The following is a 111,666-nucleotide window of genomic DNA, read 5'->3' as shown; positions in this document are numbered from 1 at the left end:
GGCCAAGAACTCTCCCTACGAGTGTGGCTTTGAGGCCTTCGAGGATGCGCGCATGAAGTTCGATGTGCGCTACTACCTCGTTGCCATTCTCTTCATTCTGTTCGATCTCGAAATCGCATTCCTCTTTCCGTGGGCTGTGACGCTGCACGAAGTGGGGTTTGCCGGCTTTGCTGCGGTCCTGATCTTCCTGGCCATCCTCGTCGTGGGCTTTGCCTACGAGTGGAAAAAGGGTGCCCTGGACTGGGAATAGGCAAGCCCTCAACAAGGATGATGCAATGATTGAAGGCGTGATGAAGGAAGGCTTCATCACCACGAGCTACGACTCCGTGGTGAACTGGGCCAAGACCGGCTCCCTGTGGCCCATGACGTTCGGCCTGGCCTGTTGTGCTGTCGAGATGATGCACGCAGCAGCGGCCCGCTATGACATCGGCCGCTTTGGCGCGGAAGTCTTCCGTGCCAGCCCGCGCCAGTCCGATCTCATGATCGTCGCGGGCACGCTGTGCAACAAGATGGCGCCCGCGCTGCGCAAGGTGTATGACCAGATGTCCGAGCCCCGCTGGGTTCTGTCCATGGGCTCGTGCGCCAATGGCGGCGGCTACTACCACTACAGCTATTCTGTGGTCCGGGGCTGCGACCGCATCGTGCCTGTGGATGTGTACGTGCCCGGCTGCCCGCCCACTGCCGAGGCGCTGATCTACGGGATCATCCAGCTGCAGCAGAAGATCCGCCGTACCAACACCATTGCTCGCGTCTGAAGGTCCGATGATGACTACCCCTGTTGCCATTCGGCCCGAAAAACTCAAGGATACGATTGCTGCCGCGCTGGGTTCCAAGGCGCGGCAGATCACGCTGGCCCTGGACGAGGTCACCGTGGTCGTGGCTGCCCAGGATTACCGCGATGCCATGCAGGTGCTGCGCGACGCGCAAGGTTGCCGCTTCGAGCAGCTGGTGGACCTGTGCGGCGTGGACTATTCCTCCTACGGCGACGGAGCGAACGAGGGCGCCCGCTACTGCGTGGTGTCGCATCTGCTGTCGGTCAGCCTGAACCAGCGCGTGCGGGTCAAGGTGTTCTGCGCGGATGATGATTTCCCGGTCATTGCGTCCGTGGCCGACCTCTGGAATTCCGCCAACTGGTACGAGCGCGAGGCGTTCGACCTGTTCGGCATCGTGTTCGACGGGCACAACGATCTGCGCCGCATCCTCACGGACTACGGTTTCATCGGCCATCCCTTCCGCAAGGACTTCCCGCTGTCCGGCCATGTCGAGATGCGCTATGACACCGAGCAGCGCCGCGTGGTCTACGAGCCGGTGTCCATCGAGCCGCGCGAGATCACCCCGCGCATCATCCGCGAAGACAAGTACGGAGGCCTGCACTGAGCCGCTCGGCGTCTCACGTGATACATCATGGCTGAAATCAAGAACTATTCCCTGAACTTTGGTCCGCAGCACCCGGCCGCGCACGGCGTGCTGCGTCTGGTGCTGGAGCTCGACGGTGAGGTCGTGCAGCGCGCCGACCCGCACATCGGGCTTCTGCACCGTGCCACGGAGAAGCTGGCCGAGCACAAGACCTACATCCAGTCGCTGCCCTACATGGACCGGCTGGACTACGTGTCGATGATGTGCAACGAGCACGCCTACTGCCTGGCCATCGAGAAGCTGCTGGGCCTGGAAGTGCCCGTGCGCGCGCAGTACATCCGCGTGATGTTCTCGGAAATCACGCGCCTGCTGAACCACCTCATGTGGCTGGGCTCGCACGGCAACGACTGCGGCAGCTCCACCATCCTGATCTACACCTTCCGCGAGCGCGAAGACCTGTTCGATATGTACGAGGCCGTCTCCGGCGCGCGCATGCATGCAGCCTACTTCCGTCCGGGCGGCGTGTACCGCGACCTGCCGGACAGCATGCCGCAGTACAAGGCCAGCAAGATCAAGAACGCGAAGGCGCTGGAGGCCCTGAACCAGAACCGCCAGGGCTCGCTGCTGGACTTCATCGACGACTTCACCCAGCGCTTCCCTGCCTGCGTGGACGAATACGAGACGCTGCTTACCGACAACCGCATCTGGAAGCAGCGCACCGTGGGCATTGGCGTCGTGCCGCCCGAGCGTGCGCTCAACCTGGGCATGACCGGCCCGATGCTGCGGGGCTCCGGCATCGCATGGGATCTGCGCAAGACCCAGCCCTACGATGTGTACGACCGCGTCGATTTCGACATCCCCGTGGGCAAGACCGGTGATTGCTACGACCGCTACCTGGTGCGCGTGCAGGAAATGCGCGAGTCCAACCGCATCATCAAGCAGTGCGTGGACTGGCTGCGCGCCAACCCCGGCCCCGTGATCACGGACAACCACAAGGTGGCGCCGCCCGCGCGCGAATCCATGAAGTCGAACATGGAGGAGCTGATCCACCACTTCAAGCTCTTCACGGAAGGCTTCCGCGTGCCCGAGGGCGAGGCCTATGCCGCGGTGGAGCATCCCAAGGGCGAGTTCGGCATCTATCTGGTGAGCGACGGCGCCAACAAGCCCTACCGCCTGAAGATCCGCGCACCCGGTTTTGCCCACCTGGCGACGCTCGATGAAATGGCGCGCGGCCACATGATTGCGGATGCCGTGGCCATCATTGGCACCATGGACATCGTGTTCGGAGAGATTGACCGATGATTACCGAAGCGACGAAGGCGCGTTTTGCGCGTGAAGTGGCCAAGTACCCGCCCGAGCAGAAGCAGTCGGCCGTGATGGCCTGCCTGTCCATCGTGCAGCAGGAAGAGGGCTGGGTCAGCGCCGAGAGCGAAGCGGTCATTGCCGAATACCTCGGCATGCCCCAGATCGCCGTGCACGAAGTCACGACGTTCTACAACATGTACAACCAGCAGCCGGTGGGCAAGTACAAGCTCAACGTCTGCACCAACCTGCCGTGCCAATTGCGCGACGGCCAGAAGGCGCTGCACCACCTGGAAAAGAAGCTGGGCGTGTCCATGGGCGAGACCACGGCAGACGGCCTGTTCACCTTGCAGCAGTGCGAGTGCCTGGGCGCGTGTGCGGATGCGCCGGTGATGCTGGTCAATGACCGCACCATGTGCAGCTTCATGGACAACGACAAGCTCGACCAGCTGGTCGATGGCCTGCGCGCCGCGGAGGGCAAGTGATGACCACGGCAGCACAGATTCTTTCCCAGTTCCGTGCCACGGGCGTTCAGACCTGCTTCCACGACCGCCACATCAACCCGCAGATCTATGCGGGCCTGGACGGCACGAACTGGAGCCTCAAGGACTACGAAGCGCGCGGCGGCTACCAGGCCCTGCGCAAGATCCTGGGCAAGGATGGCGGCGAAGGGCTCAGCCAGGACCAGGTCATTGCCACGGTCAAGGAGTCGGGTTTGCGTGGCCGCGGCGGTGCGGGCTTTCCCACGGGCCTGAAATGGAGCTTCATGCCTCGCTCGTTCCCGGGCCAGAAGTACCTGGTCTGCAATTCGGACGAAGGTGAGCCCGGTACCTGCAAGGACCGCGACATCCTGCAGTTCAACCCGCACATCGTCATCGAAGGCATGATCATTGCCGCGTACGCGATGGGCATCACCGTGGGCTACAACTACATCCACGGCGAGATCTTCCAGACGTACGAGCGTTTCGAAGCCGCCCTGGAAGAAGCCCGCGCGGCCGGCTACCTGGGCGACAACATCCTGGGCGGCAGCTTCAGCTTCCAGCTGCACGCGGCCCACGGCTTCGGCGCCTACATCTGCGGCGAGGAAACGGCGCTGCTGGAATCGCTGGAAGGCAAGAAGGGCCAACCGCGCTTCAAGCCGCCGTTCCCGGCCAGCTTCGGCCTGTACGGCAAGCCCACCACCATCAACAACACCGAAACGTTCGCGGCGGTGCCCTGGATCATCCGCAATGGCGGACAGGCCTACCTGGAATGCGGCAAGCCCAACAACGGCGGCACCAAAATCTTTTCGGTGTCCGGCGACGTGGAAAAGCCCGGCAACTACGAGATCCCGCTGGGCACGCCGTTTGCCAAGCTGCTCGAGCTGGCCGGTGGCGTGCGCAAGGGGCGTCAGCTCAAGGCGGTGATTCCTGGCGGCTCGTCCGCGCCCGTGCTGCCCGCATCCATCATCATGGAATGCACGATGGACTACGACTCCATCGCCAAGGCCGGCTCCATGCTGGGTTCGGGCGCCGTGATCGTCATGGACGACTCCCGCAGCATGGTCGAGAGCCTGCTGCGCCTGTCGTACTTCTATTCGCACGAGTCCTGCGGCCAGTGCACACCGTGCCGTGAAGGCACGGGCTGGATGTGGCGGGTCATCGACCGCATCCAGCATGCCCAGGGCCGCGAAGGCGACCTGGACCTGCTCAATTCCGTGGCCGACAACATCCAGGGCCGCACGATCTGTGCACTGGGTGATGCCGCTGCCATGCCCGTGCGCGCCATGCTCAAGCACTTCCGTCCCGAGTTTGAGGCACTGATCCGGAACAAGGCCCCACAGGCTGCGACCTCCGCCTGATCGCGAGAAGACATATGGTTGAAATTGAACTGGACGGCCAGAAAGTGGAAGTCGCCGAAGGCTGCATGGTGATGCATGCGGCCGAGAAGGCGGGCACCTATATTCCGCATTTCTGCTACCACAAGAAGCTTTCGATCGCGGCGAACTGCCGCATGTGCCTGGTGGACGTGGAGAAGGCTCCCAAGCCCATGCCCGCCTGCGCCACGCCCGTGACGCAAGGCATGATCGTGCGGACCAAGAGCGACAAGGCCATCAAGGCCCAGCAGTCGGTCATGGAGTTCCTGCTGATCAACCACCCGCTGGATTGCCCCATCTGCGACCAGGGCGGTGAGTGCCAGCTGCAGGATCTCGCCGTGGGCTACGGCGGCTCGTCGTCGCGCTACGAAGAGGAAAAGCGTGTCGTGGCCCACAAGGACGTGGGGCCGCTGATCTCCATGGAAGAGATGAGCCGCTGCATCCATTGCACCCGCTGCGTGCGCTTCGGCCAGGAAGTTGCCGGCGTGATGGAGCTGGGCATGGTCAACCGGGGCGAGCATTCCGAAATCACCACGGTGATGGGCGATACGGTGGACTCCGAACTCTCGGGCAACATGATCGATATCTGCCCCGTCGGAGCCCTGACCAGCAAGCCGTTCCGCTACAGCGCCCGCACGTGGGAACTGTCGCGCCGCCGCTCGGTGAGTCCGCACGACTCCACCGGTGCCAACCTGATCGTGCAGGTCAAGAACCACAAGGTCATGCGTGTGGTCCCGCTGGAAAACGAGGCTGTCAACGAGTGCTGGATCGCCGACCGAGACCGCTTCTCCTACGAGGCCCTGAACGGTGACGAGCGTTTGACCCGCCCCATGCTCAAGCAAGGTGGCGTGTGGCAGGAAACGGACTGGCAGACGGCCCTGGAATACGTGGCCAACGGCCTCAAGAACATCAAGAACGAACACGGCGCCGGCGGCATCGGTGCGCTGGTGAGCCCGCACAGCACGGTCGAGGAACTGTACCTGGCCTCCGCTCTGGTGCGCGGCCTGGGCAGCGACAACATCGACTACCGCCTGCGCAACGCGGAATTCGCGGTGCCCGAAGGCGTTCGCTGGCTCGGTACCTCGATTGCCTCGCTGTCCACGTTGCAGCGCGTGCTGGTGGTGGGCTCCAACCTGCGCAAGGACCATCCGCTGTTCGCGCAGCGCATCCGGCAAGCGGCCCGCCACGGCTGCCAAGTCACCGCCATTGATGCGGTGGCGCGCGACTGGGCGCTTCCTGTGGCCCAGTGGGTGGTGCAGGGCGCCAGCCAATGGGTGCAGGTTCTCGGCGGCATTGCCTCCGCAGTGGCCCAGGAGAAGGGCGTCGCCGCACCCGCTGGCGCGGCGGCTGCCGACGAAGCGGCCGTGGCCATCGCCCGGTCTTTGCTGGGCGGCGAGCGCAAGGCGGTGCTGCTTGGCAATGCCGCTGCGCACCACGCACAAGCCACGCAGCTGTTGGCCCTGGCCAACTGGATTGGCGAGCATACGGGCGCGACGGTCGGCTACCTGACCGAGGCGGCCAACACGGTGGGCGCGCAATTCGTGGGCGCACACCCGGTCAACGGTGGTTTGAATGCTGCTCAGATGCTCTCCGGTGGGGTGAAGGCCGCAGTGCTGCTCAACACCGAGCCTGTCCATGATTCCGCAGTGGGCGCGCAGGCTGCTGGGGCCCTGTCTGGTGCAGACATGGTGGTGACGCTGAGTCCCTTCAAGGCCAACCTGGAGTTCAGTGACGTCTTGTTGCCAATCGCTCCGTTCACTGAAACGTCCGGCAGCTTCATCAACGCCGAAGGGCGTCTGCAAAGCTTCCACGCCGTGGTGAAGCCGCTGGGCGACACCCGTCCCGCCTGGAAGGTGCTGCGCGTGCTGGCCAATCTACTGGGGGTTCCCGGCTTCGATTTCGAGACCTCGCAGGATGTGCTGGCGCGGGCGACCAATGCGCCCGCCGGTTCTGTGGCCCAGCTGGGCGCCGACCAGCTCTCCAACAAGGTGTCGCAGTCGCCTGCAACCGCGCCCGCTGCCGCTGCTGCGGAGCCGGTCGTGGCCTCCATCTACCAACTGGACGGCCTTGTGCGCCGTTCGCCGTCGCTGCAACTGACTGCCGACGCACGCATGGCACGCGAGGTGGCCGCATGATCGACGCACTCTACAACGGCGGGTTGAACCTGCTGCCCTTCGGCTGGTGGGCCGCCGTGGCCTGGCCGGTGCTCTGGATCCTGATCAAGATCGTGTGCATCCTGGCACCGCTGATGGGCGCCGTGGCCTACCTGACGCTCTGGGAGCGCAAGCTGCTGGGCTTCATGCAGGTCCGCTACGGTCCGAACCGCGTGGGCCCCATGGGCTTGCTGCAGCCTATTGCCGATGCCTTGAAGCTGCTGACCAAGGAAATCATCCAGCCCGCGGCCGCGAGCAAGGGCCTGTTCGTACTTGGGCCCGTGATGGCCATCATGCCCGCGCTCGCTGCATGGGTGGCCATTCCGTTCGGTCCGGATGTGGCCCTGGCCAACGTGAATGCCGGCCTGCTGCTGATCATGGCCATTACCTCCATCGAGGTGTATGGCGTGATCATCGCCGGCTGGGCGTCCAACTCCAAGTACGCCTTCCTGGGGGCGCTGCGCGCCTCGGCCCAGATGGTGAGCTATGAAATCGCGATGGGCTTCTGCTTCCTCGTGGTGATCATGGTGTCCGGCAGCATGAACCTCACGGAAATCGTGATGGGGCAGGGCCGCGGCATGGCGGCCGACAAGGGCCTGGTGTTCCTGTCGTGGAACTGGCTGCCCCTGCTGCCGATCTTCCTCGTCTACCTGATTTCGGGCGTGGCCGAAACCAACCGCCACCCGTTCGACGTGGTGGAAGGCGAAGCGGAAATCGTGGCTGGCCACATGGTCGAGTATTCGGGCATGGGCTTCGCGATCTTCTTCCTGGCCGAATACGCCAGCATGTGGCTCGTGTCGATCCTGGCGGCGCTGATGTTTTTGGGCGGCTGGCTGCCCCCCGTGGACAGTGCGCTCTTCAACTGGATTCCCGGGTGGATCTGGCTGGGCATCAAGACCTTCCTGGTGGTGTCCATGTTCATCTGGATCCGCGCCACCTTCCCGCGCTTCCGCTATGACCAGATCATGCGGCTGGGTTGGAAGATCTTCATTCCGGTCACCCTGGTGTGGCTGCTCATCGTGGGTGGGTGGTTGCTCTCGCCCTGGAACATCTGGAAATAAGCGGGGACAACACGTATGACTGCTACTGTTGCTGCTGCACCTTTTTCCCTGAGGGACTTTCTCAAGAGCTTCATGCTCGTGGAGTTGGCCAAGGGCATGGCCTTGACGGGCCGCTACGCATTCCGCCGCAAGGTCACGGTTCAGTTTCCGGAAGAGAAGACGCCGCTGTCGCCGCGTTTCCGCGGCCTGCACGCCTTGCGCCGGTACGACAACGGCGAGGAGCGCTGCATTGCCTGCAAGCTGTGCGAAGCCGTGTGTCCCGCGATGGCGATCACCATCGAATCCGACGTGCGGGCCGACGGCTCGCGCCGCACCACGCGCTACGACATCGACCTGACAAAGTGCATCTTCTGCGGGTTCTGCGAGGAGAGCTGCCCTGTCGATTCGATCGTGGAAACGCATATCTTCGAATACCACGGAGAAAAGCGCGGCGATCTGTATTTCACGAAGGACATGCTCCTGGCCGTGGGTGACCGGTACGAAGGCGAGATCGCTGCGGCAAAAGCCGCCGACGCCAAGTACCGCTGAGCGGTGATGGGTTCAGCCTCGTTGCCCGACTTTCTATAAAAGACCGACCCATGGACGCCAAGACCGGTTTCTTCTACCTCTTCTCGGTTGTGCTGCTGTTTGCAGCCTTCCGGGTGATTACCGCCCGCAACCCCGTGCATGCGGTGCTGTACCTCATCCTCGCGTTCTCGCAGGCGGCTGCTGTGTGGCTGCTGCTCAAGGCCGAGTTCCTGGCCATTGCCCTGGTGCTGGTGTACCTGGGCGCGGTGATGGTGCTGTTCCTGTTCGTGGTGATGATGCTGGACATCCACATCGACACCGTGCGCAAGGGGTTCTGGAAGCACTTTCCCCTGGCAGCGACGGTGGGCGCCCTGATCGCGCTCGAGATGGCTGCCGTGCTGATGGGCGGCTTTCGCAGCATGGACGAACCCAAGGCCATCGCGGCCGTGGTGGATGCCGCGGGCCAGGTGGTGCCTTATTCCAACACCAAGGCGCTGGGCAAGCTGCTCTACACCGAATACCTCTTCCCGGTGGAAATCGCTGCCGTGATCCTGCTGGTGGCCATGGTGGCGGCCATTGCCCTGACCCTGCGCCATCGCAAGGACAGCAAGGCCATCAATCCGTCGGTGCAAATTCGCGTGCGGGCTGCGGACCGTCTGGAAGTGGTGAAGCTGGCAGCGACCCAGAAGCCTGCCGCTGAAGTGGCCGCCGAGCCTGCTGCCGAGGAGAAAAAAGCATGACGCTGACGTTGGGACACTTCCTCTCTCTGGGCGCGATGCTGTTCGCGCTGGCGGTGATCGGCATTTTCCTGAACCGCAAGAACCTGATCGTGCTGCTGATGGCGATCGAGCTGATGCTGCTGGCGGTCAACATGAACTTCGTGGCGTTCTCCCATTACCTGGGCGACATGCACGGGCAGGTCTTCGTGTTTTTCATCCTGACGGTGGCGGCGGCCGAGTCCGCCATTGGCCTGGCCATCCTGGTGCTGTTGTTCCGCAACAAGTCCAGCATCAACGCGGAAGACCTCAACACCCTCAAGGGTTGATGGACTGCCAGTATTCCCAAGGTTCTCAAGAATGAGTCAAACCCTCTCTGCTTCAACGCTCCTGGCTGTGCCACTGGCCCCGCTGGCGGGCGCCTTGCTGGCCGGTATCTTCGGCACGACCTTTGGTGGTAACTGGATTGGCCGCCGCCTGAGCCACACCCTGACGATCCTGGGGGTGCTGGTGGCGTTCGTGCTGTCCGCGATGACCCTCAAGAGCGTGGCGCTGGACGGTGCTCGCTTCAATGAAACCCTCTACACCTGGATGGTGGTGGGTGGACTGAAGATGGAAGTGGGCTTCCTGGTGGACAGCCTGACGGCCATGATGATGGTGGTGGTGACCTTCGTGTCGCTGATGGTGCACATCTACACCATCGGCTACATGGAAGAGGATGACGGCTACAACCGTTTCTTCGCCTACATCTCGCTGTTCACGTTCTCCATGCTCATGCTGGTCATGAGCAACAACCTGCTGCAGCTGTTCTTCGGCTGGGAAGCGGTGGGTCTGGTGTCGTACCTGCTGATCGGCTTCTGGTTCAACAAGCCCTCGGCCATCTTTGCCAACATGAAGGCCTTCCTGGTCAACCGCGTGGGCGACTTTGGCTTCATCCTGGGTATCGGCCTGATTGCGGCGTATGCGGGAACGCTGAACTACAGCGAGATCTTTGCCAAGGCAGGTGAACTGGGCGGTTTGCCCTTCCCCGGCACCCAGTGGATGCTGATCACCGTCATCTGCATCTGCCTGTTCATCGGCGCCATGGGCAAGTCGGCCCAGTTCCCGCTGCACGTGTGGCTGCCGGACTCCATGGAAGGCCCCACGCCCATTTCGGCGCTGATCCACGCGGCCACCATGGTGACCGCCGGCATCTTCATGGTGTCGCGCATGTCGCCGCTGTTTGAGCTGTCGGAAACCGCGCTCAACTTCATCATGGTGATCGGTGCCATCACGGCGCTGTTCATGGGCTTCCTGGGCATCATCCAGAACGACATCAAGCGCGTGGTGGCGTATTCCACGCTGTCCCAGCTGGGCTACATGACGGTGGCGCTCGGTGCGTCGGCCTATTCGGTGGCGGTGTTCCACCTGATGACCCATGCCTTCTTCAAGGCCCTGCTGTTCCTCGGCGCGGGTTCCGTCATCATGGGCATGCACCACAACCAGGACATCCGCTGGATGGGTGGCGTGCGCAAGTACATGCCCATCACCTGGCTCACTTCGCTGCTGGGTTCGCTGGCGCTCATCGGTACCCCGCTGTTCTCGGGCTTCTATTCCAAGGACAGCATCATCGAGGCGGTGCATTTCAGCCATCTGCCGGCTGCTGGTTTTGCGCACTTTGCCGTCCTGGCCGGCGTGTTCATCACCGCGTTCTATTCGTTCCGCATGTATTTCCTGGTCTTCCACGGCAAGGAGCGCTACGACCAGAATCCGGATGCGCACCACGACGACCACCACGGCCATGACGACCACCATGGGCACGATGCCAAGCCGCACGAGTCCCCCTGGGTGGTGACGGTGCCGCTGGTGCTGTTGGCGATCCCCTCGGTGGTAGTGGGCTTCATGTTCATCCAGCCCATGCTGTTCGGCGACTTCTTCAAGGACGTGATCTTTATCGATGCCGCCAAGCACCCGGCGATGGCCAAGCTCGCCGAAGAGTTCCACGGCCCCGTGGCCATGGCCCTGCACGGCTTGCAGACCGCGCCGTTCTGGCTGGCGCTGGCCGGGGTGGTCCTGGCGTACTACATGTACATGGTCAACCCGGCGGTGCCTGCGGCGCTCAAGCGGTTCTTTGAATCGGTCGGCATCTACCAGCTGCTGGAAAACAAGTACGGCATGGACTGGATCAATGAAAACATCCTGGCCCGCGGTGCGCGCGCTCTGGGCGTGGGCTTGTGGAAGGGCGGCGACCAGGCCGTCATCGATGGTGCCCTGGTGAATGGTTCCTGGCGCATCGTGGGGGCGGTGTCCGGCGTCGTGCGCTGGCTGCAGTCGGGCTTTGTCTTCCACTACGCGCTGGTGATGATCCTGGGGGTCTTCGCACTGATGACCTGGTTTGTCTGGGGTGACGCTGTGTTGCGGCTCATCAAATAAGGAAAACAACAAATGGGTCTGTTGAGTCTTGCAATCTGGACGCCGATCGCCTTCGGTGTGCTGCTGCTGGCCCTTGGGCGGGATGAGCATGCACGGGCGGTGCGGTGGATCGCGCTGCTGGGGGCCTTGATCGGCTTCCTGGTCACGTTGCCGCTATATGGCGGGTTCGAGCTGGGCACGGCCGCGATGCAGTTCGTGGAAAAGGCGGCGTGGATCGAACGCTTCAACATCCATTACCACCTGGGTGTGGATGGCATTTCGTTCTGGTTCGTGCCCCTCACGGCGTTCATCACCGTGATCGTGGTGGTCGCTTCGTGGGAGTCGATCACCGAACGCGTCAACCAGTACATGGGTGCGTTCCTGATCCTGTCCGGCCTCATGATCGGCGTGTTCGCGGCACTGGACGGCATGCTGTTCTACGTGTTCTTCGAGGCCACGCTGATCCCGATGTACCTCATCATCGGTATCTGGGGCGGCCCCAACAAGATCTACGCGGCGTTCAAGTTCTTCCTGTACACGCTGCTCGGCTCGCTGCTGATGCTGATTGCGCTGATCTACCTGTACAACCAGTCGGGTGGCAGCTTCGACATCGCCACCTGGCACCAGCTGCCGCTGGGGGCCCGTGCCCAGACGCTGCTGTTCTTTGCCTTCTTCGCAGCCTTTGCCGTGAAGGTGCCGATGTGGCCGGTGCACACCTGGCTGCCCGACGTGCACGTGGAAGCGCCCACAGGCGGCTCCGCCGTGCTGGCCGCCATCATGCTGAAGCTGGGGGCCTATGGCTTCCTGCGCTTCTCGCTGCCCATCGCCCCCGACGCGTCCCGCGAATGGGCCTGGCTGATGATCGGCCTGTCGCTGATCGCCGTGATCTACGTGGGCCTGGTGGCCATGGTCCAGAAGGACATGAAGAAGCTGGTGGCGTATTCGTCTGTGGCGCACATGGGCTTCGTCACGCTGGGCTTCTTCATCTTCAACGACCTGGGCGTGTCCGGCGGCCTGGTGCAGATGATTGCCCACGGTTTCGTGTCCGGCGCCATGTTCCTGTCCATCGGTGTGCTGTACGACCGGGTGCACTCGCGGGAAATCGCGGCCTATGGCGGCGTGGTCAACACCATGCCCAACTTCACGGCCTTTGCGCTGCTGTTCGCCATGGCCAACTGCGGCCTGCCGGGTACGGCTGGTTTCGTGGGCGAGTGGATGGTGATCCTGGGGGCGGTCAAGGCCAACTTCTGGATTGGCGTGGCCGCGGCCACGGCACTGATCTTTGGCGCCGCCTACACCCTCTGGATGTTCAAGCGCGTCTACCTGGGCCCGGTGGCCAATGACAACGTGAAGGGCCTGAGCGACATCGTGACCCGCGAATTCCTGGTGCTGGCCGTGCTGGGCGCTGCCGTGCTGGCCATGGGCCTGTTCCCGCGCCCCTTCACGGATGTGATGGATGTCTCCGTGGCGGAGCTGCTCAAGCATGTCGCGCTGTCCAAGCTGAATTGAGCGAACCCAGACTGAACTGAGAGATTCCAAAGATGATTGACAACATCAGCTGGCTCGCGATTTACCCTGAAATCGTGCTGTTGACGATGGCCTGCGTGATCGCGCTGGTCGATCTGGGGGTGCACAGCGCCCGGCGTACTGGCACCTATGTGCTGACCATGCTCACCCTGGCCGTGGTTGCGGCCTTGCAGGGCCTCTATGCCACGGGCGGCAACACCTTCTACGGCTTCGGCAACATGGTGGTGAGCGATGCCATGGGCAACTGGCTCAAGTGCTTTGCCACGGTGGCCATGATGATCACGCTGGTCTATGCCCGCCCCTACGCGGCCGACCGCGGAATGCTGCGCGGCGGTGAAATGTTCACGCTGTCGATGTTCGCGCTGCTGGGCATGTTCATCATGATCTCGGGCAACAACTTCCTCGTGATCTACCTGGGCCTGGAATTGCTGACCCTGTCGAGCTATGCCCTGGTGGCCCTGCGCCGCGACAACGCCACCGCCACCGAGGCGGCCATGAAGTACTTCGTGCTGGGCGCCATGGCCAGCGGCTTCCTGCTGTACGGCCTGTCCATGGTCTACGGCGCCACCGGCTCGCTCGATATCGGCCAGGTGTTCAAGGCCGTCAACTCCGGCCAGATCCGCCACCAGGTGCTGGTGTTCGGCCTGGTGTTCGTCGTGGCCGGCCTGGCGTTCAAGCTGGGTGTGGTGCCTTTCCACATGTGGATTCCCGACGTGTACCAGGGCGCGCCCACGGCGGTGACGCTGATGATCGGCGGCGCCCCCAAGCTGGCGGCTTTCGCGATCACCATCCGCCTGCTGGTGGACGGCCTGCTGCCGCTGGCGATCGACTGGCAGCAAATGCTGGCGGTGCTGGCCATCGGTTCGCTGCTGGTGGGCAATCTGGCGGCCATTGCGCAGACCAACCTCAAGCGCATGCTGGCGTACTCCACCATCTCGCAGATGGGGTTTGTGCTGCTGGGCCTGATGTCGGGGGTGGTGAACGGCAACGTGGATGCCACCGCCGTGGAAAACGCCTACAGCGCGTCCATGTTCTACGTGATCACCTATGTGCTCACCACCCTGGCTGCATTCGGCGTGATGCTGCTGCTGGCCCGGGAAGGCTTTGAAAGCGAAGAGATTTCCGACTTTGCCGGCCTGAACCAGCGCAGCCCGCTGTACGCCGGCATCATGTCGGTGTGCCTGTTCTCGATGGCCGGCATTCCGCCGATGGTCGGCTTCTATGCCAAGCTGGCCGTGCTGCAGGCCCTGGTGGCGTCCGGCCAGACCCTGTACATGGCGATGGCGGTGTTCGCGGTCATCATGTCCCTGATCGGCGCGTTCTATTACCTGCGCGTGGTCAAGGTGATGTACTTTGATGCCCCGCTGACAGCCTCCAACGTGGCGGCCCCCGCCGATGTGCGCGTGGTGCTCACCCTCAACGGTGCGCTGTTGCTGGTGCTAGGCCTGCTGCCGGGTGGCCTGATGGCGCTGTGCGCGGACGCCGTCGTGCGCGCGCTGGCGACCTGAGCCCCGCAGCAGGACCCGTCCGCTCCTCGCTCGATCCTCTCGCACTCGCTGCCGTGTCTCTTACAGCGTCCATCTGGCTGGTCATCGTGGCGGCCCTGGTGGCGGCCAACCTGCCGTTCGTCAACCACCGCTGGCTGGTGGTGGGGCCGGTCGCGGCCCCGCGCAAACCCCTGGCCGGGCGGCTGGGGGAGCTGGTGCTGTTCTACCTGCTCGTGGGCGGCCTGGCCCTGCTGCTCGAACGCCGGGCAGGGCAAGTGGCTTCCCAAGGCTGGGAGTTCTACGCCATCACTGCCGCGCTCTTCCTGACGCTGGCCTTCCCCGGGTTTGTGTACCGTTACCTGTTGCGGCGCCACGGCTGAGGACGCGGTGAGGGCAGGGGCTTTCCATGAAGGTGCTTGATCTCCAATGCGGTGGAGGCCACGTCTTTGAAGGCTGGTTTGCGTCCGAGGACGATTTTCAGCAGCAGAAGCAGCGCGGCCTGGTGCAGTGCCCTCTCTGCGCAGACGCGCACATTGAAAAGCGCCTGAGCGCCCCGCGGCTGAACCTGGGCGCGCGGGAACCGGCTGCTGCGGCTCCGTCTGTTGCCCTTTCTTCTTCTGCCCCATCTGCGGCGCCCCGCGCACCCTCTGCCGAGGGAAATAGCCGCCCGGTGGCGGACGCTGGCGGCATGCCCCCGCCCGCACTCCAGGCGGCCTGGCTGGCCCTGGCCCGCAAGATCGTGGCCAGCACCGAGGATGTGGGCGAACGTTTCGCCCAGGAGGCCCGGCGCATGCACCATGGCGAACAGCCCGAGCGCCCGATCCGCGGGCAGGCAACGCCCCAAGAAACCCTGGAGTTGCTGGAGGAGGGCATTGCCGTGCTGCCCCTGCCGCTGCCTGCCGCCGCCAAGGAAACCCTGCAGTAAAGCCAGCGCGGCCTAGCGGGTCGGTGGCATGGGCATCCTCCCAAGACGTCAGCGAAATTTTGGTCTTTTTGGCCTCTGGCGCCCGTCAGTAAAGCGCGGGTAGCTATAAAATATATAGCAAATGAGGCATTCCACGCCAGCGCTTGCAGTGTGCCGGCCCGCCTCCTACGCCGTGAACTGCAGCGCCGCCAGGCGGGCATAGACCCCGCCTCGGGCCAGCAAGGCCGTGTGGGTGCCTTCTTCAACGACACGGCCGTGTTCCAGCACGACAATGCGGTCTGCGTTCTGTACCGTGGCCAGCCGGTGGGCGATGACCAGGGTGGTGCGGCGGCCGGTGTGCCGTTGCATGGCCGAATCGAGGGCGGCCTGCACCATGCGTTCGCTTTCAGCGTCCAGGGCGCTGGTGGCTTCGTCCAGCAGCAGCAGGGGCGGGTCCTTCAGCATGGCCCGCGCAATGGCGATGCGCTGGCGCTGTCCTCCCGACAGGCGCACCCCCCGTTCGCCCAGGAAGGTGGAATAGCCCTCCGGAAGGGCCTGGAGGAAGTCGTGGGCAAAGGCCGCGCGGGCCGCGGCGACGACGTCCTCGTCGCTGGCCTGGGGCCGGCCGTAGCGGATGTTGTCCAGCGCCGACGCCGAGAAGATCACCGCGTCCTGCGGGACCGTGCCCGTGTGGGCGCGCAGCGCTGCCAGGGGCAGCTGGCGCACATCCACCCCGTTGAGGCGGATGGCGCCCCCGGCCGCTCCACCGTCCACGTCGTAAAAGCGCTGCAGCAGCTGGAACACGGTGGTCTTGCCGGCCCCGCTGGCACCCACCAGGGCCACCGTTTCGCCCGGCGCCAGCCGCAGCGAGAAGTCGTGGAGCGCCGCGGTCTCGGGCCGCGACGGGTAGTGGAACGACACCCGGTCGAATTCCACCTCCAGCCCCCGGCCGGACAGCGGCAGTTCCTGCGGTGCGGCCGGGTCGGCCACGGGCGAGGTGCTGGCCAGCAGCTCCATCAGCCGCTCCGTGGCGCCTGCGGCCCGCAGCAGGTCCCCATAGACCTCGCCCAGCACCGCCACCGCACCGGCCAGCAGGATCACGTAAACCACGGTCTGGCCCAGGTGGCCCGCCGTCATCTGGCCTGCCAGCACGGCCTCGGTGCCGCGGTACAGCCCCCACAGCAGCAGCGCCGTGTTGGCCACGATGATGAAGGCCACCAGCAGCGCCCGGGCCCTGGAGCGCTTCACGGCCGTCTGGAACGCGTTGTCGGTGGCTTGCCAGAAGCGGGCGGACTCGCGCGCCTCAGCCGTGTAGCTCTGCACCACCGGCACGGCGTTGAGCACCTCGGCCGCGATGGCGCTGGAATCGGCCACCCGGTCCTGGCTGTCGCGCGACAGGCGCCGCACGCGCCGCCCGATCCACAGCGTGGGCAGCACCACCAGCACGACGGCCAGCAGGACCACCGACATGACGTAGGGGTTGGTCCACACCAGCATGGCCAGCGCCCCCACCCCCATCACGGTATTGCGCAGCCCCATCGACAGGGACGAGCCGACCACCGTCTGCACCAGCGTGGTGTCCGTGGTCAGGCGCGAGAGCACTTCGCCCGTCTGCGTGGTCTCGAAGAATTCAGGGCTTTGCCGCAGTACGTGGGCGTACACGGCATTGCGCAAGTCGGCCGTGACACGCTCGCCCAGCCAGCTCACCATGTAGAAGCGGGCCGCGGAGAACACCCCCAGTGCCACCGCCACGGCGAACAGGGCGCCGAAATGGTTGCGCAGGGCCAGGGCTTGCGCGCCCTTGTCCGCGTGGGACAGGCCCCCGTCCACCAGATTGCGCAGCGCCAGCGGGAAGGCCAGCGTGGCCAGGGCCGCGAGCACCAGGAACAGGCCCGCCAGCGCAATGCGGGCGCGGTAGGGCCGCAGGAAGGGGAGGAGGCCGGTCAGCGACCGGGGCGCTCCACGGGCGGAAGTGCGGGCAGTGGCGTTCATGCGCGCAGTGTAGGAGGAAGGCCCACAGGGCCGCAGCGCGCCGCAGGGGCTGCGCCTCGCCCCCCTCGGGCATGGTCGGCCGGGGGCGTAGGCGTTTATACATAGGCATTAGTCCCAGTACCTGCCGGTACGTGGGCGGGCATACGATGCATTGCGTTCATATCTACTACTGATGCACGCACCGGCGCCCTCCTGCAGGGCATCTTCCCTGGCACCCTACGGAGCAACCCAGGCGCATGAGCGATGTCATTCTTGAAACCCGCAGCCTGACCAAGGAGTTCAAGGGCTTCACGGCGGTCAGCGACGTGAACCTGGCGGTGCGCCGCGGCTCCATCCATGCGCTGATCGGCCCCAACGGGGCAGGCAAGACGACCTGCTTCAACCTGCTGACCAAGTTCCTCACGCCCACCTCGGGGGCCATCCGGTTCAACGGCCACGACATCACGCGCGAACAGCCTGCGCAGATTGCGCGGCGCGGCGTGATCCGGTCGTTCCAGATTTCTGCGGTGTTCCCGCACCTGACGCTGCTGGAGAACGTGCGGCTGGGCCTGCAGCGCAAGCTGGGCACGTCCTTCCACTTCTGGCGCAGCGAGCGCAGCCTGCGGCAGCTGGACGAGCGTGCCATGCAGCTGCTTACCGAAGTGGGCCTGGAAGACCTGGCCGACGAGGTCACCGTGAACCTGCCCTACGGCCGCAAGCGCGCGCTGGAGATCGCCACCACGCTGGCCATGGAGCCCGAACTCATGCTGCTGGATGAGCCCACCCAGGGCATGGGCCACGAGGACGTGGACCGGGTCACGCAGCTCATCAAGAAGGTGTCTGCGGGCCGCACCATTTTGATGGTGGAGCACAACATGAAAGTCGTCTCCACCATTGCAGACCGCATCACCGTGCTGCAGCGCGGGGCCGTGCTGGCCGAAGGGCCGTACGAAGAGGTCTCGAACAATCCGCAGGTCATGGAGGCATACATGGGGACGACGGATGGGCAACTGCAAGGAGCGCATGGATGAACGCCCCCCTGAGTCGCCTCCGGCGCCTTCCCCCCGAAGGGGACGACGCCAGCGGCCTGGCAAAGCCAGTTCCGCGGCGTCTGCTGGCCTGGGCCGTGGCGGCTGCACGCTGCGGGGCCCTGCGTAGCGATGGACATTGAGATGAGTACAAAACACCCCGCGCTGGAAATCACCAATCTCGAAGCCTGGTACGGCGAATCGCACGTGCTGCACGGCGTGGACATCGTCGTGCAGCCCGGCGAGGTGGTCACGCTGCTGGGCCGCAACGGGGCAGGGCGCACCACCACGCTGCGCGCCGTGATGGGCCTGACCGGTGCGCGCAAGGGCTCAGTCAAGATCAACGGCGTGGAAACCGTCCACATGCCCACGCACCGCATTGCCCACCTGGGCGTGGGCTACTGCCCGGAGGAGCGGGGCATCTTCTCCAGCCTGTCGTGCGAGGAAAACCTGCTGCTGCCGCCGGCCCTCAAGACCGGGATGCACGGCATGTCGGTGCAGGAGATCTACGCCATGTTCCCCAACCTGGCCGAGCGAAAGCACAGCCAGGGCACGCGCCTGTCGGGCGGCGAGCAGCAGATGCTGGCCGTGGCCCGCATCCTGCGCACCGGCGCCAACCTGCTGCTGCTGGACGAGATTTCCGAAGGCCTGGCGCCCGTCATCGTGCAGGCACTGGCCCGCATGATCACCATGCTGCGCGAGAAGGGCTACACCATCGTCATGGTGGAGCAGAACTTCCGCTTCGCCGCCCCGCTGGCCGACCGGTTCTACGTGATGGAGCACGGCCGCATCGTCGAAAAGTTCGGCGCCGCCGAGCTGGAACAGAAGATGCCCGTGCTCAACGAATTGCTGGGTGTGTAGCGCGCACCGGCTGCAGTTCTTGCTCCCCCCTATTTTTCCAACCACTACAGGAGACAACCCATGAAGCATCCCTACAAAGTGCTCGCACTGATGCTCGGCGCCGCCGGTCTGGCCACTTCGGCCGCACAGGCGCAAGACAAGGTCAAGATCGGGTTCATCACCGACATGTCCAGTCTGTACGCGGATGTGGAGGGCAAGAACGGTGCGGTGGCCATCCAGATGGCCATCGACGACTTTGGCGGCAAGGCGCTGGGGCAGCCCATCGAACTGATCTCGGCCGACCACCAGAACAAGGCCGACATCGCCGCGTCCAAGGCCCGGGAGTGGATTGACACGCAAGGGGTCACGATGGTCTTCGGCGGCACCAATTCCGGCACCGCCCTGGCCACCGCCAAGGTGGCTGCCGAGAAAAAGCGCGTCTACATCAACAACGGTGCGGCCACCTCGGCGCTGACCAACGAGCAATGCACACCCTACACCGTGCACTATGCCTACGACACCGTTGCCCTGGCCAAGGGAACGGGCGCGGCGATCGTCGATGGCGGCGGCAAGAGCTGGTACTTCCTGACGGCCGACTATGCCTTCGGCCATGCCCTGGAAGCCGACACCAGCACGGTGGTCAAGGCCAAGGGCGGCAACGTGGTGGGCTCGGTGCGCCACCCGCTCAACGCGTCGGACTTCTCGTCGTTCCTGCTGCAGGCGCAGAACTCCAAGGCGCAGATCCTGGGGCTGGCGAACGCCGGGGGCGACACCATCAACTCGATCAAGGCCGCCAAGGAATTCGGCATCGGCAAGAGCATGAAGCTCGCAGGGCTGCTGATCTTCATCAGCGACGTGCACAGCCTGGGCCTGCGCAACACCGAGGGGCTGCAGTTCACCACCAGCTGGTACTGGGACCTGAACGATGAGACGCGCAAGTTTGCGGCGCGGTTCTTCGAGAAGACCAAGCGCATGCCCACGGAAATCCAGGCGGCCGACTATTCCGCCACCATGAACTACCTGAAGGCCGTGGAAGCCGCCAAGTCGGCGGACGCGGACAAGGTGATGGCAGCCTGGCGCGGCATGAAGATGAACGACTTCTTCGGTTCTGGCCAGCTGCGCGCGGACGGCCGCTACGTCCACGACATGTACCTGATGGAAGTGAAGAAGCCTTCGGAGTCCACCAAGCCCTGGGACTACTACAAGCTCGTCAAGAAGCTGCCGGGCGACCAGGTGTTCACCACCAAGGCCGAGAGCAAGTGCCCGCTCTGGAAATGACGCGCAGCGCCGGGCTCCGGTAGCCCCGCAGGCCGCCGCCCTCGGGCGGGCCTGCGCTGCCGGCATCCGGTCTGAACTCTCCCTCTTCTCTTTCCCGTTCGCCGCGGCTTGCCCATGGAAATCTTTGGTGTCTCCCTGCCGGGCCTGTTGAGCCAGCTCCTCCTGGGGCTGGTCAACGGGTCGTTCTACGCCATCCTCAGCCTGGGGCTGGCGGTGATCTTTGGCTTGCTCAACGTCATCAACTTCGCCCACGGGGCGCTGTTCATGACGGGCGCGCTCATCACCTGGATGGCCATGAATTACTTTGGCATCAACTACTGGGTGATGCTGCTGCTGGCGCCCGTGCTCGTCGGGGTGTTCGGGGTGCTGATCGAGCGGCTGCTGCTGCGCTGGATCTACAAGCTCGACCATCTGTACGGCCTGCTGCTGACGCTCGGGCTCACGCTGCTGATCGAAGGCGTGTTCCGGTCCATCTATGGCGTCTCGGGCCTGGGCTATGACACGCCCGAACTGCTCGAGGGCGCGACCAACCTGGGCTTCATGATCCTGCCCAACTACCGCGCCTGGGTGGTCGTGGCGTCGGTGGTGGTGTGCGTCGGCACGTGGTACGTGATCGAGAAGACCAAGCTGGGCGCCTACCTGCGCGCCGGCACCGAGAACCCGCGCCTGGTGGAGGCCTTCGGCATCAACGTGCCCGTCATGGTGACGCTGACCTATGCCTTTGGTGCTGCGCTGGCCGCCTTTGCCGGCGTGCTGGCAGCCCCGGTCTACCAGGTGACGCCGCTCATGGGCCAGAACCTCATCATCGTGGTGTTTGCGGTGGTGGTGATCGGCGGCATGGGCTCCATCATGGGCTCCATCCTCACCGGCCTCGGGCTCGGTGTCATCGAGGGGTTCACCAAGGTGTTCTACCCCGAAGCCTCGTCCACCGTGGTGTTCGTCATCATGGTGATCGTCCTTCTCATTCGCCCCGCCGGCCTGTTCGGCAAAGAGAAATAAGCCAGGGGCCGCCCGCATGAATACCAAGAACATTGCCGCCCTGGGCTACGGCCTGCTGCTGCTGGGCCTGGTGCTGGCCCCCTTCCTGGGTGCCTACCCCGTGTTTGTCATGAAGCTCATGTGCTTTGCACTGTTCGCTTCGGCCTTCAACCTGCTGCTGGGCTACACGGGGCTGCTCTCCTTTGGCCATGCCGCCTTCCTCGGCGGGGCGGCCTACGTGACCGGCCACGCCGTGAAGGTGTGGGGCGTCACCCCCGAAGTGGGCCTGCTGCTGGGCACGGCCGGGGGCGCGCTGCTCGGGCTGCTGTTTGGCTGGCTGGCCATCCGCCGCCAGGGCATCTATTTCTCCATGATCACGCTGGCGCTGGCGCAGATGCTGTTCTTCGCCTGCCTGCAAGCCCCGTTCACCGGCGGCGAGGATGGCCTGCAGGGCGTGCCCCGCGGCAAGCTGTTCGGCGTCCTCGACCTGTCGAACGACCTGGTCATGTACTACGTGGCGCTGGCCGTGGTGGGCCTGGCCTTCCTGCTCATCGTGCGCACCATCCATTCGCCCTTCGGGCAGGTGCTCAAGGGCATCAAGGAAAACGAGCCCCGCGCCATCTCGCTCGGGTACGACACCCACCGCTTCAAGCTGCTGGCGTTTGTCATTTCGGCCGCCCTGGCCGGGCTGGCGGGCTCGCTCAAGACGCTGGTGCTGGGCTTTGCCACCTTGTCCGACGTGCACTGGACGGCGTCCGGCCAGGTCATCCTGATGACGCTGGTGGGCGGCCTGGGCACGCTGTCCGGCCCGTTGATCGGCTCGGCCGTCGTGGTCCTGCTGGAGAACAAGATCGGCGAGTTCGGCAACCTGCTCGCGGCGCTGACGCAGGTGGAGTGGTTCAAGACGCTGGGCGAATCCGTCACCATGGTCACCGGGCTGATTTTCGTGGTGTGCGTGCTGGCGTTCCGCCGCGGCATCATGGGCGAGATCATTGCCTGGCTGGCACGGCGCCGGGGAGGGCGCCCGGCCGGCCACTGATCCGCAGGTTCTCAGAGCCGCAGGGGCTGGGCGTACCCGGTCATCTCCAGGTAACCCCTGCCCACCGGGCGGCCGCCGCCGTCCAGCAGGTCGGACAGGCCTTCCCAGTAGATGGCGCCGGTGGAGGCTTCGCTGTCCAGCTCCTGGCCGTCCAGCAGCGCCCGCACCTGGAAGTGTCCGGCGGGTGTCTGCACCGCCCACTGCACCGGGTACCGGGCGCCGCTGCGCGGACTGGTCCACCAGCGTTCCGGGGTGAACGCCACCGCATCGGCCCCGAAGATCTGCGGCGCCTCCCCGGGGCGGCGCCATGATCCGCCGGCCCACAGGGCGGACCCGTCCCCGCGGCGCAGCCGGAAAGCCGTCAGCGCGCTGCCGTCGTCCAGGTTCATGCCGATCCAGTCCCAGCCCCGGGCGTCCGGGTGCATCAGGGCCTCGCTCCATTCGTGGTCCATCCAGGCGCGGCCCGTGCCGGGCGTGGCCTCCATGCGGCGCCCCTGCACCACCACGCTGCCGGCCACGCGCAGCTGCGGCTGGCTGTAGTAGTAGCTGGCCTGCGCGGCCTCGGGCCCCTTGCGCGACAAGCCCTGCGCCCCCTGCAGCAGGAGGGGCTGGGTGCTCTCGAAGACCAGGTCCAGGCTGAATTGCGTGCCGGCGATGCGCGCCGTGTAGCGGCTGCCCGGCGCCTTCGAGTTCCCAGATGCCCCCGATGTCCCCGATGTCCCGGGGGGCGCGGCGTCCGGAGCATCCGCGCGTTCCAGCTGCCAGTCGTGCAGCCGGATGCGCGTGTCCTCTTCACTGGCTTGCGCTACGCCGAAGCCGGCCCGGGCAATGCGCTGGTCGTGCAGCAGCCGCCGGCCTTGCACGTCCGTGACGGCCGCGTGGGCAAACAGCAGTTGCTTGGCGGCGAACGCGGACTGCAGGTGCTGCGTGCTGTCCACGCGCGAGCGGAAAAAGGTGACCTGAAACCCCCAGGGCCGGCCGTCCGCCTGCAGGTGCCCCGTGATGTACCACCACTCGGTGCGCAGCTCCGGGTGGCTGCCGTGGTCGCGGGGAAAGGCCAGCGCGCGTGCCGGCAGCGCATTGGCGGGGCCCGCCCATCCGCCGGCGCCCGCCAGCCCAGCCAGCACCAGGCCTGCAGGCGCGTTGCCGAGCAGCCATTGGCGGCGCGTGATGCGCGCGAGGCCTGCGAGGCGACCGATGGGGGCGGCGGGAGGGCTTTGCATCACGCGGTTTCCGTGGCTCCTAGGGATGTTCTGCTCGAATCGAGCGGAAAGTGTGCGCTGCGGATCGGGAGGGGCTGCAAGGCGCAAAACGCAGCAATAGCCGCAGCTATTGCGAGGCTTTGCAACGCAGCAGACCGCCCGAGACCGCAGATGCACACGGCGCGACGATTCGTGAAGAGGATCCCTAAGCCATCATCCGGTCGATCTTGTGCTGCGCCGCCGTGCAGTCGCCAAAGCACTGCGCCACCCACTCGGGGTTGAAGTAGGTGGGCAGGTAGCGTTCGCCCGCGTCGCACAGCAAGGACAGGATGGCGCCGCGTTCGCCGCGTTCCCGCATCTGGCACGCCAGCGCGAGCATGGCGACAAAGTTGGTGCCGGTGGACGGGCCGACGCGCCGCCCCAGCAACTGCGACAGTGCCCGCATGGCCGCGACCGATTCGGTATCGGGCACCTCGACCATGCGGTCCACCAGCGTGCGGATGAAGCTGGGCTCCACGCGGGGCCGGCCGATCCCCTCGATGCGTGAACCCGGCGCCGACAGCGTGGCATCGCCCGTGCGGTGGTAGGCGCTGAACACCGATCCCGCCGGGTCGGCCACGCACACCTGCGTGGCATGCCGCTGGTAGCGCAGGTAGCGGCCAATCGTGGCGCTGGTGCCGCCCGTGCCGGCGCCCACCACGATCCAGCGCGGCACGGGATGGCGCTCGCGCGCCATCTGCGTGAACATGCTTTCGGCAATGTTGTTGTTGCCGCGCCAGTCGGTGGCGCGCTCGGCATACGTGAACTGGTCCATGTAGTGCCCGCCTGTTTCCGCGGCGATAGCGCGGGCGGCGTCATAGACCTGCCCAGCGCCATCCACGAAGTGGCAGCGGCCGCCGTGGAACTCGATCTGCGCGATCTTCTCCTCGGACGTGTTGCGCGGCATCACGGCCACGAAGGGCAGGCCCAGCAGCCGCGCAAAGTAGGCCTCGCTCACGGCCGTGGAGCCGCTGGACGCCTCTACCACCGTGGATCCCTCGCGCACCCAGCCATTGCACAGGGAGTACAGGAACAGCGAGCGTGCCAGGCGGTGCTTCAGGCTGCCCGTGGGGTGGGTGGATTCATCCTTCAGGTACAGGTCGATGCCCTGCCCGGCAAACGCCGGTAGCCGCAGGGGAATCAGGTGCGTGTCGGCACTGCGCTGGTAGTCGGCCTCGATGCGGGCGACGGCCTCGTGCAGCCAGGGGGACGAAGAAGGCGCGCCAACGGACGCGCCGGAGTAGGAGGGCTGGTGGTGCATGGGAGGGATTGTCGCAGCCCCGCCCGGCATGCCCTCCGGGCCTTGAACAGGCGCTTAAAGCCATCCCTTTCAAGGTCTTTTCCCGGCAGCCTTCTTAAGCAAGCGAGCGGTAGAGAAGTGGGCGCGAGCGATGGCGCCGCCGACGTAGCCTTTGGCTTGAGCGACCTTGGGCTTGCGTTTGGAGGTGGCCAGTTGTTTGGGGCTCATGAGGCTGGCCAGGCGCAGCAGGCGTTCGAGCAGTCGCCCGACATCGCCGCCGGGGCGAGGCAGTTGCTCGGGTGGCAGCATTCGCAGCATCGTCCCGTAATCGGCCGCGATGTCCACCGCCAGATGGTAGGTGGATACGTCCAGTTCCGGATGGCTTTGGCGATGCGCATGTTCGATGAGTTGTTTGAGCACCGCCAGCACGTTGTACGCCAGCACCGCCACCGCAAATCCCAGCAGCGCCGCACGCGGGTGGCCCAGCGTCTTGATTTCGCTGTTCAGCACGGATTCCAGGCGGCCGAACAGACCTTCAATGCGCCAGCGCTTGCGGTACAGCTGCGCGATGGTGGCTGCGTCGACCTCGGGCGGCAGGTTGCTCCACAGCACGAGGGCCTGGTCGCCGGACTCGGTGGGCGTGTGCAGCGTGAGTTCGATGCGTCGCCACTGCCGCAGGGCTCCTTCGTGGGGTTCGGCCAGCTCGATAGCCTGCTCGCGCACCCCGCCCGTCTCGATGGCGGTGGCCTCGCTCCACGGCCCGCAGCCGCGCAGCCGCGGATGGCGCGCGTGCTCGCGCACGATGCAACCCGCACCGCGCTCGGCCAGCCCTTGCACGATGGCCCGGGTGCAGAAGTGCCGGTCGCCGATCCACACCTGCTGAGCCTGCGCCTGCTCAATCAGCGCCGCCGCGCCCGTGCGCTCGCTCTCGTGGGCGTCCTCGCAGGCCACGATGTCGCACACCAGCGCGCTGTCCGGGTCGTACACCACCAGCGTGTGGCCTGGCAGCGCCGCGCCCCGTAGTCCGCGCAAGGGGCCCAGCCGCTTCTCGCTGGCCGGCAGATGATTGCCGTCGAACACCCGCAACTGCCAGCCCGGCAGGCTTTGCCGCTCGGGCATGCCGCTCACCAACGGCGCCAGACGCCGGGCGCTGCCTTGCACCAGCGCCCGCAGCACGGCAGGCTCGGTGCGCTGGACCTTGGCATACAGTGCGGCCAGCGACACCGGCAGCTGCCGGGCCATCTTGCGCGCGGCCGCATGCAGCGAAGGCCGCAGTCCCAAGGTGACCAGCAGCATCAGCTCCACCACGCTGGAGAACAGCAGCTCCCGGGGGTACTGCCGTTGCCGGTGTGCCTGGAACACTTCGTCTATCCAGCTCGCTGGCAAGGCCTGTTCCAGTGCCAGGTGCGCCATCACCGCGCCCGGTGCCTGCTCCTCAAACCGCTCAATGATTTCCCACCAGATTCTTTGCTCCCAGGTCCCACGATCCCCGTGAAATCAGAAGCTTAGATGATCAAACTCCAAAGACCTTGAAAGGGATGGCGCTTAAAGCCCGTAGAACCCGCGGTTGGCCTCGATGCGCTGCGCGTCGGCCGGCGGGTAGCGGCGGTCCGCCAGCAGGCGCTGGAGCGCGGCGCGGCCCAGGTCGCGGTGCGGCGTGTAGAACGCGCTCACCGCCAGCTCATCCAGGGCGCGCCAGGCATACACCTGCGTATCCACGAAGAGGATGTCCGCCGCGGGCTGGGGAATCTGCGTGGCCTGCAGTGCGAACACCGTGGCCAGCGCGTATTCCGCCCGCTCCCGATGGTAGCGGGCCAGCTCGCACAGGGGTTCGGCGCGCTGCGGCCGGGCGGCGTAGGCGGCCAGGTAGGCTTCGCGGACGGCGGGGGCGGGGGCCTGCCGGCGCTCCTGCAGCACCGCCACCTGGAAGAGGGCGTACCAGCGCTCTTCCTCCCAGCCGCCCATGTCGACGCGGCGCTGGTACCAGGCCAGCGCCTCATCGGTGCGGCCTGCGTCGCGGCAGCTCTGGGCCAGGTAGAACACATTGCGGGTGTTGGCGGGGTCGTCGCGCACCGCCTGCTCCAGCAAGGCCATGTCGCGCAGGTAGGTCTCGGGGTCGCGTGCGCGGGCGCCGTCGTGCGATACGTCGATGACCGGGCCGCGCAATGCCTCCCAGGGGCCGTGCTGCGCCGCGGTGAGGTACTCGTGCAGCACGCCTTCCCAGCGCCAGCGCACGCGCGCCGCCACCAGGGCGTTGCGTTGGTATTCCCAGCCGTCCATGCGGCAGGTCAGCGTGTAGCCATCGGCCGTGAGGCGCGGCCAGGCGAAGCCCCCGGGCACCCGCAGCTGCTCGTCCGCATCGATGAACAGCAGGTAGCCGCCGTACGGGCGCGCCAGCTCCAGGGCCTCGTTGCGGTTGTGCGCAAAGTTCTTCCAGGGCCGCTCGTGCAACGTGCCGGGAACGCCTTGCATGAATTCACGGACGATGTCCTGCGTGCCATCGGTGGACCCGGTATCCACGATGACCCAGTGGTCGATCCAGGGCTTGACCGACGCGAGGCACCGGGCAATGACCGGGGCCTCGTCCTTCACGATCATGTTAAGCCCGATGGGGTGCTGCATGGGAGTTCTCGGGAGCGGTGTCCGTGGCCCGGGGGCACGGCTTGCGGCCGGCTGCCCAAGCAGGCCGGCCTCAGGGGCGGAGCCGCCTTGCGGCGGCGGCTCCGCCGGGCGGGATTACTGGCAATAGACGGTGCTGACGGCCGTGCCTTCAATGGCCGCATTGGAAGGGCTGCTCACCATGAAGCCGCCGGTGTGCGTGGTGCTCATGTGCAGCGCGATCTCGTCGGTGGGCGCGAGCGACACGGCGGCTGCTGCGCTGCAGGTGGCCGCTTGGGTGCCTGCAACCGAGCAGGTCAGGCCGGTGGCGGTGCCGTTCTTGTACAGCGTCACCGTCAGCGGAATTGTCGGCACGGCCGTGTAGTTTCGAACATGCAACTGGGCGTTGCTGCAGCTCGTGAACGCCGGCACCGAGACATTGGTGAACACCGTGGGGTCCACCGCGCAATCCGACCCCGGGGTGAATGAACAGCGCGTGTAGTCCCACAGCCCGCCGCTCACGCCGCCGATGCCGAAGGGGAAGAAAACGGCCGACTCCGACGTGGCGGGCATGACGGCGGCGGTGGAAAAGACAATGCCGCCACCCCCGCTGCCCGCGGGGCCGGTTGCGCCCGTGGCACCTGTCGCACCCGTGGCGCCTGGCGTGCCGGGTACCCCTTGGGGTCCCTGCAGACCTTGCGGGCCCGGAACCGTGCTGTCGGCGCCGGCGGGCCCCACGGAGCCTTGCGGCCCCATGGCGCCGGTGGCTCCCGTGGCTCCGGCGGGGCCCGTGGCACCCGTTGCTCCTGTCGCCCCGGTGGCTCCGGTGCCGGACGCGCCCGTGGCCCCGGTTGGGCCTGTGGCTCCCGCGGGACCGACTGCGCCCGTGGCGCCGGCCGGCCCTGTCGCCCCGGTGGCGCCCGTGGGCCCCGTGGCCCCGGAGCCAATGCCGGCCGCGCACGGCCCCAGACGGCCGGTGGGGCCGTCAAAGCAGGTCAGGCTGGTGTTAGGCGCCGCGGTGCCCAGGCTGGGCATGGTCACTTCGCCGCTGTCCTGCACCCGAAAGCGTTCCGGTGCGCCGCCGGAGCCTTTGACCACAAAACCGCCGCCGCTGGGCACGGTGACGGATACATCGGCGGCCAGGGCCAGCGGAGTGTGCAGGACGTAGGCGGCGCCCAGGGCGAGGCCCAGGCGGCAGATTTGGGTGGCAGGCTTCATGGCGGTAACGAGAGAGTGACGATAGGTGGGACGGTGACGAGAGGAGCACTGCGCCTTCGCAGGGCGCACCTTTTTGGGCGGGGCTCCCTGCGCGGCTTTTCGCTGGGTTCAGGCTCGGGTGCCTCTCACTGGCAAATGGCAAATGCTTCCGCGGACAGGTCGTTGAACACCGAGTACTGGCATGTCCACTGGTCTGCGGCAGACGGATAGCCCCCTTCGAAATAGCTTCCGCCCCGGCCTGCCGTGATGCGGCATCCGCCGGTAACGATGGTTTTTCCCGGGGCGCACGTGGCGGTCAGTTCGACGTCTGCCGTATTCGCCGGCGGCGTATGGTCCGCACTCAACCAGCTGCCAGGGACCGTATAGGTCGTCAGCGTCACGGTGCCAGTACCCGACGCTCCGGTGGCACCGGTCGCGCCCGTCGCCCCGGTGGCGCCGGTCGCACCCGCGGGACCTGGCACGCCCTGTGGGCCCTGAATCCCTTGGGGGCCCATCGGACCGGGTACCGTGCTGTCGGCCCCCGTGGCGCCCGCAGGGCCGGTGGCGCCGATTGCTCCCGTCGCACCGGTGGGGCCCGTGGCGCCAGTGGCGCCGGTTGCGCCTGTCGCCCCGGTGGCTCCGGAGCCGGACGCGCCTGTGGCCCCGGTGGCACCGGTCGGGCCTGTGGCTCCCGCAGGACCGGCTGCGCCCGTGGCGCCGGCCGGCCCTGTCGCCCCGGTGGCGCCCGTGGCCCCGGAGCCGATGCCGGCCGCGCACGGTCCCAGGCGGCCGGTGGGGCCGTCAAAGCAGGTCAGGCTGGTGTTGGGGGCTGCGGTGCCCAGGCTGGGCACGGTCACTTCGCCGCTGTCCTGCACCCGAAAGCGTTCCGGTGCGCCGCCGGAGCCCTTGACCACAAAACCGCCGCCGCTGGGCACGGTGACGGACACATCGGCGGCCAGGGCCCCCGCGGTGTGCAGCAAGGAGGCTGCGCCCAGGGCGGCAGCCAGTCGGAAGGGGCGGGGCAGGCGTGGCATGAAGATCCCTCTCTATTGCTGTTCTTTGCAGGGGGTGGTGCGGCTGCGCCTTCCCCCTTGGTGCGGGCCGGCTGCCGGGCTGTCGCGGAGACAGCCGGTGGCCAGGCCCGGCTTGGCCGGGGCCTAGAGGCGCCGCGAGATCGCCGCGGCGAAGGGGCGGCGTTGCAGGAAGGCCGCGACGCCCATCAGCAAGGCCAGCAGCAGCAGGCTGGTTTCGCCCAGGGTCGGGATGCTGGCGGCCGCTGCGGCTCCACCGATGACGACGGTGCCCGTCACCGTGGTGAAGGTCTGGGTGACCGAGGCGCTGGGGCCCAGGTTGATCACCGCCGTGCCGCCGCCGGAGGAGACGAGCTGGATGTTCTGTCCGGGCGCGCCTTGCAGTGTCAGGGTGCCCAGCACGGTGATGTTGGTGCCAGCGGGGATGACAAAGGTGCGGCCGGAGGTGCTGGACAGGGTCAGGTTCTGGAACACCATGGTGCCCGAGAGTTGGCTGGTGTTGCCCGTGCAGCCGTCGGTGAGGACCACGGAGCCGCTGCCGGCGTTGAACGTGCCGCTGCTGCTCAGGTCGCCGCCCACGGCGAGCACGCCGGAGCCGCCATTGAACTCACCGGAGCCGGCCACGTTGAGGTTGCTGCTGGTGGCGAACTGCCCGTCGCCGATGAGGAGCGAGCCCTCCACCTCCACGGAGGCGCAGCCCATGTCCATGGACCCGCCGCCCGACATGTCCATGGACCCGCCCGCGCCGATGACGAATTGGGCCCAGGCGGGTGCGGCCAGGCCAAGGCACAGCAGGGCGGTGGCGGCCGCTTGGCGAAAGATGGACTTCATGGTTCTCCCTTGTGTTGGTGGGACAGTCGCGGGCGGAGGGCCTGCGGCTGTTCGACGGTTTGGTGTTTTCTGCTGCGCAGGGGGTTGCGACCCCGCTGGCCTGCAAGAGCGGCCCCGTCCATTGCGAGGCGCGCAAGCCTTCAGGGCGGGGGTGGCGTCAAGGGATGATTATCAAAATTTGCCACGATTGCAAACAATATTTAACGCAATGTGCAATTTCTTGACAGGGGTGGCCCGTTACCAGTCTTCCTTGACGGCCAGTACGGCGCTCTGTCCCGCCGCCGCCCGCCCCGCGACCCAGGCCGTCAATGTGCCAGCGGCCACCACGGCGGCGCACAGGCCCAGCAGCCGCAGGGCCGGCACGCGCAGGTCCATGGTCCAGTGAAAGCTTTGCGGGTTGACCACGTGCACCAGCACCACGGCCACCGCCAGGCCCAGCAGCACCCCGGCGGAAGCGCCGGCTGCCGTCCAGGCAGCGCCCTCGCCGGCCACCACGGCCAGGATTTGCCGGCGGGTGAGGCCCAGGTGGGCGAGCAGGCCAAACTCCTTGCGCCGCGCCAGCACCTGGGCACTGAAGCTGGCCGCAACGCCGAAGAGGCCGATGCCGATGGCCACCGCCTGGAGCCAGTAGGTCACGGCGAAGCTGCGGTCGAAGATGCGCAGCGAGCGCTCGCGGATCGCGCTTGCCGAGACAAATTCCACCAGGGCCGGCGCCTCCGGCCCGGCCTCCACCGCTGTGGGAGCCCCGCCGCCCCGTGCCTGCGCCGCCGCCAGGGCGCGCACCGCCGCCTGCAGCGCGGCAGTGTCGGCGCCGTCACGCGGCCACACGGCCAGGTCGCTGGTGCGGCCGTCGCCTGTCAGCCGCAGCCACACGGCGCGGTCCATCACCACGGCGCCCGACTGCCGGGCGTAGTCGCGCCACACGCCCGCTATGTAAAAGATAGCTGGTTGCGCTTGATGGTATTGGGCTAGAGGCTCAAAAGCCTTGGAAAATGCCGGCCAGTCCATGCCGGGGCGCACACCGTACAGGTCGAGAACGGCTTCGCTCACATACACCGCGGTACGCCCGGCGGGCACCGGCAGGGCCTCGCCGACCAGCGGCAGGCTTTGCGCCGACGGGGCGGCCGGGCTGGCCTGGGAGCCCAGCGGCCGGCTGAGGACCGTGAGCGCCGGGCGCGCAGGGTCGAGCTGCAGCGGGCTGGCGCGCAGGGCTTGCAGCCGTTCGATCTGCGGCAGCCGTGCCACGGCTTCGGCAAAACCCGCGGGCAGCAGTGCCGCATCGCCGCTGCCGGGCGCACCGATGGCCGAGCGCACGTACAGGGGCGAGGGCAGCACCGCGTCCAGCCACTGCAGGACGGAGCCCCGAAAGCTCGACACCATCACCGTCAGTGCCACCGCCAGGCTCAGGCTGGCCACGACCCCGCCAACGGCCATGGCGGCGGTGGCGCGCATGCGCCGTGCGCGCTCCAGGGCCAGCAGGGGCAAGGCGCCGCGGCCAGCCAGCGGCTGCAGGCGGCGCAGCACCTGGTCCAGCCCCCGGGGCAGCAGGGCGATGCCGCCCACCAGCAGCAGCGCCACGGCCAGGTAGGCGGCCAGCGGAATGCCAAAAACCGGAGGCGCCAGCGCCAGCAGCACGCCCAGGGTGATCAAGACCAGCCCCGTGGCGCCCGCGTGCCCCTGCGCAGCGGCCGTGCCCAGCCCCTTGAGCGTCTGGGCCGGCGGCAGTGCCTGGGCGGCACGCGCCGGCCACCAGCCGCCCGCCAGCGCTGCCAGCGTGCCCAGCCCGCCGTACACCGCCGCGGCGGGCAGGCTCCACTGCAGCGCCGGCTGCACCCCCGCGAAGTAGCCGCCCCCGAGGTCGCCCCCCAGCAGCCGCAGGGCTGCCGCGGCCAGGCCGGTGCCCAGGGCAATGCCCGCCACGCTGCCCAGCAGCCCCAGGGCGGCCGACTCCCACAGCACCAGGGCCAGCCGCTGGCGCGGCGTGGCGCCCAGCACCGCAAGCAGCGCAAACTGCGGTCCGCGCTGCGCCACGCTGAGGGCCAGCACCGAATACACCAGGAACGCGCCCGTGAACAGGGCCACCAGGGCCAGCACGTTGAGGTTGACCCGGTAGGCCCGCGAGAGGTTGCTGATGCGCTGCGCCGCGTCCCCCGGCTGCGCAAACACGGCCTGGGCCGGCCAGCCGGGCAGGGCGCGCACGGCCTGCTGCCACGCGCGGGCGTCGGTGCCGGGCTGCAGCTGCAGGTCGATGCGGGTGAGTTCTCCGGCGCGGCCCAGCAGGTCCTGCGCCGCGCCCAGGTCCATGACGGCCAGCGGCGCACCGCCCGCAGCCACGGTGCCCGCCACGCGCACGGACCACTGCTGCAACCCGGCCTGCAGCAGCACGGGCGGCGCGGTGCGTGCCAATTCGTGACCCGACAGGCCCAGCGCCTGCAGTGCGGCTGCGTTGAGGAACACGGTGGCCGGGGCCAGCAGCGCCAGCCGGTCGGCGTCTTTCCACGGGCGGGGCATGAGGGCGGGGGCCACGGCCGGCAGCAGCAGCGCGTCGGCGCCCACCACGCGCAGCGGCGCGCCGGCGGCCGGGCCCTGCGCCGCCGTGCGGGCCACGGCGGTCCACTCCAGCACCGGGCTGGCGCGGGCCACCTGCGGGTGGGTGGCCAGCGGGCCGTACACGGCCTCGGGCAGGCTGCCCTGCATGGCGCGCAGCTCCAGGTCGGGCTGGCCGTTGACGGCGCGCACGGCGTGCGAAAACTCGTCCAGCGCCGAGGCATTGATCACCTGCACCGCAAACCCCAGCGCCACGCCCAGCATCACCGCCACCACGGCGGCGGCGCTGCGCCAGGGGTGGTGGCGCAGGTCCCGCCAGGAGAAGGTGCGAAGGAGCGCCAGCATGGCGCGATTGTGGCGTGCGCCGCCGCCCGGCGCAGCGCCCGGCCGGCACTGATGCAGGTCAATCTTGCCGCCGGAAGGCCTTGAAGCCGCGCCGCAGGGTACTTATCTTTGTCAACGGAAGGTTGCCAGGCGGGCAGCCTCCCGGGGCGGCGGCGCAGTGCCGGCCCTGGTGTACCCACCCCTTTTTCAGGAGCTCAACCATGAATTCGCTGGTATCTCGCGGCAGTCTGTTCGATGACTTCTTCAAGGACATTGCACCCGGGTTCTATGTGCGGCCACTGCACGGCGACAACCTGCCCTCGCCCTCGCAGATCAAGGTGGACGTGTCTGAAAACGAAACCGGCTACACCGTGCAGGCCGAAGTGCCCGGCGTGACCAAGGAAGACATCCACGTCTCGCTGGAAGGCAACGTGGTGAGCCTGCGCGCCGAAGTGCGGCAGCACGACGAGAAGCGCGAGGGCGACAAGGTGCTGCGTTCGGAGCGCTATTTCGGGTCGGTGGCCCGCAGCTTCCAGCTGCCCGACGAAGTGGATGCCTCCCAGGCCAAGGCCAAGTACGACAACGGCGTGCTCACGCTGACCCTGCCCAAGAAGGCCAACAAGGCCGCGCAGCGCCTGCACATCGAATAAGTTGGGGTGTGCCTGTCCGGCGCAGGCGCCGGGCAGGTGTCAGCGCAAGGGCGCCATCCCCTCGGCGGTCAGCCGCAGTACGCGGTCGGCGCGCTCGGCGGCGGCCTGCGAGTGCGTGACCAGCACCAGCGACGCGCCGTGCTGGCGCGTCTGCGCCAGCAGCAGGTCCATCACCCGGGCGGCGGTGCCAGGGTCCAGGTTGCCGGTGGGCTCGTCGGCCAGCAGCAGGCCGGGGCGGTGCACCAGTGCGCGGGCAATGGCCACGCGCTGCAGCTGCCCGCCGCTGAGCTGCTGCGGCAGCCGCGAGCCCAGCCCCTCCAGGCCCACGGCCTCCAGCATCTGCTGCACCCGGCGCGGGTCCGGGCGGTCCAGCAGCATCAGCGGCAAGGCCACGTTCTGCGCCACGTCCAGGTGCGGCAGCACGTGGAACGCCTGGAACACGAACCCCACATGGGCGCGGCGCCACAGGGCCCGCTGGGTGTCCGTGAGCGCGTCCAGGCGGGTGGCGCCGTGCGTGATGGAGCCCGTGTCCCAGGTGTCCAGCCCCGCCAGGCAGTTGAGCAGGGTGGACTTGCCCACGCCGGAGTCGCCGACGATGGCCACGAACTCGCCCGGCTCCACCGCAAAGTCCACCCCGGCACACACGGGCGTGTCGCCGTAGCGCTTGCCCAGCTGTTCCACGCGCAGCCGTGCCGTCATGTCAGGGTGCTGCGGGTTGCGGGGGCGGGGCGGACAGTCGCTGCAGCACGGCCTGCACCAGCTGGGCCACTGCGTTCGGCTGGTCGCAGGCCACGGCGTGGCGCGCGGGCATGCTGCGCAGCCAGGTGATCTGCCGCTTGGCCAGCTGGCGCGTGGCGGCAATGCCGCGCTCGCGCAGGCTCTGCAGGGGCCAGGTGCCGTCCAGGCTTTCCCAGGCCTGCCGGTAGCCCACGCAGCGCATCGAGGGCAGGTCCGGGTGCAGATCGCCCCGCGCCCGCAGGCCGCGCACCTCGTCCAGGAAGCCGGCGGCCAGCATCGCATCAAACCGCTGCGCAATGCGCTCGTGCAGCCAGGCCCGGTCTTGCGGTTCCAAGGAAAAAAGGGCTGTAGCGCTTGCAGCACCAGCGCGAGCAGCTCCTGTTTTTGTAGTGTGAAAGCTCGACAGCGGGCGGCCGGACACATGCCACACCTCCAGCGCACGCTGGATGCGCTGGCTGTCCGCCGGGGCCAGGCGCGCGGCGGTGGCGGGGTCCACGCGGGCCAGCTCGGCGTGCAGCGCGGGCCAGCCCTGTTCAGCGGCCTGGGCTTCCAGCCGCGCGCGCACGGCGGGGTCGGCGGGCGGCATGTCGTCGATGCCGTCGAACAGCGCCTTGAAGTACAGCATGGTGCCGCCCACCAGCAGGGGCAGCGCGCCCCGGGCGCGGATCTCGCCCATGAGGCGCGTGGCGTCCTGCACGAACTCGGCCGCGCTGTAGGTCTGCAGCGGGTCGCGGATGTCGATGAGGTGGTGCGGCACGGCGGCGCGCTCGTCGGCTGTGGGCTTGGCCGTGCCGATGTCCATGCCGCGGTACACCAGGGCCGAGTCCACGCTGATGATCTCCACCGGCACGCCCTGCTTGCCCAGCACGGCGGCCAGGGCCAGCGCGCCGGCTGTTTTGCCCGATGCGGTAGGGCCCGCCAGGGCGACGGCGGGCAGCGTGCCCGGCGAGGGAAGGGTGTCAGGCATGGTCCTTGGCCACCCCGAATTTCCGCACCAGCGTCCAGGAGATGGCGGCGAGCGCGGCCGACCAGAACCACACGCCGTTGACCAGCGGCCACACCGTGCCGTCCAGCCGCTGGCCCAGCCAGCCGCCAATGCCGAACGCCGCCAGCATCATCATGAAGCCATTGAGCGCCGAGGCCACCCCGGCCGCCTTGGGGAAGGGGCCCACGGCGCCGCTTTGCCCGCAGGGCTGGTGAATGCCGTGGCCCAGCATGTACAGGAAAAACGGCAGCAGCAAGGCCCAGGGCTCAAGCCAGCCCAGCGCCGCCACCGCCGCCATCAGCGTGCCGCCTGCCAGGCTCAGGCCGCCGGCAATCGCCACCGTGCGCGGCAGGCCGTAGCGCACCAGCCAGCGGCGGCACAGAAAGGTGCCCGCCAGATAGGCCACGCAGGCCGAGGCCATGACCCAGCCGTACTGCGTGCGGGTGAGGCCGAGCACGTCGATGTAGACGAACGACGAGGACGCCAGAAAGGTGAACAGGCCGCCGTAGGTGGCCGTGGTCTGCAGCGAGAACGCCCAGAAGGTGGGGCTGCGCAGTACGTGCGCCCAGGTGCCCACCAGCGCGCGCGGCTGCAGCGCCTGGGGGTTGCGGTGTGCCAGGGTTTCGGGCATGCGCAGCGCCACCACCGCCAGGGTGGCCGCGCCATAGGCCGTCACGGCCGTCAACGCCGCGCGCCAGCCCAGCCATTCGCTCAGCAGGCCGCCCAGCGGGGCGCAGATGCAGGCCACCACGCCCAGGCCGGTGAGGGCCTTGGACATGGCGCGCGCCCCTTCATTGGGCGTGTACAGGTCGCGCACGATGGCACGGGCGCACATCACCACGGCCCCCATGGCGGCGCCCTGGGCAATGCGCCACAGGATCAGCAGCGCCATGCTGGGCGCCAGCGCGCTGCCCAGCGACGCCACGGTGTAGATGGCCAGGCCCGTCAGCAGGATGGGCCGGCGGCCAAAGCGGTCCGACAACGGCCCCCACACCATTTGCGAGCAGCCAAAGGCCAGCAGCAGCCCGCTAAGGGTGAGCTGCGCCGCGGCCACCGGCGCGCCCAGGCTGCGCGTGAGCGCGGGCAGGGCCGGCAGGTACAGGTCGGTGGTGACGGGCTGGATGGACAGCAGCAGTGCCAGCACGAGGATGGCCAGGCCGGGCTGGACGGCGGGGAGGGCGGCTGGGGTCGCAGCGGCGGACGGGGCAGACATATCCGTCTGAGCGTACCAGAAGGGGCGTGCCCGCAGCGCCCCGTGGGCCATGCTGCGGACGGGGCGGGAGCGCAGGCGCTTTGGCGCTTTGGCGGCCTACTGCAGCCGGAACAGCGACGCCAGGGCCTGGCGGTACTGCGCCTGCCCCACGGTGTTGGTCGTGTGGTGCGATCCCCCGTCCACCAGCACGAACTGCTTGGGCTCCTGCGCCGCCTCGTACAGCTTGCGCCCCAGCGACGGCAGGATCAGGCTGTCCTCGCTGCCATGCACCACCAGCAGCGGAGACCCGATGCGCGCCACCTTGCGGACGGATTCGAACCGCTGGGTGATGAGGGCCGACACCGGCAGCCATCCCCACTTGAAGGTGCTGACCACCTCGGGCACGCTGGTGAAGGTGCCCTCGACCATGGTGCCTTGCTCGTCGTCCACCTTGCTCGCCAGGTCGATGGCGATGGCGCCCCCCAGCGAGTGGCCGAAGAGGTAGCGGGGCTTGCCGGGCTGGTGCTGCGCCAGCCAGTCCCAGGCGGCACGGGCGTCCTCGGCGGCGGTGGTTTCGGACGGCAGTCCGGCGCTGCTGCGGCCGAACCCCCGGTAGTCGATGGCCAGCACCGAGAAGCCCAGCTCCTGCATGCGGCGGATGCGCCCGGCGGAGCCCGCCACGTTCCAGCGCGCGCCGTGCAGGTACAGCAGCGCCGGCGCGCCGGCGCGCCCCTGCGGCAGCCACAGGCCGTGCAGCCGCGCCGGGCTGCCGGTGGCCTCCGACGCGAAATCGATCCACACGTCCTGCATGCCCTCGGTGGAGGGGGCTCCGCCCCAGCTGCGGTCGCTGGGCTGAAAAATCCACTCGCGCTGCTTGGCGTCCAGGGTGGCGCAGCCCACGCTCACGGCCACCACCAGTGCCAGCGAGGAAAGAAGAGGTCCGCGTTTCATGCCTGCACTGATCCGTTCCGGCCCGCCAAAGTTCGCGCTGTTACGCTGGCGCGGCGGCGGCATGCCCTGGCTCTGTCAATACAGCCGCGACGCCGATTGCATGGGCGAGGTGGTGTCGATCGCCAGGTCGCCCGCGTCGTTCGTGCTCACCCCGGCCGCCAGCCGCACGCGCAGCGCCAGGTCGGTGCGCGAGTCGGCGTTGTGCAGGGCTTCCTCCAGCGAGATCCGGCCTTCGGTGTACAGCTGGTACAGCGCCTGGTCGAACGTGCACATGCCGATTTCCGTGCTGTGGCCCATGGCCTCCTTGATGCCGGCGAACTCGCCCTTGGCGATCAGGTCGGCGATGTAGGGCGAGTTGAGCATCACCTCCACCGCGGGCACCAGCTTCTCGTGCAGGCCGGGAATCAGCCGCTGCGACACCACGCCCGCCAGGTTCAGGCTCAGGTCGATGAGCAGCTGGTGGTGCGCGTCTTCCGGGAAGAAGTTGATCACCCGCTCCATCGCCTGGTTGGCGTTGTTGGCGTGCAGCGTGGACAGGCACAGGTGGCCGGTTTCCGCAAAGGCGATGGCCTGCTTCATGGTGTTGCGGTCGCGGATCTCGCCGATCATGATCACGTCCGGCGCCTCGCGCAGCGCGTTCTTCAGCGCTTCCTCGTACGACTGCGTGTCGATGCCCACCTCGCGCTGGTCGACCACCGAGCGCTTGTGGGCGTGCAGGAATTCCAGCGGGTCCTCGATGGTGAGGATGTGGCCCGTCACGTTTTCGTTGCGGTAGTTGATCATCGACGCCAGCGTGGTCGACTTGCCCGACCCCGTGGCGCCCGTCACCAGCACCAGCCCGCGCTTGCGCAGCACCAGCTTTTCCAGGATGGCCGGCAGGCCCAGGGCCGACAGCGCCGGAATCTTGTTCTTGATGTAGCGCACCACCATGCCCGTCTCGCCGCGCTGCACGAACACATTGACGCGAAAGCGCCCCAGGTTCTCGGCTGAGATGGACAGGTTCATCTCCTGCCGCGCCTCGAACTCGCTGATCTGCTTCTCGTTCATGACGGAATAGGCCAGCTGCTTGACCTGGCCGGGCAGCAGCGCCGGCATTTTCAGCGGGTGGGTGACGCCCTCGATCTTGAGGTTCACCGGCGCGCCCACGCTGAAAAACAGGTCGGAGCCACCCTTTTCGACGAGGGCGTTCAGAAAGCTGAAGATTTCCACGGTGGACTCCTGCGCAAGAGGCAAAAAGGGCGGGCCCGCCGCCGGGTGGGCCTGGGCCAAGGCGCCTGTAGCATACGCTTACATGCGGCTTCGCCCAAGCCGCGCCCCGCCTGCCGCTACACCACGCCTTGCGCCAGCATGGCGTCCGCCACCTTGACGAAGCCCGCAATGTTGGCGCCGTCGATGTAGCTCACCGAGCCATCGGCGCGGCGGCCGTACTGCAGGCACGCTGCGTGGATGCCCCGCATGATCTGCAGCAGGCGCGCGTCCACCTCGTCGCGCGGCCAGGACAGCCGGGCGGAGTTCTGGCTCATTTCCAGGCCCGAGGTGGCCACGCCGCCGGCGTTGCTGGCCTTGCCGGGGGCGTACAGCACGCCCGCCGCTTCCAGTGCCTTGGCCGCCTCGATGGTGGCGGGCATGTTGGCCCCTTCGGCCACGCAGACCACCCCGTTGCGCACCAGGGTGGCGGCATCGTTGCCATCCAGCTCGTTCTGCGTGGCGCAGGGCAGGGCCACGTCGACCGGCACGTGCCAGGGGCGCACGCCGGCTTCAAACCGCACGCCGGTGCGGGCCGCATAGTCGCTCACGCGGCCGTAGTGGTGGTTCTTCACCTCCATCAGGATGGCGAGCTTCTCGGGCGTGAAGCCTTCCTCATCCACCACCGTGCCGCTGGAGTCGGACACCGTGACGACCTTGGCGCCCAGCTGCATGGCCTTTTCCACCGCGTACTGCGCGACATTGCCCGAACCCGACACGGACACCCGCAGCCCGTCAAACGAGCGGCCCCGCGTTTTCAGCATCTCCTCGGCAAAGTACACCGTGCCATAGCCCGTGGCCTCGGGGCGGATCAGCGAGCCGCCGAACGACAGGCCCTTGCCCGTGAAAACGCAGTCGGCGCGGTTGCTGAGCTTTTTCATCATCCCCGCCATGTAGCCCACCTCGCGGCCGCCCACGCCGATGTCGCCCGCCGGCACGTCGGTATCCGCGCCCACGTGGCGGAACAGCTCGGACACGAAAGCCTGGCAAAAGCGCATGACTTCGCCGGGGCTCTTGCCCTTGGGGTCGAAGTCGCTGCCGCCCTTGCCGCCGCCCATGGGCAGCGTGGTCAGCGCGTTCTTGAAGGTCTGCTCGAACGCCAGGAATTTCAGCACCGACAGGTTCACCGAGGGGTGGAACCGGATGCCGCCCTTGTAGGGCCCGATGGCCATGCTGTGCTGGATGCGGTAGCCGCGGTTGACCTGCACCGTGCCGTGGTCGTCCACCCAGGCCACGCGGAACATCACGGTGCGCTCGGGTTCCACCAGGCGCTCCAGCAGGCCGTGTTCCGCATAGCGCGGGTGTTTGGCAATGAAGGGCCACAGGCTCTCCAGCACTTCGGTAACGGCCTGTAAAAACTCGGGCTGACCCGGATTGCGAAGGGCCACGTGGGCCAGGAAGCTGCCTGCAGTTTCGTATTTCATAAGGTTCAAAAGACTCTCAACGTCGTCCACCGGGAGCAGGCACTATGCACTGCAATAGAGCATTATGTTCAAAAGTCATACTTTCATGCCGATGGCTATGCACAATGCTGGGGATTTGGCGGTCAAAAATGGGGTGGTTTGCATTGATTTGGTGCGTTCCTGGATGGTTTTAAGGAGCTGATGGGCCCAGGCGCTGGCCGTCACGGCCGTGTCACACGGCGCGCCCACAGTTCTGCGGTTTTTCAACCACAACGAGGAGAAGTGCATGCACATTTCTGGTGCGAGAGGGAGTTTGCTGGCCCTGGCGGCGGTGCTGGCGGCCTGCGGCGGCAGCGACGGGCCGCGCTATCCCACGCTCAACGGCGACACCCCTTTGGTCATTGGCCACCGCGGGGCTGCCGGCTACCTGCCCGACCACACGCTGGAGGGATACCAGCGCGGCATCGACATGGGCGCTGACTTCATCGAGCCGGACCTGGTGGCCACCAAGGACGGCGCGCTGGTCGCTCGGCATGAGCCCAACATCACCGGCACCACGGACGTGGCCTCGCGCCCCGAATTCGCCAGCCGCAAGACCAAGAAGGTGGTGGACGGCGTGGAGGAAGAGGGCTGGTTCGTGTCCGACTTCACCCTGGCCGAGCTCAAGACCCTGCGGGCGATCCAGCCGCTGTCCGACCGCGATCAATCGTTCAACGGCAAGTTCCAGATCCCTACGCTGGAGGAAGTGCTGGACCTGGCCAAGAGCGCGGGCGCCAAGGCGGGCCGCACCGTGGGCGTGTACCCCGAAACCAAGCACCCCACGTACCACGCCAAGCTGGGGCTGCCGCTGGAGGACCGCCTGCTCACGGTGCTGGCCAAGTACGGCTACACCAGCAAGAGCTCGCCGGTGATCGTGCAGTCGTTCGAGGTGTCCAACCTCAAGTACCTGCGCACCAAGACGCAAATCCGTCTGGTGCAGCTGGTGGATGCCAATGACGTGAACCCCGACGGCAGCATGGACCTGACGGCGCCGTACGACCGGCCGTATGACTTTGCGGTGGCCGGCGACTCACGCACCTTCGCCAGCCTGCTCACTCCGGCCGGCCTGAAGGAAGTCAAGACCTACGCCGATGGCGTGGGCCCGTGGAAGCCCTACCTGATCCCTTCCAAGCAGGTGGACGCCAACAAGGACGGCAAGGCCGATGACCTCAATGGCGACGGCAAGATCGACGAGCGCGACCGCGTCATGATGCCCCCGACCGACGTGGTGAAGAACGCCCACGCTGCCGGGCTGTTCGTGCACGCCTACACCTTCCGCAACGAGGCCAAGCGTCTGGCGTCGGACTTCAAGGGGGATCCGAAGGCGGAATACAAGCTGTTCTACGAGCTGGGCGTGGACGGCGTGTTCAGCGACTTCGCCGATACGGCCAAGGCTGCGCGCGACCAGTGATGCGCTGGGGTGATTCCCCGGGAAGCACCCGGAGAAAAGCGCCGCAAGGCGCTTTTCTCTTTAGGGCGAAAGGACAGGAAAAGAAGAAGGGCTCGCCACAAATGGGCGATGCCGGCCCCTACGCAACGTGGGGCACGGTTTTCTCAAAGATGAAGACCACTTCTTCCTTGTTCTTCAAGACCAGCCGGGTCTCGTACGCCAGGCGGTACAGGCCCTTGGCCCGGGAGAACATCTCCACCATGCCGTCCATGGTCCAGGCATGAAAGTGGATGCTGTAGTTGGCCGCGTTCAGCTCCTGCGCCACTTCGCTTTCGAACTGCGCGAGCGCTGCCCCGCTGCGGCGGGGGAACAGCCCCTTGTCCATTCCGTTGGCGGCAAAGATCTTTGCGAACTCGGCATAGGCCAGTTCCCGGGACCAGCCCGGCCCCTCCTCATAGTCCCGTTGAAGGTGCTCGAAGGGCGTGGGCTGCCGCACGCTGTCGAAGCTGTGCCGCATTTCGGGCAGGCTCAGGTACAGGATGCCCCCGTGCTTGAGCACCCTGAGCATGTTGCGGAAGCCCTTGATCGGGTCTTCGAAATGCTCCAGCACATGGTTGGCAATGACGAAGTCCTGCGAGTAGTCCCCCACCTTCGAGAGGCATTCGCCGTCGTCCACGATGTCGGGGCGCACCACGGTGCTCAGGTCCACCCCGAAGTCCTTCAGCGACAGCCCGGCCACCTTGTGGTTGGCGTCCAGGTCTTCCAGGTTGTATTTGTCAACATAGGTCACCTGCGCTGCCGCCGGCACCGGCAGGGGCGAGGTAAAGGCGCCGATTTCCAGCCCCTGGCCCGCGATGAAGTTGTCTGCAATGGTCTTGCGGACCTCGGTCATGGAGGCGCACAGCGGCATCGTGAGAAGGGACGGGGGGGCTGCAGTTTTTTGACGAAGGGCTGTCTCGATTTGCGCTAGTTTGAGTTGGAGGTCCTGCGTCCCTACAAGACGGCGGACGAGAGAGATGGCCATGCGTGTCAAAGTGGAGTCCTCCCGTGAAGTTTCCGGCAGTGGGAGATCGGTGACCCCTGGCTGGCCGTATGCGCATAAGCCGCCCAGTACGATCCCAGTCCCACAGCCGTTTCAAGAAACACACCTTTTGCTTGATATAGCGTTGTATTCTTCGCTGATTTGCGGGTGTATTGGGGCGATCTGCATTTCTGTTTGTGATCAAACGTGTCTTCTTGGGGCCCGCCAGGCCGGATCCGCCAACCCCCGTCCTTGCAGTGCAGAACTCTCTTTCATGAACTTACCCACCGCGTCCCCATCGCCGTCGCGCTCCCCAGCCAGCGACTGGCTGGCCGTGCTGCTGTTGCTGGGCTTCGGTTTCCTGCAGGTCTATTACTGCGACCTCACGTTCCACGGGCCCGACCAGATCCGCGACGTGGAGACGGTGCGGCAGTGGGTGCACCAGGGCCAGTGGCCCCGCAGCAGCACGCCGTTCAACGGGCGGTTCTTTCTGCCGCCGGGGTTCTATTACCTGCTGGGCCTGCCCCTGCTGGTGGCCGACCGCGAGACCAGCATCTTTGCGGCCTTCGGGCTGTTCAACCTGGCCTGCCTCGGCTGGGCGTGGGCCACGTTCCGCGCGCACCTGGGCAGCCGCGTGGCTCTGGCCTTTGTGGCGCTGTGCATGCCCATCGTGGGCAGCATGTACACCCACAGCGCCTGGAATCCGGCGCTGGTGATGGGGCTGTCCAGCGGGGTGCTGGCGCTGTGGGTGCGGGCCTTGCACCGGCCGGGCTCGGGGTGGTTTGCGCTGGCTCTCGCGATGTTCCTGCTGCTGCAGATCCACCCCTCGGCGGTGCCGCTGGCGGTGGCGATGGGGCTGTATGCCGTGCTGCACCCGGCCGTGCTGCGCCAGCGGGGCACTTGGGCCGGTATCGGCGTGGTGGTGGCCCTGACGGCGGGGTGGGCGCTGTGGGCCAAGCCTTGGAACATTGCGAACGTGGTGGCGGCCCCGCCGCCGCCTTCCGAGGCCGGCTGGATGGGGCTCGCCGGCCGGTTGCTGAGCCCGGGCAAATGGTGGGACGCGCTGGCCATGCCCTACCACATGGTGGCCGGCATTTCGCCCGCCGTGCCGGGGGTGACGGCCGCGGCCGCCGTGCTGCTGGGCGTGGTGCTGGTGGGGGCGGTGCTGGGGCTGGCGCGGGCCGCACGGTCGCCCGCCATGCGGTGGGTGGCTGTGGCGATGCTGGTGTGGTGGGTGATGGCCATGCTGATGCTGCCGTTTGGCGCCTTCTGGCACCTGGACGTGATCCAGCCCTGGATGGCCCTGGTGGCTGCCTATGGCTGGGCGGGGGCCAGCGAGCGGTGGGTGCGCAGTGCCGTGCCCTGGCTTGCGGGGATGGCCGCTGTCGGCGTGCTGGCGCTGGGCGGGCAGTGGGCGCTGTACCGGCAGTTCGAGGCGCGGGGCAAGCTGGACCTGGGGGCCAACGTGTCGTTCTTCCCGCACATCGGGGGGGCGCAGCGCTGGGTGCCGTCGTTCAGCTTCCGGTACCTGCGCGCCATGCAGGACTATGTGGAGTCGGAAGGCCTGTGCCAGGGCCAGCTTCGGGGCCTGTACTGGATGCTGGTGCGCGACCTGACCAACCGCCAGTTTGATGCCCGCTGCCCGGTGGCAGCGGCAGGGGCCTCGGCCACGCAATACCTGATCGAGCCCGCGGCCCCCGCGGTGCCCTCGACATTCACTCAGGGGCTGGCGCCCGTGGCCGCGCTGCCGGGCGCGGCGGTGTATGCGTTTGCGCCGCTGCCGGTGCGCGTCAATGGCCGGGAGGGGGGCAACGTGTTCACCGACGAGCGCGTGGACTACATGACCTTCCTGCCGGCCCTGCACCCGCAGGGCATCGCGCTGCAGCTCACCGCGCCGGGGCCCGCCGTGCTGCGCGTGGCCCTGCGCTGCGCCGACGCGTCGGTGCTGCCGGCGCCGGAGGGCTGGTCGCTGGCGCAGGGCCGCGCCACGGCGGCGCCGCGCGCCGAGCACTTCCGGTACATGGGCAGCAACTACTACACGCTGGAGTGGACCTTGCAGCCGGAGCAGCCCGGCGCGCCCATGGCGGCGGCGACGCCGCCGGTGGCGCTGCAGTGCGACGTGTCCGCGGCGGCGCGCGCCTTGCCCTGACCGGGCGCCTGGGGAGGGTGCCGCCGCTGCACGGCGGCTGGCCGGGCCGGCCTACCGCCCGCGCAGGAACAACCCGTCCAGCTCCTTCATCGTGAGCTGCCGCCAAGTGGGGCGGCCGTGGTTGCATTGGTCGCTGCGGTCGGTGGTTTCCATCTGGCGCAGCAGCGCGTTCATCTCGTCGAGCGTGAGCTTGCGGTTGGCGCGCACCGCGCCATGGCAGGCCATGGTGCCCAGGATTTCATTGCGGGCGCGCTGCACCACGGTGGTGGCGTCGTGCGCGGCCAGCTCGGCCAGCACGCTGCGGGCCAGCTCCACCGGGTCGCCAAAGCCCGACGCCGTGGCCAGCGTGGTGGGCACGGCGCGCACGGCCAGGGTCTTGGGGGAAAAGGGCACCACCTCCAGGCCCAGCATGGCCAGCACTTCGGCGGACTCCTCCGCGGTGGCCACCTCTTGCGGCGTGGCGGCGAAGGTGGCCGGGATCAGCAGGGGCTGGCTGGCGATGCGCGCACCGCTGTCCACCTGGGCCTTCAGGCGCTCGTACACGATGCGTTCGTGCGCGGCGTGCATGTCCACGACGACCATGCCCTGGGCGTTCTCGGCCAGGATGTAGACGCCGTGCAGCTGGGCCACGGCGCGGCCCAGGGGCCAGGGGGTTTCGGCTTCAGGCCGTGGTGCGGCTGCTGGCAGCGGCGTGGCAATGGCGGCGGCAGCAACGGCAGCGGGTTGTGCGCCTGAACTGGGCGCTGCCGGGTCGGAGGGCCCTTGCGCCGAGGGTGCCCACAGGCCGCCCAGGGCCGCCGGTGTGGCGGTATCGGGCGCGGCGGTGCTGCGGGGGCCCCACAGCGCCTGCAGGTCCTGCACGCGGTGGCCGCGCTGCGGTTCATCAAATTTGATAGCTGCTTGCGCTTGCCAGACGGGCGCTGGAGCCTGTTTTGGCTCGAAATTCTCGGGGGCGGTGGCCGTGGTGGCCGTGGTGGCCGGTGCCGCAGCCGCCAGGGCCGCCGCGCGGGGCGCGGCCAGGGCGTTCTCCACGGCATGGCGCACGGCCTGGTGCACCTCGCGGCTGTCGCGAAAGCGCACCTCGATCTTGGTGGGGTGCACGTTCACGTCCACGCGCGCCGGGTCGATCTCCACGTACAGCGCGTAGATGGGCTGCTTGTGTCCGTGCAGCACATCCTCGTACGCGCTGCGGGCCGCGTGGGTGAGCACCTTGTCGCGCACGAAGCGGCCGTTGACGTAGCAGTACTGGTGGTCCGGGCGCGAGCGGGCGGCGTCGGGCAGGCCGGCGCGGCCCGTCACGGTGACGGGGCCCACGCGGTGCTGCACGGCGACGGACTGGGTGACGAAGTCTTCGCCCAGCACGTCCGACAGGCGGCGGGCCAGTGCGTCCTGGGCATCCCCCTGCCCGGGCACGAAGGTGGCGCGCCACTGCTCCACCAGCTTGCCTTCGTGCCAGATGGCAAAGCCCACGTCGGGCCGCGCCAGCGCGTGCCGCCGCACGGATTCAATGCAATGGGCCAGCTCGGTGGCGTCGGTTTTCAAAAACTTGCGCCGCGCGGGGGTGGAGAAGAACAGCTCCTTCACTTCCACCGTGGTGCCGGTGCTGCGGGCGGCGGGGCGCAGTTCGCCGCTGCGCGCGTCCAGCAGGAAGGCGCTGCCCTGGCTGGCCGGGCGCGAGAGCAGGGCCGTCTCGGACACCGACGCGATGGCCGCCAGCGCCTCGCCCCGAAAGCCCATGGTGGCCACGGTTTCCAGGTCGTGCAGGTTGGTGATCTTGCTGGTGGCATGGCGGCGCAGGGCCACGGCCAGCTCGTCCTGCGGGATGCCGCAGCCGTCGTCCTCCACCGTGATCAGGCGCACGCCGCCGGCCGACAGGCGCACGGTGATCTGCGTGGCGCCGGAGTCCAGCGCGTTGTCCACCAGCTCGCGCACCACCGAGGCGGGGCGCTCGACCACTTCGCCCGCGGCGATCTGGCTGATCAGCTCGTCGGGCAGGTCGCGGATGGGGCGGCGGGCGGGTGCGGCGGCAGGTGCTGCCGCAAGGGAGGCGGTGGTGTTGTCGGTCACCGCGGGATTTTAGGGCGGGGGGCCGGCAGGGGTTTTGCCGCAGCGCCACCGGCCCAGTGGGGATAATGCCCGCTCCCCTTTTTGACCCCCGCCCATGGAACTCGCCACTTTTCTCATCGATTTCATCCTGCACGTGGACAAGTACCTGGAGGCGTTCGTGCAGTCCTATGGCCCGTGGGTGTATGCGCTGCTGTTCCTGATCGTGTTTGTGGAAACCGGCGTGGTGGTCATGCCCTTCCTCCCGGGCGATTCGCTGCTGTTCATCGTGGGGGCGCTCAGCGGCGCCGGGCTGATGAGCTTTCCGCTGGCCTGCGCGGTGCTGCTGCTGGCGGCCATCCTGGGAGACCAGTGCAACTATTCCATCGGCCGGTGGGTGGGGCCCAAGGTGTTCCAGTGGGAGCAATCCCGCTGGTTCAACCGGCGCGCGTTTGACCAGGCCCACGCGTTCTACGAGCGCTATGGCGGCATCACCATCGTGCTGGCGCGCTTCATGCCCTTCATCCGCACGTTTGCGCCCTTTGTGGCCGGCGTGGCCGCCATGGGCCGAGCCAAGTTCACCGGCTTCAATGTGGCCGGCGCCGTGCTGTGGGTGCTGGGCATCTGCACCGCCGGCTACTTCTTTGGCAACCTGGCGTGGGTGCGGGAGCACCTGGACAAGATCATCTGGGCGCTGATCCTGGTGCCCGGCCTCCTCGCCCTGCTGGGCGCCTGGCGGGCGGGCCGCAAGCCCGAGGGCCCGGCTGCGACCTGAGGAACTTCAAAAAATATAGCTGCCCGCGCTTGCCTGGCAAGCGCGGGCAGCCATTTTGATGCCAAACGGGACCGGTTAGCGGCGGTAGCCCCGGCGCTGGTCGCGGTCCTCGCCGATCTCGTGGCCAATCAGCGCGCCGGCGGCGGCTCCGCCAATGGTGCCTACGGGGCCCCCAAACACGGCATTGCCCACGGCGCCGCCAGCGACGGCGCCGACCCCGGTGCCGATCTGTGCATTGGTGGGGTTGGAGGCGCACCCGCCCAGGGCCAGGGCAGCGGTGCACGTGGTAGCAAGAAGCATGTGACGGATTTTCATGGCTAGGGTCCTTTGTGAATGGAACCAGGCCACGGTCCCGGCTGCACCTGCGTGGCGTTCGGGGAACGTGCCTGTGACTTCACTATCCCTCGCCCGGCGCGGGCCGTCCGTAGGCGATGGCGGCTTGCCGTTGTAGGACACCGGGGCACCACCGCGTGCGCGGCGGGCGGGCTGTCGGCTAGCTCGCGGGCTTCAGGCACAGGGTGACCAGCAGCGACGCGGGCTCCAGGGCCCGCAGCGAGCGCAGCGCGCGGGGCGCCAGGTGCACGAAGTCGCCGGGTTGCAGTTGCTGGGTGCCGTCCTCGCTCAGGAATTCCACCACCCCTTCGATGCACAGCACGGTGGCTTCGCCGGGCGTCTGGTGCTCCTTCATGGATTTGCCGGCGTCCAGCACGACCCGCATGACTTCGAGCTGGCCGGCCTTCAGGATGGCCGCGGTGGTGGTTTCGAGCAGGCGCGCACCCAAGGGGCGCACGCTGACGATCTGGCCGGATTGGGCGTGGGGCAGGGCCATGGAGTGCCTCCTTTCTTGCCGTGGAACGGAAGGCCACTGTGCGCGCACTTTGCCGTGCACGCAAGCCTGGGGGCCTTCATCACACCTAGACCGAACGGCTGCGCGCCAGCGGCGGGTTCTTGGCGAAGTAGCGGGTAATGCCGCGCATCAGCGCGTCGGCCAGCTGTTCCTGGTAGGCGCTGCTGCGCAGCCGGCGTTCTTCTTCGGGGTTGCTGATGAACGCGGTTTCCACCAGCACGCTGGGAATGTCGGGTGCCTTGAGCACGGCAAAGCCGGCCTGCTCCACGCGCGGCTTGTGCAGCCGGGCCATGCCGCCGATCTCGCCCAGCAGCACCGTGCCCAGCTTCAAGCTGTCGTTGATCTGCGCGGTGGTGCTCATGTCCAGCAGGGCGCGTTGCACATGCTGGTCCTTGGACTGCACGTTGATGCCGCCCACCAGGTCGGCCTGGTTTTCCTTGTTGGCCAGCCAGCGTGCCGCCGTGCTGGAGGCGCCGCTCTGGCTGAGCGCGAACACGCTGGCACCGCGGGCTTCGGGCGTGGTGAAGGCGTCGGCATGGATGCTGACGAACAGGTCGGCCTGCACCCGCCGCGCCTTCTGCACCCGCACGCCCAGCGGTACGAAGTAGTCGCCGTCGCGGGTGAGGTAGGCCCGCATGGGGTTGCCGCCGATGGTGGTGGCATTGATGCGGTCGCGCAGCAGGTGGGCCACGCGCAGCACCACGTCTTTCTCGCGCGTGCCCGAGGGACCGATGGCGCCCGGGTCCTCGCCGCCGTGGCCCGGGTCCAGCGCGACGATGATGATGCGGTCGGTCTGGGTGGATGTGGCGCGGTTGCCGGGGCGCGGTGTCTCGGCCGGCGCCGGGGCAGGAGCCGGCGCAGGCGCTGCGGCCACCTGCGGGGGCGGCGCGTTGTCGGGCGTGCCGGGGCGGTGGGCGCGCTGGGCAATCAGGTCGCCCAGCGGGTCGTGCGCGGGCGCTGGCGGGGCTGCAGTGCCGCGGGCGGCGGGTGCTGGCGTGGTGGCCGCCGCTGCCGTCTTGGTGTCGGCCGGAGCGTCGCGCAGGCGCTCGGCAATCAGGGCCTCCAGCGGGTCCACCGGCACGGCGGGGTACAGGTCGAACACCAGGCGGTGCCGGTAGGCCGCCACCGGCGGCAGGGTGAACACCTGGGGCACGGCTGCCTGCTTCAGGTCCACCACCAGCCGCACCACGCCGGGCGCGTTCTGGCCCACGCGGATGCCCGCGATGTTGGGGTCGTCGGGCTTGACCTTGGCCACCAGTTCGCGCAGCTCAGGGCTCAGGTCGATGCCCTCGATGTCGACGGCCAGGCGCGGCGGCGTGGCCACGAAAAACTGCTTGGCCACCAGCGCGCCGTCCGATTCGATGGTCACGCGCGAATACTCGGGGGCGGGCCACACGCGCACGGCCAGGATGGTGGCTCCGCGGGCAATCTGCTGCGCGCCCAGCAGCAAGACCAGGCTACCGGCCTGCAGCAGCGCGCGGCGGGACGGGGGGCGGGTTCGGGTGGAACTCATTCGCTCAAAGACCTTGTAGCAGGCTGCGTCCCGCGGGGGTGTGGGCACGCAGCGTCACTTGCCTCTCGGTGTCGTTGATTGCTTCAATGTGGATAGCAAGGTCCGCAGGCGGCGTAAGCGCTGCAGCCTTTTCCGGCCATTCTGCCATCTTGAGGCCGGGGGCGGCAAAAATGTCCCTGAAACCCGCATCCTCCCATTCGCGTGGGTCGTCGAACCGGTAGAAGTCGAAGTGCCAGGCCATCGGGTTCGGGGCCAGGCCCGGCGCCTCGTGCGGCTCCACCACTGCGTAGGTCGGGCTCTTGATGCGCCCGGTCACGCCCAGCGCGCGCAGCAGGTGCCGCACCAGCGTGGTCTTGCCGGCGCCCAGGTCGCCGTGCAGCGTGACGAACGCGTGGCCCAGCCCGGGCTGCGCGGCCAGGCGGCGTGCGAACGCGGCGGTGTCGTCCTCGCTGTGCCAGACGTACTGGCGGGCCTGGTCGCCAGCGGCCGCGGCGGCGGTTTCTACAATCTGGCCGGTATGGGGTGCAACAGTCAACTCGTTCCTCAAATGCAGGAGTGGGCCCGCGAGCTGGGATTTTCCCAAATTGGCGTGGCGGGGGTGGACCTGTCCGCTGCAGAGCCCGGCCTGGCGGCGTGGCTGGCCCAGGGCTTCCATGGCGACATGCAGTACATGGCGGCGCACGGCATGAAGCGCGCGCGGCCGGCCGAGCTGGTGCCGGGCACGGTCAGTGTCATCACCGCGCGCATGGACTATCTGCCCCGCAGCACGGGCGTGCGGGCGCCCGAGGGCTGGCAGGCGCTGGAGCTGGCCCGCCTGGCGCGGCCGCAAGAGGGCATCGTGTCCGTCTACGCCCGCGGACGCGACTACCACAAGGTGCTGCGCGCGCGGCTGCAAAAGCTCAGCGACCGCATTGCCCAGGCCATCGGCCCGTTTGGCCACCGCGTCTTCACGGACTCGGCCCCCGTGCTGGAGGCCGAGCTTGCCGCGCGCAGCGGCCAGGGCTGGCGCGGCAAGCACACGCTGGTGCTCAGCCGCGAGGCGGGCTCGATGTTCTTTCTGGGCGAGATCTATGTGGACATGGCTCTGCCCGAAAGCGCGCCGGTCACCGCGCACTGCGGCAGCTGCAGCGCTTGCATCGACGTGTGCCCCACGCAGGCCATCGTCGCGCCGCACCGGGTGGACGCGCGCCGCTGCATCTCGTACCTCACCATCGAGCATGCCGGGCCCATCCCGCCGGAGCTGCGCCCGCTGCTGGGCAACCGCATCTATGGCTGCGACGACTGCCAGCTCATCTGCCCCTGGAACAAGTTTGCCCAGGTCAGCCGCCTGCCCGACTTCGACGAGCGCGCCGGCCTGTCGGGCCAGCAGTTGGCGCACCTGTTTGCCTGGGACGAGCCCACCTTTTTGCGCATAACCGAAGGCGGCCCGATCCGCCGCATCGGCCACGAGCGCTGGCTGCGCAACGTGGCGGTGGCGCTGGGCAATGCGCTGCGCGCCACGGGCGACGAAGCCCTGCGCACGGCGCTGCAGTCCCGCGCCGGGGACCCGAGCGCGCTGGTGCGCGAGCACGTGGCCTGGGCGCTTGGTCTGGAGTGAAATCGGCCTGCAGCGCTTGATGGATAAGCGCAAGCAGCTATCAAAAGTGAAGCATTTGCGCCGCGCTGCAGCGTGCCGCGCTCCCCGGGGCCTATCGCTGGGGCCGGCCGTTGCGGGCGTCCGGATCGCTGGGGCCGTTGCGGTCTGACAAGCCCGCGCCCGGCGCGCGGCCCACGGCGCCCTGGTCTCCGGTGTTGTGCGGCGGCGTGCTCCAGGTGCCGCCGGTGCGGCGGTTGTCGCCGCGCGGGTGGTCTTCGGTGGCGTCGTCAAAATTCAGCTGCTCGGAGGTGGTGGGTGGCACGTCCGCCGCGCCCCGGTCGCGCTCGTTGACCCCGCTGGGCGCGACCAGGTTCGCGTCGGGTGGCTGGCCCTGCTCGTCGGATGGGCCTTTGCCGCGTGCGTTGGTCTGGCCGTCGGTGGCGTAGCGTTCCACATCGGGGGAGGGGCGGTCGGGATTCACGCGGGGCGTGCCGTCGCGCGATTCTTCCTGGTTGGGCATGGCGGGTCTCTCCTGTAGATGGCGTCGGCCCCGTTGGCCAGCGCAAGCCGCCATGCTCGGGCGCCGGGCAGCCCGGGCCTGTCGGTGCGGTGCGGGGCCGGGGGTAGGAGAGGGCGCACGCCCCTGGGGCTACCGCAGCACGGCCAGCGCAAACGGCAGGCTCACCATGCCCAGCAAGGTGGACAGTGTCACCAGCCCCGCCACATACGGCCCGTTGTAGCCCATGCGCGCGGCCAGCACGTAGCAGGTCGACGCCGTGGGCAGGGCCGAGAACGCCAGCAGCACGGTGGTCTGCACGGGGCTCAGCCGCAAGAGGTGGGCCAGCCCGAACGCCAGCAGCGGCTGCACCAGGTGCCGGATGGACAGCACCGCAATGCTCAGCGCCTTGCCGCGTGCCAGCAGGCCAAACTCCAGGCCCGCGCCTGCGGCCATCAGCCCCAGCGCCAGCGACGCGGCGCTGATGCGGCTGACCGTGGGGCTGGCCCACTCGGGAATGCGAAACCCCAGCAGATTGGCCACCAGCCCCGACAGCGTGGCGATGATGAGGGGGTTGCGCACCAGCTCCCGCGCAAAGCTGTGCTGCCCGTGCCGCGCCATGGGCCACACGGCCGCCACGTTGAACAGGGGCACGCACACGCCGATGAGCACCGCGATCATCAGCAGCCCCTCGGCGCCCGCCAGGCGCTCGGCAATGGCCAGGCCGATGAAGGAGTTGAAGCGGAACGCCACCTGGGCGCTGGCCGCATGGTCGCGCGCGTCGATGTGGCGGCCCAGCAGCGGCCAGTGCGGCAGGCTGTAGGCCAGCGCGATGCCGGTGACGCCCATGGCCAGCCCGGCGGCAATCAGGCCCGATGCGGCGCCCACGTCCACCGGGCTCTTGACGATGGACTGGAACAGCAGCACCGGGAACAGCAGGTAGTACACCAGGCTCTCCACGGGCTGCCACACCGAGCGGTTGAGGGCGGTGTACCGGCAGATCAGGTAGCCGAAGAGGATGAGCGAGAAGTCCGGGAGCAGGAGCGTGGCGTAGTTCACCCCGGCGAGAATACTTGATGCACCGCAAGGCCTCCGGGTTAGCCCTTATGTGCAATCCGCAGGCAAGGAGAAAGGTGGTTACGCATACCATCTGCGCTGTTGTTTTGTCACCCGCACCAAGGAGAACTCATGCACCGTCGTCAATGGCTCGCACTCACCGTTCTGGCCGCCGCCGCAGGCACCGCCGCGGCGCAGGGCTATCCCAACAAGGTGATCCGCCTGGTCGTGCCTTTCGCCCCTGGCGGCACCACCGACATCGTTGCGCGCGTCATCGCCGAGCCGCTGGGCAAGGCCCTGGGCCAGAACGTGATCGTGGACAACAAGGCGGGCGGGGGCGGCATCGTCGGCGCGGCGGAACTGGCTCGCGCCACGCCGGACGGCTACACCCTGGGCGTGGCCACCGTGTCCACCACGGCGGCCAACCCGGCCATCAACCCCAAGACGCCGTACAACCCGCTCACGGACTTCACGCCCGTCGTCAACATCGCCGCCACGCCCAACATCATTGCGGTGAATCCGAACTTCCCGGCCAAGGACTACAAGTCGTTCGTGGCCGAGCTGAAGAAATCGCCGGGCAAGTACTCGTACTCGTCCTCCGGCACGGGCGGCATCGGCCACCTGCAGATGGAGCTGTACAAGAACCTCTCGGGCACCTTCGTCACGCACATCCCCTACCGCGGCGCGGGCCCGGCCCTGAACGACACGGTGGCGGGCCAGGTGCCGATGATCTTCGACAACCTGCCCTCGGCCCTGCCGTTCATCAAGGACAACCGCCTGGTGCCCATCGTGGTTGCGGCGCCCCAGCGCGTGGCGGCCCTGCCCAATGTGCCCACGTTCAAGGAACTGGGCCTGGAGCCCGTCAACCGCATGGCCTACTACGGCATCGTCGGCCCCAAGGGCCTGCCCAAGGACATCGTGGACAAGCTGAACGCCGGCGTGCGCAAGGCGCTGGAAGACCCGGCCGTGAAGAAGCGCATCGAGGACACCGGCTCGCTGGTCATCGGCAACACGCCCGAGCAGTTCGCCGAGCAGATCAAGGCCGAGTTCGCCGTCTACAAGGACGTGGTGGCCAAGCAGAAGCTGACGCTGGAATAAGCGGTCCTTCCCAGCCACAGGCCGCCCGATTGCCGGGCGGCCTTTTTTACGTGCTATTGTTTTTGCATGTTGTCCGACAGCCAGACCGCCATTGACACCTTCGTGGATGCCCTGTGGCTGGAGGACGGCCTGTCGCGCAACACCCTGGCGGCCTACCGGCGCGACCTGACGCTGTACGCCCAGTGGCTGGCCCAGCAGCAGCCGCCCCTGGCGCTGGACGCCACGGCCGAGCACCACCTGCACGGCTACTTTGCCGCGCGCCATGCGCAGACGCGCGCCACCTCGGCCAACCGGCGCCTGACGGTGCTGCGGCGCTACTTTCACTGGGCGCTGCGCGAGCGGCGCATCACCGCCGACCCCACGGTGCGCCTGCAGGCGGCCCGCCAGCCGCTGCGCGTGCCCAAGACCTTGTCGCAAGCGCAGGTGGAGGCGCTGCTGAACGCGCCCGACCTGGGCAACCCCCTGGGCCTGCGCGACCGCGCCATGCTGGAGCTGATGTATGCCAGCGGCCTGCGGGTGTCGGAGCTGGTCACGCTCAAGACCTTCCAGCTCAGCCTGGCCGAGGGCGTGCTGCGCGTGATGGGCAAGGGCAGCAAGGAGCGCCTGCTGCCGTTTGGCGAGGTGGCCCGCCAGTGGCTGGAGCGCTACCTGGCCGAGGCCCGCGGCGCCATCCTGGCAGGGCAGCAGACCGACGACCTGTTCGTCACCCAGCGCGGCAGCGGCATGACACGCGTGATGTTCTGGGTCATCGTCAAGAAATGGGCGCAGGTCGCGGGCATCACCGCGCCGCTGTCGCCGCACACGCTGCGCCATGCGTTTGCCACCCACCTGCTCAACCACGGCGCGGACCTGCGCGTGGTGCAGCTGCTGCTGGGCCATGCCGACATCTCGACCACCACCATCTACACCCATGTGGCGCGCGAGCGCCTCAAGACCCTGCACGCGCAGCATCACCCGCGCGGCTAGTTTTTATCCATCGAAAGAAACACCCATGAAGAAACTGATCCTTGGCGCGGCGCTGCTGGGCGCCGCCACCTGGGCCGCGGCCCAGGCCTGGCCCACAGGCAAGCCCCTGCGCATCATCGTGGCGTACCCGGCCGGGGGCGTGAGCGACGTGGTGGCGCGGGCGCTGGGCGACAAGCTGGCGGCGCAGCTGGGCACCCCCGTGGTCGTCGAGAACAAGGCCGGCGCCAGCGGCAGCCTGGGCGTGGACGCGGTGGCCAAGGCCGCGCCTGACGGCTACACGCTGGGCTTCGCCGCGGTGAGCCCGCTGGCGCTGAACCCGCACCTGGGCAAGTCGCCTTTCGACCCGCAAAAGGACATCACCCCGGTGGTGAGCGTGATGTATTCGCCCGTGCTGCTGCTGGGCACGTCCGCCAGCAAGGCGGCGGACTTCAAGGGCCTGCTGGCGGCGGCGCAGGCCGCGCCCGGCGCCGTGCGCTGGGCCACCTCGGGCCAGGCGTCGCTCGGCCACATCATGCTGGAGCAGATCATGGCCAAGAGCCAGGTGCAGATCACCCACATTCCCTACAAGGGCGGCGGCCAGCAGATGAATGACGCGCTGGGCGGGCAGTTCGAGGTGCTGTCCACCAACGCCGGGCCGGCCGTGCTGCAGCACATCCAGGCGGGCAAGCTCAAGCCCCTGGCGGTGGGCGCGCCCGCGCGGCTGGACTCGCTGCCCCAGGTGCCCACGCTGGCCGAGCTGGGCCAGCCCGCGGCCAACCTGTCCTCACTGTTCGGCCTGTACGCGCCGGCGCAGACGCCGCCGGCCGTGGTGGCGCGCCTGAATGCCGAAGTGAACAAGGCGCTGGCGCTGCCAGACCTCCGCAACAAGCTGCAGGCCACCGACAACGTGCCCACGGGCGGCACGGCGGCCGAGTTTGCGCGCCAGATTGCCCAGGAGTCAGAGAACAACGCCCGCATCATCCGCGCCGCGGGCATCCAGGCCGCCCACTGAACCGCCGCGCGAACCACCACGCAGCAAAAAGAAAAGCCACCGGCCCGTGAACAGGGGCGGTGGCCGGCGTGCCAGGAGCGCTGTTAGCGCTGGGAGCGCCAGTAACGGGGCTTAGTCCTCGTTCAGGGTCTCGGCCCAGGTCAGTGCCTGCAGGTGGGCCCAGTTGACCTGGCGGTTGGACAGGTGCAGCGCGTCGGCGGCGCGGGCAAAGGCCACCTCGTCGCCGCTCTCGCACGCCTTGGTCAGCTCCAGGAACGGGGCAAACACGCCCGTGCCGCGCAGCAGCGCGTCCATCACCGGCTCGGGCAGGGCCACGGACTCCAGCGCCTTTTCCAGGGGCACGCCCAGCATGGTGTCCAGCAGGGAGAACACGCCCACCACGAACGCGTTGTCGCATTCCTCCGGCGGCAGCAATTCGGCGGCCAGCAGTTCCATCAGGCGGCCGCGCACCACGGCTGTCTGCCCCACCGCGGGCGGCGGCCCGCCGGCGCGGGAGGTGGTCATCAGCAGCGCCGCCCAGCGGAACAGCTTTTTCAGCCCCAGGATCATGACCGCGTGGCGGAACGAGGTGATCTCGCACGACAGGCCGAACCCCGAGGAGTTGATGAAGCGCAGCAGGTTGAAGGAGAGCGTGGGGTCCTTCTTGAGCAGGTCCTCGATCTCGGCCGTGCTGGCCTGTTTGCGCACCAGGTTGATGAGCTGGATGATCGTGGCCTGCGAGGGGCGGATGGTGGTGGCCTTGACCAGCGCGGGCTGGGCAAACCAGTAGCCCTGGAACAGCTTCACCCCCAGGCCGCGCATCAGCTCGTACTGCTCGGCCGTCTCCACCTTCTCGGCCACCAGGGTGGCCTTGCTGTGGGTGGTTGCGAACTTCACCAGCGGTGCCGCCAGCTCGGGCTTGAAGGCCTGCATGTCCAGCTTGACGAAGCTCGCCAGCGGCAGCCAGCTGGTGTAGGCGCGCTTGAGCGCGTTCTGGTTGAGCGCCAGGCGGAAGCCGCGCGTGCGCAGGGCTTCCAGCGTGGGCAGGCGGCCCTCGATCTCCTCGGCCGTGGCGCTGTCGGGCAGGGGCGGGATCTCTAGCACCACCTTCTCGGGGTGGATCAGCTCCAGATGCCCGCCGGAAAGGCTTTCGTGGGTGCAGTTGATGAACACCGTCTTCTTGCCCACCAGCGCTTCCGTCCCCGCATAGGACAGCGCATTGAACAGCAGGGCGGCATCGCTGGCGGCCGTGTGGGCATCGGAGGCCGTGGAGCGGTCAAACAACTCGTAGCCGTAGACCGCGCGGGACTCGTCAACGATGGCCTGGCGCGCAATGATGGCCAGGTTTTCGTCCACGGGCTCCACCGCAGGGGCGGCGAGGTCGGGGGCGTCTTGTTCGGGAGTGGTTTGCATGAAGGGCCGCAGGTGAGAAATGCTTTTTCACAATTCTAGACCTGCCGGCCCCCGAATTCCCGGCGCCGGCAACAGGCGCCCAGCGGCGCCGGGCGCGTGCGCCGCGCGGCATGCTGGCTATTCGTCGGTGACGTGGTCGGCCCAGGCCAGGGCCTGCAGGTGGGCCAGGTTGATCTGCTGGCTGGTCAGGTGCAGCAGCCCTGCGGCGCGGTTGAACATGGCGTCGTCGCTGGACTCGCACGCCTCGGCCAGCGTGAGCAGGTCGCCCAGGAAGCCTTCGCGGCGCAGCAGCGCCGCCGCGACTGGCGCGGGCACGTTCAGCAAGCCGAGGGCGGATTCCATCGGCATGGACAGCATCACGTCCAGCAGCGAGAAGATGCCCACGACGAACGCCTGATCGGCCTCCTCGGGCGGCAGGGTCTCCTGCGCCAGCAGCTCCATGAGCCGGCCCCGCACGACGGCGGTCTGCCCGACGGACGAGGGGGTTCCGCTCGCCCGCGAGGCCGTGAGCAGCAGGGCGGCCCAGCGAAACAGGCGCTTGAGCCCCATGAGCATCACGGCCTGGCGGAAGGACGTGATCTCGCGCGACAGGCCAAAGCCCGCCGAGTTGATCAAGCGCATCAGGTTGAAGGCCAGGCCCGCGTCCTTCTTGAGGGTTTCCTCGATGTCGGCCGTGGGCGCCTGTTTGCGCACCTGGTTGATGAGCTCGATGATGCTGGCCTGCGAGGGGCTCAGCAGCTTGGCCTCCACCAGCGCCGGGCGGGCAAACCAGTAGCCCTGGAACATCTGCACGCCGTGGCTGGACACCATGTCGTACTGCTGCGCGGTTTCCACCTTCTCGGCAATCAGCTCGGCCTTGGAGTGGCGGCCCGCGTAGCTGATCAGCACCGCGAGCTGGTCGGGTGCCAGCACCGAGAGGTCGAGCTTGATGTAGTCGGCCAGCGGCAGCCAGGGCGCGTAGGCGGACTGCAGCACGGTGTGGTTGAACGCCAGGTGGAACCCGCGTTCGCGCAGCTCCGCCAGGATGGGCATGCGCGTGGCGACCTCCTCTGAGGCCGCATGGCCCAGGGGCGGGATCTCCAGCACCACCTTGTCCGGGTCCACCAGTTCCAGGTGGCCGCCGGTGAGGCTTTCGTGCGTGCAGTTGACGAAAATGAGTTTCTTGCCCACCAGCTCTTCCGTGCCGGCGTGCGACAGCGCGGTGAACACCAGGATCACATCGGTGGCGGCCGTGTGGGCTGCGCCGGCGCGCGAGCGGTTGAACAGTTCATACCCCACCACCACCTGCTGCGCATTGACGATGGCCTGCCGCGCAATCATCGCGACCGGTGCGTAGTTGCCGGGTTGCGGTGCGGAAGCGGTTCCAGGGGGGGGGAGTGGGGTCATGGGTGTCATTGTGGCAAGGAACGGCCGGCAGCCGGGTGCGGCCCGTCAGGGATTGTAGGAGCCATCGCATCCCCGCGGGCGGGGTGGGGAGAGGCTCCTTGGAGTCTGTTGACGATCCCCTGCGGGATCGTCAGCACCTTCTTAGATCTGTTGCAGCCAGCGCAGCTCGTTGTCGGTGAAGCCGGCGCGGCGGCGCGCGGCCTCGTTGAACGGGGGGCGCAGGCGCGGCGCCTCGTACTGCTTGACCAGCACGCTGTAGTGGTCTTCGGGGTCGAGCCCTTCGCGCTCGCACAGCCAGCGGTACCAGTGGTTGCCAATCGCCACGTGGCCCACCTCGTCGCGCAGGATGGTGTCGAGGATGCCCACCGCGGCAAGAGCGTCCGGCGTGCCGACCTGGCGGAGCTTGGCCTGGATCTGCGGGGTGGCGTCCAGGCCGCGCGCCTCCATCGTGCGCGGCACCAAGGCCATGCGGGCCACGATGTCGTACCGGGTTTTCTCGCACATGGTCCACAGCCCCTGATGGGCCGGGAAATCGCCATAGTCATGCCCCTGGGTGCGCAGGTGGTCGCGCAGCAGCCGGAAGTGGCGCGCCTCTTCGGCGGCAACCAGCATCCAGTCCTGGTAGTAGCCGCGGGGCATCCCTTCAAAGCGCCAGACGGCGTCCAGCGCCAGGTTGATCGCGTTGAACTCGATGTGCGCAATGGCGTGGATGAGGACCGCGCGCCCCAGGGGCGTTGCCGGCGAGCGGCGGGCCACGTCCGTGTGGTGCAGCAGTGCGGGGCGCTCGGGGTGGCCGGGCAAGGCCGGCAGGCCGGCAGGGAGGTCGAGCGCGCCTTCTGCTATTGAAAGCATAGCTGCTTGCGCTTGCAGGTCAAGCGTTGCAGCCGCTTTTTGCTCGGGGTCTGCAAGGCACAAGACCTGCAATGCACGGTGGCGAAGCTCCATCCTTACAATTCTAGGGGTCCTCTGCACGAATCGAGCGGAAAGTGTGCTCTGCGGATCGGGAGGGGCTGCAAGACGCAAAACGCAGCAATAGCCGTAGCTATTGCGAGGCTTTGCAACGCAGCAGACCACCCGAGACCGCAGATGCACGCGGCGCGATGATTCGTGCAGAGGATTCCTGGGGGCCTCTGCGCGAATCGAACGGAAAGCGTGCGCTGCGGATCGGGCCCCGGCAGTGCCGTGGCGCAGCCCGGCGTTCTGGAGGCCGCGCAGCTGCGGGCCGTTTCTGCTTTCTCCCCTTTGAGCTGGAGCCCTGAATGGCAATTTATGAACTGGATGGCGTGGCGCCGCAACTGGCGGCGTCGGCCTGGGTGGCGGGCAGCGCCGAGGTCATGGGCAACGTGGTGCTGGGCGAGGACGCGAGCGTGTGGTTCGGTGCCATCGTGCGGGGCGACACCGAGAGCATCACCATCGGCGCGGGCTCCAACGTCCAGGACGCCAGCGTGCTGCATGCCGACTTCGGCCAGCCCCTGGTGGTGGGCGAGCGGGTGACCGTGGGCCACCAGGTCATGCTGCACGGCTGCACCATCGGCGACGAGTCGCTCATCGGCATCGGGGCCGTGGTGCTCAACGGCGCCAAGATCGGCAAGCACTGCCTGGTGGGTGCGGGCGCGCTGGTGACCGAGGGCAAGGAGTTTCCCGATGGCTCCATGATCATCGGCAGCCCCGCCAAGGCCGTGCGCCAGCTCACGCCCGAGCAGATCGAGGGCCTGCGCCAGAGCGCGCAGCACTACATCGACAACGCGCGCCGCTTCCAGAGCGGCTTGCACAAGATCGGCTAAAGGGCCGGCATTTTTTTGGAATCCTTGCGTGTCTGAACTCCACAAGTTTCTTTTTGAAGGCCTGCCCGTGCGCGGCATGATCGTGCGCCTGACCGACGCCTGGACCGAGATCCTGCGCCGCCGCTCCAGCAACACCGGCACCGGCGCGTACCCCGTGCCCGTGAGCGAGCTGCTGGGGGAGATGGCCGCCGCCGGGGTGCTGATGCAGTCCAACATCAAGTTCAACGGCGCACTGGTGCTGCAGGTGTTTGGCGACGGCCCGGTGAAGGTGGCGGTGGCCGAGGTGCAGTCCGACCTGGGCCTGCGTGCCACGGCCACGCTGGTGGGCGAGGTGCCCGAGGGCGCGCGCCTGAGCCAGATGGTGAACGTGGGCGGCGGCGGACGCTGCGCCATCACGCTGGACCCGAAGGACCGCCACCCGGGCCAGCAGCCCTACCAGGGCGTGGTGCCGCTGCACGGCGACCGGCACGAGAAGCTGGAAAAACTCTCGGACGTGCTGCAGCACTACATGCTGCAGTCCGAGCAGCTCGACACCGTGCTGGTGCTGGGGGCCAACGACCAGGTGGCCGCGGGCCTGCTGATCCAGCGCATGCCCGTCAAGGGCGAAGGCAACCTGGCCGGTGAAAGCCTGAGCCACCGCGAGAACGAGGACCAGATCGGCCGCAACGAGGACTACAACCGCATTGCCCACCTGGCCGCAAGCCTGACCCGCGAAGAGCTGCTGACGCTGGACGTGGACACCATCCTGCGCCGGCTATTCTGGGAGGAAAAGCTGCTGCGCTTCGAGCCCCAGCAGGGGGGCAGCGGCCCGCGCTTTGCCTGCACCTGCAGCCGCGAGCGCGTGGGCAATATGCTGCGCAACCTGGGCGCCGAAGAGGCCGAAAGCATCCTGGCCGAGCGCGAGACCATCGAAGTGGGCTGCGAGTTCTGCGGCCAGCAATACCGCTTTGACGCCGTGGACGCGGCCCAGCTCTTTGTGCCGTCCTCCGCCAGCCAGCCGCCCGGGCCGTCCGGCCTGCATTGAGCCGCCCACGCAGCGCACGCGTACTCTGGCGGCGTGCCGGCGCAGCCGCGCAGGGCGGGCCGCGCCGCTCCCAATCCCCCGCAAAACGCGGTGAGGATCGCCTGCGGCGCGCTGACCATCATTGACAATCCCCCCGGCTCCGCAACCCTAAGATGGCCCTGCCACAGACAAGGTTTTGCGCAGGCTCTTTGGAACGCCCGCAGGCCTGCCCGGTGCTGTGGCGCTGCCGGAGGAGTTATGGGTTTCTTGCGCCGTGTATGGACAGTCGCCAGGGGAGAGGCGGACGTGCCTGCGCGCGCCTCGCGCGATTTCATCAGCGCGCTGGGCGTGCCCGACTCGCTGCGTGCGGACACGGTGCTGGCCACGCTGGACATCGACGCAGCCATCAACGCCCATGAACGCTGGAAAGACCGTCTCTTGGACTCCCTGGAAGGCCGCACGGACGACCTGGATCCCGCCGAGGTGCGCCGCAGCGACCAGGGCGAACTGGGGCGGTGGCTGCACGGGGCGGGCGCCGACCTGCTGGGCGACCAGCCCGCCTTTGCCGTCCTGCTCGCGCGCCACGACTACTTTCTTGCCCAGGCGGCGCTGCTGGTGGAGCTGACGCAGCAGGGCCAATGGGCCAGGGCTCTGCAGGTGTTCCATGGCGGGTACCGCTACGGGTCCAGCCAGGTGGTGTTGCTGCTCAAGGAACTCAAGCGCGGGCTGCTGCAGGGCAGCTGATCCGCGAAGCCGCACGGCCGCACACCTGCGCGCCCGCTGCAGCGGGGAGCGTTCGACTCTGCCGGCCAGGGAAGCTTGTGCGCACGGCACCAGGTGCTACCCGCGCCCCAACAGGGCCGAGAACAGCCGGTGCTCGCACGCGGGGTCGCTGCACTTTTCGCAGCCGCCCGCACGAAGCCGCGTGGAGCGTTCGGTCGCCGGGTCCAGCGCCGGGTCCAGCAGGGCTTGGTCCGCGGGGCTGAGCGCGCCGGGCATGCTGGCCTTGATCGTGCGCAGCGCCTGTGCCACGCGCTGCTCGCCCGCCCCGTAGATCACCCGGTACGCCAGGCCCGCTTGCGCGAGGTCGTTGCGCAGGCGGGCGTCGGCGGCCTCGCGGGCAGCTTGCTCCGCGGGTGTGCAAGACCCCTCCAGGCCCATCAGCAGCGTGAGGGTGGGGCGCGGGGCCACCTCGGCCTCCGGCGCCAGGTCGGCCAGGCTCTGGCCGCAAAGAATGTGCAGGGGGGGCGGGGCCAGGCGCGCCCGCAAGGCGGCGCCCAGCACCTCGGCACCGGAGCCCGCAATGCCCAGCACGAACAAGAGTAGGGGCGGGTGGGGCAGGCTGTCCGCCCGGGGCGGCGTGACCGCGCCGGTCATGGGCTCCGGGGCGGGAGAAGCTCCGGCTGGCACGGGGACTCCGCAGGTCGCTGTGGCAGCCGCATCAGCGCGGGGTGAACTGGACGTACACCTCGTTGGGCTTGACCATGCCGAGTTCGCTGCGCGCCTTTTCCTCGACCATGTCCAGGCCTTCCTTGAGATCGCTGACCTCCGAGGCGAGCCGCTCGTTGGTGTGGCGCACCTGTTCGTTGGCGGCCTTCTGCACGTCGATCTGCCGCTGCATCTCATTGACGCGCGGCACGCTGCCCCGGCCCAGCCACAGTTGCGCATGCAGGGCTGCCAGCAGCGCCAGCAGGATGACGGGGATGATGCGGGAGTTCACAGACGGTGTCCTGCGTGCAGGGAAGCGCAAGCCAGCCGTGCGAAACGGCTGGCGGCCAGGGTCACTTCAGGTTGTAGAACGCAGCGCGGCCGGGGTATTGCGCGATCTCGCCCAGGTCTTCCTCGATGCGCAGCAGCTGGTTGTACTTGGCGATGCGGTCCGAGCGCGACAGCGAACCCGTCTTGATCTGGCCGGCATTGGTGCCCACCGAGATGTCGGCGATGGTGCTGTCTTCCGTCTCGCCCGAGCGGTGCGAGATCACGGCGGTATAGCCAGCGCGCTTGGCCATCTCGATGGCGGCGAAGGTTTCGGTCAGCGTGCCGATCTGGTTGATCTTGATAAGGATCGAGTTGGCGATGCGCTTGTCGATGCCTTCCTTCAGGATCTTGGTATTGGTCACGAACAGGTCGTCGCCCACCAACTGCACCTTGTCGCCCAGGCGTTCGGTCAGGTGCTTCCAGCCGTTCCAGTCGCCTTCGTGCATGCCGTCTTCGATGCTGATGATGGGGTACTTGTCCACCCAGGCGGCCAGCATGTCGGTCCACTGTTCGGCCGATAGCTTGAGGCCGCCTTCGCCTTCCAGCACGTACATGCCGTCCTTGTAGAACTCGCTGGCGGCGCAGTCCAGGCCCAGGGCGATCTGTTCGCCGGCGGTGTAGCCCGCGGCTTCGATGGCTTGCAGGATCAGCTGGATGGCGGCCTCGTGGTTCTCCACGCTGGGGGCAAAGCCGCCTTCGTCGCCCACGGCGGTGCTCATGCCCTTGTCGTGGATGATCTTCTTGAGCGCGTGGAACACCTCGGCGCCCCAGCGCACGGCTTCGCGGAAGGTGGGGGCGCCCACCGGGATGATCATGAACTCCTGCAGGTCCAGGCTGTTGTTGGCGTGCGCGCCGCCGTTGATCACGTTCATCATGGGCACGGGCAGTTGCACACTGCCCATGCCGCCCAGGTAGCGGTACAGGGGCAGGCCGGACTCTTCGGCGGCGGCGCGGGCCACGGCCATGGAGACGGCCAGCATGGCGTTGGCGCCCAGGCGGCTCTTGTTCTCGGTGCCGTCCAGGTCGATCAGGGTCTTGTCCAGGAAGGCCTGCTCGGAGGCATCCAGGCCCAGCACGGCTTCGCTGATTTCGGTGTTGATGTGCTCCACGGCCTTGAGCACGCCCTTGCCCAGGTAGCGGCCCTTGTCGCCGTCGCGCAGCTCAATGGCTTCGCGGCTGCCGGTGGACGCGCCCGAGGGCACGGCGGCGCGGCCCATCACGCCCGATTCCAGCAGCACGTCGCATTCGACGGTGGGGTTGCCGCGGCTGTCCAGCACTTCGCGGCCGACGATGTCTACGATGGCACTCATGGTTTTCCTTTGACAGAAGTTTTAAAGCAAATCGGGCTGTAGCGCTTGCCTGGAAAGCGCAAGCAGCTATAAATAAGTGAGCATTCTCGCGAGGTACGGGGCGTCACACGCCTTCCACGCAGACCATGCGCATGATGGCCGCACCCTCGCGGGCGGCCCGGGCCTTGCGGTATTCGGGCGTGTCGTAGAAGGCGCGGGCGGCCTCGAAGCTGGGGAACTTGAGGATCACCGTGCGGCCAGGGTTCCAGTCGCCTTCCAGCACTTCCACCTTGCCGCCGCGCACGCACACCTCGGCGCCGTGCGCCTGCATGGCCAGCGAGCTCCACTTCTTGTACTCCTCGTACTGCTCGGGGTTGGTGACCGTGACGGATGCGATGACGTAACCACTGCTCATGATGTCTTCAGGCTCCAAAATTGTTTTCGAGGAATCCGCTCTTCTTGGTGGCCTCGTCCAGCACCACCAGGGTCTCCAGCAGCGCCTTCATGTGCCTGAGCGGCACGGCGTTGGGGCCGTCGGACCAGGCTTCGGCCGGGCGGGGGTGGGTTTCCATGAACAGCCCCGCCACGCCCACGGCCACGCCCGCGCGGGCCAGCACGGGCACCATCTCGCGCGCGCCGCCGCTGGTGCCGCCCAGGCCGCCGGGCTTTTGCACTGAATGGGTCACATCGAACACCACCGGCGCGCCGGAATTGCGCATCTCGGCCAGGCTGGTCATGTCGGCCACCAGGTTGTTGTAGCCAAAGCTCACGCCGCGCTCGCAGGCGAGGAAGCGGTCTTCGGACAGTCCGACTTCGGCCGCTGCGGCGCGGGCCTTGTCGATGACGTTCTTCATGTCCCAGGGCGCAAGGAACTGGCCCTTCTTGATGTTCACCGGCTTGCCGGACTGCGCCACGGCCCGGATGAAATCCGTCTGGCGGCACAGGAAGGCGGGTGTCTGCAGCACATCGACCACGCTGGCCACTTCGGCCACGTGCGAGGTGTCGTGCACGTCGGTCAGGATGGGCAGCTGCAGCTGGCGGCGCACTTCATCGAGGATCTTCAGGCCGGCATCGAGGCCGACGCCGCGCTTGCTGGTGCCCGACGAGCGATTGGCCTTGTCGAACGAGCCCTTGTAGATCAGCGGAATGCCCAGCGGCGCACAGGCTTCCTTGAGCTGGCCGGCGACGTCGAGCGACATCTCCAGGCCCTCGATGGAGCAGGTGCCGGCGATCAAGAAGAAACGCTGGTCCAGGCCAACATTGAATCCGCACAGCTGCATGGTGAGGTCCCCTTAGGCTTTTTTCGCGGCTTGCTGGTGTTCCACGGCGGCCTTGATGAAGGCGTTGAACAGCGGGTGGCCGTTCCAGGGCGTGGACTTGAATTCGGGGTGGAACTGCACGCCGATGAACCAGGGGTGCACGCTTTGCGGCAGCTCCACGATCTCGGTGAGCTGCTCGCGCTGCGTGAGGGCCGAGATCACCAGCCCCGCCTTGCGCAGCTGGTCCAGGTAGTTCACGTTGGCTTCGTAGCGGTGGCGGTGGCGCTCGGTGACCACGTCGCCGTAGATGCTGTGGGCCAGCGTGTCCTTGGCCACGTCCGAGCTTTGCGCGCCCAGGCGCATGGTGCCGCCCAGGTCGGAGTTCTCGTCGCGGGTCTTGATGGTGCCGTCCGCGTCTTTCCACTCGGTGATCAGCGCGATCACGGGGTGGGGCGTGGCGGCATCGAACTCGGTGCTGTTGGCGTTGGCCAAGCCGGCCACATGGCGTGCGTATTCGATGGTGGCCACCTGCATGCCCAGGCAGATGCCCAGGTAGGGCACCTTGTGCTCACGGGCGTACTGGGCCGTGGCAATCTTGCCTTCCACGCCGCGCACGCCGAAGCCGCCGGGGACCAGGATGGCGTCGTACTTGGCCAGCTTTTGCACCGCATCGGCGCTCTCAATGGTTTCGGAATCGACGTGCTCGATCTTCACGCGCACGTGGTTCTTCATGCCCGCGTGGCGCAAGGCCTCGTTCACCGACTTGTAGCTGTCCGACAGGTCCACGTACTTGCCCACCATCGCAACGGTGACCTCGCCCCGCGGGTGCTCGGTCTCGTAGACCAGGTCGTCCCAGCGCTTGAGGCTGGTGGGGGGCGTGTTCAGGCGCAGCTTGTCGCAGATGAGGCCGTCCAGGCCCTGCTCGTGCAGCATGCGGGGCACCTTGTAGATGGTGTCCACGTCCCACATGCTGATCACGCCCCATTCGGGCACGTTGGTGAACAGCGAGATCTTGCCGCGCTCTTCCTCGGGAATGCGGCGGTCGGCACGGCACAGCAGCGCGTCGGGCTGGATGCCGATCTCGCGCAGCTTCTGCACCGTGTGCTGGGTGGGCTTGGTCTTGAGCTCGCCCGCCGCCGCGATGAAGGGCAGGTAGGTCAGGTGCACGAAGGCGGCGTTGTTGGGGCCTAGCTTCAGGCTCAGCTGGCGCACGGCTTCCAGGAAGGGCAGCGATTCGATGTCGCCCACGGTGCCGCCGATCTCGACGATGGCCACGTCCACCGCGTCCGCGGTGCCCACGCCGGCACCGCGCTTGATGTACTCCTGGATTTCGTTGGTGACGTGCGGGATCACCTGCACCGTCTTGCCCAGGTAGTCGCCGCGGCGCTCCTTCTCCAGCACGGACTGGTAGATGCGGCCCGTGGTGAAGTTGTTGGTCTTCTTCATGCGCGTTTCAATGAAACGCTCATAGTGGCCCAGGTCCAGATCGGTCTCGGCCCCGTCGTCGGTCACGAAGACTTCGCCGTGCTGAAAGGGCGACATCGTGCCGGGGTCGACGTTGATGTAGGGGTCTAGCTTGATGAGGGTGACTTTGAGTCCCCGCGATTCGAGGATCGCGGCAAGGGAGGCTGAGGCGATTCCCTTACCGAGGGAAGACACCACACCGCCGGTGACGAAGACAAATTTGGTCATGTCTGAAGGGGGCCTCTCGAAACCTGTAGCGCCGCGGGCATCTGCGGGTCCGTGCGGTCTGCGTCGTTGCAAATCCTCGCAATAGCAATTCGCTATTGCTGCGGTTAGCGCCTAGCAGCCCATCCCGGCCCGCAGCGCCTGCTTGCCGCTACAGGTTTCGAGAGGCCCCCTGGTGGTGGGAAATTGGAATTATAGATGGCGGCCCATCAGCGCTCGGGCGTAGGGCTGGGGCCGTCTGCTAAATTCGCCCCATGAATGAGCTTGCTGGCAAACACATTGTTCTGGGTCTGAGCGGGGGCGTGGCTTGCTACAAGGCGGCCGATCTGTGCCGCCAGCTCATCAAGGAAGGCGCCACCGTGCAGGTGGTGATGACCGAGGCCGCGGAGCAGTTCATCACGCCCGTCACCCTGCAGGCGCTGTCGGGGCGCACGGTGTACGGTTCGCAGTGGGATGCGCGCGAGCCCAACAACATGCCCCACATCAACCTGAGCCGCGAGGCCGATGCGATCCTGATCGCGCCGTGCAGCGCGGACTTCATTGCCCGCCTGGCCCAGGGCCGGGCCGACGACCTGCTCAGCCTGCTGTGCCTGGCGCGCCCGGCGCAGCGCGTGCCCCTGCTGCTGGCGCCGGCCATGAACCGCGAGATGTGGGCCCACCCCGCCACCCAGCGCAACCTGGCCCAGGTGGCGCAGGACGGCGCCACGGTGCTGGCCGTGGGCAACGGCGACCAGGCCTGCGGCGAGACGGGCGATGGGCGCATGCTGGAGCCGCTGGAGCTGCTGGACGAGCTGATTGCGTTCTTTGCCCCCAAGGTGCTGGCCGGGCAGCAGGTGCTGGTCACCGCCGGGCCCACCTTCGAGGCCATCGATCCGGTGCGCGGCATTACCAACCTGTCCAGCGGCAAGATGGGCTTTGCCATTGCGCGCGCGGCCCGCGAGGCGGGCGCCGACGTGACGCTGGTGGCGGGTCCCGTGCATGTGCCCACGCCCCGCGGCGTGCGCCGGCTGGATGTGCGTTCGGCCGAGGAAATGCTGGCCGCGGTGGAGCAGCAGATTCCGCAGGTGTCCGTCTTCATTGCCACCGCGGCCGTGGCCGACTGGCGGCCGGCGGCGGCGTCCTCCCAGAAGATCAAGAAGGACGGCTCCGGCCAGACGCCCGTGCTGGAGTTCGTGGAAAACCCCGACATCCTGGCCCGCGTGGCCCAGTCGGCACGTGCCCAGGCGGGGGCGCTGTTCTGCGTGGGTTTTGCCGCCGAGAGCCACGACCTGCTCGCCCATGCCACCGCCAAGCGGGCCCGCAAGGGCGTTCCCCTGCTGGTGGGCAATATCGGCCCCGCCACCTTCGGGCAGGACGACAACGCCCTGCTGCTGGTGGATGCGCAGGGCCACCGCGAACTGCCCCATGCCTCCAAGCGCGTGCTGGCCCGCCAGCTCGTTGGCGACATTGCCGCGCGCCTGCAGGCGCAGCGGGGCTGACCTGCCACGGGACGGAGACCCCATGAAGACGGGTGTCACGAAGCCGGAATGGGACACGCCCGCGGATGGCGATTTCGCCCGTTACGTGGAGCGCCTCACCGCCCCGGCGGCCACCCCGCCGCAGGGTGGGCGCGCCGCCCGGCCGTCGGCAGCCGCGCCGCCGCCCCAGGCGGCGGACACATTGCGTGCACCGGCTGCGGCGCCGGGCCTGCCGGACCTTGCCCAGGCACTTCAGCCAGTGGCGGGCGTGCTGCGTGCCGTGCGGGCCGTCCTGCTGCTGCTGGTCCTGGGGCATGCCGTGGCCCTGTTCTTCTTCGGCCGGGGTTCGTTGCCGGGTCTGGTCTTGATGGGCGTGGCCTGGTGGGGGCTGGGCTGGCTGGCGGAGTCCTTGCCCGGGGTGGCGGCCCGCATCGCCCGCCCTGGGGTGCTGCCGCAGCGCAGTAGCCCGGCCAGGGCGCCGCAGCGGCCGGCCGGCGCGCAGAACAACCACACGCATGGAAAGAAAAAGACGCAGTGAACATTGACATCAAGATTCTTGACCCGCGCATGGCGGACCAGCTTCCCGCGTACGCCACGCCAGGCAGTGCCGGCCTGGACCTGCGCGCCTGCCTGGACGCTCCGCTCACCCTGCAGCCCAACGCCTGGCAGCTTGTGCCGACCGGCATTGCCATGTACCTCAAGGACCCCGGCTATGCCGCGCTCATCCTCCCGCGCTCGGGGCTCGGGCACAAGCACGGCATCGTGCTGGGCAACCTGGTCGGATTGATTGACAGCGACTACCAGGGCCAGCTCATGGTCAGCGCCTGGAACCGCAGCGATACCGCATTCACGCTGGAGCCCATGGAGCGCCTGGCTCAGCTGGTCATCGTGCCTGTGGTGCAGGCCCGCTTCAATGTGGTCACCGAGTTCGCCGCCACGCAGCGGGGCGAGGGCGGCTACGGGTCGACAGGAAAGGCCTGAGCCCGCGCTGTTCTGCAGAAAGGGCTGGCGTCCTTGTCAGACACTGCTTACGTTTCGAAGGTTCTGTTACCGACGGGGTGTCAGCCCATGTGTCTACGGCGTGGGAAGCTGCTGCGTTGTTCCAATCAAGCCATGCGCACCAAGGCTTCCCCTTCCAGTTCGGGCGGGCCGTGCGCCAGCCCTCACAAAAAGGAGTACCAAATATGCTGAAGATCCAACGTCCCCTCGCCATTGCAGGCACCTTGGTCGTGGCGGGTTCCCTCGCCGCGTGCGGCCACAACCGGCCCGCGCCTGCCCCGCAATACTCGGGCGGCTATTCCGGCAGCTACCAGGCTGCGCCGGTGTACCCGAACAATCCCCAAGGCACCGAGTACGGCCGCGTGTCCAACATCGAGGTGCTGCAAGGCCGCTCGCAGGGCACCTCGGGTGCCGGTGCCGTGATCGGTGCGGTGGTGGGTGGCGTGCTGGGCAACCAGATCGGCAAGGGTTCGGGCCGCGCTGCCGCCACGGGGGTGGGCGTGGTGGGCGGTGCGCTGGCAGGCAATGCCATCGAAGGCCGTAACAATGCCCAGGAGGTGCAGGGCTACCGCATTTCCGTGCAGCTGGACCAGGGTGGCTACCGCGTCTATGACGTGCCCCATCCTGGCGACCTGCGCATCGGTGACCGCGTACGCCTCTACAACGGCCAGCTGTCCCGGCTGTAAGCGGTGCGGCCTTGCGCCGGGGCCCCGCAGGCCCGGCGCACGCGCTGCCCCTCAGTGCAGCAGATCGTTGCCGGGCGCCTGGGCATGGACGCGGAAGAATCCGGTGCCGGCACTGCCGCGGCCGATCTCTTCCTCCGTGGCCTCGCGTACCCCGTGCACGCGCAGTTGCAGGCGTAGCGCAATGCCTGCCAGGGGGTGGTTGCCGTCCAGCACGATGTGCTCCGGGTAGATCTCGGCCACCGTGTAGAGCAGTCCGGCGCGGGGCGCCGCCGGGTTGCATTCCACCGGCAGGGCGCTGCCCTCGAAGGTCATGCCTTCCTCAATTTCTGCCGGGAAGAGGGTGCGGGGCTCCAGGAAGAGCAGCTGGTCGTTGAAATCGCCAAAGGCATCCTCCGGCTCCAGGTGCAAGGCGAGCGTGGCGCCCGGCCCGTGCCCTTGCAGGGCTTCCTCGATGCGGGGCAGGAGGTCGTCGCCCCCCACCAAGAATTCCACGGGCTCGTCCAGAACATCCAGTTCTTCGCCCAGCGTGTCTTTGAGCGTCCAGGTCAGTGCGACCACACATTGTTGGGTGATTTCCATAGGAGAATTGTCGCAGTTCGACCCACCGGCCCGGCAAACGGGCAATTGCCTCCATGGACACCCAGCAATCCCTGCCCCTCCTCGGGGGGCTTTCCCCCGCCCAATTCATGCGCCGCCACTGGCAGAAAAAGCCATTGCTGGTCCGCCAGGCCATCGCGCAGTTTGCACCGCCGGTGCTGCGGTCCGAGCTGTTCGCACTGGCAGCGCAGGACGGCGTGGAGTCGCGCCTGGTGCAATCCGCCAAGGGCGTGTGGAAGCTGCGCCACGGCCCGTTTGCGCGTCGCTCGCTGCCGGCGCTGAGCCAGCCCCAGTGGACCTTGCTGGTTCAAGGCGTGGACCTGCACAACGACGCCGTGCATGCGCTCATGCAGCAGTTCCGGTTTGTCCCGGAGGCGCGGCTGGATGACCTCATGATCAGCTATGCCACCGATGGTGGCGGGGTGGGGCCGCATTTCGACAGCTACGACGTGTTTCTGCTGCAGGCCCATGGCAAGCGGCGCTGGCGCATCGGCCGCCAGAAGGAGCTGCAGCTGCGCGAGGGCATTCCCCTCAAGGTGCTGGCAAAGTTCGAACCCGAGGAGGAGTATGTGCTGGAGCCCGGCGACATGCTCTACCTGCCCCCGGGGTATGCCCACGATGGGATTGCCGAAGGCGAATGCATGACGTATTCGGTGGGCTTCAAGGTGCCGTCACGGGCCGAACTGGCGCAGGAGCTGCTGGTGCGGCTGGCCGAAGATGCCGGGGACGAGGACAAGCCCCTGCTGTACCGCGACGCGCGGCAAGAGGCCGTGGTGCAGCCGGGCGCCATTCCGGAGGCGCTGCAGGGCTTCGCGCGCGAAGCGCTGGACCGCGCACTGGCCCAGCCGCTGGTGCTTGAGTGTGCGCTGGGTGAGTACCTGACCGAACCCAAGCCGAACGTGTGGTTTGAGCCCGGCGAACCCGGCGTGATGCTGGAAGGAGTGCGTCTGGACCGTCGCACTCGCATGATGTATGACACGCACCATGTGTTCATCAATGGAGAAAGCTACCGCGCCGGCGGCCGCGACGCGACGCTGATGCGCCGCCTGGCCGATGTGCGCCAGCTGACCGCCCGCGAAATGGCGCGTGCCAGCGACGACGCCCTGGAGTTGCTGTCGTCCTGGTGCGATGCGGGCTGGGTCCAGCCCTGGGCCGGCTGAACAGCGGGCCCAGGAGGGCTCCCACAGGAGATATCTGATGACTGACGCTTCCCCTCCGGCATCGCCGCCGGACTCTGCAAGCCAGCCTCCTTCGGTGCCCGGCTTGCCTGTGGGCCGCTTCAGCGGCCGTGACGCGTTTGCCCAGCTGGTGCGTGACGCGCTGGCCACGGCCGCGCGCGAAGGGTGGAAGGAAATCGTCATCAGCGATGCGAACTTCCACGATTGGCCGCTGGGCGAGCGCAGCGTGATGGAATCGCTGCAGGAGTGGGCGCACAGCGGCCGGCGTTTCACAATGCTGGCCCGCACCTACGACGAGGTGGTTCGCCGGCATCCGCGGTTTGTGCGCTGGCGGGGTACCTGGGACCACATCATCACCTGCCGCCGCAGCCCTGCGGCCGACCCGCTCGATCTTCCCAGCGTGCTGTGGTCGCCCCAGTGGGTGATGCAGCGGCTGGACCCTGAACGGTGCGTGGGCATTACCGATGCGGATCCGGCGCGCCGGGTGCTGCTGCGGGAAACCCTGAACGAATGGCTGCGCAGCAAGAGCACGCCGGGATTCCCGGCCTCGACGCTGGGATTGTGAGTTCTTGCTTACTATTTTTTGCTTTGTGGCGTGTCAAGTGGGCGTAAAGGTTTCGTCAGTGTTAGTCACTATTGACTGAAAGCCAATATAATCCATGGCTGCGCCGAAGTGGTGCAAGCCAAGCGCACCGTCCATGCGTGCCGGGGCTTCCAGGAGCCTGACGCCGTGGCTTTTCAAGATTCTGTCTGTCCAAATAGGAAAATCGAAATGAAGAATTCTCTCGTTCTGGCCGCCCTGATTGCTGCTGCTGCCCTCGCCGCCTGCGGCAAGAAGGAAGAGCCCGCTCCTGCACCGGCTCCCGCTCCTGCAGTGGAGGCACCTGCTGCTGCTCCCGCTCCTGCCGCTTCCGAAGCCGCTCCCGCCGCTCCTGCTGCGTCCGAAGCTGCTCCTGCTGCTGACGCTGCCAAGGCCGCTGCCGACGCAGCTGCTTCCGCAGCCGCTGGCGCATCCGCAGCCAAGTAAGCGCTTGTCTTCGCGGTAGGGCGGACCGAGAGGCCCGCACACCCGGAAGCCCCGTACCGCAAGGTCGGGGCTTTTTTGTTTTTGGCCGGCCCAGGGGCACGAGCCCATGCGGCGCATCCGAAGCATTCATCTCCCTCACGATGGTGCTCCAAGCGATCCCCCTGCGAGATCGTCAACAGGTTCTAGGTGGGGACCTCTATCCAGGCCGTGCCGGTGGTCGGGCTGGCCACCTGGATGGCCTCGGCGGGCCAGTCCAGGGCCGCTCCCAGTGCCTGCTGCGCCAGGGCGGGGAGGTTGTTGCGCGCGCTCAGGTGCGCCGCCACCACGCACCGCAGTCCGGGGTGCCGGACGGCCTGGAGGATGCCTGCCGTCGCAGTGTTAGCCAGGTGCCCGTAGAGTCCGCCCACCCGCCGCTTCAGGAACGGGGGGTAGCTGGAGTTCTGCAGCAGCTCCGGGTCGTGGTTGGCTTCGATCATCAGGGCGTGGCAGCCCTGCAGCTGCTGCAGTACATGGTCGCTGGCGTGGCCCAGGTCGGTGACGATGCCCGCATGGCTCGCGCCGTCCGAGCAGCGCAGCTGCAGGGGCTCGCGGGCGTCGTGCGGCACGGCAAACGGCAGGGCGCAGAAGGCGCCCAGGTCCAGCGGTTCCATGTCGTGGGCGATGCGCAGCATGCCGTCGAAATCCGGCTCGCCCAGGGCCGTGTAGGTGCCCAGGCTCATCCATACCGGAATGCGGAACCGCGTTGCCACGGCGCGGGCGCACCCGACGTGGTCGGAATGCTCGTGGGTGATGAACAGGGCGTCCAGGTCCTCGAGGCCCAGATCTGCCTGTGCCAGGCGCGTCTGCAGCTGCCGGATGCCCAGTCCGCAGTCCACCAGCAGCCGGGCCACTTGCGTGCCGCTGCGGCCCTCCACCACGGTGGCGTTGCCCGTGCTGCCGCTGCCCAGGTTCTTGAATCGCAGCATGGGCAGAGGCCGAACGAAGGCGAAGGTGCCGAGGGGAGGGACGGACGGCGGCCACTGCCCGCCTGCGCCTGTGCCGCGCGGTTGGCCGGCGGCAGGGAGTGCGCACGGCCGGGCCGTGCGGGAGCGGCAGGGCTTTGTTGTTTACTTCAGGTCGTCGGCAATCACGCGCACGATGCGCTCGGCGTTGGCCGAGGTCTCGGGGGCGCCGGCTTCGTTGAGCACCGACACCGTGCTGGCGTCGCCCTGGCTGCGCACCACGATGCGGTACTTCAGGGGCGGCGTGGCGGCCGACGAGCCGCTGAACAGCTTGCCGAAGAAGCCGGGCTCCTTCTTGTCTGCATTCGGGGCCACATAGCGCACGAAGTACGTGCCCTCGTTGCGGTTGCGGTCCTCGACAGTGAAGCCGGTGCGGTCCAGGGCCAGGCCCACGCGGCGCCATGCGCGGTCAAAGCCTTCGTCCAGCTGAACCACCGGCTGGTTGCCCACGGTGGCCATGCGGGCGGCCTGCGCGCGCGGCGCGGCGGGCGCGGCAGCCACGGCCTTGGATTGCTCCTGGCTCACGCCCAGCTTGACCATCAGGCGGCGCAGGAATTCGGTTTCCAGTTCGGGGTCGGATGGGCGAGGCTGCCAGATGGTGTTGTCCTTGGCCTGGGTGTTGTAGACCTCGATCATGCCGCGGTGGGTGATGTAGATCTCGGTGCCGCCGTTGGCCGTGCGTTCCAGGCGCGTGCGGAACTTGTCGCGTTCGCCGGTGGAATACAGGGAGTCCATCAGCTTGCCGATGGTCGAGCGGATGAAGTCCTGGGGCAGCTTGGCGCGGTTCTCGGCCCAGTCCGTCTCCATGATGCCGACATTGGCGTCGGCTTGGTCGAGGTTGAAACCGTTTTCCTGCCAGAAGTCGCGCACCGGCTCCCAGAGCTTGTCAGCCGGGCGGTTGACCACCAGCCAGCGCTGGCTGCCGTCGCGCTCGATGCGCACGTCGCCCAGCTGCAGGGCGGCTGCATTGGCCGTGCCCGAGGGCTGGGCCGCCTGGCCGGCCTGCAGGGCAGCGGCGGAGACCGTCCCGCCCGGCACGGCGTAGCGCGAGTCGCGCGACAGCTGCGTCAGATCGGGAGGAACCTCCAGGGTGGAGCCCTTGGCGGCGCTCTTGTAGTCGATCTTGTCCCCTTCCAGGGCGGCGCAGGCGGACAGGGCCATGGCAAGGGCCAGCAGGCCCAGACGGGTGGTAGCAGCTTTCACGCGGAAATCCTCGGGAGAGTGGTGTCTCAGGGAGCGGGCGCGGCCCGGGTTCAGATCAGGCCGCTGGTGCGCAGCGCGGATTCGACGGTGGCTTCGTTGCCGGGGGACAGCGGGGTCATGGGCAGGCGCATGGTGCCGCCGCACAGTCCCATGCGCGCCATGGCCCACTTCACGGGAATGGGGTTGGCTTCCACGAACAGGTGCTTGTGCACGGGCAGGAGCTGGAACTGGATTTCCATGGCCCGCTTCACGTTGCCCGCAATGGCTGCCACGCACAGCTCGTGCATCAGGCGCGGCGCCACGTTGGCCGTCACGCTGATGTTGCCCTGGCCGCCGCACAGCATGAGCGCCACGGCGGTAGGGTCGTCGCCCGAGTACACGCCAAAGCCCTGGGGTACGTCGCGGATGAGCCACTGCGCGCGCTCGATGTTGCCGGTGGCTTCCTTGATGCCGATGATGCCGGGCACCTGGGCCAGGCGCAGCACGGTGTCGTGCTGCATATCGGCCACCGAGCGGCCGGGCACGTTGTACAGCACGATGGGCAGGTCGCCCGTGGCTTCGGCGATGGCCTTGAAGTGCTGGTACTGGCCCTCTTGCGTGGGCTTGTTGTAGTAGGGCACGACCTGCAGCTGGCTGTCGGCGCCCACCTTCTTGGCGAACCGCGCCAGCTCGATGGCTTCGGCCGTGGAGTTGGCGCCGCAGCCGGCCATGATGGGCACGCGCTTGGCGGCCTGTTCCACGGCCACGCGGATGATCTCGCAGTGCTCTTCCACGTTCACCGTGGGCGATTCGCCCGTGGTGCCCACCACGCCAATGCAGTCGGTGCCTTCGGCGATGTGCCAGTCGATGAGCTTGCGCAGGGTGGGGTAGTCCACGCTGCCGTCTTCCAGCATGGGGGTGACGAGGGCGACGATGCTGCCGGTGAGTGGCACGGAAGAAGAAGTCATGTCCGCAGTGGTGAACGGTAAAAGGGCATTCTAACGAGTGCGCGCGGGCAAAAGATGTCGTTGGGGCGCCTGCGTGTCCGGGAGTTCCCGCACGGCCGTGACGCGCTGCACGAAACGCGCGGGTTCTTCCGCGAACCCGTCCTCGTAGCCCACCACGCGCAGGCCCGCGCAGGCGTGCAGCAGTTCGCCGGGCTCCAGCAGGAATTCGGCCCGCGCCGGCCGGCCCACGCTGCCCTGGCCGCGCGCAAAGGTTTCATACAGGAGCACGCCGCCGGCAGCCACGCTGGCAACGAGCGTGGGCAGCAAGGGGCGCCACAGGTAATGGGTGACCACCACCGCATCGAACTGGCGTCCGGCAAAGGGCCAGGGCCCGTTCTCGATGTCCGCGCAAACCAGCTCGCCCAGCCCTTGGCATGCGGCCAGCGCCTCGGGCGAGCGGTCCACCCCCGTGACCTGCATCCCCTGGCCGTGGAGCCAGCGGAGATGGCGGCCGGCGCCGCAGGCCACGTCGAGCACGCGGCCCTTGGGCGGGATGAGGTGCGCCCAGCGGCACACCCATTCGGACGGGGCTTCGGTTCCGTGCATGTAGTTTGCTATTAAAAATATAGCTTTCAGCGCTTGCTGGTAAAGCGCTGGAGCCCAAAAAACCTCAAAGTCTGGCCAGCGCCCCCTGCGGGCTTGCCGACAGGTCCGGGAACTCTATCCGTTCTGCTGGCGGATTTCGAGGCGAAGCTCCTAGAAGCAGCTCCACAGCTGGTCGGCCACCATTACCATGAAATCGCTGGCGGTGTAGAGGCCGAACACGGCCAGGCAGGCCAGTGCCGCCACGGTCCAGCCCAGCCAGCGCAGGCCGCCCGGGCGCCGGGCCTGGGTGGGCTGGGCGGGGGATGGGGTTGCGTGCGGGGTGCGCATGGGGGGGCGGGAAGGATCGGCGCGGGCTCAGGCGGGGGATGCTGAGGAAGCGGAGGCGGCGGCCGGGGCGCGGCGGATAGGGCTTTCCTTGACGGGAAGGTTCACCAGCCCGGCAAAGATGCCCAGGCCGATGGCGATGTACCACACGATATCGTAGCTGCCGGTGGCATCGTACAGGTAGCCGCCCAGCCATACGCCCAGGAAGCTGCCGATCTGGTGGCTGAAGAACACGAAGCCGCCCAGCATCGACAGGTGCTGCACGCCGAAGATCTGCGCGATGGTGGCGTTGGTGGGCGGCACGGTCGAGAGCCAGAGCGATCCCATCACCGCGGAGAACACGTACACCGACAGCGGCGACAGCGGCACGAGCAAAAACACGCTGATGGCCACGGCCCGCGCGAAATAGATGAAGGCCAGGATGTGCCGCTTGGGCATGCGCTGGCCCAGCGTGCCGGCCACGTAGGTGCCCAGCACATTGAACAGCCCGATCAGTGCCAGCGCGTAGCTGGCCACCTGGGGCGAGAGGCCATGGTCCTTCAGATAGCTGGGCATGTGCACGCCAATGAACACCACCTGGAAGCCGCACACGAAGTACCCGGCCATCAGCAGGTTGAAGCTGGGGTACCGGAACGCCTCCGACAGCGCCTGCAGCACCGTCTGCTCGCGCCGGGCCGAGGCCGCGGCCGCCGTGAAGCCCGGCTCGCGCAGGCCGAACGCCAGGGGCACGATCAGCAGCACCAGCAGCGACAGCGCCAGCAGGGCCTGCTGCCAGCCCAGCCCGGCGATCAGCCAGCCCTCCACGGGCACCATCAGGAACTGGCCGAACGAGCCCGCCGCAGCGGCCACGCCCATGGCCCATGAGCGCCGCTCGGGGGCGATCTGCCGCCCCAGCACGCCGTAGATGACGGCGTAGGTGGTGCCGGCCTGGGCGGCGCCGATCAGCACCCCGGCGGTCAGCGTGAACACCAGCGGCGTGGGCGACAGGGCCATCCCCGCAAGGCCCAGTCCATAAAGGACCGCCCCGCCCATCAGCACCCGGAAAGCGCCGAACCGGTCGGCCACCATGCCGGCAAAGATGCCGATCAGCCCCCAGGACAGGTTTTGCACTGCGATGGCCAGGGCGAACGACTGGCGGTTCCACCCCATCTCCTGCGTGATGGGCAGCAGCCACAGGCCAAAGCCGTGCCGGATGCCCATCGACAGGGTGACGACGGCAGCGCCGCAGGCGAGCACCTGGGCCATGGACAGTTTTGGTGGATTCGTATGCATGCGCAGGAATGTAACGAATCTTCCCGCCCTCTGCCGGGCAGGGGCGTTGTCGGCGGGCGCGACCCCTGCGTGAGAGGTCCTGGGCCGTCTTTGGGCCTCCACGCGGGGTGGTTGCCTGTTTTTATATCCAGCCTTTGTGCAGGGGGCGCACTACAATCCGCGCCCATGGCAGTCAAACCCGCTTCCGCATCCGCTGAATATTCCGAAGGTTCCATCCGCGTGCTCAAGGGCCTGGAGCCCGTCAAGCAGCGCCCGGGCATGTACACCCGCACCGACAACCCCCTGCACATCATCCAGGAGGTGCTGGACAACGCGGCCGACGAGGCCCTGGCCGGCTTTGGCAAGAAGATCCGCGTCACGCTGCACGCCGACGGCTCGGTGAGCGTGGAGGACGACGGCCGCGGCATCCCGTTCGGCCTGCACCCTGAGGAAAACGCTCCGGTGATCGAGCTGGTCTACACCCGCCTGCACGCGGGCGGCAAGTTCGACAAGGGCAAGGGTGGGGCCTACAGCTTTTCCGGCGGCCTGCACGGCGTGGGGGTGTCGGTCACCAATGCGCTGGCCACCCGGCTGGAGGCCACCAGCTTCCGCGAAGGCAAGGCGGCGCGGCTGGTGTTTTCCGCCGGCGACGTGGTGGAGCCCCTGGTGGTCCGCCCGCTGGAGGCGGGCGAGCGCAAGCAGGGCACCTCGGTGCGCGTGTGGCCCGACCCCAAGTACTTTGAATCCAGCGTGCTGCCCCTGGGCGAGCTGACCCATCTGCTGCGCAGCAAGGCCGTGCTGATGCCGGGCGTGACCGTGCAGCTCGTCAACGAGAAAGCGCGCGACACCCAGACCTGGCAGTACAAGGGCGGCCTGCGCGACTACCTTGCCCAGACCCTTGCGGCCGACCCCGTTATTCCGCTGTTTGAAGGCGAAGGCTTTGCCGACAGCGGCAACGAGAGCTTTGCCGAAGGCGAAGGCGCAGCCTGGGCCGTGGCCTTCACGGAAGAAGGGGCTCCGGTGCGCGAGAGCTATGTCAACCTGATTCCCACCAGCGCCGGGGGCACGCACGACAGCGGGCTGCGTGACGGCCTGTTCAACGCGGTCAAGAGCTTCATCGAACTGCACAGCCTGGCCCCCAAGGGCGTCAAGCTTCTGCCCGAGGACGTGTTTGCCCGCGCCAGCTACGTGCTGTCCGCCAAGGTGCTGGACCCGCAATTCCAGGGCCAGATCAAGGAGCGCCTGAACTCCCGCGACGCGGTGCGGCTGGTCAGCGGCTTTGTGCGCCCGGCGCTGGAGCTGTGGCTGCACCAGCATGTGGAGTACGGCAAGAAGCTGGCCGAGCTGGCCATCAAGGCCGCGCAGACCCGCCAGAAGGCCGGGCAGAAGGTGGAAAAGCGCAAGGGCTCCGGCGTGGCCGTGCTGCCCGGCAAGCTCACCGACTGCGAAAGCCGCGACGTCCGCCACAACGAAGTGTTCCTGGTGGAGGGCGACTCGGCCGGCGGCAGCGCCAAGATGGGCCGCGACAAGGAGACCCAGGCCGTCCTGCCCCTGCGCGGCAAGGTGCTCAACACCTGGGAGGTGGAGCGCGACCGCCTGTTTGCCAACAACGAGATCCACGACATCTCCGTGGCCATCGGCGTGGATCCGCACGGGCCCGCCGACAACCCCGACCTGAGCGGCCTGCGCTATGGCAAGATCTGCATCCTCTCCGACGCGGACGTGGACGGCTCGCACATCCAGGTGCTGCTGCTGACGCTGTTCTTCCGCCACTTTCCCAAGCTCATCGAGGCGGGCAATATTTACGTGGCGCGGCCGCCGCTGTTCCGCGTGGATGTGCCGGCCCGGGGCAAGAAGCCGGCCGCCAAGATGTACGCGCTGGACGACGGCGAACTCAACGCCATCCTCGACAAGTGCGCCAAGGACGGCGTGCCGCGCGAGAAATGCCAGGTCAGCCGTTTCAAGGGCCTGGGCGAGATGAACGCGGAACAATTGTGGGAAACGACACTCAACCCGGACACCCGGCGCCTGCTGCCCGTGCAGTTCGGCAACCTGGACTTTGCCGCCACCGAAGGGCTCATCACCAAGCTCATGGGCAAGGGCGAGGCCGCGGCGCGCCGGGAACTGATGGAATTGCATGGCGACGCGGTCGAGATCGATATCTGACGCTTGCGGCGGCTGCAGTGCGCCATGATGCATTACCTCACCACCGGCCGCTGGCGCCCCGCCCTCATCCTCTTGCTGCTGTGCCTGGCCCAGCAGGGGGCCCGCGCGGACCTGTGGGCGCGGGTGGATGAGCGCGGCGTGACGCACTTTGCCCCCGAGCAGGTGGACGCGCGGTACGAGCTGTTCTTCCGGGGGCACGCATTCGACTCGTCGCGCGACATGCCCGCAGGCACGCTGTCCCTGCCCCATGCACTGCCCGCCGAGGGCGCGCGCCTGCGGGCATTTTTCGACATTGCGCCCGACTACAAGCGCGTAAAGCACCACCTGCGCGCCGCGGCCAGCCAGCACGGGGTGGACTACGAGCTCCTGCAGGCCGTGATCGCGACCGAATCCGGCTTTGACGCCACCGCCGTCTCGCCCCGCGGCGCCGTGGGGCTCATGCAGGTCATGCCGGACACCGCCAGCCGCTTTGGCGTGCGCGGCGACACCCGCCGCAGCGTGGAGCAGAAGCTGGCCGACCCGGCCGTCAACGTGCCCACCGGCACGCGCTACCTGCGCTACCTGCTGGACCTGTTCCCCGGCCGCACCGACCTGGCGGTGGCGGCCTACAACGCGGGGGAGGGGGCCGTGCAGCGTGCCGGCAACCAGATTCCCGCCTTCAAGGAAACCCAGAACTACGTGCGCACGGTGCTCGGGCTGTATGCCCAGCTCAAGCCGCCCGACCTGGTGCGCACCCAGCGCGCCGCCACCGGCCGCGTGCGCATGGAACTCTCTGGCGGCGCCCACCTCCGCGGCAACCTGCCGCCCCCGGCGGCGCCGCGAGCGGGAGAGCTTCCCGCAGCCCGTGACTGAACTTTCTTAGCGAACGAATGAGCGACCAACCTATCTTGGATTTCACTACCGCGGGCGACGGCGGCGCAGACGCCCTGGACCTGGGCGGCTATGCCCAGCGCGCCTACCTTGAATACGCCCTGTCGGTCGTCAAGGGCCGCGCGCTGCCCGACGTGTGCGACGGCCTCAAGCCCGTGCAGCGGCGCATTCTGTACGCCATGGACCAGATGGGCCTGGGCTACAGCGGACCCACGCGCAACAGCCCGGCCAAGCCGGTCAAGAGCGCCCGTGTGGTGGGCGATGTGCTGGGCCGCTTCCACCCGCATGGCGACCAGTCTGCCTACGACGCACTGGTGCGCATGGCGCAGGACTTTGCGCAGCGCTACCCGCTGATCGACGGCCAGGGCAACTTCGGCAGCCGCGACGGCGACGGCGCCGCGGCCATGCGCTACACCGAGGCCCGCCTGTCGCGCATCACCACCTTGCTGCTCGACGAGATCGACGAGGGCACGGTCGACTTCATGCCCAACTACGACGGCAGCACGCAGGAGCCGCGCCAGCTGCCCGCCCGCCTGCCGTTTGCGCTGCTCAACGGCGCCAGCGGCATCGCCGTGGGCCTGGCCACCGAAATTCCCAGCCACAACCTGCGCGAGATCGCCGACGCCTGCATTGCGCTCATCAAGACCCCCGCGCTCAGCCAGGAGGAGCTGCTGGCCATCGTGCCGGGGCCGGACTACCCGGGCGGCGGGCAGATCATCAGCAGCCCGGGCGACATTGCCGACGCGTACCGCACCGGCCGGGGCAGCCTGAAGGTGCGCGCGCGCTGGAAGATCGAGGACCTGGCGCGCGGCCAGTGGCAGCTGGTGGTCAACGAACTGCCTCCGGGCGTCAGCACCCAGCGCGTGCTCGAGGAAATCGAGGAAATCACCAACCCCAAGGTCAAGGCCGGCAAGAAGGCCCTGAGCCAGGAGCAGACCCAGCTCAAGGCCAGCATGCTGGCCGTGCTGGACGTGGTGCGCGACGAATCGAGCAAGGATGCGCCGGTGCGTCTGGTGTTCGAGCCCAAGACCGGCAAGACCCCGCAGCAGGAGCTGATCACCGCCCTGCTGGCCCACACCAGCCTGGAAACCTCGGCGCCCATCAACCTCACGATGGTGGGGCTGGACGGCAAGCCGGTGCAGAAGTCGCTGCGGCAGATGCTGGAAGAGTGGATTGCCTTCCGCCAGACCACCATCACCCGCCGCAGCCAGCACCGGCTGGACAAGGTGCTGGAGCGCATCCACATCCTCGAAGGGCGGCAGACCGTGCTGCTCAACATCGACGAGGTGATTGCCATCATCCGCAACAGCGACGAGCCCAAGGCCGCGCTGATCGCGCGCTTCCACCTGAGCGACCGCCAGGCCGAGGACATCCTGGAAATCCGCCTGCGCCAGCTGGCGCGGCTGGAGGCCATCAAGATCGAGCAGGAGCTCAAGGAGCTGCGCGAGAGCCAGGGCAAGCTTGAAGACATCCTGAACAACCCCGGCTCGTTGCGCCGCACCATGGTCAAGGAGATCGAGGCCGACGCGAAGACCTTCGCCGACCCGCGCCGCACGCTGATCCAGGCCGAGAAAAAGGCCGTGGCCGAGGTGAAGGTGGTGGACGAGCCCGTCACCGTGGTGGTCTCGCAAAAGGGCTGGGTGCGCGCGCGCACCGGCCACGGGCACGAGGCCGCCAGCTTTGCCTTCAAGGCCGGCGACGGCCTGTACGGCACGTTTGAATGCCGCACTGTGGACACGCTGCTGGCCTTCGGCAGCAACGGGCGGGTGTACTCCGTGCCGGTCGCGGTGCTGCCGGGCGCGCGCGGCGACGGCCAGCCCGTGACCACCTTGGTCGAGCTGGAGTCCGGCACGCAGCTGCTGCACTACTTTGCCGGACCGGCCGGTGCCCAGCTGCTGCTGGCCGGCTCGGGCGGCTACGGGTTCATCGCGGCGGTGGAAAACATGGTCTCGCGCCAGAAGGGCGGCAAGGCCTTCATCACCCTGGGCGAGGGCGAGACCGTGTGCGTGCCTTCTCATGTCGCGGGCACGTCGGGCAGCAAGCCCCTGGCCCCCGCCACCCATGTGGCGTGTGCGTCGGTGGGCGGGCGCATCCTCACCTTCGAGATCAGCGAGCTCAAGAGCATGGCCAACGGCGGCCGCGGCCTGATGCTCATTGACCTGGAGGACAAGGACCAGCTGGCCGGCGCCGCAGCCTACACCCGCAGCGTCCGCCTGGACGGCGTGGGGCGCGGCGGCAAGCCGCGCGACGAAACGCTGGAAATCCGCAGCCTGAACAACGCCCGGGCGGCGCGCGGACGCAAGGGCAAGGCAGCTGACCTGGGGTTCAAGCCGGCGGCCGTGACGCGCGTGGAGTGAGGGGCGGCCGGGCGCGCAAGGCCGGGCAAATTCCTCGTGTACTTCCGTGGGTTTGTGCAATTTCGAGAATGCGAGCAACATAGCGTTACAAAAATACGCAAAGGAGATCGGTATGCCCCGTCAGTTCCGAATGGCCCACAAGTTGTGGCTCGCGGTGGTCCTTATCGTGGTGTTGCTCGTGGCGGTGGTGGGGTTCTCCGGCTACCGCAGCGCGCAGGTGCAGGCCCGCTCCGAGGCGGCGGCGCGGGACATGGAGGCCCGCGTGCAGGCGGCCATCACCTGGGCCGGCCTGACGGAGACGAACGCAGCCCGCACCCAGGCCCTGATCGTGAGCGGCGACCCGGCGGTGGAGGCCGAGTTCAAGGATGTGATCGCGGCCACGTCCGCCAAGATCAGCGAGGTGCAGAAGTCGCTGGAATCGCTGGCCCTGTCCGAGTCGGACAAGGCGCAGATGACCAAGATCGCGGCGGCGCGCAAGACCATGATCGATCTGCGCGGCGAGGCCCGCAAGCTCAAGACCGGCGGCCAGCAGGAGCAGGCGGTCGCGCTGATCGCGCAGAAATACAACCCCGCGGTGGCCGCCTACCTGGGCACGCTGCGCGAGTTCGTGCAGCAGCAGCAGCAGAACGCCGCAGCCACCCAGGCAGCCATGGCGTCGGAGCGCATGCTCACGGTGAAGATCGCGGCCGTGGCGGTGGGCCTGCTGCTGCTGGCCATCATCGTCGGGGCCTACTACCTCATCAACAGCATCCAGCGCCCGCTGGAGCAGGCCAACGGGCTGGCCGAGCGCATCGCGGGCGGCGACCTGAGCCAGAGCGAGCGGGTGACGCGCAGCGATGAGTTCGGCGACCTGCTGCGTTCGCTGTATGCCATGAGCGACGCCCTGGGCCGCATGGTGCACCAGGTGCGCCAGAGCACCGACAGCATTGCCATTGCCAGCGCCGAGATCGCCACGGGCAACCAGGACCTGTCGGCGCGCACCGAGCAGACCTCCAGCAACCTGCAGCAGACCGCGGCGGCCATGGAGCAGTTCACCAGCACCATCCAGCAAAGCGCGGGCAGCGCCCAGCAGGCCAGCAGCCTGGCCGCCAGCGCGACCGGCGTGGCGCGGCGGGGCGGCGAGGTGGTCACGCAGGTGGTGTCCACCATGGAAGACATCAACCACAGCAGCAAGAAGATCGCCGACATCATCGGCGTGATCGACGGCATTGCGTTCCAGACCAACATCCTGGCCCTGAATGCGGCGGTGGAGGCCGCGCGGGCCGGAGAGCAGGGCCGCGGCTTTGCCGTGGTGGCCAGCGAGGTGCGCAGCCTGGCGCAGCGCAGCGCCGAGGCGGCCAAGGAGATCAAGCAGCTGATCAACGCTTCGGTCGAGAGGGTGGAAGCGGGGTCGCGCCTCGTGTCCGATGCGGGCGCCACCATGACGGACATCGTGCAGTCGGTGCAGCGGGTGACGGACATGATCGGCGAGATCACGGCGGCCTCGTCCGAGCAGAGCGCGGGTGTGGCGCAGGTGAACCAGGCCATTGGCAACCTGGACCAGATGACGCAGCAGAACGCCGCCCTGGTCGAGGAAAGCGCGGCCGCCGCGCAAAGCCTGCGCGAGCAGGCCGACCACCTGGCCCGCGAAGTGTCGCGCTTCAAGGTCAACGCGGCCAGCTACGGCCCGGCCCAGGCCGCCATCGGCGCGGCGCGCGCGTCGGCCGCCCGGCAGGCGGCCGCGCCCGCCGCTGGGCCGGCGGCACGTGCGCCGGCCGCGGCCCCGCGCCTGGGCGGCACCGGCGCGCCCACGGCGCCCACGGTGGGCGGGGCGGGCAAGAAGGCCGCCCCCACCCCTGCAGCCCCGCGGCAGGCAGCCGCTGCGCAGGCGGCGGAAGACGACTGGGAAAGCTTTTAGTCAAGCACCACGCGGCGCTATAAAAGAAGGAGCTGCCAGCGCTTGATGCACAATGGTTTCAAGGTGTTTTGCCATTGAAATCGAGAGTGGATCTGCGCAAGCAGCTCCTTTTTTAAGAGCGCTGCACCGGCCGGCACTGTGGGCGCGCCGGCCTTGTTGCAGGCTTACGCGAGTTCCGCGATCAGCTCGATTTCCACGCACGCGCCCAGCGGAATCTGGGCCACGCCGAAGGCGCTGCGCGCATGCACGCCCGCTTCGCCAAACACCTGGCCCAGCAGTTCGCTCGCGCCGTTGGTCACCAGGTGCTGCTCGGTGAAGTCGCCGGTGGAATTCACCAGGCTCATCACCTTGACGATGCGCTTGACGCGGTTCAGGTCGCCGCCGCAAGCGGCCTGCAACGTGCCCATCAGGTCGATGGCCACGCCCCGCGCGGCCTGCTTGCCTTCCTCGGTGCCGATGTCGCGGCCAAACTGCGCGGCCCAGGGCTTGCCGTCCTTGCGGGCGATGTGGCCGCTCAGGAACACCAGGTTGCCGGTCTGCACGTAGGGCACGTACGCCGCCGCGGGAACGGACACGGGGGGCAGGGTGATGTTGAGTTCTTTCAGCTTGTCGTAAACGCTCATGGCTTTTTCCTTGGTGGAAACAATGGAGGAAGGGTGGGTGGGCCGTCGCCGGCACGGCGCGCGAAAAAACGGTGGCGCCGCGCCGGGGTGGCGGGGAGTGTTACACACCCGGCGGCGCAGAATCCACCGGGCCGGTGCGGCGCACCCCCTTTAGCATTACCCCATGTCCACCATAAGCCTCCCTAATGCCGCGCCGCCTGTGGCAGAGGCCGGGCCGCCCCTGGCGGAGGCCACGGCCCCCGCGGCACGCGGGTGGTGGGCGGCGGCCTGGCTGCTGGGGGCCGTGGCGGGCGCGGCGGTGCAGCTGCAGCAGCCCAGGCTCTGGGCGGGGTGGGCCTATGCCGTGGTGCTGGCCGCGGCCTGCCTGGCCGTAGCGGGCGCGGCTGCGGCCCGGCGCCGTGGGGCCGCAGCCGGGCGAAGAGCCGCGGCGGCCAGCGTGCTGGCGCTGGGCGCGGGGTTCCTGGCCCTGTTTGCGCTGACCGGCCTGCGCGCCGTCGGCTACGCCAGCGACGGATTGGCGCCCGCGCTGGAGGGCAAGGACCTGCGCGTGACCGGCGTGGTGGCCGCCATGCCGCAGCGCAACGAGGCCGGCACGCACCTGCGCCTGGACGTGGAGTCCGCGGCCCTGGACGGTGCCCCCGTGCAGCTGCCGCACCGCATCGACCTGGCCTGGTATGGCGGCCCGTTCCGCGACGCCGCGGGCATGGCCGACCTGCAGCGCCAGCCCCCCGCGCTGGTGGCCGGGGAGCGCTGGGCGCTGACCGTGCGGCTGAAGGCGCCGCACGGTGCGCGCAATCCCTACGGGTTTGATTTCGAGCTGTGGATGTGGGAGCAGGGCGTGCAGGCCACGGGCTACGTGCGCGCCGGCCCCAAAGACGAGCCGCCGCAGCGGCTGGAGGCCACCGGGACCCACCCGGTGGAGCGGGCGCGGCAGGCCGTGCGCGACGCCATCCTGGAGCGCCTGGACGGCGCGCAGGCCGATGGCGACGATCCGGCCCGCATGCGGATTGCCGGCGTGGTGGCGGCCCTGGTGACGGGCGACCAGCGCGCCATCGACCGTGCCGACTGGGACGTGTTCCGCGCCACCGGCGTGGCGCACCTGATGAGCATCTCGGGCCTGCACATCACCCTGTTTGCCTGGCTGGCCGCCGCGGCCGTGGGGGCGTTGTGGCGCCGGTCCACGCGCTGCTGCCTGGCGGTGCCGGCCCCCTCGGCGGCGCTGGTGGCCGGCGTGGTGCTGGCGGCGGCGTACGCGCTGTTCAGCGGCTGGGGCGTGCCCGCGCAGCGCACGGTGATCATGCTGGCCGTGGTGGCCCTGCTGCAGCTCAGCGGCCGCCGCTGGCCCTGGCCCCAGGTCTGGCTGCTGGCGTGCGCGGCCGTGGTGGTGGCCGACCCGTGGGCGCTGGAGCAGGCGGGCTTCTGGCTGAGCTTTGTGGCCGTGGGGATTCTGTTTGCTACCAATTCAATAGCTCCCGGCGCAGATCCAGTGGGCGCCAGGGGCCGGTTTTATGCGCTGGTCCGGGAGCAGTGGGTGGTGACCCTGGCGCTCACGCCGCTCACGTTGCTGCTGTTCGGGCAGGTCTCGCTGGTGGGCTTTGTGGCCAATCTGGCGGCCATTCCGTGGGTCACGCTGGTGGTCACGCCCCTGGCACTGGGCGGGGTGCTGTGGGCGCCGCTGTGGAGCCTCGCCGCCCTCAGCCTGCAGCCGCTGGCGGCGCTGCTGCAGTGGCTGGCGCAATGGCCCTGGGCGGTGCTGTTTCTTCCCGCGGCGCCGCTGTGGGCGGGTCTCTGCGCCGTGGCGGGCGGGGCCCTGCTGGCAGCGCCCGTGCCCTGGCGCGTGCGGGCGCTGGCCCTGCCGCTGCTGTGGCCCGTTGCGGCCTGGCAGCCCGCGCGGCCGGCGCCCGGACAGGTCGAGCTGATGGCTGCCGACATCGGCCAGGGCAACGCCGTCCTGGTCCGCACCGCCACGCATGCCCTGCTGTACGACGCCGGGCCGCGCTTCAGCCGCGAGAGCGACGCAGGCCACCGCGTGCTGGTGCCGCTGCTGCGGGCGCTGGGGGTGCGGCTCGACCTGGTCATGCTCAGCCACCGCGATGCGGACCACACGGGCGGGGCCGCCGCGGTGCTGGCGCAGCAGCCGCAGGCCGCGCTCAGCGGGTCGATCGGCGCCGACAGCGCCCTGCAGGCGCTGCGGCCCGCCACCCCCTGCGTGGCAGGGCAGCAATGGACCTGGGACGGCGTGCGGTTCGAGGTGCTCCACCCGCTGGCGCCGGATGCTGCCAGCGCCGCACCGCGCCCCAACACCCTGAGCTGCGTGCTGCGCATGGAGGCGGCGGCGCAGGGCGCGGCGCCCGCGCCGGTGGCCCTGCTGGTGGGGGACATCGAGGCCGCGCAGGAGCAGGCCCTGCTGGCGCGCGGCGCCAGCGTGCGCGCAGACCTGCTGCTGGTGCCCCACCACGGCAGCAAGACATCGTCGACCCCGGCGTTTCTGCAGGCGGTCCAGCCGCGCACCGCTTTGGTGCAGTCGGGCTACCGCAACCGCTTTGGCCACCCAGCGGCCGATGTGCTGGCGCGCTACGACGCGCTGGGCATCGCCGTGGTGGACTCGGCGCGCTGCGGCGCCGCGGCATGGTCGTCGCAGCAACCCGCCGAAGTCGGTTGCGAACGCGACCTGAACCCGCGCTACTGGCAACACCGCCTGCCGCCGCGCAGCACGCCCGGCCGGTAGCCGCTGCGCAGGCCGCCCGCGCGAATGCCGGAGTAAAAAAAGGGGTGGGCGCACAACTTGCTATCCTGTCTGCAGGAGGCCAGTTCATGCAGAAATTTGATGAGATGTACGCCATGCTGCCTTTCGATGGCAGCGATGTGCGTGAACACTACAAGCGCTATGCGCAGTGGTTGAGCAAACAGCCCCCTGACGTGATGCAGGCCCGCAGGGCCGAGGCCGAGATGATCTTCCGGCGCGTGGGCATCACCTTTGCCGTCTATGGCGCCAAGGACGAGGGCGGGGCCGGCAACGAGCGGCTCATCCCGTTCGATCTCATCCCCCGCATCATCCCCGCGCACGAGTGGAGCAGCATGCAGCAAGGGCTGGTGCAGCGCGTCACGGCCCTCAACCGCTTCATCCACGACGTCTACCACGGGCAGGACATCATCCGAGCCGGCGTCGTGCCCGCCGACCTCATCCTGAACAACGCGCAGTACCGGCGCGAGATGGCGGGCGTGCAGGTGCCCCAGAACATCTACGCCCACATTGCCGGCATCGACATCGTGCGCGCACCCAACCCGCAGGGCGACGGCGAGTACTACGTGCTGGAGGACAACCTGCGCGTGCCCAGCGGCGTGAGCTACATGCTGGAAAACCGCAAGATGATGATGCGGCTGTTTCCCGAACTGTTCAGCCTGCACAAGGTGGCGCCCGTGGCCCACTACCCCGACCTGCTGCTCGAGACGCTGCGTGCCAGCGCGCCGGCCACCACCGACGAGCCGACCGTGGTGGTGCTCACGCCGGGCATGCACAACAGCGCCTACTTCGAGCACGCCTTCCTCGCGCAGCAGATGGGCGTGGAACTCGTCGAAGGGCAGGACCTGGTGGTCAAGGACAAGTTCGTGTACATGCGCACCACGCGCGGCCTGCAGCGCGTGGACGTGATCTACCGCCGCGTGGACGACGACTTCCTGGACCCGCAGGTCTTCCGCAGCAACTCCACGCTGGGCTGCTATGGCCTGATGGAAGCCTACCGCGCGGGCAACGTGGGCATCTGCAACGCGGTGGGCACGGGCGTGGCCGACGACAAGTCCGTGTACCCCTACGTGCCCGAGATGATCCGCTTCTACCTGGGCGAGGAGCCCATCCTGAAGAACGTGCCCACCTGGATGTGCCGCAAGCCCGACGACCTGCAGTACGTGCTGGCGAACCTCAAGGACCTGGTGGTCAAGGAGGTCCACGGCGCCGGCGGCTACGGCATGCTCATCGGACCGGCCGCGACGCAGGCCGAGATCGAGGACTTCCGCCGCGCGCTCATCGCCAACCCGTCGGGCTACATCGCCCAGCCCACGCTCAGCCTGTCGAGCTGCCCCACCTATGTGGACAGCGGCATCGCCCCGCGCCACATCGACCTGCGCCCCTTCGTGCTCAGCGGCCGCGAGGTGCAGATGGTGGCCGGCGGCCTCACCCGCGTGGCGCTGCAGGAAGGATCGCTGGTGGTGAATTCGTCCCAGGGCGGCGGGACCAAGGACACCTGGGTGCTGGGAAATGGAGGGACCGAATCATGCTGAGCCGCACCGCCGACCATCTGTTCTGGATGTCTCGCTACACCGAGCGGGCTGAAAACGCCGCCGAAGGCGGGGTTTCGCTACAACACAGCCAGCGTGCGCAGCACGCGCGGGGTTCTCTGCCCGGGGAGAAAAAATGCTAAGTCGCACTGCCGATCATCTGTTCTGGATGTCCCGATATACAGAGCGGGCAGAGAACACCGCAAGAATGCTCAACGTGAGCTACGACACCTCGCTGCTGCCGCAGTCTGCCGACGTGGCGCAGGCTGGCTGGGAAGGGCTGCTGTCCATCAGCGAGCTGATCCCGGCCTACACCGCCCGGCACGGTGACGTGACGCCCCAGAAGGTGCTGGAGTTCATGGTGCGCGACGGCAACAACCCGTCGTCCATCCTGTCGTGCCTGCGCGCAGCCCGCGAGAACGCTCGCGCCGTGCGCGGCGCGCTCACCACCGAGGTGTGGGAAACGCAGAACCAGACCTGGCTGGAGCTGCACCGCCAGCTCGAAGGCGGCGCTTTTGAGCGCGACCCCGGCCAGTTCTTCGAATGGGTGAAATACCGCTCGCACCTCTCGCGCGGCGTGGTGCTGGGCACCATGCTGCAGGACGAGGCCTTTCACTTCCTGCGCATGGGCACCTTCCTGGAGCGGGCCGACAACACGGCGCGCCTGCTGGACGTGAAGTTCCACGCCGTGCAGAACGACTTTTTCGGCCGGGCGAACGAACGCAACCAGGAAAACGACTTCTACCACTGGAGCGCCATCCTGCGCAGCGTCTCGGCGTTCGAGATCTACCGCAAGGTGTACCGCGACGTGATCACCCCGGGGCGGGTGGCCGACCTGCTGATCCTGCGCCGGGACATGCCGCGCTCGCTGCACGCCTGCATGCGCGAGGTGGTGGACAACCTGGCGGTGGTGGCCAACCAGCAGTCGGCGGAAACACAGCGCCGCGCCGGGCGCCTGCTGTCGGACCTGCAGTACGGCCGCATCGACGAGATCCTGTCCACCGGCCTGCACGCCTTTCTCACCCAGTTCCTGGACCGGGTCAACGACCTGGGCGGCGGCATCAGCCGCGACTTCCTGGTCCTGGGGGCGGACTGACCGGCGGGCGCTGAAGGCCCCGGCCCTCGCCGCCAGGGCGGCCGTCGGTCAGCGCCCGGCCGGCCGCAGGCTGGCCACCACCGCGCGCACGTCGGCGATCGCGGAGTCGCGCAGCGCGTCGGTGCGCCAGCCCAGTTCGATGGCGAAGCGCGGCATCTCCACGGGGCAGGGCAGCACCTGCAGGCCGCTCATCTGCGCGATGGCATGGGCCGCATGGGCGGGCAGCGTCGCCACGGCGGGCGTGCCCTTGAGCCAATGGGGCAGGGCCGCGAAATGCGTGGTCGACGCGATCACGCGGCGCTTGTGCCCGGCCGCGGCCAGCACCTCGTCCACCACGCCGATGAATCCGCCCGACGAGACCAGCACGTGGTCGCGGCGGACATAGTCGGCCACGGAGAGGCTGCGCACCGAACTCTTCGCACTCTTGCGTGCACGGGCGTGCGCGGCGCCCGGGGCCGCGTCCCCGGGGGGCGGAACTTCGGGGTCGATCAGGCAGGCATAGCCGCCTTCCCCCAGCGCCTCGTGGCTGAGCCAGCGCGTGGCCAGGCCCCCGGCGGTGATGGCCAGGTCGATCTCCCGGCCCATCAGCATCTCGGCCACGATCTGGCTGTGCGTCTGGCGGAACGCCAGGCGCAAGCCCGGCGCGCGCCGGGCCACCGCGCGCAGGAGTGCCGGCCCCCAGGCGATCTCGAAATCATCCGACATGCCGATCACCACGGAGCGGCCCTGGTAGCGCGCCGCCGGCGCGGCCCCCAGGGCCAGGCTCTCGCGGCATTTGTTGAGTGCCTCGCTGATGACGGGCTTGAGCTCCTGCGCCCGCAAGGTGGGGGCCAGCCCGCGCCCCGTGCGGGTGAACAGCGGGTCGCCATAGACGCGGCGCAGGCGGGCCAGGGCGGCGCTCACGGCCGATTGCGTCACGCCCAGCCGCAAGGCCGCCCGCGTGGCGCTGCCTTCTTCGTGCAGGGCCTCGAAAACGCGCAGGACATTCAGGTCGAAGCCGATATCAATACCGTTCATATCAATTAGCAATGAGGGGGCGTTGATGAATCTTAGGGGCTTGGGAACACTGGCGGCTGTGTGACTTTTCTTGCTACCTGGACCGGAGCCCCGAACATGACCCTGACCACCGTTGCCGCCCTGCAGATGGGCGCATCACCCCGCGGAACGCAGCAGACGCTGGCGGACATCCTCGCGTACGAAGCCGATATCAAGGCCGTGGGCGCGCGCCTGGTGGTCCTGCCCGAGGCGTTGCTGGGCGGCTACCCCAAGGGCGAGATCTTTGGCACGCGCCTGGGCTACCGCCTGCCCGAAGGGCGCGAGGCGTTTGCCCGCTACCACGCGGGCGCCATCGACGTGCCAGGGCCCGAGACGCAGGCCCTGGCCGAGCTGTCCGCCCGCACCCGCGCCACGCTGGTGCTGGGGGTGATCGAGCGTGCCGGCAGCACGCTGTACTGCACGGCCCTGTATTTCGACCCCGACAAGGGCCTGGTCGCCAAGCACCGCAAGCTCATGCCCACCGGCACGGAGCGCCTGATCTGGGGCATGGGCGACGGCTCCACGCTGCCGGTCATCGAGTCGGCGGCGGGCCGGGTGGGCGGCGCGATCTGCTGGGAGAACCACATGCCGCTGCTGCGCACCGCCATGTACGCCCAGGGCGTGCAGGTCTGGTGCGCGCCGACGGTGGACGAGCGCGACATCTGGCAATGCTCCATGCGCCATATCGCCCATGAAGGGCGGTGCTTCGTGATCAGCGCCTGCCAGGTGCAGCCCTCGCCCCGGGCGCTGGGGATGGACGTCCCGGGCTGGGATGCCGACCGCCCGCTGATCCGCGGCAACAGCGTGATCGTGGGCCCGCTGGGCGAGGTGCTGGCCGGCCCGCTGCAAGGCCAGCCCGGCTTGCTGGCGGCGGAGATCGACCTGGACGAGCTGGTGCGGGCCCGCTACGACTTCGACGTGGTCGGCCACTATGCCCGGCCCGATGTGTTCAGCCTGCAGGTGGACCGGCGCGCGAAGCCGGCGGTGGTGTTCCAGGACTGAGGGCCGGGCCAGCCGGGGCTGTGGGGCAGGCCTGCCGCGGCCGGCGCGGTGTCAGCGCGGCCCGTTGCGCCGCTGCTCGCGCAGCATGAAGAGGTACAGGCTTTCCACCTTCTCGCGCGCCCAGGGCGTCTTGCGCAGGAACTTCAGGCTGGAGCTGACGCTGGGGTCGCTCTGGAAGCAGCGGACCGGGATGCGCTGGCCCAGCTCTTTCCAGCCGAAATGGGCCGACAGCGCCACCACCATGGCCTCCAGCGTCACGCCGTGCAGCGGGTTGCGGGGCTGAGCGGGCTGGCTGGCCGGCGGGGCGGGGGGCGGGGTCTCGGGCGTGCTCATGGCTGCAAGCATACAGACTGAGAAGGTGGCCACGGCCCGGGTGCAGTCTCAGCTCGCGTGCAGCGGGCGTGACCCTCACGCGTGCCCCAGCGGAACTGGCTTGGCCAAGCCACGCGTGGCGTCTATCCCAGGGAAGGCGCGAAGCGGCCCAGGGGCGTCAGTTTGCTCGCTGCAAGTGCGCCTCGCGCTGGAAGAGCTCCGCCGTCCAGTCCACAAAGGCCCGCACCTTGGCGCTGAGGTGGCGGTTGGGCGGGTACACCACGTAGACCGGCAGCGGCGGCTGCTTCCACTCGGGCAGCAGTTGCACCAGCGCACCGCTTTGCAGATGGCGCTCGGCCTGGTAGCTGGTGATCTGGCCGACGCCCAGCCCCGCCAGGATGGCGGTGACATAGGCATTGGCTTCGTTCACGCTCAGCTGGTACGGGCCCGAGATGTCGATGGCCTCAGCGTCCTTGCGGAACTCCAGCGGGTAGTGCCGCCCGGAGTGCGGCGAGAAGTACAGCAGGCTGCTGTGCTTCTCCTCGATCTCCAGCGGATGGCCGGGCGTGCCCTTGCGCGCCAGGTAGTCGGGGGACGCCACGGTGATGAACTCCAGGTTGCCCACCCGCCGCGCCACGAGCGACTGGTCGCTCAGCTCGCCGCCGCGGATCACGCAGTCCACGTTGTCTCCGATGAGGTCCACGATGCGGTCGCTGACCCCCAGGTCCATCTGGATGTCGGGATAGCGGGCGTGGAACTCCGCCAGGTTGGGAATGATGAGCAGCTGCGCCACCGAGGTGCCCACGTCCACCCGCAGCCGTCCGCGCGGGTTGGCGCGCGCGTTGGTCATGCTGGCCTCGATGTCGTCCAGGTCCGTCAGCAGGCGCACCGTGCGGTCGTAGTAGGCCGCGCCATCGGCGGTCACCGTCACGCGGCGTGTCGTGCGGTTGAGCAGCTTCACGCGCAGGCGCGCCTCCAGCGCCTGGACATGCTTGGTCACCGTGGCTTTGGGCAGCGAGAGCGAATCGGCCGCCCGTGTGAACGTGCCGGCCTCCACCACCCGCACGAATATGCGCATGGCCTGTATCTGGTCCATGGCTTCTCCTTGAATCTGGGAACTGCAGCACTCACCCGTGAGTGCCGAAGAATTCTCACACGCGAAGCGCCGCCAATTGTTAGCCGTTTGGAAACAGTGCGGTGGTGTTTCAACGGGTATATCCCGCGGCCGCAAGCCGCTACATTCCATCCATCGTCAACCCACTGGACCCATGCCATGGAGCCCGACCGCCCGACCTCTTCGCCGCCGCCGCTTGCCGACGCTGCCGCCTGCGGCCCCGCGTCAGCACCCGCGACCCTTTGCGCGGATACCTCCATTGCCGTGGATTCCGGCGAAGAGGTGGCGGTGCGCATGTACGGCCGCAAGAAGAAGAAAAAGACCGATCCGGTGGCGCCCGTGGTGGTGCACTTCCATGGCGGCGCCTTCGTGTCGGGCGACCTGGACAACGGCTGCACCGTGGCCACCATGCTCGAAGGGGCTGGCGCGGTGGTGGTCTCGGTGGCGTATCCGCTGACGCCGTTTCCGCAACCCGTCAACACGGGCTACGAGGTGCTCAAGTGGGTGTACCGCCACCGGGCCAAGCTGGCGGGGCAGGGCGCGCAGGTGTACCTGGCGGGCGAGGAGGCCGGCGGCAACCTGGCGGCGGCGGTGGGCCTGATGGCGCGCGACCAGTCGCACCCGCCGCTGGCCGGGCAGATCCTGCTGTCGCCCATGCTGGACCCCTGCGTGGGCACGGCCTCGCTGCGCGAAGCGACGGGGCATGCCACGGGCTGCAAGTGGGCCGAAGGCTGGGCCAATTTCCTGCGTGGGCCGCGCGATGCCGAGCATCCCTATGCCGTGCCCGCGGGTGCGCTCCGCCTGGCAAGCCTGCCCCCGACGCTGATTCTGGTGGGGGACACCGACCCCATGCATGACGAAGCCGTGGCGTACGCCGCGCGGCTCAAGGCCGCGGGGCTGGAGGTCACCTGCCATGTGTTTTCGAAGGTGGCGCAGTGGCCCGATGCCCTGCTGCAGACCGGCGCGCACGAATGCCCTTGCGCGGCCGCGGCCCAGGACCAGTTTCGACGGTTCTTCGAGGCCACCCGATGTCCGGTGCCTTCCTGAGAGAGACCCCGGCCGCAGAAAGTGCTTGACCTCAACTTGAGTTGAGGTTTGATACTGCGGCCTCCCCACCTGCCATCCCTGGTTTCCTGACGCATTTTCTGGCCTGCCGTGCCGGAGGGCGTTGCCTTGCCCGCATCTTTCCAAGCGCGCCGTCCACAAGCCGGCGCGCCGGGGTTACTGACGCCAACAACACGGAGGACATCACCGCATGAGCCCTGCATTTCGCTTTTCTTCTTCGGCCACGGCCCGCCATGGCCTGTGTCGCTGCAGCGCTACCGGCCACCGCGCCGGCGCTTGACTCTTTCACCGTGTCAATGCGGAGACTGCGCCCGCGCCGCTCCCGCTGACCCGGTGGCGCCCCGTGTCCCGGCCGTTGCCGGGTGCGGAACCTGCCCCTCCCGGCCCGCCATGGCGGCGGGCCTCAACCTTCCGGCCCGCCAGGTGGCGGGCCTTAACGATTGACTGCCATGACCATGAACTCTCAACCGCTTTCCCAAAAGAGCCGCCCCCTGGGCCTGGCCACCCTCGCCACCGCCGTGACGGCCGCCGTCGCTGCGCTGGTCCTCGTCTTCCAGTCGCCCACGGCCCAGGCCAATGGCGAGGCCGCCGCGCCGCCCGCCATGCCGGTGTCCGTGGCGGCCGTGGTGCAAAAGGACATTGCGCTGTGGGACGAGTTCTCCGGCCGGCTGGAAGCCGTGCAGCGGGTGGACGTGCGCCCCCGCGTCTCCGGCGCGGTGCAGGCCGTGCATTTCCGCGAAGGCTCGCTCGTCAAGCAGGGCGACCTGCTGGTGACCGTGGACCCGGCCCCCTATGCCGCCGAGGTGGACCGCGCCGAGGCCCAGGTGGTGGCCGCGCAGGCGCGCCTGTCGTACACCCGCAGCGAGCTGGAGCGCGCCACGCGCCTGCTGGAAGACAAGGCCATCGCCCAGCGCGAGCACGACGAGCGCCAGAACGCCCAGCGCGAGGCCGATGCCAACCTGCGCGCCGCCCAGGCCGCGCTGCAGACGGCCAAGCTGAACCTGTCGTACACCCAGGTGCGCGCGCCCATTGCGGGCCGCGTGGGCCGCATCGAAGTCACCGTGGGCAACCTGGTGGGCTCGGGCGCCGGCGCGCCGGTGCTGACCACGCTGGTGTCCGTGAGCCCCATCTACGCCAGCTTTGACACCGACGAGCAGATCGTGGTGAAGGCGTTGCAAGACCTGCAAAGCGGCGCCCGGGGGCACAGCGCCCGCCAGCTCATCGAGCGCATTCCAGTGCAGATGGGCACCGGCACCTCGGGCGGCACGCCCCACGCGGGCCGCCTGCAGCTCATCGACAACCAGGTGGACGCCAAGAGCGGCACCGTGCGTGTGCGCGCCGTGTTCGACAACGAGGACGGCGCCCTCATTCCCGGCCAGTTTGCGCGCATCCGCATGGGCCAGGCGCGTGAGAGCCAGGCGCTGCTCATCAACGAGCGCGCCGTGGGCACCGACCAGAACAAGAAGTTCGTGATGGTGGTGGGCGAGGGCAACAAGGCCGAGTACCGCGAGGTCACGCTGGGCGCGCCCATCGACGGGCTGCGCGTGGTCACCTCGGGGCTGAAGGCAGGCGAGAACATCGTCGTCAACGGCCTGCAGCGCGTGCGCCCCGGTGCCGTGGTGGCGCCCCAGCCGGTGCCCATGGCCGCCAAGGCCGAGTTGGACAGCGACCCCAAGCAAGCCAAGAACGCAGCCAAGTCGCCCGCCGCGTGAGCGGCAGCGACAGCAGGAATTTGCATCCATGAACTTATCCCGCTTTTTCATCGACCGCCCCATCTTTGCGGGGGTGCTGTCGGTGCTCATCTTTCTGGCCGGGCTGATCGCGCTGCGCGGCCTGCCCATCTCCGAGTACCCTGAGGTGGCGCCGCCCTCGGTGGTGGTGCGCGCCCAGTACCCGGGCGCCAATCCCAAGGTGATTGCCGAGACCGTGGCCACGCCGCTGGAGGAATCCATCAACGGCGTGGAAGGCATGCTCTACATGGGCAGCCAGGCCACCACCGACGGCGTGATGACGCTCACGGTGACGTTTGCGCTGGGCACCGACCCCGACAAGGCCCAGCAGCTGGTGCAGAACCGCGTCTCGCAGGCCGAGCCGCGCCTGCCCGAGGAAGTGCGCCGCCTGGGCGTGACCACCGTGAAGAGCGCGCCGGACCTGACCATGGTGGTCCACCTGGTCTCGCCCAACAACCGCTACGACATCGACTACCTGCGCAACTACGCGGTGCTCAACGTGAAGGACCGCCTGGCGCGCATCCAGGGCGTGGGCCAGGTGCAGGTCTTTGGCGGTGGCGACTATTCCATGCGCGTCTGGCTGGACCCGCAGAAGGTCGCGCAGCGCGGCCTCTCGGCCAGCGACGTGGTGGCCGCCATCCGCGGCCAGAACGTGCAGGCCGCGGCCGGCGTGGTGGGCGCGTCGCCCGGCCTGCCCGGCGTGGACCTGCAACTGTCCATCAACGCGCAGGGCCGCCTCACGACCGAGGAAGAGTTTGGCGACATCATCGTCAAGACCGGCACCGATGGCGCCGTGACCCGCCTGCGCGACATCGCACGCCTGGAGCTGGGCGCGGCCGACTATTCGCTGCGCTCGCTGCTCAACAACGACCCGGCCGTGGGCATGGGCGTGTTCCAGGCGCCGGGCTCCAACGCGCTGGACATCTCGGCCAACGTGCGCAAGACCATGGACGAGCTGCAGAAGAACATGCCCGAGGGCGTGGAGTTCCGCATCGCCTACGACCCCACGCAGTTCGTGCGGGCCTCCATCAAGTCCGTGATCCAGACGCTGCTGGAAGCCATCGTGCTGGTGGTGATCGTGGTGATCCTGTTCCTGCAGACCTGGCGCGCGTCCATCATCCCGCTGCTGGCCGTGCCCGTGTCGGTGGTGGGCACGTTCGCCGTGCTGCACCTGCTGGGCTTCTCGATCAACGCATTGAGCCTGTTCGGCCTGGTGCTGGCCATCGGCATCGTGGTGGACGACGCCATCGTGGTGGTGGAGAACGTGGAGCGCAACATTGAGGCGGGCCTGACGCCGCGCGAGGCCACCTACCGCGCCATGCGCGAGGTGAGCGGCCCCATCATCGCCATTGCGCTGGTGCTCACGGCCGTGTTCGTGCCGCTGGCCTTCATCAGCGGGCTCACGGGCCAGTTCTACCGCCAGTTCGCGGTGACGATTGCGATCTCCACGGTGATCTCGGCCATCAACTCGCTGACCTTGTCGCCGGCGCTGTCCGCGCTCTTGCTGCGCGGCCACGATGAGCCCAAGGATGCGCTCACGCGCGGCATGGACAAGGTGCTGGGCGGGTTCTTCCGCCGCTTCAACCGTGTGTTCCACCGCGGCTCTCAGGCATACAGCGGCGGCGTGCAGCGGGTCATCGGCCGCAAGGCGCTGATGCTGGCCATCTATGGCGCGCTGGTGTTCGCCACCTGGGGCCTGTTCAAGATTGTGCCCGGCGGCTTCGTGCCCGCGCAGGACAAGCAGTACCTGGTGGGCTTTGCGCAGCTGCCCGACGGCGCCACGCTGGACCGCACCGAGGACGTGATCCGCCGGATGGGCGACATCGTCAAGCAGAACCCGAACGTGGAAGACGCCATCGCCTTCCCGGGCCTGTCGATCAACGGCTTCACCAACAGCTCCAACTCCGGCATCGTGTTCGTGTCGCTCAAGCCCTTTGCTGAGCGCACCCGCGCCGACCAGAGCGGCGGGGCCGTGGCCGGCCAGTTGAACCAGGCGTTCGGCAGCATCCAGGACGCCTTCATCGCCATGTTCCCGCCGCCCCCCGTGGCAGGCCTGGGCACGACCGGCGGCTTCAAGCTGCAGATCGAGGACCGCGCGTCGCTGGGCTACGAGGCCATGGATGCGGCCGTGAAGGCCTTCATGGGCAAGGCCTACCAGACGCCCGAGCTGGCCGGCCTGTTCACGAGCTGGCAGGTCAACGTGCCGCAGCTGTACGCCAACATCGACCGCACCAAGGCGCGCCAGCTGGGTGTGCCGGTGACGGACATCTTCGAGACGCTGCAGATCTACCTGGGCAGCCTGTACGTGAACGACTTCAACCAGTTCGGCCGCACCTACAGCGTGCGCGCGCAGGCCGATGCCTCGTACCGTGCGCGGGCCGAGGACGTGGCGCTGCTCAAGGTGCGCTCCACCACCGGCGAGATGGTGCCGCTGTCGGCGCTGATGAAGATCGAGCCCAGCTTTGGCCCGGAGCGCGCCATGCGCTACAACGGCTTCCTGTCGGCCGACGTGAGCGGCGGGCCCGCGCCCGGCTTCTCGTCGGGCCAGGCGCAGGCCGCCGTGGAGCGCATCGCCGCCGAGACGCTGCCGCCCGGCATCACGTTCGAATGGACCGAGCTGACGTACCAGGAAATTCTGGCCGGCAACTCCGCCGTGCTGGTGTTCCCGCTGGCCATCCTGCTGGTGTTCCTGGTGCTGGCCGCGCAGTACGAAAGCCTGACGCTGCCCATCGCCATCATCCTGATCGTGCCCATGGGCCTGCTGGCGGCGATGACGGGCGTGTGGCTCAGCAAGGGCGACAACAACGTGTTCACGCAGATCGGGCTCATCGTGCTGGTGGGGCTGTCGGCCAAGAACGCCATCCTGATCGTGGAGTTTGCGCGCGAGCTGGAGTTTGCCGGCCGCACCCCCGTGCAGGCCGCCATCGAGGCCAGCCGCCTGCGGCTGCGCCCCATCCTGATGACCTCGCTGGCCTTCGTGATGGGCGTGCTGCCCCTGGTGCTGTCCACCGGCGCGGGCGCCGAGATGCGCAGCGCCATGGGCGTGGCGGTGTTCGCCGGGATGATCGGGGTGACGGCCTTCGGCCTGTTCCTCACGCCCGTGTTCTACGTGCTGCTGCGCAAGCTGGCGGGCAACCGCCCGCTGGTGGAGCATGGTGCGCACGTGGCGCCCATCTCGCACACGCCTGGCAGTGGCGGCACCGCACACCCCGTGCTGGCCGCGCCGCGCAAGGAGCACGAGTGATGCTTCTGACCCCGGTGACAACAAACATCTTTGTGGCCCTCGCCAAGCACTCCGCGCTGCCGAATGCAGCGGGTGCATCGAGCGGGGCAGGAGGACAACCATGACCGATTTGCTTTTGACGACGAAGAACTCTGCCGACGGCGCCACTCTGGGCGTGCGCAAGCGAAGCCTGCTGGCGCCCCTGGCCGCCGCCCTGGTGCTGGCCGGTTGCATGACCCAGCCTGTGGCCCCTGCGCCGTATGTGGGTGTGCCCGTGCCCGCCCGCTTCACGGCAGGGGGCGACGCGCTGCCCACCGCCCCCTGGACGGTCGCAGCCCCCGCCGAAGCGCAGCCGCGCGGCGAATGGTGGCTGGGCTTTCAAGACCCCGTGCTGGCGGATCTGATCCAGCGCGCGGGCCAGGCCAACACCAGCATCCAGCAGGCGGCCGCACGCCTGGCAGAAGCACGCACGCTGCTGCGATCGGCCGACGCCGCGCGCTCGGTGCAGGTGGGCGCCTCGGCGGGCGTCACGCGCCAGGCGGGGGCTGCCACCACGGGCAGCGCAGCCCCGGCCACGCTGGGCACGGCGGGGCTCAACGCCTCGTACGAACTGGACCTGTTTGGCCGCCTTGCGCAAACCAGCGACGCAGCCCGGCTGGACGCCGATGCGCGCGAAGCCCTGTTGCAAAGCACGCGCCTGATGGTGCAGGCCGATGTGGCGCAGACCTATTTGCAGCTGCGTGCCGTGCAGGCCGAGCAGGTGCTGGTGCAAGAGAGCCTGGCCGCGTACCAGGACACCCTGCGCCTCACCCAGCGCCGCCTGCAGGCCGGCGACGTGGCCGAGCTGGACGTGGCCCGCGTGCAGACCGAAGTGGCCGCCACCGAGTCCGATGCCCTGGCCTTGCAGCGCCAGCAGGCCCTGCTCACCAACGCCCTCGCCGTGCTGGCGGGCGAGGTGGCCAGTGGCTTTGTGCTGCCGCCCGCGACGGGCGATGCCGCGCTGCCCGTGATCCCGCCCGGCGTGCCCGGCACCGTGCTGGCGCGCCGCCCCGACGTGTCGGCCGCGCAGGCCGCCGTGCTCGCGGCCCAGGCCCGCGTGGGCGTGGCGCAGAAGGCGTGGTTCCCGGCCGTCACGCTCACGGGCAACGCGGGGCATGCATCGCCGGAGCTGGGTGACCTGTTCAAGTGGTCGGCCCGCGCGTGGGGCGTGAGCGCGCTGCTGTCGCTGCCGCTCTTTGACGGCGGCCAGCGCACCGCGCAGATCGAGGGGGCCCAGGCCCGTCTGGAGGCTGCGCTGGCGGACCACCGGGGGCAGGTGCTCAATGCGTTTCGTGACGTGGAGGACCAGCTGACCTCGCTGCGTCTGCTGTCCGGTCAGGCCGAGGCGCAGGGGCGGGCGGTGACGGCGGCGCGGCGGGCCACGCAGCTGTCGGATGCGCGGTACCGCAATGGGCTGGTGAGCCAGCTGGAGTTGCTGGATGCGCGGCGCAGCGAGTTGCGCAATCGGCGGCAGGAGCTGCAGGTGCGGACGGCGCAGTATGTGGCGACGGTGGGGTTGATTCGGGCGCTTGGTGGTGGGTGGGGGGATCAGCCGGCGGAGAGTGTGGCGCAGGTGATGCCGTAGTTTTTTAAGTGTTTTTTGGCTCCAGGGCTTGCCTATCAAGCGCTGGCAGCTATTGTTTTTATAGTTTTTTTCCCTCCTGCCCGTTGGGTCTGAGTTTGTCGAAGCTTTGACAGGTACGTTCGCTCGCTGTTCTGTGCGGCATGCTTGTGCTGAGGGCGGGAGCCGGGATGCGCGCCCGGCGGCGCGGTAACTTTCTCTTGTTTCGCCAAGAGAAAGTCACCAAAGAGAAGGCGACCCCCAGTCTGCGACCCTTTCGCTTCGCTACAGGGCAAACCTGCGGCGGGGCGGTTGCGGGGTGCGCCGCAGAACTCACTGCGCTGCGTTGCAGCTCCGTTCGGACAACTGCGGCGAGTCAGTTCACGAAGCACGGGCGCTCCGACGCCCGTGCCACCCCGCAACCGCCCCGCCGCAGGCGCAGCCAGCAGGGGTGGGACAGCCGGACATCCAAACAGCCATTCGGGCCATTGCTGCGCTCGGCCTGGCTTTCGCAGCGCGAGGCGCTTGCGCCCGCGACGGCGGGGCCGAGCGCAGCGCAGCGAAGCAATGGCCCGTGTGGATGTCCGCTCCCCGGGTTCCCTTCAGGATGCGCCGAGGAGCGCAGGGCAGGGGGCGCGTGCGTGTGCCGCAGGACACACGCACTTCGTGCTCTGACTCACCGCAGTTGTCCGAACGGAGCTGCGAAGCAGCGCAGTGAGTTCTGCGGTGGCGCCCCCTGACCGAGCACCGCAGGTTGCCCGTAGCGAAGCGAAGGGACGCAGCCTGTAGGGTCGCCTTTCTTTTGGGTACTTTTCTTTGGCGAAGCAAAGAACAAGTACCTCGGCCGCCGGGCCGAGACCCGGCCTCCGCACCCCAAACAAGCATGCCGCACAGAACAGCGAGCGAAAGTACCAGTCAATGCTTCGACAGCCTCAACCCGAACGAAAAGGCGGCCATAACACTACAAAAACAATAGCTGCCAGCGCTTTCCCACCAAGCGCTAGAGCCAAAAAAAACCTAAAAACGACCTTTCCCATCACCCCTTCAGCCACCCCCTCAATCTCCGAACCCCTTCCTCCAGCCTCCCCACATCCTGGCTTGCAAAGCACCACCGCAGCCACCCCGACGCCTCGCCCCCAAACGCACTGCCCGGCGCCAGCCCCAATCCCGCCTCGCGCACCAGGCGCTTGGCCAGCGCCAGGCAATCGTCGTAACCGTCGATGCGGAAGAACGCATACATGCCCCCGAGCGGCGTGGCCACCGACACGCCCGGCACATCGGCCAGCAGCGGCACCAGCGTGTCCCGGCAGGTCTTCAGGTGCGCCACCAGCGCTGGCGTCACTTCATGGGTGCGCTGCAGCGCCACCGTGGCCCCGCGCTGCACGAACACCGGCGCGCAGGAGGTGTTGAACTCGATCAGCTTGCCCACGGCGTGCGTGAGCGCAGGCGGCAGCACCAGCCAGCCCAGGCGCCAGCCGGTCATCAAAAAGCTCTTGGAGAAGCTGTGCGTCACGATCAGCCGGTCTTCGGGTGTGGCCACGTCCAGAAAGCTGGGCGCGGCGCCGTTGGCCGTGTCGCCCGCGTAGTACAGGCGCTCGTACACCTCGTCTGCCAGGATCCACGTGCCCGTGCGGCGGCAGTGCGCCAGGATGGCGGCTTGCTCGTCCCGCGTCAGCGTCCAGCCGGTGGGGTTGTTGGGGGCGTTGACGACCAAGAGGCGCGTCGTGGGCGTGACGGCGGCCAGCAGCGCGTCCATGTCCAGCCGCCAGGCGCCGTGCGCATCGGCCACCAGCGGCACGGTGCGCACCTGGGCGCCCAGGATGCGCGGCTGGGCCACCAGGTTGGGCCACACGGGCGTGACCAGCACCACCTCGTCGCCTGCATCCAGCAGCGCCTGCATGGCGACCATCAGGCCGTTCACTCCGCCGGACGTCACGGCGATGCGGTCAAACCACGCATCGGTGTGCTGCTGCGGGTGCAAGCCGTGCATGTAGCCCGCGATGGCGTGCCGCAGCTCCGGCAGGCCGAGGTTGTGGGCATAGAAGGTTTCACCGTGCTGCAGCGACGCGATGGCCGCCTCGCGGATGAAATCGGGGGTTACCTCGTCGCTCTCGCCAAACCAGAACTTCAGCACATCGCTGCGCCCCAGGCCCTCGTTGGCGACCTCGCGGATGCGCGACTCTTCGAGGCTTTGAACTACTGCTCGCATGCAATCTCCTTCAACAACACGGTCATCATCGCAGGCGTATAGTGATTTTTCGATTTTTTCCAACCCTTTGGCTCATCTATCTGACCGCCGCACGGAACCCAGCACACCCATGACCTACCCCAACACCCAGCTCTTCATCGCAGGCCAATGGCAAGACGCCGTCGAGGGCAAGACCCTTGCCGTGTTCAACCCCTCCACCGGCAAAGAAATCGGCCGCGTGGCCCATGCCACCAAGGCGGACCTGGACCGCGCCCTGGAGGCCGCGCAAAAGGGGTTTGAGGCCTGGCGCGACATGCCCGCCGCCGAGCGCGCCAAGACCATGCGCCGCGCCGCGGCCCTGATGCGCGAGCGCGCCGAGGCCATCGCCGCCATCATGGTGCAGGAGCAGGGCAAGCCGCTGGCCGAAGCCAAGGTCGAGACCCTGGCCTCGGCCGACATCATCGAATGGTTTGCCGACGAATCGCTGCGCGTGTACGGCCGCATCGTGCCGTCGCGCAACCTCAAGGCCACGCAGATGGTGCTGAAGGACCCCGTGGGCCCCGTGGCCGCGTTCACGCCGTGGAACTTCCCCATCAACCAGGTCGTGCGCAAGCTGGCCGCTGCGCTGGGCGCGGGCTGCTCCATCCTGGTCAAGGCGCCAGAGGAAACCCCCGCCAGCCCGGCCGAGCTGATCCGTGCGTTTGCCGACGCCGGCGTGCCTGCAGGCACGGTGGGCCTGGTGTACGGCGACCCGGCCGAGATCTCCAGCTACCTCATCCCGCACCCCATCATCCGCAAGGTCACCTTCACGGGTTCCACGCCCGTGGGCAAGCAGCTGGCCGCGCTGGCCGGCAAGCACATGAAGCGGGTGACGATGGAGCTGGGCGGCCACGCGCCGGTCATCGTGGCCGAGGACGCCGACCTGGAGCTGGCCATCAAGATCAGCAGCGGCGCCAAGTTCCGCAACGCGGGGCAGGTGTGCATCTCGCCCACGCGCTACCTGGTGCACGAGAGCATCCGCGCCGACTTCGTGGCCGCCTTCGCCAAGTACGCGCAGGGCCTCAAGGTGGGCGACGGCCTCACGGCCGGCACGCAGATGGGTCCGCTGGCCAACCCGCGCCGCGTCACCGCCATGGCCGACCTGATGGCCGACGCCGTGCAGCAGGGGGCCACGCTGGTGACGGGTGGCGAGCGCATTGGCAGCGAGGGCAATTTCTTCCAGCCCACGGTGCTCAACGACGTGCCGCTGTCGGCCCGCATCGTGAACGAAGAGCCCTTCGGCCCGGTGGCGGCCGTGCGCGGCTTCCAAAAGATCGAGGACGCCATCGCCGAAGCCAACCGCCTGCCGTTCGGCCTGGCGGGCTACGCCTTCACTTCCTCGCTGAAGAACGCGCACCTGCTGGCGCAGCGGCTGGAAGTGGGCATGCTGTGGATCAACCAGGCTGCCGCGCCTGCGGCCGAGCTGCCGTTTGGCGGGCTCAAGGACTCGGGCTACGGTTCCGAAGGCGGGCCCGAGGCCATCGAGGCGCACTTGAACACGCGCCTGGTCTCGATCATGAACGTCTGACCCGCGCCGGCGCATCCCGTCCCTGGCGCCGCCGCCGGGGCGGGTGCTTGCCAAGCCCTGCGGCGCTTGCCGCAGGCAGCTTCCCGAGGATTCCTCACAACCCCTGTAAGTGCTTGACGGGGTCCGTCAAATGCATATCATGATATATATCGTGAGGTGATTTGAATGGTGGATGACGTTGTCAAAGAGCTGGGGTTCCTCACGCTGGGAACCCGTTTCAAGCGCATCGGCGAAGCCCTGCAGGCGCAAACCCAGGCTGTGCTGCACCAGCACGGCATGGACCTGCCCGCGGCGCACTTCCCATTGCTGGCGGCGCTGGACTGGCACGGCCCCCTGGGCGTGGGGGAGCTGAGCGACGCGGTGGGCGTGAGCCAGCCGGTGGTCACGCGCTCGCTGCGGGGGCTGGAGGAGCGTGGGCTGGTGCGGTCGGAATCCGTGGAGGGCGACCGGCGTGTGCGGCGGCTGGCGCTCAGCCCCGCAGGGCAGGCGCTGGTGCGCCGGGCCAAGCGCGAGGTGTGGCCGCTGCTCGATGCCTCGGTCGCGCAGGTGTGCGCCGGGCTGCAGGGGCCGTTGCTGGACCAGCTGGCTGCGGTGGAGCAGGGGCTGGAGCGCACGTCGCTGCTGCAGCGTTCGGCCCGGGCCCTGGCCAGCCCGCCCGCCGCTGCAGGCCGTTCGGGCCGTTCAGAAGGGAAGAAACCATGAACCAGGATGCAATCAACAACCCGTTCGACCGGCCTGTCTGGGCTGCGCTGGCTAGCGCTCCCCACCTGGCGGAGGGCGGGCCGCTCGCCCGCCGCTACCGGCGCGACGTGAACCTCTTTGCCTCCGCGCGCGACGACGGGGATGGCGCCAGCCTCGCAGCGCTGGGCGCCTTGGTGCAGCCGGGGGAGTCGGTGTTCGTGCTGCAGGTGCCGCCCATCGCGCTGCCGCCAGGACTGCAGGCCCTTCGGCGCGCGCAGGGCGTACAGATGCTGGCCGCGCGCCCCGTTGCGCCGGAAGCGGGCGCGGACGCGGTGCTGGAGCTGGGCGATGCCGATGCGGCAGAGATGCTGGCCCTGGCGCAGTTGACGGAGCCGGGGCCCTTTTTGCCGCGCACGCATGCCATGGGGCGCTTTCTGGGCATCCGGATCGGCGGCCGGCTGGCAGCCATGGCCGGGGAGCGCATGCGCTTCGGCGGGGGCACGGAAGTCAGCGGAGTCTGCGTCCACCCGGACTTCCGGGGCCGCGGGCTGGCGCGGCGCCTGTCTTCGCACGTGGCCCACGCTGCCCAGCAGCGCGGCGACCAGCCGTTCCTGCACGCCTGGGTGACCAACCGGGCTGCCATTGCGCTGTACGAGAGCCTGGGTTTCGTGGTGCGCACCGAGGTGCAGGTGGCGGTGCTGGGGCGGTAGCGGCCGGGCTGCGCCAGCGGTCCGGGCGCTCGCGCAGGGCTTCCTAAGGACCCTCTGCACGAATCATCGCGCCGCGTGCATCTGCAGTCTCGGGTGGTCTGCCGCGTTGCAAAGCCTCGCAATAGCTGCGGCTATTGCTGCGTTTTGCGCCTTGCAGCCCCTCCCGATCCGCAGCACACGCTTTCCGCTCGATTCGTGTAGAGGGTCCCTAAGCGCGGATTAATCTGCGCTGGCTACCCTGCGGGAAAGACCAATCACCGGAGGTGCCTGTGGGCCGAATCGTTCCCTTTTCTCTTGGAGCCGCCGCGCTGGCGGCATCGGCGCTGGCGTTGCCGTCCGCCTGGGCGGCCGGTGCCGAAAAAACCGCCGCGCAGCCGCCGGCAGCCGCGCCGGGCTTCAGCCGCGAGCGGCTGGAGGACGCGTGCACCACCGAGCCCCGCAGCGAATGGCTGCCCGAGGCGGAAATGCGGCTGCTGGCCGAGTTCCGCGGCTACAAGATCGTGACGTTCAAGATCGCCAAGGGCAACTGCTACGAGGTCTACGGATTCAAGGGCGGGCAGATGGTGGAGGCGTATTTCCACCCCGTCACCTCCAAGCTCGTGCGGCAGAACATCGCCAAATAGCCACGGGCGGCGCCTGGGCCGATCGCCGGGCGCAGCCCGGTGTGGGCGACCGGCACCGCGAACTCACGGGCCCCGGTGCGCAGCCACCGGGGCCATCTCCCGCAGCAGGTCTACAAAGGCGCGCACCTTGGCGGGCCTGAAACGCGCCGTGGGAAACACGGCATGGATGCCGCCCAGGGGCAGCACCCACTGCGGCAGCACCTGGACCAGCCGCCCGGTGGCCAGGTCCTCGGCCACGGCATAGTCCGGCAGCACGGAGAGCCCTGCGCCGTAGCGCACCGCCTCGCGCACCGCCAGCGTGGCGTCCATCGACATCACGGCGTGCACCGAGACGCTCTGGCGTTCCCGTTCGCCCCGCGAGAAGCTCCAGTGCGTGGGGTCGCGCAACGCGGTATTGGCCACGAACGGAAGCTCGGCCACGCCCTGGGGGTCGTCCAGCGCGTCCACGGAGCCCCTCCACGCCGGTGCGGCGACCAGCAGCTGCCGGAATGCGCCAATCTGCCGGGACTGCACCCCCGCGTCCGTCAACCACCCCACGCGGATCGCCAGCTCCACCTGGCCGGACATCACGTCGAGCGACTGGTCGGTCAGGATCGCGTCCACCTTGCACTGCGGATAGCGGCGCGTGAACTCGGTGATGGCCGGCACGATGGTCGTGATGCCGTAATCCAGCGCCGCCGTCAGCCGCAGCGTGCCGGACGGCTCCGCCACCCGTTCCCCCAGTTCGTCGAACGCGTCGTGCGCTTCCTTCAGGATCAAGGCGCAGCGCTCGTGGAACACCTTGCCTGCCTCCGTGGCCGTCACACGGCGCGTGGTGCGCGTGAGCAGCGTGGTGCGGAATTCCTGCTCCAGCCGCGCCACCTGCTGGCTGACCACGGCCTTGGTGATGCCCAGCCGTTCGGCGGCCGCCGTGAAACTGCCCGTTTCGACCACCGCCGCGAAATACGCCATGCGCTTGAGGTTGGCGAGGTGGCTGGCGCCGGATTCCTCGGTATTGTTTGCTTTTGCCATACAGATTATCTGTCTTGGTGGTATTTATTTGTCAATGCGGGGTGCCTACCATCCTTGCATCGAATCCATCGGATCCCGCCAGAGCCCCAGAACACGCGAGCGCGCGGCCTCCCACCCGCGCCTTCCTGCACCCGGCGGCCAGCGCCTTCTCCTCCTTCCCCCCCCCCACCTTCTTTTTGCACCGAGGCCCCTCATGATGACCCGCAGAGACTTCGTCCAAACCGCCGCCGCAGCCGGCGCCGCCACCGCCCTGTCGGGCTGCGCCACCACGCCAGCCGCCGCACCACTGCAATGGAAGCACTTCCCGGCCGGCGAGAAGGGGTTCTTCCGCGCACCCGTGCTGCTCTCGGGCGCCAAGGAGGCCATCCTCATTGACGGCGGTTTCTCGCTGCCCGACGGCCGGGCCGTGGCCGAGGCGATCAAGGCATCGGGCAAGACGCTGACCACCATCTACATCAGCCAGAGCGACCCCGACTACTACTTCAGCCTGGCGCCGATCCAGGCCGCCTTCCCGGCCGCCCGGGTCCTTGCGGCCTCCGACACCATCGCGGCCATCCGCGCCAACGTGCAAAAGAAGATCGACACCTGGGCTCCGCAGCTCAAGGAGAACGGCCCGCAGACACTGGCCGACATCGTCTTCCCGGCGCCTTTCGACGGCCCCTCGCTGAGCCTGGAAGGCAACGTGATCGAGATCGTCAAGGCACGCGATCTGGGCGCGCGCCGCTACCTGTGGGTGCCGTCGCTGAACGCCGTGTTTGGCGGCGTGCTGGTCTTCTCGGGCCTGCACGTGTGGACGGCGGACACCGCGACGCCCGCTTTGCGCGCGGCCTGGGTCAGGAACCTGGACGCCATCGCCGCACGCAAGCCATCCGTGGTGGTGCCGGGCCACCTGTCGGCCACGGGCGCGCTGGACGTTTCGGCCGTGGCGTACACCCGCGACTACCTGCTGGCCTTCGAAGAAGAGGTGGCCAAGGCTGCCAATGGCGATGCCTTGATCGCCGCCATGAACCGGCGCTACCCCAACGCGGGCCTGGCGGCCGCACTGCAGATCGGTGCCAAGGTCGCCAAGGGCGAGATGAAGTGGGGTTGACCGAACCCTGCCATTGCTTAACTGTTTCCGTTGACCTTGAAAGAAAAATATGAAGATTCGTACCCCTTTGCGCCTGACTTGCCTGGCTTT

General features: G+C 68.2%; 104 protein-coding genes (2 of these 104 running past the window's edge). 58 read left to right on the top strand and 46 right to left on the bottom strand.

Annotated features, from left to right (window positions below; genetic code table 11):
• The 16 genes in view from ACOYR3_RS16565 to ACOYR3_RS16490 are tightly spaced (at most 53 nt apart) and all read left to right on the top strand, a layout consistent with a single transcriptional unit that may run on beyond the window.
• Positions 1–250: the 3' portion of an NADH-quinone oxidoreductase subunit A gene (locus tag ACOYR3_RS16565; protein ID WP_422843421.1), read on the top strand. The gene continues 110 nt to the left of window position 1, outside the view; the window shows 250 of its 360 coding nt (coding positions 111–360); its start codon lies off the left edge, out of view; the stop codon is at positions 248–250.
• Between the two features lie 25 nt (positions 251–275).
• A complete protein-coding gene (locus tag ACOYR3_RS16560; RefSeq protein ID WP_007849129.1) occupies positions 276–755 on the top strand; it encodes a NuoB/complex I 20 kDa subunit family protein in 480 nt (159 codons plus the stop codon).
• A 10-nt stretch (positions 756–765) separates the two neighbouring features.
• Positions 766–1,377 carry an NADH-quinone oxidoreductase subunit C gene (locus tag ACOYR3_RS16555; RefSeq protein ID WP_422843420.1) on the top strand — a complete coding sequence of 204 codons (612 nt, stop codon included), beginning with the start codon at positions 766–768 and terminating at the stop codon, positions 1,375–1,377.
• Between the two features lie 27 nt (positions 1,378–1,404).
• Entirely contained in the window at positions 1,405–2,658 is a 1,254-nt protein-coding gene (locus ACOYR3_RS16550) for an NADH-quinone oxidoreductase subunit D (protein WP_422843419.1), read from the top strand.
• Positions 2,655–3,143, top strand: a complete 489-nt coding sequence (gene nuoE / locus ACOYR3_RS16545; protein WP_422843418.1) for an NADH-quinone oxidoreductase subunit NuoE — start codon at positions 2,655–2,657, stop codon at positions 3,141–3,143. Before ACOYR3_RS16550 ends, nuoE begins: the two co-directional genes overlap by 4 nt.
• Entirely contained in the window at positions 3,143–4,498 is a 1,356-nt protein-coding gene (gene nuoF / locus ACOYR3_RS16540; RefSeq protein WP_422843417.1) for an NADH-quinone oxidoreductase subunit NuoF, read from the top strand. Before nuoE ends, nuoF begins: the two co-directional genes overlap by 1 nt.
• 14 nt (positions 4,499–4,512) lie before the next feature.
• Positions 4,513–6,648, top strand: a complete 2,136-nt coding sequence (nuoG, locus tag ACOYR3_RS16535) for an NADH-quinone oxidoreductase subunit NuoG (RefSeq protein ID WP_422843416.1) — start codon at positions 4,513–4,515, stop codon at positions 6,646–6,648.
• Positions 6,645–7,727, top strand: coding sequence for an NADH-quinone oxidoreductase subunit NuoH (gene nuoH / locus ACOYR3_RS16530; RefSeq protein WP_422843415.1), 1,083 nt, complete (start codon positions 6,645–6,647; stop codon positions 7,725–7,727). Before nuoG ends, nuoH begins: the two co-directional genes overlap by 4 nt.
• A 15-nt stretch (positions 7,728–7,742) precedes the next feature.
• Complete coding sequence (gene nuoI, locus ACOYR3_RS16525; protein ID WP_422843414.1) at positions 7,743–8,255, top strand: NADH-quinone oxidoreductase subunit NuoI; 513 nt, start codon at positions 7,743–7,745, stop codon at positions 8,253–8,255.
• A 50-nt stretch (positions 8,256–8,305) separates the two neighbouring features.
• A complete protein-coding gene (locus tag ACOYR3_RS16520) occupies positions 8,306–8,974 on the top strand; it encodes an NADH-quinone oxidoreductase subunit J (RefSeq protein ID WP_422843413.1) in 669 nt (222 codons plus the stop codon).
• Complete coding sequence (nuoK, locus tag ACOYR3_RS16515; RefSeq protein ID WP_005793248.1) at positions 8,971–9,279, top strand: NADH-quinone oxidoreductase subunit NuoK; 309 nt, start codon at positions 8,971–8,973, stop codon at positions 9,277–9,279. Before ACOYR3_RS16520 ends, nuoK begins: the two co-directional genes overlap by 4 nt.
• A 31-nt stretch (positions 9,280–9,310) precedes the next feature.
• A complete protein-coding gene (nuoL, locus tag ACOYR3_RS16510; RefSeq protein WP_422843412.1) occupies positions 9,311–11,362 on the top strand; it encodes an NADH-quinone oxidoreductase subunit L in 2,052 nt (683 codons plus the stop codon).
• Positions 11,363–11,374: 12 nt separating this feature from the next.
• Positions 11,375–12,850: an NADH-quinone oxidoreductase subunit M gene (locus tag ACOYR3_RS16505; RefSeq protein WP_422843411.1), complete on the top strand. Its 1,476-nt coding sequence runs from the start codon at positions 11,375–11,377 to the stop codon at positions 12,848–12,850.
• A 32-nt stretch (positions 12,851–12,882) separates the two neighbouring features.
• Entirely contained in the window at positions 12,883–14,376 is a 1,494-nt protein-coding gene (gene nuoN, locus ACOYR3_RS16500) for an NADH-quinone oxidoreductase subunit NuoN (protein ID WP_422843410.1), read from the top strand.
• 53 nt (positions 14,377–14,429) lie between these two features.
• Complete coding sequence (locus ACOYR3_RS16495; RefSeq protein WP_422843409.1) at positions 14,430–14,735, top strand: DUF2818 family protein; 306 nt, start codon at positions 14,430–14,432, stop codon at positions 14,733–14,735.
• 26 nt (positions 14,736–14,761) lie between these two features.
• Positions 14,762–15,280 (top strand): DUF1178 family protein, encoded by a 519-nt coding sequence (locus ACOYR3_RS16490; protein WP_422843408.1) that lies wholly within the window; start codon positions 14,762–14,764, stop codon positions 15,278–15,280.
• A gap of 165 nt (positions 15,281–15,445) precedes the next feature.
• Here the strand turns inward: ACOYR3_RS16490 and ACOYR3_RS16485 are convergent, their stop codons facing one another.
• The gene (locus ACOYR3_RS16485) at positions 15,446–17,251 is read right to left on the bottom strand and encodes an ABC transporter transmembrane domain-containing protein (protein ID WP_422843407.1); all 1,806 of its coding nucleotides are present in this window, start codon (positions 17,249–17,251) and stop codon (positions 15,446–15,448) included.
• Positions 17,252–17,487: 236 nt separating this feature from the next.
• Here ACOYR3_RS16485 and ACOYR3_RS16480 point away from each other — a divergent pair, with 236 nt between their 5' ends.
• The 5 genes from ACOYR3_RS16480 to ACOYR3_RS16460 all read left to right on the top strand — a co-directional run bounded on the left by ACOYR3_RS16480 (position 17,488) and on the right by ACOYR3_RS16460 (position 22,393).
• Complete coding sequence (locus ACOYR3_RS16480) at positions 17,488–18,261, top strand: ABC transporter ATP-binding protein (RefSeq protein WP_422843406.1); 774 nt, start codon at positions 17,488–17,490, stop codon at positions 18,259–18,261.
• 141 nt (positions 18,262–18,402) lie between these two features.
• A complete protein-coding gene (locus ACOYR3_RS16475) occupies positions 18,403–19,119 on the top strand; it encodes an ABC transporter ATP-binding protein (protein ID WP_422843405.1) in 717 nt (238 codons plus the stop codon).
• Between the two features lie 60 nt (positions 19,120–19,179).
• Positions 19,180–20,376, top strand: coding sequence for an ABC transporter substrate-binding protein (locus tag ACOYR3_RS16470; RefSeq protein WP_422843404.1), 1,197 nt, complete (start codon positions 19,180–19,182; stop codon positions 20,374–20,376).
• A 114-nt stretch (positions 20,377–20,490) separates the two neighbouring features.
• A complete protein-coding gene (locus tag ACOYR3_RS16465; protein ID WP_422843403.1) occupies positions 20,491–21,375 on the top strand; it encodes a branched-chain amino acid ABC transporter permease in 885 nt (294 codons plus the stop codon).
• 16 nt (positions 21,376–21,391) lie between these two features.
• Complete coding sequence (locus tag ACOYR3_RS16460; protein ID WP_422843402.1) at positions 21,392–22,393, top strand: branched-chain amino acid ABC transporter permease; 1,002 nt, start codon at positions 21,392–21,394, stop codon at positions 22,391–22,393.
• An 11-nt stretch (positions 22,394–22,404) separates the two neighbouring features.
• Here ACOYR3_RS16460 and ACOYR3_RS16455 read toward each other — a convergent pair whose 3' ends face one another.
• The 8 genes from ACOYR3_RS16455 to ACOYR3_RS16420 form a co-directional block, all read right to left on the bottom strand.
• Positions 22,405–23,616: a lipocalin-like domain-containing protein gene (locus ACOYR3_RS16455; protein WP_422843401.1), complete on the bottom strand. Its 1,212-nt coding sequence runs from the start codon at positions 23,614–23,616 to the stop codon at positions 22,405–22,407.
• A gap of 184 nt (positions 23,617–23,800) precedes the next feature.
• Complete coding sequence (locus ACOYR3_RS16450; RefSeq protein ID WP_422843400.1) at positions 23,801–24,895, bottom strand: PLP-dependent cysteine synthase family protein; 1,095 nt, start codon at positions 24,893–24,895, stop codon at positions 23,801–23,803.
• 69 nt (positions 24,896–24,964) lie between these two features.
• Positions 24,965–26,287, bottom strand: coding sequence for an IS4 family transposase (locus tag ACOYR3_RS16445; protein ID WP_422843399.1), 1,323 nt, complete (start codon positions 26,285–26,287; stop codon positions 24,965–24,967).
• A gap of 132 nt (positions 26,288–26,419) precedes the next feature.
• Complete coding sequence (locus tag ACOYR3_RS16440) at positions 26,420–27,496, bottom strand: glycosyltransferase (protein ID WP_422843398.1); 1,077 nt, start codon at positions 27,494–27,496, stop codon at positions 26,420–26,422.
• Between the two features lie 114 nt (positions 27,497–27,610).
• Complete coding sequence (locus ACOYR3_RS16435) at positions 27,611–28,690, bottom strand: collagen-like protein (RefSeq protein WP_422843397.1); 1,080 nt, start codon at positions 28,688–28,690, stop codon at positions 27,611–27,613.
• 125 nt (positions 28,691–28,815) lie between these two features.
• Positions 28,816–29,703: a collagen-like protein gene (locus tag ACOYR3_RS16430; RefSeq protein WP_422843396.1), complete on the bottom strand. Its 888-nt coding sequence runs from the start codon at positions 29,701–29,703 to the stop codon at positions 28,816–28,818.
• A 123-nt stretch (positions 29,704–29,826) separates the two neighbouring features.
• Positions 29,827–30,531, bottom strand: coding sequence for an IPTL-CTERM sorting domain-containing protein (locus ACOYR3_RS16425; RefSeq protein ID WP_422843395.1), 705 nt, complete (start codon positions 30,529–30,531; stop codon positions 29,827–29,829).
• A gap of 237 nt (positions 30,532–30,768) precedes the next feature.
• Positions 30,769–33,423, bottom strand: coding sequence for an FtsX-like permease family protein (locus tag ACOYR3_RS16420; protein WP_422843394.1), 2,655 nt, complete (start codon positions 33,421–33,423; stop codon positions 30,769–30,771).
• 200 nt (positions 33,424–33,623) lie between these two features.
• Between ACOYR3_RS16420 and ACOYR3_RS16415 the strand changes: the two genes are divergently transcribed.
• A complete protein-coding gene (locus ACOYR3_RS16415) occupies positions 33,624–34,052 on the top strand; it encodes an Hsp20/alpha crystallin family protein (RefSeq protein WP_422843393.1) in 429 nt (142 codons plus the stop codon).
• Between the two features lie 39 nt (positions 34,053–34,091).
• On the opposite strand, the gene ACOYR3_RS16410 is transcribed toward ACOYR3_RS16415, so the two are convergent.
• The 7 genes from ACOYR3_RS16410 to ACOYR3_RS16380 all read right to left on the bottom strand — a co-directional run bounded on the left by ACOYR3_RS16410 (position 34,092) and on the right by ACOYR3_RS16380 (position 40,854).
• Positions 34,092–34,751 (bottom strand): ABC transporter ATP-binding protein, encoded by a 660-nt coding sequence (locus ACOYR3_RS16410; RefSeq protein WP_422843392.1) that lies wholly within the window; start codon positions 34,749–34,751, stop codon positions 34,092–34,094.
• A 1-nt stretch (position 34,752) separates the two neighbouring features.
• Positions 34,753–35,757, bottom strand: coding sequence for a tRNA (adenosine(37)-N6)-dimethylallyltransferase MiaA (gene miaA / locus ACOYR3_RS16405; RefSeq protein WP_422843391.1), 1,005 nt, complete (start codon positions 35,755–35,757; stop codon positions 34,753–34,755).
• A complete protein-coding gene (locus ACOYR3_RS16400; protein ID WP_422843390.1) occupies positions 35,750–36,988 on the bottom strand; it encodes a multidrug effflux MFS transporter in 1,239 nt (412 codons plus the stop codon). The genes miaA and ACOYR3_RS16400 overlap by 8 nt, the downstream gene beginning before the upstream one ends.
• A 96-nt stretch (positions 36,989–37,084) precedes the next feature.
• A complete protein-coding gene (locus tag ACOYR3_RS16395) occupies positions 37,085–37,918 on the bottom strand; it encodes an alpha/beta hydrolase (protein ID WP_422843389.1) in 834 nt (277 codons plus the stop codon).
• Between the two features lie 75 nt (positions 37,919–37,993).
• Complete coding sequence (locus tag ACOYR3_RS16390) at positions 37,994–39,127, bottom strand: PilT/PilU family type 4a pilus ATPase (protein ID WP_422843388.1); 1,134 nt, start codon at positions 39,125–39,127, stop codon at positions 37,994–37,996.
• Positions 39,128–39,243: 116 nt separating this feature from the next.
• A complete protein-coding gene (gdhA, locus tag ACOYR3_RS16385; RefSeq protein WP_422843387.1) occupies positions 39,244–40,587 on the bottom strand; it encodes an NADP-specific glutamate dehydrogenase in 1,344 nt (447 codons plus the stop codon).
• 75 nt (positions 40,588–40,662) lie between these two features.
• Positions 40,663–40,854, bottom strand: coding sequence for a hypothetical protein (locus tag ACOYR3_RS16380; protein ID WP_422843386.1), 192 nt, complete (start codon positions 40,852–40,854; stop codon positions 40,663–40,665).
• Here ACOYR3_RS16380 and ACOYR3_RS16375 point away from each other — a divergent pair.
• Positions 40,853–42,016, top strand: coding sequence for a glycerophosphodiester phosphodiesterase (locus ACOYR3_RS16375; protein WP_422843385.1), 1,164 nt, complete (start codon positions 40,853–40,855; stop codon positions 42,014–42,016). The two genes, ACOYR3_RS16380 and ACOYR3_RS16375, sit on opposite strands and share 2 nt — an antisense overlap.
• A gap of 118 nt (positions 42,017–42,134) precedes the next feature.
• On the opposite strand, the gene ACOYR3_RS16370 is transcribed toward ACOYR3_RS16375, so the two are convergent.
• The gene (locus ACOYR3_RS16370) at positions 42,135–42,887 is read right to left on the bottom strand and encodes a methyltransferase domain-containing protein (RefSeq protein ID WP_422843384.1); all 753 of its coding nucleotides are present in this window, start codon (positions 42,885–42,887) and stop codon (positions 42,135–42,137) included.
• Positions 42,888–43,290: 403 nt separating this feature from the next.
• Here ACOYR3_RS16370 and ACOYR3_RS16365 point away from each other — a divergent pair, with 403 nt between their 5' ends.
• Positions 43,291–45,165 (top strand): hypothetical protein, encoded by a 1,875-nt coding sequence (locus ACOYR3_RS16365; protein ID WP_422843383.1) that lies wholly within the window; start codon positions 43,291–43,293, stop codon positions 45,163–45,165.
• A 51-nt stretch (positions 45,166–45,216) separates the two neighbouring features.
• Here ACOYR3_RS16365 and mutL read toward each other — a convergent pair whose 3' ends face one another.
• Positions 45,217–47,232 carry a DNA mismatch repair endonuclease MutL gene (gene mutL / locus ACOYR3_RS16360; protein ID WP_422843382.1) on the bottom strand — a complete coding sequence of 672 codons (2,016 nt, stop codon included), beginning with the start codon at positions 47,230–47,232 and terminating at the stop codon, positions 45,217–45,219.
• A gap of 94 nt (positions 47,233–47,326) precedes the next feature.
• On the opposite strand from mutL, the gene ACOYR3_RS16355 reads away from it, so the two are divergent.
• Positions 47,327–47,983, top strand: coding sequence for a DedA family protein (locus ACOYR3_RS16355; protein ID WP_422843381.1), 657 nt, complete (start codon positions 47,327–47,329; stop codon positions 47,981–47,983).
• 75 nt (positions 47,984–48,058) lie between these two features.
• Here ACOYR3_RS16355 and ACOYR3_RS16350 read toward each other — a convergent pair whose 3' ends face one another.
• From ACOYR3_RS16350 to tsaE, 4 genes are all read right to left on the bottom strand, one after another.
• Positions 48,059–48,298 (bottom strand): glycine zipper 2TM domain-containing protein, encoded by a 240-nt coding sequence (locus ACOYR3_RS16350; RefSeq protein WP_422843380.1) that lies wholly within the window; start codon positions 48,296–48,298, stop codon positions 48,059–48,061.
• 178 nt (positions 48,299–48,476) lie between these two features.
• Positions 48,477–48,812, bottom strand: coding sequence for a cupin domain-containing protein (locus ACOYR3_RS16345; RefSeq protein WP_422843379.1), 336 nt, complete (start codon positions 48,810–48,812; stop codon positions 48,477–48,479).
• A gap of 85 nt (positions 48,813–48,897) precedes the next feature.
• A complete protein-coding gene (locus tag ACOYR3_RS16340; RefSeq protein WP_422843378.1) occupies positions 48,898–50,343 on the bottom strand; it encodes an N-acetylmuramoyl-L-alanine amidase in 1,446 nt (481 codons plus the stop codon).
• A 4-nt stretch (positions 50,344–50,347) separates the two neighbouring features.
• Complete coding sequence (gene tsaE / locus ACOYR3_RS16335) at positions 50,348–50,878, bottom strand: tRNA (adenosine(37)-N6)-threonylcarbamoyltransferase complex ATPase subunit type 1 TsaE (RefSeq protein ID WP_422843377.1); 531 nt, start codon at positions 50,876–50,878, stop codon at positions 50,348–50,350.
• A 12-nt stretch (positions 50,879–50,890) separates the two neighbouring features.
• Here tsaE and queG point away from each other — a divergent pair, with 12 nt between their 5' ends.
• Positions 50,891–51,940 carry a tRNA epoxyqueuosine(34) reductase QueG gene (queG, locus tag ACOYR3_RS16330; RefSeq protein ID WP_422843376.1) on the top strand — a complete coding sequence of 350 codons (1,050 nt, stop codon included), beginning with the start codon at positions 50,891–50,893 and terminating at the stop codon, positions 51,938–51,940.
• 91 nt (positions 51,941–52,031) lie between these two features.
• Here queG and ACOYR3_RS16325 read toward each other — a convergent pair whose 3' ends face one another.
• The gene (locus tag ACOYR3_RS16325; RefSeq protein WP_291487795.1) at positions 52,032–52,439 is read right to left on the bottom strand and encodes a hypothetical protein; all 408 of its coding nucleotides are present in this window, start codon (positions 52,437–52,439) and stop codon (positions 52,032–52,034) included.
• Between the two features lie 129 nt (positions 52,440–52,568).
• Positions 52,569–53,474 (bottom strand): AEC family transporter, encoded by a 906-nt coding sequence (locus tag ACOYR3_RS16320; protein WP_291487793.1) that lies wholly within the window; start codon positions 53,472–53,474, stop codon positions 52,569–52,571.
• A gap of 129 nt (positions 53,475–53,603) precedes the next feature.
• Here ACOYR3_RS16320 and ACOYR3_RS16315 point away from each other — a divergent pair, with 129 nt between their 5' ends.
• From ACOYR3_RS16315 to ACOYR3_RS16305, 3 genes are all read left to right on the top strand, one after another.
• The gene (locus ACOYR3_RS16315) at positions 53,604–54,569 is read left to right on the top strand and encodes a tripartite tricarboxylate transporter substrate binding protein BugE (RefSeq protein WP_422843375.1); all 966 of its coding nucleotides are present in this window, start codon (positions 53,604–53,606) and stop codon (positions 54,567–54,569) included.
• 66 nt (positions 54,570–54,635) lie between these two features.
• Complete coding sequence (gene xerD, locus ACOYR3_RS16310) at positions 54,636–55,535, top strand: site-specific tyrosine recombinase XerD (protein WP_422843374.1); 900 nt, start codon at positions 54,636–54,638, stop codon at positions 55,533–55,535.
• Positions 55,536–55,560: 25 nt separating this feature from the next.
• Positions 55,561–56,526 (top strand): Bug family tripartite tricarboxylate transporter substrate binding protein, encoded by a 966-nt coding sequence (locus ACOYR3_RS16305; RefSeq protein WP_422843373.1) that lies wholly within the window; start codon positions 55,561–55,563, stop codon positions 56,524–56,526.
• Between the two features lie 111 nt (positions 56,527–56,637).
• Here ACOYR3_RS16305 and ACOYR3_RS16300 read toward each other — a convergent pair whose 3' ends face one another.
• The 3 genes from ACOYR3_RS16300 to ACOYR3_RS16290 form a co-directional block, all read right to left on the bottom strand.
• Positions 56,638–57,918, bottom strand: a complete 1,281-nt coding sequence (locus ACOYR3_RS16300) for an EAL and HDOD domain-containing protein (RefSeq protein WP_422843372.1) — start codon at positions 57,916–57,918, stop codon at positions 56,638–56,640.
• A 117-nt stretch (positions 57,919–58,035) separates the two neighbouring features.
• Entirely contained in the window at positions 58,036–59,304 is a 1,269-nt protein-coding gene (locus tag ACOYR3_RS16295) for an EAL and HDOD domain-containing protein (RefSeq protein ID WP_422843371.1), read from the bottom strand.
• A 141-nt stretch (positions 59,305–59,445) separates the two neighbouring features.
• Positions 59,446–60,249 (bottom strand): ferritin-like domain-containing protein, encoded by an 804-nt coding sequence (locus ACOYR3_RS16290; RefSeq protein WP_422843370.1) that lies wholly within the window; start codon positions 60,247–60,249, stop codon positions 59,446–59,448.
• A 314-nt stretch (positions 60,250–60,563) separates the two neighbouring features.
• Here ACOYR3_RS16290 and ACOYR3_RS16285 point away from each other — a divergent pair, with 314 nt between their 5' ends.
• From ACOYR3_RS16285 to ACOYR3_RS16275, 3 genes are all read left to right on the top strand, one after another.
• A complete protein-coding gene (locus ACOYR3_RS16285) occupies positions 60,564–61,088 on the top strand; it encodes a gamma carbonic anhydrase family protein (protein ID WP_422843369.1) in 525 nt (174 codons plus the stop codon).
• A gap of 28 nt (positions 61,089–61,116) precedes the next feature.
• Positions 61,117–62,112 carry an Hsp33 family molecular chaperone HslO gene (locus ACOYR3_RS16280; RefSeq protein WP_422843368.1) on the top strand — a complete coding sequence of 332 codons (996 nt, stop codon included), beginning with the start codon at positions 61,117–61,119 and terminating at the stop codon, positions 62,110–62,112.
• 285 nt (positions 62,113–62,397) lie between these two features.
• Positions 62,398–62,835, top strand: a complete 438-nt coding sequence (locus ACOYR3_RS16275; RefSeq protein ID WP_422843367.1) for a CZB domain-containing protein — start codon at positions 62,398–62,400, stop codon at positions 62,833–62,835.
• A gap of 96 nt (positions 62,836–62,931) precedes the next feature.
• Here ACOYR3_RS16275 and ACOYR3_RS16270 read toward each other — a convergent pair whose 3' ends face one another.
• From ACOYR3_RS16270 to ACOYR3_RS16245, 6 genes are all read right to left on the bottom strand, one after another.
• Positions 62,932–63,468, bottom strand: a complete 537-nt coding sequence (locus ACOYR3_RS16270; RefSeq protein ID WP_422843366.1) for a hypothetical protein — start codon at positions 63,466–63,468, stop codon at positions 62,932–62,934.
• A 64-nt stretch (positions 63,469–63,532) separates the two neighbouring features.
• Positions 63,533–63,811, bottom strand: a complete 279-nt coding sequence (locus tag ACOYR3_RS16265) for a septum formation initiator family protein (RefSeq protein WP_291487772.1) — start codon at positions 63,809–63,811, stop codon at positions 63,533–63,535.
• A 61-nt stretch (positions 63,812–63,872) separates the two neighbouring features.
• Entirely contained in the window at positions 63,873–65,159 is a 1,287-nt protein-coding gene (gene eno / locus ACOYR3_RS16260) for a phosphopyruvate hydratase (protein ID WP_422843365.1), read from the bottom strand.
• Between the two features lie 103 nt (positions 65,160–65,262).
• Positions 65,263–65,553: a DUF1330 domain-containing protein gene (locus tag ACOYR3_RS16255; RefSeq protein WP_422843364.1), complete on the bottom strand. Its 291-nt coding sequence runs from the start codon at positions 65,551–65,553 to the stop codon at positions 65,263–65,265.
• Between the two features lie 7 nt (positions 65,554–65,560).
• Positions 65,561–66,418: a 3-deoxy-8-phosphooctulonate synthase gene (kdsA, locus tag ACOYR3_RS16250; protein WP_422843363.1), complete on the bottom strand. Its 858-nt coding sequence runs from the start codon at positions 66,416–66,418 to the stop codon at positions 65,561–65,563.
• A 12-nt stretch (positions 66,419–66,430) separates the two neighbouring features.
• Entirely contained in the window at positions 66,431–68,089 is a 1,659-nt protein-coding gene (locus ACOYR3_RS16245) for a CTP synthase (protein ID WP_422843362.1), read from the bottom strand.
• 251 nt (positions 68,090–68,340) lie between these two features.
• Between ACOYR3_RS16245 and coaBC the strand changes: the two genes are divergently transcribed.
• The 4 genes from coaBC to ACOYR3_RS16225 all read left to right on the top strand — a co-directional run bounded on the left by coaBC (position 68,341) and on the right by ACOYR3_RS16225 (position 71,228).
• Positions 68,341–69,564 carry a bifunctional phosphopantothenoylcysteine decarboxylase/phosphopantothenate--cysteine ligase CoaBC gene (gene coaBC / locus ACOYR3_RS16240; RefSeq protein ID WP_422843361.1) on the top strand — a complete coding sequence of 408 codons (1,224 nt, stop codon included), beginning with the start codon at positions 68,341–68,343 and terminating at the stop codon, positions 69,562–69,564.
• A gap of 22 nt (positions 69,565–69,586) precedes the next feature.
• Positions 69,587–70,081, top strand: coding sequence for a hypothetical protein (locus ACOYR3_RS16235; protein WP_422843360.1), 495 nt, complete (start codon positions 69,587–69,589; stop codon positions 70,079–70,081).
• Positions 70,078–70,524 carry a dUTP diphosphatase gene (dut, locus tag ACOYR3_RS16230; RefSeq protein WP_422843359.1) on the top strand — a complete coding sequence of 149 codons (447 nt, stop codon included), beginning with the start codon at positions 70,078–70,080 and terminating at the stop codon, positions 70,522–70,524. Before ACOYR3_RS16235 ends, dut begins: the two co-directional genes overlap by 4 nt.
• Before the next feature lie 203 nt (positions 70,525–70,727).
• On the top strand, positions 70,728–71,228 hold the full coding sequence (locus ACOYR3_RS16225) for a glycine zipper 2TM domain-containing protein (RefSeq protein ID WP_422843358.1): 501 nt from the start codon (positions 70,728–70,730) through the stop codon (positions 71,226–71,228).
• A gap of 51 nt (positions 71,229–71,279) precedes the next feature.
• Here the strand turns inward: ACOYR3_RS16225 and ACOYR3_RS16220 are convergent, their stop codons facing one another.
• Positions 71,280–71,807 carry an FKBP-type peptidyl-prolyl cis-trans isomerase gene (locus ACOYR3_RS16220; RefSeq protein ID WP_422843357.1) on the bottom strand — a complete coding sequence of 176 codons (528 nt, stop codon included), beginning with the start codon at positions 71,805–71,807 and terminating at the stop codon, positions 71,280–71,282.
• Positions 71,808–71,860: 53 nt separating this feature from the next.
• Between ACOYR3_RS16220 and ACOYR3_RS16215 the strand changes: the two genes are divergently transcribed.
• The 3 genes from ACOYR3_RS16215 to ACOYR3_RS16205 all read left to right on the top strand — a co-directional run bounded on the left by ACOYR3_RS16215 (position 71,861) and on the right by ACOYR3_RS16205 (position 74,030).
• Entirely contained in the window at positions 71,861–72,985 is a 1,125-nt protein-coding gene (locus tag ACOYR3_RS16215) for a JmjC domain-containing protein (RefSeq protein WP_422843356.1), read from the top strand.
• A gap of 37 nt (positions 72,986–73,022) precedes the next feature.
• Positions 73,023–73,568 (top strand): hypothetical protein, encoded by a 546-nt coding sequence (locus ACOYR3_RS16210; RefSeq protein WP_422843355.1) that lies wholly within the window; start codon positions 73,023–73,025, stop codon positions 73,566–73,568.
• Between the two features lie 207 nt (positions 73,569–73,775).
• On the top strand, positions 73,776–74,030 hold the full coding sequence (locus ACOYR3_RS16205) for a hypothetical protein (RefSeq protein ID WP_291487749.1): 255 nt from the start codon (positions 73,776–73,778) through the stop codon (positions 74,028–74,030).
• Positions 74,031–74,212: 182 nt separating this feature from the next.
• Here ACOYR3_RS16205 and ACOYR3_RS16200 read toward each other — a convergent pair whose 3' ends face one another.
• From ACOYR3_RS16200 to ACOYR3_RS16175, 6 genes are all read right to left on the bottom strand, one after another.
• Positions 74,213–74,995 carry an MBL fold metallo-hydrolase gene (locus ACOYR3_RS16200; RefSeq protein WP_422843354.1) on the bottom strand — a complete coding sequence of 261 codons (783 nt, stop codon included), beginning with the start codon at positions 74,993–74,995 and terminating at the stop codon, positions 74,213–74,215.
• A 141-nt stretch (positions 74,996–75,136) separates the two neighbouring features.
• A complete protein-coding gene (gene bamC, locus ACOYR3_RS16195; protein ID WP_422843353.1) occupies positions 75,137–76,234 on the bottom strand; it encodes an outer membrane protein assembly factor BamC in 1,098 nt (365 codons plus the stop codon).
• A gap of 50 nt (positions 76,235–76,284) precedes the next feature.
• Positions 76,285–77,181, bottom strand: coding sequence for a 4-hydroxy-tetrahydrodipicolinate synthase (dapA, locus tag ACOYR3_RS16190; protein ID WP_422843352.1), 897 nt, complete (start codon positions 77,179–77,181; stop codon positions 76,285–76,287).
• Positions 77,182–77,211: 30 nt separating this feature from the next.
• Positions 77,212–77,766, bottom strand: a complete 555-nt coding sequence (locus ACOYR3_RS16185) for a class I SAM-dependent methyltransferase (RefSeq protein ID WP_422843351.1) — start codon at positions 77,764–77,766, stop codon at positions 77,212–77,214.
• A gap of 150 nt (positions 77,767–77,916) precedes the next feature.
• Entirely contained in the window at positions 77,917–78,093 is a 177-nt protein-coding gene (locus tag ACOYR3_RS16180) for a hypothetical protein (RefSeq protein WP_422843350.1), read from the bottom strand.
• 27 nt (positions 78,094–78,120) lie between these two features.
• Entirely contained in the window at positions 78,121–79,362 is a 1,242-nt protein-coding gene (locus tag ACOYR3_RS16175; RefSeq protein WP_422843349.1) for an MFS transporter, read from the bottom strand.
• Positions 79,363–79,527: 165 nt separating this feature from the next.
• Here ACOYR3_RS16175 and ACOYR3_RS16170 point away from each other — a divergent pair, with 165 nt between their 5' ends.
• The 4 genes from ACOYR3_RS16170 (at position 79,528) to ACOYR3_RS16155 (ending at position 86,631) form a co-directional block, all read left to right on the top strand.
• Complete coding sequence (locus ACOYR3_RS16170) at positions 79,528–81,507, top strand: DNA topoisomerase IV subunit B (protein ID WP_422843348.1); 1,980 nt, start codon at positions 79,528–79,530, stop codon at positions 81,505–81,507.
• A gap of 24 nt (positions 81,508–81,531) precedes the next feature.
• Positions 81,532–82,359: a lytic transglycosylase domain-containing protein gene (locus ACOYR3_RS16165; RefSeq protein ID WP_422843347.1), complete on the top strand. Its 828-nt coding sequence runs from the start codon at positions 81,532–81,534 to the stop codon at positions 82,357–82,359.
• 17 nt (positions 82,360–82,376) lie between these two features.
• Positions 82,377–84,734 carry a DNA topoisomerase IV subunit A gene (gene parC / locus ACOYR3_RS16160; RefSeq protein WP_422843346.1) on the top strand — a complete coding sequence of 786 codons (2,358 nt, stop codon included), beginning with the start codon at positions 82,377–82,379 and terminating at the stop codon, positions 84,732–84,734.
• A gap of 112 nt (positions 84,735–84,846) precedes the next feature.
• Complete coding sequence (locus ACOYR3_RS16155) at positions 84,847–86,631, top strand: methyl-accepting chemotaxis protein (RefSeq protein ID WP_422843345.1); 1,785 nt, start codon at positions 84,847–84,849, stop codon at positions 86,629–86,631.
• 164 nt (positions 86,632–86,795) lie between these two features.
• Here ACOYR3_RS16155 and ACOYR3_RS16150 read toward each other — a convergent pair whose 3' ends face one another.
• On the bottom strand, positions 86,796–87,254 hold the full coding sequence (locus ACOYR3_RS16150; protein ID WP_422843344.1) for a RidA family protein: 459 nt from the start codon (positions 87,252–87,254) through the stop codon (positions 86,796–86,798).
• 163 nt (positions 87,255–87,417) lie between these two features.
• Here ACOYR3_RS16150 and ACOYR3_RS16145 point away from each other — a divergent pair, with 163 nt between their 5' ends.
• The 4 genes from ACOYR3_RS16145 to ACOYR3_RS16130 all read left to right on the top strand — a co-directional run bounded on the left by ACOYR3_RS16145 (position 87,418) and on the right by ACOYR3_RS16130 (position 92,625).
• Positions 87,418–89,982 carry a DNA internalization-related competence protein ComEC/Rec2 gene (locus ACOYR3_RS16145; RefSeq protein ID WP_422843343.1) on the top strand — a complete coding sequence of 855 codons (2,565 nt, stop codon included), beginning with the start codon at positions 87,418–87,420 and terminating at the stop codon, positions 89,980–89,982.
• An 86-nt stretch (positions 89,983–90,068) separates the two neighbouring features.
• The gene (locus ACOYR3_RS16140; RefSeq protein WP_422843342.1) at positions 90,069–91,532 is read left to right on the top strand and encodes a circularly permuted type 2 ATP-grasp protein; all 1,464 of its coding nucleotides are present in this window, start codon (positions 90,069–90,071) and stop codon (positions 91,530–91,532) included.
• Positions 91,526–91,672: an alpha-E domain-containing protein gene (locus ACOYR3_RS16135; protein WP_422843341.1), complete on the top strand. Its 147-nt coding sequence runs from the start codon at positions 91,526–91,528 to the stop codon at positions 91,670–91,672. Before ACOYR3_RS16140 ends, ACOYR3_RS16135 begins: the two co-directional genes overlap by 7 nt.
• Entirely contained in the window at positions 91,666–92,625 is a 960-nt protein-coding gene (locus tag ACOYR3_RS16130) for an alpha-E domain-containing protein (protein WP_422843340.1), read from the top strand. The genes ACOYR3_RS16135 and ACOYR3_RS16130 overlap by 7 nt, the downstream gene beginning before the upstream one ends.
• A gap of 48 nt (positions 92,626–92,673) precedes the next feature.
• Here the strand turns inward: ACOYR3_RS16130 and ACOYR3_RS16125 are convergent, their stop codons facing one another.
• A complete protein-coding gene (locus tag ACOYR3_RS16125) occupies positions 92,674–93,642 on the bottom strand; it encodes a LysR family transcriptional regulator (RefSeq protein WP_422843339.1) in 969 nt (322 codons plus the stop codon).
• 96 nt (positions 93,643–93,738) lie between these two features.
• On the opposite strand from ACOYR3_RS16125, the gene ACOYR3_RS16120 reads away from it, so the two are divergent.
• The gene (locus ACOYR3_RS16120; RefSeq protein ID WP_422843338.1) at positions 93,739–94,662 is read left to right on the top strand and encodes a carbon-nitrogen hydrolase family protein; all 924 of its coding nucleotides are present in this window, start codon (positions 93,739–93,741) and stop codon (positions 94,660–94,662) included.
• 51 nt (positions 94,663–94,713) lie between these two features.
• On the opposite strand, the gene ACOYR3_RS16115 is transcribed toward ACOYR3_RS16120, so the two are convergent.
• Both ACOYR3_RS16115 and ACOYR3_RS16110 read right to left on the bottom strand, forming a co-directional pair.
• Positions 94,714–94,995, bottom strand: a complete 282-nt coding sequence (locus ACOYR3_RS16115; RefSeq protein ID WP_422843337.1) for a VF530 family DNA-binding protein — start codon at positions 94,993–94,995, stop codon at positions 94,714–94,716.
• Positions 94,996–95,152: 157 nt separating this feature from the next.
• The gene (locus ACOYR3_RS16110; protein WP_422843336.1) at positions 95,153–96,070 is read right to left on the bottom strand and encodes a LysR family transcriptional regulator; all 918 of its coding nucleotides are present in this window, start codon (positions 96,068–96,070) and stop codon (positions 95,153–95,155) included.
• Positions 96,071–96,247: 177 nt separating this feature from the next.
• On the opposite strand from ACOYR3_RS16110, the gene ACOYR3_RS16105 reads away from it, so the two are divergent.
• From ACOYR3_RS16105 to ACOYR3_RS16090, 4 genes are all read left to right on the top strand, one after another.
• Positions 96,248–97,135 (top strand): alpha/beta hydrolase, encoded by an 888-nt coding sequence (locus tag ACOYR3_RS16105; RefSeq protein ID WP_422843335.1) that lies wholly within the window; start codon positions 96,248–96,250, stop codon positions 97,133–97,135.
• 473 nt (positions 97,136–97,608) lie between these two features.
• On the top strand, positions 97,609–98,865 hold the full coding sequence (locus ACOYR3_RS16100) for an efflux RND transporter periplasmic adaptor subunit (protein WP_422843334.1): 1,257 nt from the start codon (positions 97,609–97,611) through the stop codon (positions 98,863–98,865).
• A 28-nt stretch (positions 98,866–98,893) separates the two neighbouring features.
• A complete protein-coding gene (locus tag ACOYR3_RS16095; protein ID WP_422843333.1) occupies positions 98,894–102,127 on the top strand; it encodes an efflux RND transporter permease subunit in 3,234 nt (1,077 codons plus the stop codon).
• Positions 102,128–102,227: 100 nt separating this feature from the next.
• Positions 102,228–103,730 carry an efflux transporter outer membrane subunit gene (locus ACOYR3_RS16090; protein WP_422843332.1) on the top strand — a complete coding sequence of 501 codons (1,503 nt, stop codon included), beginning with the start codon at positions 102,228–102,230 and terminating at the stop codon, positions 103,728–103,730.
• Positions 103,731–104,742: 1,012 nt separating this feature from the next.
• On the opposite strand, the gene ACOYR3_RS16085 is transcribed toward ACOYR3_RS16090, so the two are convergent.
• The gene (locus tag ACOYR3_RS16085; protein WP_422843331.1) at positions 104,743–105,915 is read right to left on the bottom strand and encodes a pyridoxal phosphate-dependent aminotransferase; all 1,173 of its coding nucleotides are present in this window, start codon (positions 105,913–105,915) and stop codon (positions 104,743–104,745) included.
• 109 nt (positions 105,916–106,024) lie between these two features.
• On the opposite strand from ACOYR3_RS16085, the gene ACOYR3_RS16080 reads away from it, so the two are divergent.
• The 4 genes from ACOYR3_RS16080 (at position 106,025) to ACOYR3_RS16065 (ending at position 109,475) form a co-directional block, all read left to right on the top strand.
• A complete protein-coding gene (locus ACOYR3_RS16080) occupies positions 106,025–107,461 on the top strand; it encodes an NAD-dependent succinate-semialdehyde dehydrogenase (protein WP_422843330.1) in 1,437 nt (478 codons plus the stop codon).
• A 165-nt stretch (positions 107,462–107,626) separates the two neighbouring features.
• Positions 107,627–108,163, top strand: coding sequence for a MarR family winged helix-turn-helix transcriptional regulator (locus ACOYR3_RS16075; protein ID WP_422843329.1), 537 nt, complete (start codon positions 107,627–107,629; stop codon positions 108,161–108,163).
• Positions 108,160–108,852, top strand: a complete 693-nt coding sequence (locus ACOYR3_RS16070) for a GNAT family N-acetyltransferase (RefSeq protein ID WP_422843328.1) — start codon at positions 108,160–108,162, stop codon at positions 108,850–108,852. Before ACOYR3_RS16075 ends, ACOYR3_RS16070 begins: the two co-directional genes overlap by 4 nt.
• Before the next feature lie 269 nt (positions 108,853–109,121).
• Positions 109,122–109,475 carry a PepSY domain-containing protein gene (locus ACOYR3_RS16065; protein ID WP_422843327.1) on the top strand — a complete coding sequence of 118 codons (354 nt, stop codon included), beginning with the start codon at positions 109,122–109,124 and terminating at the stop codon, positions 109,473–109,475.
• Positions 109,476–109,538: 63 nt separating this feature from the next.
• On the opposite strand, the gene ACOYR3_RS16060 is transcribed toward ACOYR3_RS16065, so the two are convergent.
• Positions 109,539–110,486 carry a LysR substrate-binding domain-containing protein gene (locus ACOYR3_RS16060; RefSeq protein WP_422843326.1) on the bottom strand — a complete coding sequence of 316 codons (948 nt, stop codon included), beginning with the start codon at positions 110,484–110,486 and terminating at the stop codon, positions 109,539–109,541.
• Positions 110,487–110,679: 193 nt separating this feature from the next.
• Between ACOYR3_RS16060 and ACOYR3_RS16055 the strand changes: the two genes are divergently transcribed.
• Both ACOYR3_RS16055 and ACOYR3_RS16050 read left to right on the top strand, forming a co-directional pair.
• Positions 110,680–111,576, top strand: coding sequence for a twin-arginine translocation signal domain-containing protein (locus ACOYR3_RS16055; RefSeq protein ID WP_422843325.1), 897 nt, complete (start codon positions 110,680–110,682; stop codon positions 111,574–111,576).
• 49 nt (positions 111,577–111,625) lie between these two features.
• Positions 111,626–111,666, top strand: the start of a protein-coding gene (locus tag ACOYR3_RS16050; protein WP_422843324.1) for an ABC transporter substrate-binding protein. It continues 1,075 nt past the right edge of the window; 41 of the gene's 1,116 nt are visible here — the first part of the coding sequence; the start codon lies at positions 111,626–111,628; its stop codon lies off the right edge, out of view.

Source organism: Acidovorax sp. M2(2025), from assembly GCF_049330835.1.
GTDB lineage: Bacteria > Pseudomonadota > Gammaproteobacteria > Burkholderiales > Burkholderiaceae_C > Acidovorax.
Note: the sequence above shows the minus strand (reverse complement) of the source record. Positions and strands in the feature narration are given on the sequence as shown.

Bases quoted from the DNA above. Each gene is read 5' to 3' on its own strand.
- ACOYR3_RS16560 (WP_007849129.1), top strand. From the start codon at position 276: ATGATTGAAGGCGTGATGAAGGAAGGCTTCATCACCACGAGCTACGAC.
- ACOYR3_RS16555 (WP_422843420.1), top strand. From the start codon at position 766: ATGACTACCCCTGTTGCCATTCGGCCCGAAAAACTCAAGGATACGATT.
- ACOYR3_RS16550 (WP_422843419.1), top strand. From the start codon at position 1,405: ATGGCTGAAATCAAGAACTATTCCCTGAACTTTGGTCCGCAGCACCCG.
- nuoE (WP_422843418.1), top strand. From the start codon at position 2,655: ATGATTACCGAAGCGACGAAGGCGCGTTTTGCGCGTGAAGTGGCCAAG.
- nuoF (WP_422843417.1), top strand. From the start codon at position 3,143: ATGACCACGGCAGCACAGATTCTTTCCCAGTTCCGTGCCACGGGCGTT.
- nuoG (WP_422843416.1), top strand. From the start codon at position 4,513: ATGGTTGAAATTGAACTGGACGGCCAGAAAGTGGAAGTCGCCGAAGGC.
- nuoH (WP_422843415.1), top strand. From the start codon at position 6,645: ATGATCGACGCACTCTACAACGGCGGGTTGAACCTGCTGCCCTTCGGC.
- nuoI (WP_422843414.1), top strand. From the start codon at position 7,743: ATGACTGCTACTGTTGCTGCTGCACCTTTTTCCCTGAGGGACTTTCTC.
- ACOYR3_RS16520 (WP_422843413.1), top strand. From the start codon at position 8,306: ATGGACGCCAAGACCGGTTTCTTCTACCTCTTCTCGGTTGTGCTGCTG.
- nuoK (WP_005793248.1), top strand. From the start codon at position 8,971: ATGACGCTGACGTTGGGACACTTCCTCTCTCTGGGCGCGATGCTGTTC.
- nuoL (WP_422843412.1), top strand. From the start codon at position 9,311: ATGAGTCAAACCCTCTCTGCTTCAACGCTCCTGGCTGTGCCACTGGCC.
- ACOYR3_RS16505 (WP_422843411.1), top strand. From the start codon at position 11,375: ATGGGTCTGTTGAGTCTTGCAATCTGGACGCCGATCGCCTTCGGTGTG.
- nuoN (WP_422843410.1), top strand. From the start codon at position 12,883: ATGATTGACAACATCAGCTGGCTCGCGATTTACCCTGAAATCGTGCTG.
- ACOYR3_RS16490 (WP_422843408.1), top strand. From the start codon at position 14,762: ATGAAGGTGCTTGATCTCCAATGCGGTGGAGGCCACGTCTTTGAAGGC.
- ACOYR3_RS16485 (WP_422843407.1), bottom strand. From the start codon at position 17,251: ATGAACGCCACTGCCCGCACTTCCGCCCGTGGAGCGCCCCGGTCGCTG.
- ACOYR3_RS16480 (WP_422843406.1), top strand. From the start codon at position 17,488: ATGAGCGATGTCATTCTTGAAACCCGCAGCCTGACCAAGGAGTTCAAG.
- ACOYR3_RS16475 (WP_422843405.1), top strand. From the start codon at position 18,403: ATGAGTACAAAACACCCCGCGCTGGAAATCACCAATCTCGAAGCCTGG.
- ACOYR3_RS16470 (WP_422843404.1), top strand. From the start codon at position 19,180: ATGAAGCATCCCTACAAAGTGCTCGCACTGATGCTCGGCGCCGCCGGT.
- ACOYR3_RS16465 (WP_422843403.1), top strand. From the start codon at position 20,491: ATGGAAATCTTTGGTGTCTCCCTGCCGGGCCTGTTGAGCCAGCTCCTC.
- ACOYR3_RS16460 (WP_422843402.1), top strand. From the start codon at position 21,392: ATGAATACCAAGAACATTGCCGCCCTGGGCTACGGCCTGCTGCTGCTG.
- ACOYR3_RS16455 (WP_422843401.1), bottom strand. From the start codon at position 23,616: ATGCAAAGCCCTCCCGCCGCCCCCATCGGTCGCCTCGCAGGCCTCGCG.
- ACOYR3_RS16450 (WP_422843400.1), bottom strand. From the start codon at position 24,895: ATGCACCACCAGCCCTCCTACTCCGGCGCGTCCGTTGGCGCGCCTTCT.
- ACOYR3_RS16445 (WP_422843399.1), bottom strand. From the start codon at position 26,287: ATGGCGCACCTGGCACTGGAACAGGCCTTGCCAGCGAGCTGGATAGAC.
- ACOYR3_RS16440 (WP_422843398.1), bottom strand. From the start codon at position 27,496: ATGCAGCACCCCATCGGGCTTAACATGATCGTGAAGGACGAGGCCCCG.
- ACOYR3_RS16435 (WP_422843397.1), bottom strand. From the start codon at position 28,690: ATGAAGCCTGCCACCCAAATCTGCCGCCTGGGCCTCGCCCTGGGCGCC.
- ACOYR3_RS16430 (WP_422843396.1), bottom strand. From the start codon at position 29,703: ATGCCACGCCTGCCCCGCCCCTTCCGACTGGCTGCCGCCCTGGGCGCA.
- ACOYR3_RS16425 (WP_422843395.1), bottom strand. From the start codon at position 30,531: ATGAAGTCCATCTTTCGCCAAGCGGCCGCCACCGCCCTGCTGTGCCTT.
- ACOYR3_RS16420 (WP_422843394.1), bottom strand. From the start codon at position 33,423: ATGCTGGCGCTCCTTCGCACCTTCTCCTGGCGGGACCTGCGCCACCAC.
- ACOYR3_RS16415 (WP_422843393.1), top strand. From the start codon at position 33,624: ATGAATTCGCTGGTATCTCGCGGCAGTCTGTTCGATGACTTCTTCAAG.
- ACOYR3_RS16410 (WP_422843392.1), bottom strand. From the start codon at position 34,751: ATGACGGCACGGCTGCGCGTGGAACAGCTGGGCAAGCGCTACGGCGAC.
- miaA (WP_422843391.1), bottom strand. From the start codon at position 35,757: ATGCCTGACACCCTTCCCTCGCCGGGCACGCTGCCCGCCGTCGCCCTG.
- ACOYR3_RS16400 (WP_422843390.1), bottom strand. From the start codon at position 36,988: ATGTCTGCCCCGTCCGCCGCTGCGACCCCAGCCGCCCTCCCCGCCGTC.
- ACOYR3_RS16395 (WP_422843389.1), bottom strand. From the start codon at position 37,918: ATGAAACGCGGACCTCTTCTTTCCTCGCTGGCACTGGTGGTGGCCGTG.
- gdhA (WP_422843387.1), bottom strand. From the start codon at position 40,587: ATGAAATACGAAACTGCAGGCAGCTTCCTGGCCCACGTGGCCCTTCGC.
- ACOYR3_RS16375 (WP_422843385.1), top strand. From the start codon at position 40,853: ATGCACATTTCTGGTGCGAGAGGGAGTTTGCTGGCCCTGGCGGCGGTG.
- ACOYR3_RS16380 (WP_422843386.1), bottom strand. From the start codon at position 40,854: ATGCACTTCTCCTCGTTGTGGTTGAAAAACCGCAGAACTGTGGGCGCG.
- ACOYR3_RS16370 (WP_422843384.1), bottom strand. From the start codon at position 42,887: ATGACCGAGGTCCGCAAGACCATTGCAGACAACTTCATCGCGGGCCAG.
- ACOYR3_RS16365 (WP_422843383.1), top strand. From the start codon at position 43,291: ATGAACTTACCCACCGCGTCCCCATCGCCGTCGCGCTCCCCAGCCAGC.
- ACOYR3_RS16355 (WP_422843381.1), top strand. From the start codon at position 47,327: ATGGAACTCGCCACTTTTCTCATCGATTTCATCCTGCACGTGGACAAG.
- ACOYR3_RS16350 (WP_422843380.1), bottom strand. From the start codon at position 48,298: ATGAAAATCCGTCACATGCTTCTTGCTACCACGTGCACCGCTGCCCTG.
- ACOYR3_RS16345 (WP_422843379.1), bottom strand. From the start codon at position 48,812: ATGGCCCTGCCCCACGCCCAATCCGGCCAGATCGTCAGCGTGCGCCCC.
- ACOYR3_RS16340 (WP_422843378.1), bottom strand. From the start codon at position 50,343: ATGAGTTCCACCCGAACCCGCCCCCCGTCCCGCCGCGCGCTGCTGCAG.
- queG (WP_422843376.1), top strand. From the start codon at position 50,891: ATGCAGGAGTGGGCCCGCGAGCTGGGATTTTCCCAAATTGGCGTGGCG.
- ACOYR3_RS16325 (WP_291487795.1), bottom strand. From the start codon at position 52,439: ATGCCCAACCAGGAAGAATCGCGCGACGGCACGCCCCGCGTGAATCCC.
- ACOYR3_RS16315 (WP_422843375.1), top strand. From the start codon at position 53,604: ATGCACCGTCGTCAATGGCTCGCACTCACCGTTCTGGCCGCCGCCGCA.
- xerD (WP_422843374.1), top strand. From the start codon at position 54,636: ATGTTGTCCGACAGCCAGACCGCCATTGACACCTTCGTGGATGCCCTG.
- ACOYR3_RS16305 (WP_422843373.1), top strand. From the start codon at position 55,561: ATGAAGAAACTGATCCTTGGCGCGGCGCTGCTGGGCGCCGCCACCTGG.
- ACOYR3_RS16300 (WP_422843372.1), bottom strand. From the start codon at position 57,918: ATGCAAACCACTCCCGAACAAGACGCCCCCGACCTCGCCGCCCCTGCG.
- ACOYR3_RS16295 (WP_422843371.1), bottom strand. From the start codon at position 59,304: ATGACCCCACTCCCCCCCCCTGGAACCGCTTCCGCACCGCAACCCGGC.
- ACOYR3_RS16290 (WP_422843370.1), bottom strand. From the start codon at position 60,249: ATGGAGCTTCGCCACCGTGCATTGCAGGTCTTGTGCCTTGCAGACCCC.
- ACOYR3_RS16285 (WP_422843369.1), top strand. From the start codon at position 60,564: ATGGCAATTTATGAACTGGATGGCGTGGCGCCGCAACTGGCGGCGTCG.
- ACOYR3_RS16270 (WP_422843366.1), bottom strand. From the start codon at position 63,468: ATGACCGGCGCGGTCACGCCGCCCCGGGCGGACAGCCTGCCCCACCCG.
- eno (WP_422843365.1), bottom strand. From the start codon at position 65,159: ATGAGTGCCATCGTAGACATCGTCGGCCGCGAAGTGCTGGACAGCCGC.
- ACOYR3_RS16255 (WP_422843364.1), bottom strand. From the start codon at position 65,553: ATGAGCAGTGGTTACGTCATCGCATCCGTCACGGTCACCAACCCCGAG.
- kdsA (WP_422843363.1), bottom strand. From the start codon at position 66,418: ATGCAGCTGTGCGGATTCAATGTTGGCCTGGACCAGCGTTTCTTCTTG.
- ACOYR3_RS16245 (WP_422843362.1), bottom strand. From the start codon at position 68,089: ATGACCAAATTTGTCTTCGTCACCGGCGGTGTGGTGTCTTCCCTCGGT.
- coaBC (WP_422843361.1), top strand. From the start codon at position 68,341: ATGAATGAGCTTGCTGGCAAACACATTGTTCTGGGTCTGAGCGGGGGC.
- ACOYR3_RS16235 (WP_422843360.1), top strand. From the start codon at position 69,587: ATGAAGACGGGTGTCACGAAGCCGGAATGGGACACGCCCGCGGATGGC.
- ACOYR3_RS16225 (WP_422843358.1), top strand. From the start codon at position 70,728: ATGCTGAAGATCCAACGTCCCCTCGCCATTGCAGGCACCTTGGTCGTG.
- ACOYR3_RS16220 (WP_422843357.1), bottom strand. From the start codon at position 71,807: ATGGAAATCACCCAACAATGTGTGGTCGCACTGACCTGGACGCTCAAA.
- ACOYR3_RS16215 (WP_422843356.1), top strand. From the start codon at position 71,861: ATGGACACCCAGCAATCCCTGCCCCTCCTCGGGGGGCTTTCCCCCGCC.
- ACOYR3_RS16210 (WP_422843355.1), top strand. From the start codon at position 73,023: ATGACTGACGCTTCCCCTCCGGCATCGCCGCCGGACTCTGCAAGCCAG.
- ACOYR3_RS16205 (WP_291487749.1), top strand. From the start codon at position 73,776: ATGAAGAATTCTCTCGTTCTGGCCGCCCTGATTGCTGCTGCTGCCCTC.
- ACOYR3_RS16200 (WP_422843354.1), bottom strand. From the start codon at position 74,995: ATGCTGCGATTCAAGAACCTGGGCAGCGGCAGCACGGGCAACGCCACC.
- dapA (WP_422843352.1), bottom strand. From the start codon at position 77,181: ATGACTTCTTCTTCCGTGCCACTCACCGGCAGCATCGTCGCCCTCGTC.
- ACOYR3_RS16185 (WP_422843351.1), bottom strand. From the start codon at position 77,766: ATGCACGGAACCGAAGCCCCGTCCGAATGGGTGTGCCGCTGGGCGCAC.
- ACOYR3_RS16180 (WP_422843350.1), bottom strand. From the start codon at position 78,093: ATGCGCACCCCGCACGCAACCCCATCCCCCGCCCAGCCCACCCAGGCC.
- ACOYR3_RS16175 (WP_422843349.1), bottom strand. From the start codon at position 79,362: ATGCATACGAATCCACCAAAACTGTCCATGGCCCAGGTGCTCGCCTGC.
- ACOYR3_RS16170 (WP_422843348.1), top strand. From the start codon at position 79,528: ATGGCAGTCAAACCCGCTTCCGCATCCGCTGAATATTCCGAAGGTTCC.
- ACOYR3_RS16165 (WP_422843347.1), top strand. From the start codon at position 81,532: ATGATGCATTACCTCACCACCGGCCGCTGGCGCCCCGCCCTCATCCTC.
- parC (WP_422843346.1), top strand. From the start codon at position 82,377: ATGAGCGACCAACCTATCTTGGATTTCACTACCGCGGGCGACGGCGGC.
- ACOYR3_RS16155 (WP_422843345.1), top strand. From the start codon at position 84,847: ATGCCCCGTCAGTTCCGAATGGCCCACAAGTTGTGGCTCGCGGTGGTC.
- ACOYR3_RS16150 (WP_422843344.1), bottom strand. From the start codon at position 87,254: ATGAGCGTTTACGACAAGCTGAAAGAACTCAACATCACCCTGCCCCCC.
- ACOYR3_RS16145 (WP_422843343.1), top strand. From the start codon at position 87,418: ATGTCCACCATAAGCCTCCCTAATGCCGCGCCGCCTGTGGCAGAGGCC.
- ACOYR3_RS16140 (WP_422843342.1), top strand. From the start codon at position 90,069: ATGCAGAAATTTGATGAGATGTACGCCATGCTGCCTTTCGATGGCAGC.
- ACOYR3_RS16135 (WP_422843341.1), top strand. From the start codon at position 91,526: ATGCTGAGCCGCACCGCCGACCATCTGTTCTGGATGTCTCGCTACACC.
- ACOYR3_RS16130 (WP_422843340.1), top strand. From the start codon at position 91,666: ATGCTAAGTCGCACTGCCGATCATCTGTTCTGGATGTCCCGATATACA.
- ACOYR3_RS16125 (WP_422843339.1), bottom strand. From the start codon at position 93,642: ATGAACGGTATTGATATCGGCTTCGACCTGAATGTCCTGCGCGTTTTC.
- ACOYR3_RS16120 (WP_422843338.1), top strand. From the start codon at position 93,739: ATGACCCTGACCACCGTTGCCGCCCTGCAGATGGGCGCATCACCCCGC.
- ACOYR3_RS16115 (WP_422843337.1), bottom strand. From the start codon at position 94,995: ATGAGCACGCCCGAGACCCCGCCCCCCGCCCCGCCGGCCAGCCAGCCC.
- ACOYR3_RS16110 (WP_422843336.1), bottom strand. From the start codon at position 96,070: ATGGACCAGATACAGGCCATGCGCATATTCGTGCGGGTGGTGGAGGCC.
- ACOYR3_RS16105 (WP_422843335.1), top strand. From the start codon at position 96,248: ATGGAGCCCGACCGCCCGACCTCTTCGCCGCCGCCGCTTGCCGACGCT.
- ACOYR3_RS16100 (WP_422843334.1), top strand. From the start codon at position 97,609: ATGAACTCTCAACCGCTTTCCCAAAAGAGCCGCCCCCTGGGCCTGGCC.
- ACOYR3_RS16095 (WP_422843333.1), top strand. From the start codon at position 98,894: ATGAACTTATCCCGCTTTTTCATCGACCGCCCCATCTTTGCGGGGGTG.
- ACOYR3_RS16090 (WP_422843332.1), top strand. From the start codon at position 102,228: ATGACCGATTTGCTTTTGACGACGAAGAACTCTGCCGACGGCGCCACT.
- ACOYR3_RS16085 (WP_422843331.1), bottom strand. From the start codon at position 105,915: ATGCGAGCAGTAGTTCAAAGCCTCGAAGAGTCGCGCATCCGCGAGGTC.
- ACOYR3_RS16080 (WP_422843330.1), top strand. From the start codon at position 106,025: ATGACCTACCCCAACACCCAGCTCTTCATCGCAGGCCAATGGCAAGAC.
- ACOYR3_RS16075 (WP_422843329.1), top strand. From the start codon at position 107,627: ATGGTGGATGACGTTGTCAAAGAGCTGGGGTTCCTCACGCTGGGAACC.
- ACOYR3_RS16070 (WP_422843328.1), top strand. From the start codon at position 108,160: ATGAACCAGGATGCAATCAACAACCCGTTCGACCGGCCTGTCTGGGCT.
- ACOYR3_RS16060 (WP_422843326.1), bottom strand. From the start codon at position 110,486: ATGGCAAAAGCAAACAATACCGAGGAATCCGGCGCCAGCCACCTCGCC.
- ACOYR3_RS16055 (WP_422843325.1), top strand. From the start codon at position 110,680: ATGATGACCCGCAGAGACTTCGTCCAAACCGCCGCCGCAGCCGGCGCC.